Source organism: Leisingera sp. M658, from assembly GCF_025144145.1.
Lineage (GTDB): Bacteria > Pseudomonadota > Alphaproteobacteria > Rhodobacterales > Rhodobacteraceae > Leisingera.
The window spans coordinates 1,051,526-1,165,875 of sequence record NZ_CP083546.1; the positions used below are offsets into that span (position 1 = coordinate 1,051,526).

The following is a 114,350-nucleotide window of genomic DNA, read 5'->3' on the forward strand; positions in this document are numbered from 1 at the left end:
TTCTGAAGTGATTTCCGAGACCATGCTCCACATGGTCTCCCGCAGCAGCGAGGCGCATTTCATGGCGCTGTAGCGGTGCAGCAGCGTGTCCGTCACCGGTGCTTCGAAATAGGTTTCCAGCAGCCAGAGTTCCTGCTGCTGCGACAGCCCGTTGTTAGAGGCGAGCCCGCCCAGGTCGAACAGCGGCGAATTGAAACCGGCATAGTCATAGTCGATCAGCCAAAGCCGCTGTCCGTCGTCCAGAAAATTGCCGCAGAGCAGGTCGTTATGGCCAAAGACGATGTCGAAGGGGCCGGCGGCCTGTTCCAGGCCGTTGCCGATGCCAGCCAGTTCTGTCGCCAGCGGCGCATACGGGCTGTTCTGGTCCTGCAGCGTCGCGGCATAATCGCGGATCACATGAAAGACCCAGAAGACCAGTGCCGGGCCGCGCAAATGCCGAGGCACATCGCGGTGGCAGGATTTCACCAGCTCCAGCACCCGCGGCAGCATGGCCGGGCCGCGCACGTCCGCTTCAGTCAGGGTGCGGCTTTCGATGAACTCCAGCACCGTCAGGCCGTCTTGGGTGTGCACCACCGCGGGCGACAGGCCGGCGGCATGGGCTGCACGGCTGGCCGCCAGCTCATTAAAGCGCATCACCTGATGCAGCGGGATGTCATCGCCCGCGCGCACCACGTATTTGCCGGCACTGTCCTGGACCAGGCAATTCACATTGGTGATACCGCCGTCGAGCGGTTTGACGTCTATTTCACCTTGCCAGATCGGCAGGGCGCGGATGCGGTTCAGCAGATCGGATTGGCTCATGCTCAGCTCTCCAGTCCAAAGCGGATGCGGGCGCCGCGGGCACCGGCATTGACCAGCCGGTCGGCGATGATGGCGATAAAGGCGATGGCAAGACCTGCCACCAGGCCGCGGCCGGTGTCGGCCTTGGTCAGCGCAATGTAAACTTCCTGGCCCAGGTCGCGGGTGCCGACCAGCGCGGTGATCACCAGCATCGACAGCGCCAGCATGATGGTCTGATTGATGCCCAGCAGGATCTCCGGCAGCGCCAACGGCAGGCGCACCAGGCGCAGAAGCTGCCATTTGGTGGCAGCCCGAGACCTGCCCTGCCTCGATCAGCTCGCCGCTGACGCTGCGCATGCCGTGGGCCGCATAGCGAACTGCCGGTGCCAGCGCATAGAGCACAATGGCGATCAGCGCGGTAAAATCGCCGACCCGGAACAGCATCACCACCGGGATCAGGTAAACAAAGCTGGGCAGTGTCTGCAGCGTGTCGATCAGCAGGTTGATGGGCGATGCCCGCGCGCCGGTTGAGCGCCGCCAGAACCCCCAGCGGCACACCGATCAGCGTGGCCAGGATAACCGAGGCACCGCAAAGATAGACCGTCACCATTGCCTTGGTCCACAGGCCGCTGACCACGATCAGCAGCGACAGCCCGCCGCACAGCAGCGCGAGCCCGAAGCCGCCCGCGCGCCAGCCGAGCAGCGTCAGCATGGCGATGGCCCAGGGCCAGGGAAGGCCCAGCAGGATCTTCTTGATCGGCAGCATGAACCAGTGGAGGAAGAAGACTTTCACGGCCTCAAACATGTCGAAGTAATTCACATTCAGGTATTTGACGGTATCGTTCCAGAAATCGCCGGTGGTGATGGTCTGGCTGGCCGGATAGTCCAGCAGCAGCGCGAGAAGCGGCCAAGAACCCAGGTGACGGCCAGCAGGGACAGCACCAGCACCGTGCGCTTGTGCCGGGCGGCGAAGGTTCCGGGCGGCGTGTGGTGAACCTGGCCCATCCGCTCTGCAATGCCTGGCTCAGCCGGTCCACGGCGACGGCCAGCACCACAATGGCAATGCCTGCCTCAAAACCGGCGCCGATATCCAGACGGCGCAGCGCGGCCAGCACGTCGAAGCCTAGCCCTCCCGCGCCGATCATCGAGGCGATGATCACCATGTTCAGCGACAGCATAATGACCTGATTGACGCCCACCATCAGGCTTTGGCTGGCCGAGGGCACCAGCACCCGCCACATCAGCTGGCGTTGTGTCGTGCCTGCCATCCGCCCGAAGTCGAGGATCTCCGGGTCCACCGCCTTCAGCGCCATAATGGTGATGCGGATCATCGGCGGGGTGGCATAGATTATGGTGGCAACCAGCGCCGAAACGGGGCCAAAGCCGAACATGAACAGGATCGGCACCAGATAGGCGAAGATCGGAATGGTCTGCATCAGGTCCAGAACAGGCGACAGGATGCGCTCGCCCAGCGGATGGCGGTAAGCCCAAATGCCTGCCAGCAGCCCGCCGACCGCACCGATCGGCACCGCGATGACCACCGAGGCCAGCGTCCACATGGCACTGTCCCACTGCCCGAAAACGGCAAAGGTAGGCAAAACAGGCCCCGACCAGCGCCGCCAGCCCCCAGCTGCGGCAGTAATGCCCCAGCGCAACAGCTGCAGCGGTGACGGCAATCCAGCTGATGGCAGGCAGCAGGATCTGCTGGTCCGGGCCGGAAACCCAATAGAAACCCATGCGCCAGCAGGCTCAGCATCAGCTCATAGGGTTGCTCAATCAGCCAGGCGAGAGCGCGGGTGGCATCGGTGAAAGACACCGGGCCTATGGTCCGCATCTTCGACCAGCCAGGTCATGCCTGCGGAGATATGGGTTTTGAACGGGATCACCCATCCGGAGGGGCCATTTGATCAGCCAGCGCGCATCCAGCGCCTTTGCCAGGTCGCGGCCGAACCAGCCCAGCAGGATGGTGGCCAGCACCAGCCCCCAGGCGGTGGCGGCCTGTGCCGGCAGGCGCGGCTTCATGCTGCGTCTCCCGTTCCAAACAGCACCCGGGCAACAGCCTGGCGGCCGATACTGCCGACGATCCGGCCGCTGCCGTCACTGACGGGGCGCGGCGCGTCCGCTGCGATAATCTGCTCGGCCACCTCCGATACCCGCGCTGATTGCAGCACCGGGTCGCCTTCGCCGCCGGTGTCGGGGGTCATGATGCCGCCACCGTCAGCACTTTGGAGCGCGGGATGTGGCGGGTGAATTCAGCGACATAATCCGTGGCCGGGTTCAGCACCAGTTCCTCGGGCGTGGCAATCTGGATGATTTCGCCGTCCTTCATGATGGCGATACGGTCGGCCAGGCGCACCGCTTCCTCAAAGTCGTGGGTGATAAACACGATGGTTTTGTGCAAGCGGGCCTGCAGGCGCAGGAACTCGTCCTGCATCTCGCGGCGGATCAGCGGGTCCAGCGCCGAGAACGGCTCGTCCAGAAACCACAGATCCGGTTCCGTCACCAGCGAGCGGGCGATGCCGACGCGCTGCTGCTGGCCGCCGGACAGCTCGCGCGGGTAATAATCCTCGCGGCCCTTGAGGCCGACCAGTTCCACCACCTCGCGGGCCTTGGCCTCCGCCTCGGCTTTGGGGGCGGCCTGAACTGTCAGCGGGAACTTCACGTTTTGCAAAACGGTCAGATGCGGCAGCAGGGCAAAGTGCTGGAACACCATGCCCATCTTGTGGCGGCGGATTTCGATCATTTCACGCGCGCTGGCGGTCAGCAGATCCACGCCGTCAAACAGCACCTGGCCACCGGTGGGTTCGATCAGCCGCGACAGGCAGCGCACCAGGGTCGATTTGCCGGACCCGGACAGCCCCATGATGATAAAAATCTCGCCTTCGGCAATGTCGATACGGGCATCGCGCACAGCACCGATAATACCCGCGTTGCGGATCTCCGCGCCGCTGGGGGACGGGTTGCCGTTCAAAAACGCCGTGGTATTGGCGCCATATAGCTTCCAGATATTGCGGCAGGAGAGTTTGGTCTTGGGGGTCATCAATGCGGTTCCTGAACCGGTCCGCGGAATGCGGCCGGGTTGATTGACGGGGCAGGGGAAAAGGCCGGGGCTGCCTGAGAGCGTGCAGCAGCCCCGGGAGTGAGATCAGTTGCTGATCCAGCCGGACCAGCGGTCCTTGTTTGCGGCCATCCAATCCGACACCACTGTATCGATATCAACGCCGTCCAGATCAGCCTTGCCGACCATGGCGCTCATCTCTTCGTTGGTAATCTGGTAGGACTGCACGATCTCATAGGCGCCCGGCCATTTTTCCGGCAGCCCTGCCCAAGCGGCTTTCCAGATCGGGCCGCGCGGCTTGCCGCAATCATAGGCCAGATCCGGGTTCACCCCCGCCGCAGGATCGGCGTAGCATTCCGCGGAATAGGGCGGGAACTCCACGAATTCACCGTCGTATTTGGCTGGCGCCCAGTGCGGCACATATACCCACAGGACAATCGGGTCCTGGCGCTGATAGGCGGATTCCAGTTCGGCAAACAGTGCGGCGTCGGTGCCTGCGTGAACCACTTCAAATTCCAGCTCCAGCGCCTCGACGCGTTCCTCGTCAAAACCGCCCCAGGTGACCGGGCCGCCGACATAGCGCCCGTAGGGCGAGGTTTCCGCAGTTGCGAATTCCTCGGCGCAGTCCTTCAGCGCCTGCCAGTCGGGCAGGCCGGGGCAGCGGTCTTTCATATAGGGGGGTACCACCATTCCTCGATCGCCATCAGTCCGGTTTCGCCGGCATTGACAACTTTGCCCGAAGCGGTTGCGTCGTCCAGCGCCTCGCGCCCGGTGGTCTCCCAGATTTCCATCGCCAGATGCAGATCGCCGGTCTTCAGCCCGGCAAACTGCGCGATATAGTCTGCCTGGACATATTCGATGTTATACCCTGCCTCCTGCAGGATGCTGCCCATGATCTTGGTGTTGATCAACTGGCCGGACCAGTCGTGCAAGGTCAGTTTAATGGGGTCGGAGGACTCGGCGGCCCAGGCGGATGAAGCGGAAACGGCGGCTGTCAGCGCCACGGCTCCCAAAGCGTTGAAGTTTCTCAGCATAAGGAATTCCCTGATATGTGGCATTTTGTGCGATTCTTGGCGTCGGCTGTTATGATGGTGCGGCGATTGTGCCGATCAGTCAATAAAAAACCACAATAAGCCACAATCACCTCGAGGAAAGTGCGTTTTGAGGCGAACAGGCGCGGTATCCGAGGCCTCATGTGTTGTTTTTTGTGGCTTTCTGGCGTAGCAACACAACAGGAGGCCCAATGACCAAAAGCCGCAAAACCACCAATCAGCGCGAAGAGGAAATCCTGCGGGCGCTGCAGCAGGCAGGCGGGTCCTGCCGGGTCAGCTATCTGGCCGGCAGGCTGGGTGTGTCCAATGAAACCATCCGGCGCAATATCCGCACGCTGGAGGATGCCCAAGCGGTCCGCAAGGTGCACGGCGGGGTGCATCTGGTTGAAGATGTGAACGAGCTGCCGCTGCAAAACCGGATGGACACACACGCCTCAGAAAAGCAGCGTCTGGCCATCGAGGTTGCCAAGACCATCAGCGACGGGGATTCGGTCTTTTTGGATGTCGGCTCCACCACCGCTTATGTGGCGCAGGAGCTGCGGCAGCGGTCGAACCTCTTTGTGGTGACCAATTCCGTGCTGGTGGCACATGCGCTGGCATCGCGCAACAACAACCGGGTGTTTCTGGCGGGCGGCGAGCTGCGCCCGCATGACGGCGGTGCTTTCGGGGCCGAAGCGCTGGATCTGGTGCGGCGGCTGAACGTGCAGTTTGCCATCTTTTCGGCCGGGGCGATCAATGCCGAACTGGGCTTTATGCTGCATGATCTCGAAGAGGCAAACCTGGCCCGTGTCGCGGCGGCCAATGCGCAGGTCCGGATTGTTGTGGCCGATCATGACAAGTTCAACAAGCGCGCACCGGTGTCGGTCGGCAAGGATACAAAATTCGAGGTCTTCTATACGGACGCGCAGCCGCCGCAGGCCATCAAGGACATGCTCAAGGCGATGGATACCGATCTGATCGTGGTTGAATAACCGGGCAGGGCCGTCATCCGGACAAGACGCAGCCCAGTTGCTCTGGCTGCGCCCGGTTTGCAGAATTCCCTCTGCATCAAAACTTTTTCTTGCCGCAACGAAAGGGATGCGCTACCCGCGCTTTACCGGTCCCGAAAGGGCTAAGAGGGAATCCGCGGTGCCTGCCGGCGCCAAACGGAACTGCCCCCGCAACTGTAGGCGGCGAGAGCTGTGCCATGACGTCACTGGACCAAACGGTCCGGGAAGACGGCACAGTCATTGACCCGCCAGTCAGGAGACCTGCCGGTGAAAACCGAAAGACACCGGGCGGGGTTGTCCGGGGAGGTTGCCGGTAAGATGCGCCGCCGTTTTCCGGTGCCGCAAGCGGGGGCCAGACCCTCAGCCTTACCGGTCAATGCCCTTTCACCCGTTCTCCGGTCATTGACACATGGAGATCGAATATCATGTTTTTGCGTTCCGGCCTGATCGGCCTTTCCTTCATCGCTGCCGCACAGGCTGCGGCGGCCGGCGAAACCTTTCCGCTGACCATAGAAAACTGCGGCCAGTCGGTCACCTTCGAGGCGCCGGCAGCGTCTTCGGTAACGGTTGGCCAGGCGGCGACCGAAGTGCTTTATGCGCTGGGGCTGGGCGATAAGGTGCTGGGCACCTCGGTCTGGTTCAACGACGTGCTGCCCGAATACGCAGACATGAATGCCAAGATCGACCGTCTGGCCGACAACGACCCAAGCTTTGAAAGCGTCGTGGCAAAACGCCCCGGTCTGGTGGCAGCGCAATACGAATGGCACGTCGGCCCCGAAGGCGTCGTAGCCAAGCGCGAGCAGTTTCATGACCTCGGCATTCCGACCTATGTGATGCCCGCCGATTGCGTCGGCAAGGACAACACCACCGGCGGTGACGGCACCCGCACGCAGATGTTCACCACCGGCAGCCTGTATCAGGGGATCGAAGAACTGGCGGCGATCTTTGGCGAGGCTGAAAAGGGCGCCGAACTGGTTGCCGATTACAAGGCGCGCGAGGCTGCGGCGGTTGCCAAGGCGCAGCAGGTCGCGCTGGAAGATGCCTCTGCCGTGTTCTGGTTCTCGTCGCCCGAGATGGAAAGCGACCCGTTTGTGGCCGGCCAGAAGGGCGCGCCAGGCTACATGATGCAGCAGCTGGGCCTGCGTAATGTCGTTGAGACCGACGAGGAATGGCCGACAGTCGGCTGGGAGACCATCGCCAAGGCCAATCCGACGGTGATTGTGATTGCCCGCATGGACCGCCGCCGCTTTGCCGCGGATGACTATGAAAAGAAGCTGGACTTCCTGCGCAATGATCCGGTGGCGAGCCAGATGGATGCAGTCAAGAACAACCGTATCGTTGTGATGGACGCCCAGGCGATGGATGCCACCATCCGTGCCATTCCGGCGCTGGAGGATCTGGCTGCTGAACTCAGCGTGATCGGCACCAGCCAGTGAGTGCAGCCGCTGCAATCACATGGCAGGGCGTCAAGGGCGCGTGCCTGGCCTTGCCGGTGCTGATTGCGGCGGTTCTGGCAGGCGCAATGATCGGGGAAACCGCGCTTGCGCCTGACCTTGTGCTGTCGGTTCTGGCCAATAAGCTGGCCGGGGCAGGGCTGCCGGTTGATCCGATAGATCAAGGCATTATCTGGAGTTACCGGCTGCCGCGTGCGCTTGTGGCGGGGGCCTGCGGGGCGGCGCTGGCGGTGGCGGGCGTGGTGCTGCAGGCCCTGCTGCGCAATGCGCTGGCAGACCCCTATATCCTGGGCATTTCCGCCGGCGCCTCGACCGGGGCGGTTGCGGTGACCATTGCAGGGCTTGGCGGCGGTGCGCTGTCGTTGTCCTTTGGGGCTTTTAACGGCGCGCTGCTGGCCTTTGGCTTTGTTGCCGTTCTGGCCCGGGCCGCCGGGGCCGGCGGCAGCCGCGCTGCGGCAGCGCAAATCGTGCTGGCCGGTATTGCAGGCTCGCAGCTGTTCAACGCGCTGACGGCCTTCATCATCGCCAAATCCGCCAACGCCGATCAGGCCCGCGGCATCATGTTCTGGCTGATGGGCAATATGGGCGGGGTGCGCTGGCCGGACGTGTGGCTGGCAGTGCCGCTGGCGCTGGCGGGCTGGGTCGTCTGCCGGTTCCATGCGCGGGCGCTGGATGCCTTTACCTTTGGCACCGATTCAGCAGCCTCGCTGGGCATTCCGGTGCGGCGGGTGCAAGTTATCCTGATCTTTGCCACCGCGCTGACCACAGCGGTGATGGTGTCGATTGTCGGCTCGATCGGCTTTGTCGGCCTGGTGATCCCGCATGCGGCGCGGTTCCTGGTTGGTCCCGGGCATCGCAGGCTGATGCCGGCCGCGGCGCTGACCGGGGCGGTGTTCCTGATTGGCGCAGACATCGTGTCCCGGATCATAATCCCTGGCCAGGTGCTGCCCATCGGCGTTGTTACAGCCCTGATCGGCGCGCCGTCCTTTGCGGTGATCCTGGTGCGCGGAAGAAGGGCTGCGCGATGAAGATCGAAGCCCGCAGCCTGTCTTACTCCATCCGCGGCAAGCTGCTGTTGTCTGATGTCTCATTGACGGTGCAGCCGGGTGAGACCCTGGCGCTGGTCGGTCCGAACGGGTCCGGGAAATCCACGCTGATGCGGCTGCTGGCGGGGTTGGCACGCCCATCGCATGGCGAGGTTCTGCTGGCGGAAAAACCCTTGGCGCAGCTGACGCGCAGAGAGGTCGCCCAGCGGACCGCGATTGTCGAACAGCAGGCCGATACTGCCGAGCGCATCACCGCACGGTCGGTGGTGGAACTGGGGCGGACGCCCTGGCTGTCAGCGTTGAGACCTTGGAGCGGCGAAGACAGCCTGCATGTTGAAAACGCGCTGAAGACAGTGGAAATGGAGGGTTTTTCCAGCCGCGAATGGGCCACATTGTCCGGCGGCGAGCGGCAGCGGCTGCACATCGCCCGCGCCCTTGCGCAGCGGCCCGGGCTGCTGCTGCTGGACGAGCCGACAAACCACTTGGATATTCATCACCAGCTGTCGATCCTGAACTGCATCCGGAACCTGAAGGTGACCACCGTCGTGGCACTGCACGATCTGAATCAGGCGCTGATGTGCGACCGGGTGGCGGTGCTGTCGGGCGGACGCCTGGTGGCGCTGGGCACCCCGCAGAGAGCATTGAACCCGGAAACGGTATCGGAAATTTTCGGGATCAAGGCCCGCTGGATCCGTGACGCGGACGGGGCAGAACCGTTTTTGTCCTTTCATCTGGCGTGAGCGGCTGCGATGCCGTACTCCCGCCCGTTGCCGGATCTCCTGACGGAGACCCCGCGCCCGTTGGGCCCGGCGCCGCGCTGCCGCGCGGCAGAAACGCTGACCTTTTTATAACCTTGCGGGCGAGGGGTGTTGGGGAGTTCAGCTGTTGGTGATTTCCCCAAGGATTTTGTTGCGCTGGATCTTTCCTGACGGCCCTTTGGGCAGGTCCGGCAGGATGTGGATCTCGTCCGGCGACTTGAACCGGCCCAGTACGGACTGGCAGATTTCGATCAGCTCCAGCGGTGTCAGGCTGGAACCGTCGCGGATTTTGACCGCGGCCTCGACCGTTTCACCGTAGCTTTTGCAGGGGCGGGCAAAAGCGGCGGCCTCGATCACGTCGGGGTGCGAATAAAGCGCCTCGTCAATCTCGCGCGGTGCGATGTTTTCGCCGCCTTTGATGATCAGCTCTTTCAAGCGTCCAGTCACGAAGACATAGCCGTCTCCGTCAATGCGCCCCAGATCACCGGTCCGCAGCCAGCCGTCCGCGGTGAAGGTGCCCGCAGTGGCCTCCGGGTTGTTCAGGTATTCCAGCATCACGTTGGGACCGCGCACGGCCAGTTCGCCCTCGGTGCCATCGGTAACCGGCTGCTGGTTTGCATCCAGGATGGCGATGCCGTTGCCATAGCCGACACCGGGGGAGCCGATCTTGCGGGTGCCGGGAGGCAGGGGATTGGACAGGATCTGCGCGGCGGTTTCCGTCAGGCCCATGGTCTCGATGATGGGGATGCCGAACCGGTCCTCAAACGCGCGCTGCACGTCCGGAGCCAGCGCTGAGGACGCGGAGCGGCCAAAGCGCAGGCGTGTCCTGGTGCTGTCGACGGGATCAAGCTCTGAGTGCAGCAGATGCGATATGATGGTCGGCACCACCGAAAACCACGTGGCCTTGGACCAGCCCGCATGCGCCCAGAAGCGGCTGGCCGAGAAACGCTCGCACATGGCCAGCGAGCCGCCGGAAATCAGCGTGCCCATCACCGTCACGCACAAGCCGTTGATGTGGTAGACTGGCAGCACGCACAGACCGCGGTCCTGCGGTGTCAGCTCATGCGCGATGGCCGTGGTCCAGCCGCCGGCCAGCAGGCTGGCGTGGCTGTGCACCACCCCCTTGGGCTGCCCGGTGGTGCCGGAGGTATACATCAGCAAAGCGTGGTCACCGGCAGAGAGCGGGTGCAGCTCTGCCGGTGACCCGCCAGTTACTGCCTGCCTGTCTAATGGGGAGAGGATGGACAGGTCGGCAGTCTGCGCGAACAGGTCTGTCTGGCTGTCATGCACAAAGGCAAAGCGGGCGCCGCTGTGCTGCAGGGCGTAGGCGACGGCGCTGTTGCCCGCGACCAGGTTGATCATGGTGGCGCGGAAGCCGCCGTAGAGCACCCCGAACAGGCATTCGAGGGCCTCGCGCCCGTTTGGATGCAGGATGGCGATGCTCTCGCCCTTGGCGATGCCCATCGCGGTCAGCGAACGGGCGATGGCCTCAGCCGTGCTGTGCAGTTCTTGCCAGCTGAGATCCGGCGCGCCATCGGGGAAGACAAAACCGGTGCCGCCGTCCTTGGCGCGTTTGTCCAGCCAGTCGCGGATGGTTCCTTTGGGCGGTTCCATCATTGGCCCGCCTCCGCCCAATAGCTGGCAAAGATGTCGTCCAATGCCGGTTCGCGAGGTGCGATTTCGCGCACGATCTTGGTGGTTTGCACGAAATGCAGCCAATGGAGGTTGGTGTCGATCGAATTGCCGCCCCAGCTGCCGCATCCCATCGACAGCGAAAACGGCATGCCATTGGTGAAGGCACCGCCGGTGGCAAAGGTGTGCGCCTGATTGACGATCACCCGGCAGGCGGGCATCTCGCGGCCCAACTCAATGGCGCGGGTGTCCTGGCTTGTGTGGATGCCGATGGAATGGCCGCCGCCCTGGTGGTCCAGAATCCGGGCGGCGATGGCTTTGGCATCCGCGAAATCGGCGGCGCGGTAGACCGCCAGAATGCGGCTCAGCTTTTCGCCGGACAGCGGGTGATCCGGGCCGATGCCTTTGGTTTCCACCGCCAGGAATTTGGTGCCTTCCGGGACCTGGCCGGCCATGTCCAGTGCCGCCAGCATCTTGTCCGCGTCCTGTGCAATGACTTCGCGGTTCAGGTGGCCGTCGGGCCAAAGTTTGGCGATGATGCCGTCTGAGTCAGTCTCGGAGATCAGCGCGCCGCCTTCCTGGGCCAATGCGGTGATAAACCGGTCATAAATGGCGTCCACCACCACAACCGAATTCTCCGACGAGCAGGAGGTGGCGTTATCGAACGTCTTGGAGGCGGTGATCTTTGCTGCCGCGCTAGCCAGATCGGCGGTCTCGTCCACGATCACCGACACATTGCCGGCCCCCACGGCCACGGCAGGGGTGCCGCAGGACTGTGCGCGGTGGACGTTGTTCTGGCTGCCGGTGCAGATCACCCGGTCCGCGGTCTCCATCAGCGCCTGGGTCTTGGCCTTGGAGCCGGGTGCAGGGATCATCTGCACCAGATCCGGGTCCAGCCCGAGCTTGGCGAATTCGGCGTGGATATAGGAGAGCAGCAATTCGCAGGAAGCGACACCCTTGGGCGAGGGCGCCACAACAATGGCATTGCCGCCCTTCAGCGCGTTGATGATGTTGTTGGCGGGTGTGGCCGCTGGGTTGGTCGAGGGAACCACGGCGCCGATCACCCCGATGGGGCGCATGATCTCGGTGATGCCGGTCGCGGGATCATCGCTGACGATGCCCTGGGTCTGAACGCCTGCAATGTCGCGCAGCAGTCCCAGCGTCTTGCGGTGGTTCTTGGTGATCTTGTCAGGCACGTTGCCCAGGCCGGTGGATTCAACGGCAAGCTTGGCCAGGGACCGGTTGCGGGCGGGTTCCATGATGGCCCAGCCTGCCGCCAAGGCTGCCTTGTCATACAGCGCCTGGCTGCCGCGGGCCTCGAATGCCTTTTGTGCGGTGCGTGCGCGCGCCACGATCTGTTCCACCTCGGCGATGCCAGAGGCGAGTGCGTCCTGAGCGGTCATGTCTTTCCTCGATTGATTGTCCGGGGCAGGGGCGCTGCCCCGGAGGGTTTCGGCCAGGGGGCGCGGGATCAGAGCCCGGCCAGAAGTTCCTTAAGCGTCTGTTCGCGGGCGACCCACATCGCCTTGACCTCGTCACGGGTCATGATGTGCATGGGCGAGCCGCCGGCCTGCATCTTTTTGGCCACGCGGGGGTTAGCGAACATCTCGGGCACGGTGGCGGCGAGTTCGTCGATCACCTCTTGCGGGGTGCCTTTAGGCACCATCACACCGCGGAAATTGACCGAGGAATTGTCGACGTCCAGTCCCTGCTCCTGCATGGTGGGCACGTCAGGCAGAAACTCCGAGCGCTGCAGGTCCGCCACGCCAAGGATCCTGACGTTGCCTGCTTCCTGCGCGCGGAAGGCGTCAGACAGGTTGTTTACCCCGCCCATGACTTCACCGGCGATAACGGCCTTCATCGCCGCGGCACCGCCGCCCTTGGTCGGGATATAGGCCATCTTTACGCCAGCGGCCTTTTCAATTTGCAGCGCGGCAATATGGTGGCCCACAAACAGGCCCGCGCCGGAGAAGGTCAGCTTGCCCGGGTTTTCCGTGGCATGGGCAACCACATCCGCCATCGAGGTGAAGGGGCTGTCCGCGGCGACAACAAACACCGCCGGGTCGGCGCCCCAGTTGGCGATAGGTTCAAAGCTGTCGGAGGAATACTGCACGCCGCCCTTGATCGACTGGGCGATGAAGTGGGGCACGTTGTAGGCCGCCAGCGTGTAGCCATCCGGGTCCGCTTGCGTCGCAAACCAGTTCCAGCCGACACGGCCGCCGGCACCCGGCTTGTTGATGATGGCGATGGGCATGCCCAGCGCATCTTCGTTACCCGCGGTCATGGTGACGATGCGGGCCTGGAAGTCAGTGGCACCGCCTGCGCCGTAAGAGACCATCATCATGATCGGGCGTTCGGGGTAATCCTCGGCCAAGGCGGCTCCGCCCAGGCCCATCAGCGCCATGGCAGCGCCTGTAATCAGTTTCTTCATTTTCTTCTCCTCCCTAATGATTTCGCTTATGTTTCCGGGCCGCGTTCAAACGGTCAGAACAGAATTTCACGTGGCGTGTAAACGCTCAGCAGCAGCGCAAAGAGCCCGTACATCACGGCAACAAAACAGGCGGTGATCAGGGCGCGTTTGCCCCAGGTTCTGGCTTCGGAATGGGGCGCCGGATCGTAAATCGACAGCAGAATGAAAAAGGCGATGGCGGTGGCGGTATAGAACCCCAGTGTCTTGGCGGCCCAGAAGACATAGATCAGCATCACCACCAGCCCCGGCACCATTTGTATGAACATGCTGCGGGACACGCCCGAGCCGACTTTGCTGAGGCCCAGGACAGCCTTGCCAAAGGTCCAGCCGGCCAGCACCACAAACACCGAGGCAATCAGGCGCGGGAATAGGAAGGCCTCGGCAGGGGCCTGAGTGTAGCTGATCCAGGCGACCCAGATACTGACCGCAAGGACCAGGCCGGAGCCGAAAATATGCTGAGACCGGTTCATGCCTGCGCCTCCTCTTTGGTGGTGTAGCGGCGGCTACGCAGCTCCATCCAGGCTGAATAGGCGACGGAGGCAACAACCACGGCGATCAGGAAGATGTTCAGCCCGCCGGACAGGAAGTAGCCGGCCCGGCCCACTGTGGCGTCGGCGATCATGCCGCCCTGGATGAAGTTCGACTCCGCGATCGGACCCAGGATCAGCCCCAGCACCAGCGGTGCGGCGGAAAAGCCGAAGCGTTCCAGAAAATACATGCCGATGCCGAGGCAGGCCATCACATAGACGTCGCCCATCGAGCTTTGCACCGAGTAGGCGCCGAAGACTGAGAGCGCCAGCACGATGGCAGCCATCACCGATTGCGGCACCTGGGCAACGCGGGCGGCGAGACCCGCCACATAAAGGCCGAAGAGGCACATCAGAACCTGGCCCACCAGCATCGAATTGATGAAGGTCCAGGCCACATCCGGGTGGTTGTCGAACAGGTCGGAACCCGGGAAGATGCCATGGATCAGCAGCCCGCCAAGCAGCACCGCAGCGGTGGGGCTGCCGGGGATCGACAGCGTCAGAAGCGGCACCAGCGACGGGCCGACCATGGCGTTGTTGGCAGCTTCCGCGGCGATCACGCCCTCGCTGTGGCCCTTGCCGAATTTCTCCCTCTCGGAGGAGAACTTCTTAGTCTGGTCGTAGGCTACCAGTCCGGCGATCTGGCCGCCCACACCGGGGATCAGGCCAATGATCGAACCAGTGATGGTGCCGATGCCCAGGGCCAGGGGACGGCGGAGCAGTTCCTTGGTGGCGTCCAGAACCGAGTGTTTTTGCACTTCGATTACCTCGGCACCTGATGTGCGGCGGCCCTTGGCGAACATGGTCAGCACCTGCGGGATGGCAAACAGGCCGATGAGGGCCGCGATGATGTTGATGCCGCCGCCAAGCGACGGGTGGAAAATGAAGCGCTGGGCGCCCATGATGTCGTCAAAGCCGATGGTTGCCAGCCACAACCCGATGCAGCCTGACAGCAACCCCTTAACCACCGAGGCGGAATCGAGCGAGCCGATGACCGTGACGCCCAGGATCGCCAGCCAGAACAGATGCGAGGGGCCAAAGGCCAGCGCCCATTCGGCCAGCAGCGGGGTCAGGAAGATCAGCAGCAGCACGCCGAAAATACCGCCGACGGCGGAGGCCAGGAAGGACAGCTGCAGCGCCTTGGCGCCCTGGCCCTGCTTGGCCATCTGGTGGCCGTCCAGGGTGGTGGCGATATTGGCCGGCGCGCCGGGGATCTTCAGCAGGATCGCACTGACCGCGCCGCCTGCAACAGTGGAGGTATAGGCTGCCCCCAGAAGGATCAGACCCTGCACGGCCTCCAGATGAAAGGTGAAGGGGATCAGCAGCGCCACTGCCATTGTGGGGGAAAGCCCCGGGGTTGCGCCCAGGATAAGCCCGCCGATCGTGCCGCCCAGAAGCAACAGAAAGGACAGCGGCGAGAAGACGTCTCCGAAGTAAAATATGAAGTCCATTCAGGGCCTCCCAACCCGGCTGATCCCGTTTTCACGTTTCTTGACAATTCAGGTTAGGCCATGAAAATAGTAATGCAAACGTTTTCATTAAATGTATCGCGGGAGGGGGATTTTTGGCTTTAAAACAAAAGGGTAACGTCGATATCGTCGCGGTGGCCAAGGCTGCCAAAGTGTCTCCCTCCACGGTGTCGCGCACCTTTAATCACCCCGATCTGGTCAGCCCGGCGACTCGCAAGAAGATCAACCGCGCTGTGCAAAAGCTTGGTTACATCCGCAACCGCGCGGCGCAGACGATGCACGGTAAGCGTTCATCCACTATCGGCCTGGTTGTGCCAACAATCAACCATGCGATTTTTGCCGAGGTGATCCAGGCGTTTTCGGATGCCATCGGCAAAGAGGGGTTCAGCCTGCTGCTGGCCTCGCACGGGTATGATCTGGAGCGCGAGTACGCGATGGTGCGCAAGTTTCTGGAGCACCGGGTCGACGGGGTGGCGCTGATCGGGCTGGAGCATTCGCAGGCCACCGCCCGGTTGATCGCGCAGCAGGAAACTCCGGCGATGGCGATCTGGAATTATGCCGAAGATGCGGAACTGCCATGTGTCGGGGCCGACAACCGGCAGGCAGGCCGGATGGCAGCGGCGCATCTGCTGGAACTAGGGCATCGGGACATCGGTCTGATCTTTCCTGACACCCAGGGCAATGACCGGGCGCGGCACCGCCTGTCGGCGGTGCTGGAAACCCTTGAAGCTGCGGGCATCACCGTGCCGCAGGACAGAAAATCCGAGGCGCCTTACAGTGTCGCGCAGGCCAAGCAGGCGGCCTTGGATCTGCTTGCCGGCCCGTCCCGTCCGACGGCGTTGTTGTGCGGCAATGACGTGATTGCCCAGGGCGCGCTGTACGGGGCGCAAAAACGCGGGCTGAAGGTGCCTGAGGAGCTGTCGGTGATGGGGATCGGCGATTTCAAAGGCTCGGCTGATATTGAACCCGGCCTGTCAACGGTCCGGATCCCGGCTGAAACCATCGGAACGCTCGCAGGTGCGCAGTTCACCCGTTTTATCACATCCGATGCGCCGGAACCTTTCAGGCTGTGCTGTGAGCTGGAGCGGGTTATCCGGGGAACCACCGGGCCGGCCTAAGCAATTGCTCTAACCGGGCAGGTCGCTGGACAGGTCGCAGGATTGGATGAATGCACTGCATTCCGCGGTAAGCGCGGCAAAGCGGGAGCGGTCGCGCTGATACAGATAAACTTCGCGCCTGTCCGGCAGGTCGGCAATCGGGCGGAACACCGTGGTTTCCGGCATGAAACGGGCCACGGTTTGCGGCAGAACCGTGACCCATTTTCCTGTGCGCACCATGGTGATCAGTGAATGGGTGTTGTGGATCGTCACATCCGCGCCGCTGCTGGCCTCGACAAAGCGCTCATTGCGGATCAGGTCGCACAGCGCATTGCGGACAAATCCCGCGCCGGTGACATCCGCAATGGAGGGCGGGCTGTCTTGCCGAAACAGCGGGTGCCCGGCAGAGCAGACCAGTCCGAAACGGTCCTCGAACAGCGGCACCGCCCTGACCCCGTTCAGGGGGTGATAGCCCGAGGCGATGCCGATATCCGCCTTGCCCTCGGCCAGCGCATCCAGCACCTGCTGGGTGTCGGTATCGCGCAGTTCAACCTTAAGCCCGGGGTAGCGGGCGGTCATATGCTCCAACACCGGCGGGAACACAAGCGCCGCAACTGAAGGCACCGAGACGATACGGATCAGCCCGTGAATGGCCTCTGCTGCCATTTCGATGCTTCGCACGGTCTGGTCGAACTGGCGCACTTGTTTCTGGGCCAGTTCAAACACCTGCTCTCCCAATGATGACAGTTGGTTCTTGCGCTCGCCTTCGAACAGCTTTTTGCCCAGATGGTCCTCCATTTGCTTGAGGGTCATGGAGACAGCTGACTGGGTCCGGCCCAGACGGTTGGCCGCCTCTGACAGGTTGCCGGTCTGCGCCACCGTGCAAAAGGCACGCAGCATTTCGATTTTCAAAGCCATGACTTCAGAAATTCTGTAGTTACGTTCAGTTAATTGAGTTTGACTGATGCCGGTGCCGAAGTCCATCCTGCTGTAAACCTGAAATTCAGCATCTGAGGCTTCTCCGTGACCAAATTGAACCTGATTGCCGGCGAATGGCTGGCTGGCGAAAGCGAAATCGAAAACCGCAACCCTTCGGATCTGAGCGATCTGGTCGGCATGTTTGCCCAGGCCAGCGCCGATCAGCTGGAGGCAACGCTGGACCAGGCGCAAGTTGCGCAAGCCGAGTGGGAAGCCTATGGCATGGAGCGCAAGCAGGCGGTGCTGATGAACATCGGCAACGAGCTGATGTCCCGCGCCGAGGAGCTGGGCACCCTGCTGTCCCGCGAAGAAGGCAAGCCGTTTGCTGAAGGCAAGGGCGAAGTCTACCGTGCCGGTCAGTTCTTCACCTATTACGCCGCTGAATGCCTGCGTCAGCTGGGCGAAAATGCCGATTCTGTACGTCCCGGCGTTGAAATCGACGTGCGCCGCGAAGCGGTTGGCACCGTTGCCATCATCAGCCCCTGGAACTTCCCGACCGCAACCGCGTCGTGGAAAATTGCGCCGGCGCTGTGCTACGGCAACGCCGTGGTTTGGAAACCTGCCAACATCACCCCGGCATCGGCTGTTGCGCTGACAGAAATCATTAACCGTCAGGACATCCCCAAGGGTCTGTTCTCGCTGGTCATGGGCTCGGGCCGCTCGATCGGTCAGCGCCTGGTGGAAAGCCCCAAGGTCAACGCCATTTCCTTCACTGGGTCTGTGCCGGTTGGCAAAGGCATCGCCTCGGCCGCCATCCAGAACTTGACCAAAGTGCAGATGGAGATGGGGTCCAAAAACGCGCTGGCGGTTATGGATGATGCAGATATCGATCTGGCTGTGACCCTCGCGCTTGGCGGTGCCTTTGGCAGCACCGGTCAGAAGTGCACCGCGTCGTCGCGTCTGGTTGTGCATGCTTCGGTTCACGATGAATTTGTCGAAAAACTGGTCGCGGGCGCCAGCGCCTACAAGGTTGGCCACGCCCTGGAAGAGGGGACGCAAATTGGCCCCGTTGTCAGCGAGCAGCAGCTGAACGAGAACCTGGCCTATGTCGATCTGGGCAAAACCGAAGGCGCCGAACTGGCCTGCGGCGGCCAGCGGCTGGAGATGCCGCACGAGGGCTATTACATGTCCCCCGGCGTATTCCTGAACACCAACAACCAGATGCGCATCAACCGCGAGGAAATGTTCGCGCCGCTGACCAGCGTGATCAAGGTTGGCAGCTATGACGAAGCGCTGAGCGTGGTGAACGACACCAACTTCGGCCTGACTTCGGGCATCGTTACCCAGTCGCTGGCCCGCGCCACCCATTTCCGCCGCAACGCCCGCACCGGTGTTGTCACCGTCAACCTGCCCACCGCAGGCACCGACTACCACGTGCCGTTCGGCGGCCGCGGCGACAGCTCTTATGGCCCGCGCGAGCAGGGCAAGGCAGCGGCGGAGTTCTATACCACCGTCAAGACCGCCTACATCAGCGCCGGCAATCCGGTCTGATTAATGAACTCTGGCAGCGCCGTGCAGCCGGCCTGCCAGCTTATGGACGCGCCCGTTCTGCCTCACGTGGGGCGGGCGCATACTGCCCGCCGCAAGGGGCCGGGCGATGGTTTTTGAAATTCGAGGTGCTTGAATGACCGGATACCGTATCGATTGCCTGCAATATGCCAACTGGTCGGAGAAGATATTCCGTCAGCTGCGCGAGGGCGGCGTGGACGCGATCCAAGTCACCATTGCCTATCACGAGAACTTCCGCGAAACGGTTCTGAATTTTGAGAAGTGGAACCGCTGGTTCGAGCAGTATCCTGACCTGATCATGAAGGGGCAGTGGGCCTCTGACATCGACAAGGCCCGCGACACCGGCCGCACCGCAGTGTTCTTCGGCTTCCAGAACCCGTCGCCGATGGAAGACGACATCGGCCTGGTCGAGATCCTGCACACCCTGGGCGCACGTTTCATGCAGCTCACCTATAACAACCAGTCGCTGCTGGCGACCGGCTGTTACGAGGCCGAGGATCCCGGCATCACCCGGATGGGCAAGCAGGTCATCAAGGAGATGAACCGCGTCGGACTGGTCGTGGACATGAGCCATTCCGCCGACCGTTCCACCATCGAGGCGGCGGAGATTTCCACCCGCCCGATCGCCATCACCCATGCCAACCCGTATGAGTGGTCGCCGGCCCTGCGCAACAAAAAGGATGACGTCATCCGCGCGGTCACAGGCCACGGCGGCATGCTGGGCTTTTCGGTCTATCCGCATCACCTGAAGGACAAGGGCGCCTGCACCCTGCAAAGCTTCTGCGAGATGATTGCACGCACCGCCGACAAATACGGGGTGGAACACCTCGGTATCGGCACCGACCTGTGCCAGGATCAGCCCGACAGCGTGGTTGAGTGGATGCGCGTCGGCCGCTGGAGCAAGGAAATCGACTACGGCGAAGGATCAGCCGCCGCTCCGGGATTCCCGGAAATGCCTAGCTGGTTCAAGGACAACCGCGACTTTGGAAACATCGAAGAGGGCCTTCGCGCGACGGGCATGAACGATGATGAGGTCAGCGGCATCATGGGCGGGAACTGGCACCGGTTCTTTGCCGAAAACTTTGGCCCCAAAGGATAACCTAAATGGAAACAACCGCGCAGACATCAATATCACTACGGGACCCGGCGCAGGTCATGCGCCTTAGCCGTCTCGGTTCTTTGCACCAGTGCCGCCTCAGCTTCATGCGGATTCTGACACGGCGCATGGCCCGCGAAAACTGGAGCTTTTCGCGCCCCAAGTTTGATATTGATGAAAACGGGGTCGGTGTTGCAGTCTTTTCCGCAACCGGCCCTGCGCGGACCTATTCTCTGATCGCCTTTGCACATGATCTGCCGCCTGAAATGCGGTCGGATCGTGTGATTGCAACTGCGTGGGATGCCACCTTTGCCCTGTTCGATGGTGTCCCGACGGATGAAGACATCGAACGTCTTTCGAAAAATGTCCCCTATCAGGAAGCCGGCCGGGTCAGCGAGCGCGAGATTTCGGTATCGCGCGCAAACCGGTCCGTGCGCCTGTGGGAACATGTGGTTTCCGCCCTGTCCGAAGGCCGCCAGCCAGATGCTGCCCAGCTTGATGCCGTCGGCTATTTGATGCGGACCACAGCCGTTTACGGATCGGGAAAACTGGGTGCTGCGGATCGCGAGATGATCGCAAAACGCCCCGAATTCCAGGTTCCGTTCCAGGCCGAGATGCTGTCGGTTTTCCTGACCCGCTGGTTTGTGCGCGATCTGGTGCAGCATATGGCAGACCTGCGCGCCAAGGCGGCAGGCCGAACAGCAGCACAGCTGGCCCCGGAACTGGCCCGGTCGCTTGGTATCGGCAACTCAACCGGCTTGGGCATGGCGCCGTTCCTGCTGAACCATCCGGTTCTGTTCAACAACTGGATCGCCGCCCGCGAGGATGCAATCCGTACCGTCCGCAGTCTGGACAGCGCATCGGAGGACGAAATCGCCCTGTTCCTGCGGCTTTTGCAGCGCAGCAAAAAGAATGTTGACCTGTGGCAGTCCGAGCATGAGATCCAGGTGCGCAAACTGGCCGGGCTGCGGAACGACCTGGAACAGATCGACGCCTATCTGAGCACTCCGCAGGTGCTGAGCGGTCCCCAGCCCTGGGATCAGATGCACCGCTGGGCCGAAGAAACACTGTCTCTGGAAGGCCAGGAATGGCTGGCCTCAATGATGCTGGAACCCTATGGCAGCCTGATTGATGAGTTGAGCGACGGCATGGCAGCGGACAATACGCCGACGTTCCGCATTGCCGGTGCGATGACCATTGACGAACTGCGCGGGCTTCTGACGCGGATTTATGAATGGGCGATCGGTACAGACTGGCAGAAACGGGAAAACCGGGCCCGCGCCTGGTATGTGTCCGAAGAAAAGCTGGAACCGCGTCTGGGCGAACGGTTTGAGGAGCCGGTGGAGGAATACGAGCAGCCGCTGGCGCCTGGCCGGGATGCTGCGGCGCTGTTCAATGCGCTGGCGCATTGGCAGGGCGAGATCCGCGTCGCCGAGTTCCTGCTGCGCCATCCTGAATACCGTCATACGGTGCGCCGGGCGCAGATCGCGGGCCGCGCACCTTATGCCGAGATCCGTGACAACACGATCTCGCACGACGTTCTGCCGATTGACATGCTGCGTTGCAAACTCGCCTTCTTCGGCGCCACGCAGTTTGATCCCCGCTCTGACCGCTGGGTGCGGATCTGCATGTATGGCAACGCACCCTACCCGCAGGAGCTTTCGCAGGAGAACGCTGAATTCTGGGTCTATCCCAGACTGGAAGAGGGGGCACTGGCATGAACCATTCCCTGAATGAAATCGAAGCAATGTGCAAACGCGCTGCCCGTGGCGCCGGCCTTCCCTGGGGATTGGCCGAGGAGGCTGCAAAAGGCACGCGCTGGATCTCTTCCTTTGGCTTTCCGGGGGCGGAGCTGCTGGCTGCGCTGCTGGAGATGAACGACCGTTTGCCGCCCGCGGATCTGGCGCCTTTGGCACTGAAAGGCGTGTGGAGCGCCCCGTCGGGGCGGATGAGCCCGCTGATTGCCGGCGCCGCCTTAAGCGACTGCGCGGTACAGCTGATGGATGCGGGCCGGATCGAAATGGAGCGTGTGTGCGTGCCGTTGCTGCTGGTTCCCTTTGCTGCTGGGGCTGCGTTGCGGCTGGAGACTCCGGTCGCTGTTGAATGGGCGGGTGTCTACCTTGCAACAGATGGCCGCCAGCTGTGCGCGCGGGGCGCTCCCGACGCCTACACAGCGATGCTTGCCGACAAGGTTGCTTTCACCACTCCGGCTGAAATGACCGACCGCCGGGAGCCGGTTTTGCGCGGCAGCGCTCCGGCCGAGGCCTGGGACCGCCTTGGCGTTCTTGCCCACCGCACTTATGCGCCCGCCACCGAAGCTTCGCGATTGCGCGGCGCCGGTGCCGGGCTGTCTGACAACGACTGAAGAGGCGTCGCTATGACCGAAACCAATACCCTGACCCTTGCCGAGATCGAGGATCTGTCCTTCCGCGCCCTGGTGGCGGCGGGCACATCCGAGGCCAACGCCCGCCCGCTGGCTGTTGCCACCGCAGCAACCGAAGCGGATGGCGTCGCCAGCCATGGCTTGGCCTATATCCCGATCTATGCCGAGCATGTGCAATGCGGCAAGGTGGACGGGCAGGCGGTTCCGGCTCTGGCGCGTCCGCGTCCCGGCGTGGTGGCGGTGGATGCTGCCACCGGCTTTGCCCATTCCGCGATTGACATGGGGTTCGAGGCGCTGATCCCGGCTGCCCGCGAGCAGGGGGTCGCGGTTCTGGCGATCCGCAACAGCTATAACTGCGGCGTGCTGGGCTATCACACTGCCCGTCTGGCCCGCGCCGGACTGGTGGGGCTGGGCTTTACCAATGCGCCCGCCTCCATCGCGCCTTCGGGCGGTAAGAAACCTGTTGTCGGCACCAATCCGTTCTCAGTCGCGGTGCCGGGTGAAGACGGTGAGCCGGAACTGCTGATCGACCAAAGCGCCAGCACCATCGCCAAAAGCGAAGTGATGAAACACGCCCGCGAAGGCAAAGAAATCCCGCTGGGCTGGGCGCTGGACGCCGACGGCAATCCGACCACCGACCCGGATGCGGGCCTTAAGGGGTCAATGGCGCCGTCGGGCGGTTACAAAGGCGTTGGTGTTGCGCTGCTGACCGAGATCATGGCCGCAGCCCTGACCGGTGCGACCCTTGGTATCAACGCCTCGCCGTTTTCCGGCACTGCAGGCGGGCCGCCCAAAACCGGCCAAATGTTCATCGCAATCGACCCGGTTGCCACCTCAAATGACAGTTTTCGATCCGGAATGGTCGGAATCGTAGAAGCAGTACGTGCGCAGACTGGCGCACATCTGCCGGGCGACGGGCGCCGCGGCAAGCGGATCAAGGCCCGGACAGATGGCGTCGCGGTCAGCGTAGCAACGCTGAACAGGATCAAAGCCCTGATGGGCTGACGCCAGACTCCGGCGGTTACGCGAACCGCCGGAAAATCCGCACTTCGGTGCGGCACGTGCGAAACGGGAGGAAACGCATGTCAATTAAACAACCTTTCACCGATCTGGAGATTAACACCTCCGACGGTGGCTTCTATAAGGGGCACAGTCTTGAGATCGCCTTGCTCAGCAAGGGGATCATGGTCGCTTTGGTTCTCTGGGCGCTGGTCTGGCCGGCCAACGCCACCGGCGTTCTGGGCAGCCTGAACGGGCGCATTCTGGAAGACTTCAACGCCTTCTACATCGTCATTGTCGGCTTCTTCGCCTTTTTCCTGTTTGTGGTCGCCGCATTGCCGCAAACCGGTAAGCGGATCATGGGGACGCCGGGCGAGCAAAAGGAGTTCTCGGACTTTTCCTGGTTCTCGATGATGTTCGGTGCCGGTCTGGGCGTCGGCCTGATGGTTTTTGCCACCGCTGAGCCGCTTGGCCTTTGGGGTTCCAACCCGGAAGTGCTGGCGCAGAACGTGGTTCCGAACACCGAAGAAGCCATTCAGTCCGGCTTCCGCTACACGTTTCTGCATTACGGCTTCCATGCCTGGGCGATCTATGTGGTGACGGGTCTGTCGCTGGCCTATTACGCCTATACCCGTGATATGCCGCTGACCATCCGCACTGCACTGACACCGCTGTTCGGCAAGCTGATGAACGGCATTGCGGGCCATGTGGTTGACGTGCTGGGCGTGGTTGCAACCATCCTGGGTGTGTCTGTGACCATCGGTTTCGGTGTCAGCCAGTTTGTTGACGGCGTCTATGCCATCACCGGCATGGAATGGATGATGGACATGAGCGGCGACGCGCCGGCACCCGGCACTGTTGGCCTGCTGTCCGGCCTGTTTGCCATCATGGGCCTGTCGATCATCTCGGCTGTGTCCGGCGTGGGCCGCGGCGTGAAGTACCTGTCCAACCTGAACCTGGTTTTGTCGTTCATCCTGCTGCTGACCTTCGTGGTCTTCGGCTCCTTCATGTTTGCAATGACGACCTATGCGACGGCCTTTGTGGACTACATCCTGCATTTCGCTTCGCTGAGCTTCGGTCCCTACACCCCGCAGCCTGCGGCTGATTTTGCGGCGGCACTGCCTGCAGAGGCTGCCCCGTATGCGGATGCGCTGCGCGGCGGAGCGACCAATGCCTGGGGCTCCTTCGACGGCTTCAAATCGGGTCTGGAAGGCGAAGCGGCTGCCCTGTCCGACGACGTTCTGTCGGCGGCCTATGCCGCGGGTGAACCGCAGCGCCAATTCGGCTGGCAGTCAGCCTGGACCACGTTCTACTGGGCCTGGTGGATTGCGTTCTCGCCCTTCGTCGGCCTGTTCCTGGCACGCATTTCCCGCGGCCGTTCGGTGCGTGAATTCATCATCGGCTGCGTGTTTGCACCGGCGATGGTCTGCTTTGCCTGGATGGCTATCCTGGGCGGCACTGCGATCGACCTGGAACTCAGCGGTGCGGCAGAAGGCGCCATCATCGGCGCGTCGAACACGGCCAAGCTGTTTGTGACCTTGCAAAGCATGATCGACGGCGGCCTGCTGTCGGGCATCACCATCATGTGTGTTGTGCTGATCATGACCTTCCTGGTTACCTCGGCGGACTCCGGCATCCTGGTGATGAACACCATCATGTCCGGCGGTGATCAGAACATCGGCAACAAGCACAAGATCGTTTGGGGCCTGATCCTGACCGCTGTGATCGGCACCCTGCTGTTCGCAGGCAAGCAGAACGGCGGAGCCGATCCGATGGAGGCGCTGAAAAGCGCGATGATCATCGGCGCGCTGCCCTTCACCATGGTCATGGGCCTGATGTGCGTGTCGCTGGCCAAGGCGCTGTACCGTGACGGTCTGCGCGAAAAGGCTGGGGAAAGCGCACCTGCTGAATAAGCAACACCTCCGGGCTGCTTATACCAGAGCGGCCCGGTAAACAGATCAGCCGCCTATTCAGGCGGCAACAGGGCCGGCGGGAGAGATCCCTCCGGCCCTTTTCAGTTGGGGCTAGCTGGATCCCGGCTGGCAGCGGCTTCCCGTTTGAACCACTTCAGCATCCGCTCCAGCGCGCTGCCGCCGCTTTCGCGGTACTGCAGAAAGTAGCTGTGCGGCCTGTCCGACACCGCAGGCCCCAGCCGCAGCACCTCGCCGGCTGCTAGGGCCTGATCGGCAATCCCCGCCCAGCCCAGCCCAATGCCTTCACCGCGCCGTACCGACTGCAGCAGGAACGGATAGGCGTCGAATTCCGCGGCGGTGCCGAAGTGCGGCGCCTGCAGCCCTGCATGGGAAAACCAGCCATCCCAGGTCAGAAAGCCAGAGGTTCCGGTGTCAAAATGCAAAAACAGATTCGGCGCGAGTTGTGCAATGCTGTTCTCTGCTTCTGGGTGGGCTTCCAGAAAACCGGGGCTGCAAATCGGAAAGGTTTCCGCTGGGATCAGCGGAAAATACGGCCGGTCCGGCATCCGCGACGGATCCCAGACAACTGCTGCATCCAGGCGGCTAAGGTCAATGTCGCCCAGCTGGTCCGTGGTCACTACCCGCACCCGGCCGCCGCCCAGATAAGCACGCAAGGCAGAGAAACGAGGCATCAGCCACTGGTCCGCAAAGCCAAAGGTACAGGCCAGCGTCACCTCATCCGTGTCCGGAGCAGCCAGAACCTCGCTCCAGGCCTGATCCACATGACCCAGCCCCAGCGCCACCGCATCGGCCAGCCGGGCGGCATTGGCTGTCGGGGTGATCCGGTTGTTGTTGCGCTCGAACAGCGGCTGCCGCAGGCGCTCCTCCAAAGTGGAGATATGGCGCGAGACCGCAGGCTGGCTGAGGCCCAGCTCGGCGGCGGCGCGGGACAGGCTGGCATGGCGCACCGCCACTTCCAGCACCAAGAGGGCGTTCAGCGAACCGGCGGTGGGGCGTATCGAGCGTTCCATAGGAAATTGTTAGGGAGAGCATGCTTTTTTGGCCAGTGGATATTGCGGGGCCTGAAGATAATCTGTTGCGGATTGAACTTTGAACCGACAACAGGCGAGACCTCTTCATGCCGCAACGCCCCCTTTCCCATATCCGCGTTCTCGACTTCGGCCATTACCTGGCCGGTCCCCTGACTGGCATGATGCTGGCCGATATGGGCGCCGAGGTGATCCGCATTTCCCCGCCCGGCGGCACCGGCTTTGACGGCCCGGCCTTCGACATGCTGTCGCGGGGCAAGCAGGTGCTGGTACTGGACCTGAAATCCGATGAAGGCCGCGCCGCCGCAATTGAGCTGGCCAAACGTGCCGATGCGGTGATCGAAAACTTCCGCCCCGGGGTGATGGGCCGGCTGGGCCTGGGGCCGGAGGCCATGCGCGCGGCCAACGATCAGCTGGTCTATCTGTCGATGCCGGGCTTTGCCTCCACTGACGCTGATCTCGCGGACCTGCCCGCCTGGGAGGCGGTGATTGCCGCCTATACCGGCCAATTCACCGACATGGGGCTGAACCGCCGCCTGATGGGCATCAACCCGTCTTTTTCGCCGCTGGCGCTGGCTTCGGCTTATGGGGCCAGCTTTGGCGCCATGTCTGTGCTGTTTGCGCTGAACGCGCGGGCACAGAACGGCGGCGACCATATCGAGGTGCCGCTGGCCGCCGCCCTGCTGGAGGGGCTGGTCTATAACTGCGAGCAGATCGAGGACTACCCCGAGCGCTATAAATCCCCGCGCGAGGTGGAGCTGGACCGGCGCGAAGCCGAAGGCCTGCCGATTAACCTGAAGTTCGAGGAGCTGTCGGAGTTCCTCGACCCGTTCTACCGCACCTACACCTGCGCTGATGGGCGCGGTTTCTATGTGGTGGCCGGCTCGGTCGCCACCCACCCGCGGCGGGTGCTGGAGACCCTTGGGCTGAAGGATCTGGCGGACGGGTTGCCGGATTTCTCCGCCTATCTGGACACCAAGGACTGGCCCGCGGAATGGTCAATGCGCAATTATCCGGTAGGGCCGTCCGACCGGGCGCGGGTGTCCTCGGCGATGAAGGCCGCCTTCCTGACCAAACCATCGTATGAGTGGGAGGATTTGTTCGGCGCCGCCAAGGCCCCCGCCACCGCGCAGCGTTTCACCAAGGAATGGCTGGACGACCCGCATGCGCTGGCCTCGGGCCTGGTGCTGCAGGTAGCGGATACCAAGCACGGCGCGATGCGGCAGATGGGCAATGTGGCCTGGCTGAGTGATGACGCAGGCGCAGCCCAGAAGGTCAGCGCCGTCAACGCAGATCTGTCTGCGCTGCTGGCAGAGCCGGAGCGCAGCACTGGCGGCGGTCATGAAGGCAAAGGATGGCTCGACGGATTGAAGGTCGTCGACCTTACCAATGTGATCGCCGGGCCGACCATCGGTTCAACCCTGGCGCGGTTTGGCGCCGAGGTGACGCTGGTGCAGCCGGTGGAACCGTCGGTGGATCCCTGGAACACCGTTGTCTTTGGCATCCACGCACAGCGCGGCAAGGAGAGCATCCTGCTGAACCTGCGCACGGACGCGGGGCAGGACGCATTGGCCAAGCTGATTGCTGGCGCTGATGTGATCACCATGAACGGCTCGGACCAGCAGCGGGACAAGCTGGGACTGTCTCCGGCGCGGTTGGCCGCGATCAACCCGCGCCTGATCCTGGTGCAGCTGGATGCCTTTGGCGGGCCTATGCGCGGGCCGAAGTCGGATCACCTGGGCTATGACGACCTGGCGCAGGCGGCAACCGGCGTGATGCTGCGCTTTGGCGGCGGCATGGACACGCCCGAGGAACACGCCCATTTCGGCACCATCGACGTGCTGACCGGTTTTTGCGCCTGTGTGGCTCTGGGCGGCGCTTTGCTGCGGCTTAAGGAGACCGGCAAAGGCGGGGTGGCGCGGGCCTCGCTGGCAGCGGCGGGCAATCTGATCCAGGCGCAGTTCATGTATGATCACACGGGCAGGGCACCGTTTGACGAACCCTCAGGCCGCGAGGCCCTGGGCTGGGGGCCGTTCTACCATTGCTATCAGGCCGCGGACGGCTGGTTCTTCTTTGCGGCGCCCAGCGAGCGCGGCGCTGCGCTGGCGCGGGTGGCAGAGCTGGCAGACCTGGCCGCGCTGCCGGAGGATCAGTTGCACAGCGCCCTGTCCCTGCGGTTCAGCACGCAGCCGCTTGCCCATTGGCGTGCGGCTTTTGCCGGAACTTCTTCCACGGCGGTGCCGCTGTCGTCGCTGCACGAAACCCGCGATGCGGCGCTGCAGCTGGAAAGCGCCGGCAATATCGACCTGAAACAAGCTACGTTCCGGGTGATCCGCCACGACCGGCACCCGATGGGCCGCTGGTGCGATTTGGTGGCGCCGAATGCGATGCGTCCGCAAACCGGCCGGATCACCATCCCGGGGCCCGCGCCGAAATACGGTGCGCACACCAGAACCATCCTGGAGCGGTTGGGTTACCCGCCGGAACAGGCTGAGGCGATGATTGCCAGCGGTGCTGCGGGTGAGGCCTGGTCGGAAAAATACTTGCCGGAATAGGTCTTGGATCTGCGGTCTTGCAGAGTGTGGGGCGCCCGTTTGTCCTTGCCGGGAAATGCGGGGAATTGGAAATTACCTGCCGCAAAAGGCGTAAAACTTCCGGATTCTGGATTAATTTGTGAAACCGTCATATAGTGGCATCTCATGCCAAATGAACCTGTGTGCCGGACGGTCGGAAATGTCCGGGCAGCGGGGAAAGGGGGCGGGATGCTGATTGCGGTCGTGCTTGTGCTGATCGTGGCGGGGTCTGTTGCGTTCCATCTGTTAAGTCCGTGGTGGTGGACGCCGATCGCGTCGAATTGGGACTATATCGACGATACGCTGGTTATAACTTTCTGGATCACCGGCGCGGTGTTTGCCGCGGTGGTCTTGTTTACGGCTTATTGCGTCTGGAAATTCCGCCACCGGCCCGGGCACAAGGCGGAATTCGACCCGGAAAACAAACGGCTGGAGCTGTGGCTGACCGGGGTGACCGCTGTGGGAGTGGCGGCGATGCTGGTGCCGGGGCTGTTTGTGTGGAAGCAGTTCGTCACCGTGCCTGAAGACGCCACTGAACTTGAGGTCTTCGGCCAGCAGTGGAGCTGGGCCTACCGGCTGCCCGGCGCTGACGGGGTGCTGGGCACCGCCGATGCGGAATGGGTGAACGGGGAAAACCCCTTGGGTGTCAATCCGCATGACCGCTTTGGCAAGGATGACCTTATAGTCGAGGGCGGTGAGGTGTATCTGCCGGTGGATAAGCCGGTGAAGCTGCTGCTGCGCTCGATCGATGTGCTGCACAATTTCTACGTGCCTGAATTCCGCGCCAAGATGGACATGGTGCCTGGCATGGTCACCTATATCTGGCTCATCCCCACCCGCACCGGCACCTTTGAAGTGTTATGCGCCGAGTACTGCGGCACCGCCCATCCCTTCATGCGCGGCTATGTGAGCGTTGTGGAGGCGGAGGAATACCAGGAGTGGCTGCAGGAGCAGCTGACTTTTGAAGAATATGCCAATGGGGGCTCTGAAACCGGAGCCGGAACCAGGCTCGCACGGCGCTGAGGGGGCGGGCGCAATGCGCCCCCATGTGAGGAAGGCCGGGCGATACATCTGAATTGGATGGAGTTCTGCAATGACCGACTACTTGCCTGAACCGGACAGCAATCTGCCGCCGCGCGAAGTGGCCGATGTGATGCCGCCGCATGCGCACAGCTGGATCGGCAAATACGTCTTCTCGCAGGATGCCAAATACATCGCCATCCAATACTCCGGCACCGCCATTGCAATTGGCATGGTGGCGCTGGTGCTGTCGTGGCTGATGCGGCTGCAGCTGGGCTTTCCCGGCACTTTCGACTTCATCACGGCCGAGGCCTATTACCAGTTTGTCACCATGCATGGGATGATCATGGTGGTCTATCTGCTGACAGCGATCTTCCTGGGGGGCTTCGGCAATTACCTGATCCCGCTGATGGTCGGTGCGCGCGATATGGTGTTTCCCTTCGTCAATATGCTCAGCTTCTGGATCTACCTGCTGGCAGTTCTGGTGCTGGTGGCCAGCTTCTTTGTTCCTGGCGGCCCCACCGGCGCAGGCTGGACGCTGTACCCGCCGCAGGCGGTGCTGTCCGGCACCCCAGGCGGCGCGCAGGGCGGGATCATCCTGATGCTGCTCTCGCTGATCCTGTTCATCATCGGTTTCACCATGGGCGGGCTGAACTATGCCGTCACCGTGCTGCAGGCCCGCACCCGCGGCATGACAATGATGCGGCTGCCGCTGACGGTCTGGGGGATCTTCACCGCCACGGTGATGGCGTTGCTGGCGTTTCCAGCGCTGTTTGTGGCCTGCGTGATGATGCTGTTCGACCGGCTGCTGGGCACCTCTTTCTTCATGCCGACGCTGGTGGAACTGGGTGAAAAGCTCAGCTATGGCGGCGGCAGCCCGATTGCGTTTCAGCATCTGTTCTGGTTTTTCGGCCACCCCGAAGTATACATCGTGGCACTGCCCGCCTTCGGTATCGTCTCCGATCTGATTGCCGTGCATGCGCGCAAGACGGTGTTCGGGTACCGGATGATGGTCTGGGCGATCGTTATCATCGGCGCGCTCAGCTTTATTGTCTGGGCACACCATATGTATGTCTCGGGCATGCACCCATGGTTCGGCTTTTTCTTTGCCACCACCACGCTGATCATCGCCATTCCCACGGCCATCAAAGTCTACAACTGGGTGCTGACCCTGTGGAAAGGCGACATCCACCTGACCATCCCGATGCTGTTTGCGCTGGGCTTTATCGTCACCTTCGTGAACGGCGGGCTGACGGGGCTGTTCCTGGGCAATGTGGTGGTTGATGTGCCGCTGTCGGACACGATGTTTGTAGTCGCCCATTTCCACATGGTGATGGGGGTGGCGCCGATCATGGTGATCTTTGGCGCGATCTATCACTGGTATCCGCTGATGACCGGCCGGCTGCTGAACAACGCTATGGGGCAGATCCATTTCTGGGTCACCTTCATTGGCGCTTATGCGATCTTCTTCCCGATGCATTATGTCGGACTTGTCGGCGTGCCGCGCCGCTATTTTGAGCTTGGCGAGCCGGAGTTCCTCACCGCACCGGTGGAAGGGCTGAATGCCTTCATTTCATCGGCGGCGCTGATAGTCGGCGCGGCGCAGCTGCTGTTCCTGTTCAATATCCTCTGGAGCCTGCGCCACGGGCGCCGATCAGGCGGCAACCCTTGGCGTGCGGCCTCGCTGGAGTGGCAAACACCTGAAATCCCACCCCGGCACGGCAATTGGGACGAGCTGCCCAATGTCTACCGCTGGGCCTACGATTACAGCCTGCCCGGCGCGGCTGAGGATTACGTCGCGCAGACTGACCCTTGGGTGCCGGACGGGCAGGGGCGGCGGCTGTGACTGTCATCCTCGCCTTTCTGGCGCTGGTGGCGCTGGCTGCGGGGCTGTGGCTGTCGCAGCAGCATCTGGCCGCCAAGCCCTGGCTGGAAACCGGGATTGCGCCCTTGGCGGGTCACGGTCCGGGCCGGGCGCCGGGTTTCATCTTCATAGCGGTCTTTGTAACGGTGATCGGCGGGCTGTTTGCCATGCTGGGCAGCGCCTTTGTCATGCAGATCGAAGAAACCCCGTGGGAGCTGGTGCCGCTGCCGGGCCGGGTCTGGCTGAACACGGTTTTGCTGCTGCTGGCCAGCCTGTGTCTGCAATTTGTGGTGATGTCCGCACGGGCAGGCACGCAGCGCTGGCTGCGCGGCAGCCTGATTGCAGCAAGCATCGCCACACTCGCCTTTCTGGCCGGCCAGATGCAGGTGTGGATCACCTTGACCGATGGCGGCTACCGGCTGGATGGCACTCCGGCGGCGAGTTTCTTCTATCTGATCACCGGCCTGCACGGGCTGCACATGCTGGGCGGTATTATCGCGCTGGCGGTGGTTTGCCTGCGCCATGCCGGGACCGGAACCGGATCAGGGGACGTCAAGACGCTGCTGCCGGGTGTGCGGCTTTGCGCGCTCTATTGGCACGCGCTGCTGGCCTTCTGGCTGATGCTGTTTGCGCTGCTGCAGGGCTGGGGCAATGCGTTTCTGGCGCTTTGCCGCGCGGCTGTGAGTTGAGGAGGGAGACCGATGGAACACCCATTGCAAGGCCAGGACCAGACGCTGCAGCAGCAGGGCCATAGCGGCTTTGCCGCCGATTGGGGGTCGGACCAGCGCGCCTTCAAGAAGGTCTCCTGGGGCAAGGCGATGATGTGGATCCTGCTGCTGAGCGATACCTTCGTCTTTGCCTGCTTCCTTGTTGCCTACCTGAATGCCCGCAACTCCACCACCGTTGAATGGCCTAACGCCAGCGAGGTTTTTGCCCTGCATATCGGCGGCGCCAACCTGCCGCTGATCCTGATTGCCATCATGACCTTTGTGCTGATCTCTTCCTCCGGCACCATGGCGATGGCGGTGAACTGCGCCTACCGCAAGGCGCGCAAGGCCACGGCCGTGCTGATGCTGGCCACTGCCGCGCTGGGCGCCGCCTTTGTCGGCATGCAGGCGTTTGAATGGTCCAAGCTGATTTCTGAGGGCGTGCGCCCCTGGGGCAACCCTTGGGGGGCCGAGCAATTCGGCGCCAGTTTCTTTATGATCACCGGCTTTCACGGCACCCATGTCACCATTGGAGTGATCTTTCTGGTGATCGTCGCCCGCCGGGTCTGGCGCGGTGATTTCGACCGCAACCAGCGCAGCTGGATGTCGGCGGGCAACGGCGACTATGAGGCGGTGGAGATCATGGGGCTTTACTGGCACTTCGTCGACCTGGTCTGGGTCTTTATCTTTGCATTCTTCTATCTGTGGTAGGGGGCCGATATGACAGATTCACCGCAAACCGCCGAGGCCTCAGCGATGGCGCATGACGAGGGGCAGCAGCATCCGTTAAAGCTCTATTTTTCAGTCTGGATACTGCTGTTCGTGCTTAGCGCCGCCTCCTACTGGGTCGATTACGCCCAGTTGCAGGGGCTATTGCGCTGGAGCCTGATCCTGATCTTCATGACGCTGAAGGCGGGGCTGATCATCGCGGTCTTCATGCATATGGCCTGGGAGCGGCTGGCGCTGATTTATGCGGTTCTGCTGCCGCCCCTGGCGATGATCGGGCTGCTGGCAATCCTGATCATCGAGTCGGATTACACGGCAGAAACACGGGTGATCGAATTCGGCCAGGGAAGTGCAGCAATCGAATAATCCTATCGCCCGGCTGAAGGCCGGGCAGCGCCTGACCTTCGCCTTGTATCTCAAAGGCCGCAATAAAAAAGGCGCCCCGGTTTCCCGAAGCGCCTTCTTTTCAAGTAAGGTGCTGCTTACGCCGCCAGATCAAACCGGTCTGCGTTCATCACCTTGACCCAGGCCGCCACAAAGTTCCGTACAAACGCCGCTTCGCCATCTGCCTGCGCATAGACCTCGGCCAAGGCCCGCAGCTGCGAGTTGGAGCCGAACACCAGATCCGCCCGGGTGCCGGTCCACTTCACCGCTTCGCTGGCCCGGTCACGGCCCTCATAGGTGCCATCGTCTGCCGGTTTCCACTCCACACCCGCATCGGTAATATTGGTGAAGAAGTCGGTGCTCAGCACGCCCACCCGGTCGGTGAACACGCCATGCTTGGAACCGCCATGGTTCGCGCCCAGCACCCGCAGACCGCCAACCAGCGCGGTCATTTCCGGCGCGCCAAGGGTCAAAAGCTGCGCCCGGTCCACCAGCATCTTCTCAGCCGGAACGCTATAGGCGGCCTTCTGGTAGTTGCGGAAACCATCGGCCTCCGGTTCCAGAACGGCAAAGCCTTCGGCGTCGGTCTGCTCCTGGGACGCGTCCGTCCGGCCCGGTGTGAACGGCACCGAAACCGGGTGGCCTGCCGCCTTGGCGGCTTCCTCAACACCGGCGCAGCCCGCCAGCACGATCAGATCCGCCATCGAGATCTTCTTGCCGCCAGCAGCGCTTGCGTTGAACGCGGATTGGATGCCTTCCAGGGTGTTCAGCACCTTGGCCAACTGGTCCGGCTGGTTCACCTCCCAGTCCTTTTGCGGTGCCAGACGGATACGGCCGCCATTCGCGCCGCCGCGCATGTCGGAGCCGCGGAAGGTCGAGGCCGAAGCCCAGGCGGTGGTGACCAGCTCAGAAACCGAAAGCCCGGTTGCCAGGATCGTGGCCTTCAGCTGCGAGGTGTCCTGTTCGTCCACCAGCGCATGATCCACTGCCGGGAGCGGATCCTGCCAGATCAGATCCTCGGCAGGCACATCCGCGCCCAGATAGCGCGACTTCGGACCCATGTCGCGGTGGCACAGCTTGAACCAGGCGCGGGCAAAGGCATCGGCGAATTTCTCCGGGTTGGCATGGAAATCGCGCGAGATTTTCTCGTACACAGGGTCCATCCGCAGCGACATGTCGGCGGTGGTCATCATCGGCGCATGCCGCTTGCTGGGGTCATGCGCGTCTACCACCATATGCTCCGGTGCCACGTTCTGCGCGTGCCATTGCTGCGCACCTGCGGGGCTTTTCTCCAGCTTCCACTCATATCCGAACAGCACGTCGAAATAGCCCATGTCCCAGGTTGTCGGGTTCGGCTTCCAGGCGCCCTCGATACCCGAGGTCGTAGTGTCGCCGCCCTTGCCGGAGCCATGAGCATTGATCCAGCCAAGGCCCATTTGCTCCATCGATCCGGCTTCAGGTTCAGCTCCGACCAGCTCAGGATCGCCGGCGCCATGCGCCTTGCCAAAGGTATGGCCGCCCGCAACCAGCGCCACGGTTTCCTCATCGTTCATCCCCATGCGGGCAAAGGTGTCCCGCACATCCAGCCCCGAGGCCACCGGATCCGGGTTGCCGTTCGGCCCTTCGGGGTTCACATAGATCAGGCCCATCTGCACAGCGGCCAGCGGGTTCTCCAGGTCACGGTCGCCGGAATAGCGCTTGTCGCCCAGCCACTCGGTCTCGGTGCCCCAATAGATGTCTTCCTCCGGCGCCCAAATATCCTCGCGGCCGCCGCCAAAGCCGAATACTGGGCCGCCCATTGATTCTATGGCACAGTTGCCTGCCAGGATTATCAGATCGCCCCACGAAATGCTGTTGCCGTACTTCTGCTTGACCGGCCACAGCAGGCGGCGCGCCTTGTCCAGGTTGCCGTTATCCGGCCAGGAGTTCACCGGCGCAAACCGCTGGTTGGCGGTGCCGCCGCCGCCGCGCCCGTCCGCGGTGCGGTAGGTGCCTGCGCTGTGCCAGGCCATCCGGATAAACAGCCCGCCGTAATGGCCATAGTCCGCTGGCCACCAGTCCTGGCTGTCGGTCATCAGCGCAAACAGATCCTTCTTCACCGCTTCCAGGTCCAGCTTGTTGAAGGCCTCGGCATAGCTGAAATCAGCCCCCATCGGGTTCGACTTGGGCGAATGCTGATGCAGGATCTTCAGGTTCAGCTGGTTCGGCCACCAATCCTGGTTCGAGGTGCCGCCGGCATCGGTGTTCAGCGCCGCGCCGTGCATCACCGGGCATTTTCCTGCGGGGGTGTTTCCGTCCATATTCTTCTCCGATCGTGGCTTCAAATAGTTGAACTGCGTCGTGGCAGAAATGTTCCCGGATCAGTCCAGCAGCGCAGGCACCGCCTGAAAATGCACTGGGGGCAAAAAACTGCTGTTGCCGGGAGTCCCTGTTGTTCTGCAGAGGAGGCTAGCAGGGAAATCCCATTGGATTAAGTTGCATTTATTCATCGCAGTGATAATGAAATCCTATGATGAACGTGACTCTCCGCCAGATGCGCTATTTTGAGGCGCTGGCCCAGCACCGCCATTTCGGCCGTGCGGCAGGTGCCTGCGCAGTTTCACAGCCCGCTTTGTCGGTTCAGATCAAGGAGCTGGAGGAAGCGCTGGGGGTGCAGCTGGTCGAACGCGGCGCCCGCCAGGTGCGGCTCACCAGCCTGGGTGAAGACCTGGCAGGCCGGGTGCGCGGTATTTTGCGATCAGTTGATGAGCTGGGCGAGCTGGCGCGGGCGTCCCGGGAGGGGCTGGCCGGGCGGTTGCGGATCGGGGTGATTCCCACCATTGCGCCCTATTTGCTGCCGTCGATTGTCGGGAACCTGACCCGGCAATACCCGGAGGCTGACATCCGAGTGCGCGAAACCGTGACCCCAAGGCTGCTGGAAGAACTGGGAGAGGGCCGGCTGGACACGGCGATTGTGGCGCTGCCGGTTTCGGAACCGGCCTTTGAGGAGGTGGCGCTGTTCGAAGAGGATTTTGTGCTGGTGCGCCCCGGCGAGGACACCGGCAAGCCGGTTCCTGGCCCCGATGGTTTGCGCGAAATGCGTCTGCTGCTGCTGGAGGAAGGGCATTGTTTCCGCGATCAGGCGCTGTCGTTCTGCAATATGCAGTCGGCAGCCCCGCGCGAGCTGCTGGATGGCAGCTCGCTGTCGACCCTGGTGCAGATGGTCAGCGCCGGAATCGGCGTCACGCTGATTCCCGAAATGGCCGTCCCGGTCGAGACCCGCTCGGCTGTTGTCTCGGTCGCGCGCTTCCGGGACCCTCAGCCGGCCCGCACCATTGGCATGATCTGGCGCCGCAGCAACCCGCTTGCGCGGCAGTTGATGCAGGTGGCAGAAGTGGTTCGGCAGGCTGCGCAGACCCTGCGTTCCAGCTATAGTCCGTTGAGTTGAAATGGATTTGTTTAGTATCTGTGGACAATCATCCGCCCTGTTTTCCAGCGATTGAGTGCCGCCAAAACCGCTGCAACCGCATGAGGATTGATGCCTAAAGGGCACGCTCACAACCATTTTACGGCATTGCAGTTTCGGGCCGGAAGGTGCGTTGTTAAGCTTTCGTTAATAAAAAACGAATTTAGGCAGGCATACAGGCAGATGAAAACGGGCTTTCGTGGCACGTTTGTTGTTTCCTGGTCGCAAACCGAGATTGACGGCCTTCCGGCCGCACCGGTTGACGCTCTTGATGTAGGGGCGGCCTGGTCCTGGCATGGCGATGCTGTGCGGGTGGACGGGCCGGCAGAGCTGTTGCGGCTGGACATGGCAAATGGCGAGGCAGATTTGCGCCGCCGGGCGGCACGGTCGGTGCGCCGGCTGGTAGGTGCGGCTGTTCAAAACCGGACCGATGTCGATTCGGTCAAGGTGGACGAGCCGCTGATGGACAGCAGCTTTGTTGTGACCAACGGCGTGCAAAGTTTCACCGTGACTCTCATAGAGGTGGGGCCGGGCCAGCGCCCGCTTTTGATGTTCGTCGACGAGCTGCCGCCGCGCGGTGCTGATCTGTGGGTGGTGCATCATTCGCTGGGAACGGTCAGCGCCGATCGTCCGCAGGGCGAAACCGGTGTGATCTGCTTTACCCCGGGCACTTTGATCGCAACACCCGGCGGCCCGAAGCGGGTTGAGCGGCTGCGCGAGGGCGAAAAGGTGCAGACCCGCGACAATGGCGCCCAGGAAATCCTCTGGATCGGCTCCCGCCGGATCAGCGGCGCACGTCTGTTTGTGATGCCGCGGCTGCGCCCGATCCGCATTCACGCCGGGGCCTTGGGCATCGACCGCCCAGAGCGGGAGCTGCTGGTCTCGCCGGATCACCGGATGCTGCTGCGCGGCGACCGGGTGCGGGCGCTGTTCAATACGCCCGAAGTTCTGGTGGCGGCAGGCGATCTGGTCAACGGCCGTACAATCCTGCCCGACGCCTCGGTGCGGCAGGCGACCTATATCCATATCATGCTGGCTAATCACCAGGTGCTTTGGGCCAACGGGGTTGAGACCGAAAGCTTCCACCCCTCCAATGCATCCCTGACAGCGCTCAGCGACAGCGACCGGGCGCGGCTGTTCCATCTGCAGCCCGGGCTGGAGCGGAATCCGCTGGGTTATGGCGCCTATGCGCGCCGCAACCTCAACGCATCCGAGGCTGCGATTCTGGGCCACGAGGCGGCCTGATCCGTTACCCGAACGCTGCCAGGCGTCCGGGCTCTTGCTGATTTCGCGGATTTCCCTGCGAAACCTGGCTGGCCGATGTTGACTCTGTCCCATCCCCCTATATAAGCGCGGCTTCATTGGTGTTGGCGGCCCTCGCAAGGGGATGCCTGTCATGCCCGGATCCTGGATCCGGAGCAAGAGGACAACGCCCTTAATAGTCACGGCTTGCCCGGGGCGGTTCAAACCAGACGGTTGTCAATGCAGATCGCGTTCGCAGCCCGAAAAGTGGGAACCGGTTTTCGGAGCAAGCTGCGAAGCCACTAATAAGGAGATCAGCCGTGACCAAACGCACGTCTGCCAAGTACAAAATCGACCGCCGCATGGGCGAAAACATCTGGGGCCGTCCGAAGTCTCCGGTCAACCGCCGCGACTATGGCCCCGGCCAGCACGGTCAGCGCCGCAAGGGCAAACTGTCCGACTTCGGCATCCAGCTGCGCGCCAAGCAGAAGCTCAAGGGCTACTACGGCGACCTGACCGAAAAGCAGTTCCGCCGCATTTACGGCGAAGCCGTGCGTGTGAACGGTGACACCGGTGAAAACCTGATCGGCCTGCTCGAGCGCCGCCTGGACGCCGTTGTCTACCGCGCCAAGTTTGTGGCAACCGTCTTTGCGGCCCGCCAGTTCGTGAACCACGGCCACGTGACCGTGAACGGTAAGCGCGTCAACATCCCGTCATACCGCGTGAAAGAGGGCGACGTGATCGAAGTCCGCGACAAGTCCAAGCAGATGGTTGCCGTTCTGGAAGCCACCCAGCTGGCCGAGCGCGACGTTCCCGATTACATCGAAGCCGACCACTCCAAGCTGAAGGCAACCTTCGTGCGCACCCCCGGCCTGGGCGACGTGCCGTACCCGGTTCTGATGGAACCGAACCTGGTTGTGGAATTCTACGCCAAGAACTAAGCCTGCTGCCGTCACGGCACATGGCGAAAGGGCTGCCCTGCGGGGCAGCCCTTTTTCGTTTACAGTATCTCCGGGGCCGTATTGGCAAAACCCGGTAGCCCTGCGCGCCGCCTGCCACTATCCTGCTTGTAAAACGACAGGGAGTGAGTGATGAAAACCTATCTGAAGGCTGCCGCCGCGATTGCAGTCCTGACCGCCGCCTCCGCAGGCGCTGCGCCGCTGAAGCTGGTCCCGGCAGACCCGCAGCCCTCCGGCGTCAAGCCGGGTCTGTCGGTGGTCTACGCCTATCCGCATGATGTGAAGTCTCTGGTTGAGGCCTCCTCGGCGCTGAAAATCTCCAGCGAGCGGGGCCAGCCCATCGCGGGTCTCGACAACCGTGACACGGAGGAGGGGCAGAACACGCTCACTTCCAAACGGGCGCTGAACGTCGTGGCCCGGATCACTGGCTATGTGAAGATTGACCAGCCCGGCATCCACAATATCGACTTTCTCACCAATGACGGGCTGCGCGCCCGGGTCGGCGGCCAGGTGGTGGGCGAATACGATGGCCGCCAGTCCTGCGACAGCACCATCCTGACAGAAGTAGAGGTGCCGTCAGCGGGCTGGTATCCGGTTGATATCCTTTACTTCCAGCGCCTTGGCACTGCCTGTCTGCACATGCGCATGGGGCCGGACGGCAAGCGCCCGAAATGGATGAAGAACAGCGCATTTGGTCACTGACCCGCAGCTTCTTTCTGGGCGAAAATACCCCGGGGGAAGCCCGCAGGGCTGGGGGCAGCGCCCCCTCTTTCCCAACCCGCCGGGCTACAGCGGCAGCGGGCGCCCCTCGGCGATGGCTTCCATCGCGAAGTAAGACGTCACGCTGTCCAACTCCACCCCCGAGATCAGCCGCTGATAGACCTTGTCATAGCTGGCCATGTCCTCGGTCACCACTTTCAGCTGGTAGTCGTAATCACCGCCGATACGGTGGAAATCCACCACCTCTGGGATTGTCAGCACATGGCGGCGGAATTTCAGCAGCCAATCCGCCGAATGATGCCGGGTACGCAGCAGCACAAAAACCACCAGATCCAGCCCCAGCTGCTTGCGGTCGAGCCGTGCAGTCGAGCCCTTCAGCAGCCCGCTGTCGTTCAACGCTTTCAGCCGCCGCCAGCAAGCGTTCTGCGACAGGCCCACCTGATCGGCCAGCTCTCGTTGCGACAGGCTGGCATCCTGTTGCAGCGCGCGTAGAATGCTTCGGTCAATTTGATCGGCTGTTTTGCTCATATTGAGATCATATGACACAATGATTGTTTTATCCACTCAGTATTTGCCAAAGTTTTTGCGCATGGAAGCGTTCATCTTGATTGCGAAAGATAACGGAGGCGCGACATGACCCTGGCAGCATTCAAACATACAATCCGGCAGGCCGCTCAAAACGGCGCCTTGGGCCGCAGCGTGATCGGCGACGGGGTGATGATCCCCGGTCTCGATGGCGAGGTGCCGCTGGTCTATGCCGATTACGTCGCCTCCGGTCGGGCGCTGCGCCAGGTCGAGGATTTTGTGGCGGACCAGGTGCTGCCCTTCTATGCCAACTCCCATACCGAGGCGTCTTATTGCGGCACGCAGATGACCCGCCTGCGCCGCGAGGCCCGGGCTGAGATCGCCCGCATGACCGGCGCCACTGGGGATGATGCGGTGATTTTCACCGGATCGGGCGCCACCGCGGGTCTCAACCGGCTGGTCAGCCTGTTCGGCGTGAACGAGGCTGTCCGGCCGGTTGTCTTCATCGGCCCTTATGAACACCACTCCAACATCCTGCCTTGGCGCGAAAGCAAGGCGGAGGTGGTGGAAATCCCCGAGGCCGCCGAGGGCGGTGTGGATCTGGCAGTTCTAGAACTCGCCCTGAAGCAGCACGCCGGCAGCGATCTGAAGATCGGCAGCTTCTCGGCGGCTTCCAACGTCACCGGCATCGTGACCGATCCTGACCCTATCAGCCGTCTGCTGCATGCGCACGGCGCACTGGCGGTCTGGGACTATGCCGGCGGCGGCCCGTATCTGCCAATCGACATGGGGCAGGGCGGGGCGGCACGTAAGGATGCCGTGGTGGTCTCACCGCACAAGTTTCCGGGCGGCCCCGGTGCTTCGGGTGTGCTGGTGGTCAACTCAGGCGCGGTGCGCCGCCGCTGCCCGTCCTGGCCGGGCGGGGGGACCGTCAGTTTTGTGTCCCCATGGCAGCACGAATACAGCCTGGACCTGGCAACCCGCGAAGAAGCCGGCACACCGAATGTGATCGGCGACATCCGCGCAGCCCTGGTATTCCTAGTGAAAGAGGCGGTCGGCCAGGAGCAGATCGAAGCCCGAGAAGCCAGGTTCGCAGACATGGCCTGGGCGGGCTGGTCCGGCAATCCGCACCTGCAGATCCTGGGTCACCGCGATGCGCACCGGCTGCCGATCTTCTCCTTTCTGGTTTCGGACGGGGCCGGCAATCCGGTGCATCAGCAGCTGTTCACCCGGATGCTAAGCGACGTCTACGGCATCCAGGCCCGCGGCGGCTGCGCCTGTGCGGGGCCTTATGCACACCGGTTGCTGGGCATTGGCCGGCCGGAGTCGGAACGGCTGTTTGCCGACTTAAAGGCAGGCGAGGAAATGAAAAAGCCCGGCTGGGTCCGGCTCAACTTCTCATATCTGATGGAGGAGGAGACCGCGCAATACGTCATCGATTGCGTCAACGATCTGACCCAAAGGGCAGGAGGGCTTGCGGCCCGCTATAATGTCGATCCGGAAACCGCGCGGTTCAAGGCGCTGGTCGCCTAGAGACAAACAAACCGGGTGCTTTCCCGGGGCTGGGAAGCACCTCACATACACGTGATATGTAGGTATCGAACCCCTGTATTTAAAGGGGGAAAATACAAGTCAAATCCCCCGCGACGGCGCGAAGGGGTGCGTGGCACGCTCTAACTGTATTTTATTGATTGGAGCACTGTTATGGCCCTTAAGCTTTCCGCCCCTGTTGGTGACAAGAAACGGATCACCAAACCGGACCCCAAGACTGGCGAGAGCAAATTCAAGCCGGTCAAAAATGCCCCCGCAGATGTTGAGCTGGTCCGCCTGATGCTTAAGGCAAACGGCTATTCCATTGAGGTCAGCACCAAATGCGACGCCGGGCTGATCAACACGATCAAGGATTTTCAGAAAAAGAAGCTGGGTTTCAAGAAGCCTGACGGCATTGTCGACCCCGGCATGCGGACCTGGAACGCAGGCCTGCCGAAACTGGCGGCACAGCATTCTGCCGACACCAAAGTAGAGCGGATTGAAGTTGTCGAGAACGGCAAGACCAAGCTGATCACCGTGGCCGAGTTTGAAGCCGGGCAGGAGGAGCTGCGGCGCAAGCTTCTGGCCAAGGCCAACATGATGTACGGCCAGGCGGAATCCTGGGTTGATTTCTGCAACGAGGTGGAAAGCACCCGCCAAGGGAACGACACTTTCCTGAACGCATTGACGGAATTTGCCGTCAGCGTTGTCAACGACAAGACCGATCCGCCCTGGACACCGATCCTAAATGCCCGCTCTGAATCCAGCCTGCTGAAAACGCTGACGAGCAAGAAGAAGCCTGATTGGAAAAAGGTGTACAAACAGGATGTTAAAGCATCCAAAGCCTATAACACCGGCGGCAAGGCGTTTAAGAAATTCATTGATCAGCGGATCGCCACTGCCGGCGGAATTGTCTGGAAGCTGGAAATCGTGCGCGAAGTGTCCTTTGCCGTGGTCGAAACCTATATGACCGCCCGTCTGGTGGCGACCAAGGGCATGTCGCCGGCCAAGGCCCACGCCATTGCCGCCGCCAGCACCGAAGCGCTGAAATCCAGCGCCGGCCAGTTGGGTGAGCACCTGGCGGGCAACAAGGTGACCTGGGATGGCGCCGCCAAGAAGGTCTTCATCGACAGCTTCATCGCCGGGCTCGCGGGTGCTGCTGGCGGCAAACTGACCTCCAAACTGTCGGCAGGGCTCGCCGATGATCTGGCCAAAGCCGCAGCCTCGAAACTCTCGCGTGAGTTTCCCAAAAAAGCAGTGAAAGTTTTCTTTGAGAAGTTCCTGAAATCCAAGGCCGGCGAGGCGATGGTGACCGAGGCGCTGAAGGAAACCATCGGTCTGGCCAAGCCCCTGATCGAAAAGGGCCGCCCGCCGAACACCAAGGAAATCAAGGAAAGCATTGCCAAGATCCTGACCGCGGGCATCATGTCGGCGGGCGCAGGCAAAGCGCTGGACAAATTCTCTTCCGGATTCACAGGCGCTGCTGAAAAGTTCCTCAAGACCAAACTGGCACCTGCCGCCATGGAAGGCGCGGTCAAGAAGGACCTGATTGCCAAATACGGCACCAAGGCGACCGAGGATTTCATCAAGCTGCACGGCGACGCGATCTATGGCGAGATTGCCAAGCAGATCAGCGGCAAGTCGTTCAGCAAATACGCAGGCGAGGTTCTGACCAGTTCGGACGGGTCGCAATCGGCCTCGACCATGCAGAAACAGGCCAATGAGGCGATGCGCAAGGACATGGAACTGCGCAAGCAGATCCAGAAAATCATCATGGCCGAAGCCAAACGCAAGATGCCCAAGTCGGCAGCGGCGCATTAACGCCGGCTGCACCGTCATTGGGGGCTGCCGCCGGGGGGGCGGCAGCAATGGGGAAGCGTCATCTTGGTGCTTCCCCACCAGCCTTTGGGCCGCTAGAACGGGCAGGAATTAAGGAGCCCGTATTATGACTCAACTCACACCGCAGCCCGGTATCATGGACATCGCTCTTTATCAGGGCGGGGCTGCCCATGTGAATGGGGTGAGCAATGTTGTGAAGCTCTCCTCGAACGAAAACCCGCTGGGCCCCAGCCCGCGCGCCATCCAGGCGATGCAGGATGCGGCGGCCAATATGCACCGCTATCCCAGTTCGGACCACGCGGCGCTGAGGCAGGCAATCGGCGAGGTTCACGGCCTGGAGCCGGAGCAGATCATCTGCGGTGCCGGCAGTGATGAAATTATTACATTCCTGTGCCAGGCTTATGCGGGCCCGGGGGATGAGGTGCTGTACACCGAACACGGCTTTGCCATGTACCGCATCAGCGCACTGGCCGCCGGTGCGACGCCGGTGGAGGTAAAGGAACGCGAGCGGGTCACCGATGTGGACGCTCTGCTGGCGGGCTGCACCGACCGGACCAGGCTGGTCTTCATTGCGAACCCAAACAACCCCACCGGCACCATGATCAGCGAAGGGGAAGTGGCCCGTCTGGCCGATGGCATCCCGGCGGGGGCTATCTTGGTGCTGGACGGGGCCTATGCCGAATATGTCGAAGGCTTCGATGCCGGGGCTGCCATTGCCAACGCGCGCAGCAACGTCTTCATGACGCGCACTTTCTCCAAGATCTACGGTCTGGGCGGTGCGCGGATCGGCTGGGGCTATGGCCCGCGGGAGATCGTCGGCGTGCTGAACCGGGTGCGTGGCCCGTTCAACGTCTCCAGCACAGCGCTGGCCGGGGCCGAGGCCTCGGTGCGGGATGCGGACTACGTGAACAACTGCCGGACCACGAACGCCAAATGGCGCTCTTGGCTGGCAAATGCCCTCGCTGAACTCGGCGTGCCCTCGGACGTCTCCAGCACCAATTTCATCCTGGCCCGCTTTGCCAGCCAGGCCGAAGCCGAGGCCTGCGACAGTTTTCTGCAGTCGCAGGGGCTGATCGTGCGCCGGGTGGCGGGATACAACCTGCCGAACGCACTGCGCATCACCATCGGCGACGAAGATGCCTGCCGCCGCGTGGCACAAGGGGTGAAAGCATTCAAAGAGGGGCAGGCATGAGCAGTCAGGACAACAGGCAGGTTTACGGGCGCGTTGCGCTGATCGGGCTGGGCCTGATTGCGTCCTCGATGTACTGGGCGATGAAACGCGCAGGGCTGGCGGGCGAGGTCACCGGCTTTGCCCGCAGCCTCGAGACCCGCGCAACCGCCCGCAGGATCGGCTTGTGCGACAGGGTCTGCGACAGCGCGCAGGAGGCCGTGAAAGATGCCGATCTGGTGGTGCTCTGCGTTCCCGTTGGCGCCATGGGCCCGGTGATGGAAGACATCGCCCCGCTGCTGAAACCCGGCGCCACGGTGTCGGACGTGGGCTCGGTCAAACGCCATGTGATCGACGCCGTTCTGCCCCATATCCCCCAAGGTGTGCATTTCGTGCCCGCCCACCCGCTGGCCGGGACTGAACACTCCGGCCCGGAATCCGGTTTTGCTGAGCTGTTCGACAACCGCTGGTCGCTGCTGGTGCCGGTCGAGGGCACCGATGCCGCAGCTACCGCCCGCCTGCGCGCGTTATGGGAGGGGATGGGCGCCAATGTTGATGAGATGGACGCCGACCACCACGACCTGGTGCTGGCCGTCACCTCGCACACGCCGCACCTGATTGCCTACACCATGGTGGGTGTCGCCGACGACCTGCGCCGGGTGACTGACAGCGAGGTGATCAAGTATTCCGCCGCCGGTTTCCGCGACTTCACCCGCATCGCGGCCTCGGATCCGACCATGTGGCGCGATGTGTTTCTGACCAACAAGGACGCCACGCTGGAAATCCTGGGCCGCTTCACCGAAGAGCTGTTTGCCCTGCAGCGCGCCATCCGCACCGGCGACGGCGACCATCTGCACGATTACTTCACCCGCACCCGCGCCATCCGCCGCGGCATCATCGAGGCCGGCCAGGACACTGATGCGCCGGACTTTGGCCGGGGGCAAAAGAAATGATCCGCGCGGGCGCCCTGCTGCTGGCAACGATGCTTGGCGGTGCCGCGCTGGCCGCTGCACCGGAAACCTCGCTTGCGCCGCCTGCGCGCCCGCAGGCGGATGCGGGCTTAACTGATGCGGTCTTAGAGGTAGCTGGCATAGTCAATTCGCCGGAATTACGCCCGGTTTCGCGCCCGCAATCGGAACAGATCCTGGCGGCAGCAGCCCGCCCCGCAGATCTGCCGCTGCTGGGGCCGGGATCATCTCTGCTGCCTTTTGCACGGCCGGACAGCCTGGCAGAGAAGGTGCTGTTCAAGCGCCGCAAGCGGCGCAAGGGATCGGTCTGCGGCGATATTGATATCCAGGGCGACAGCGTTGGCCACGTCTCGGGCACGCTGCCCGGCTGCGGCGCCAAGGATGCGGTGCGGGTGCGCGAAATTGCCGGGGTGCGGCTCAGCCAGGCCTCGCTGATGACCTGCAACACCGCGCGGGCGCTGAAAACCTGGATCAACCGCGAGGTCGAAACCGCCTTTGGCCGCCGTAACAAGGTGGTCTCCCTGCGCGTTGCCGCGCATTATGCGTGCCGAACCCGCAACAACCGCCCCGGAGCCAAGATTTCGGAACATGGCAAAGGACGGGCCATCGATATCTCCGGTTTCACCCTGGCCAGCGGCGAGACGGTGACGGTGCTGAAAGGCTGGCAGAACCGCAAGACCCGCAAGACGCTGAAAAAGCTCTGGCGCGCAGCCTGCGGACCCTTCGGCACCGTTCTGGGGCCGGAAGCCGACCGCTATCACCGCGACCATTTCCACCTGGATGTCGCGCGCCACCGCGGCGGTTCGTATTGCCGCTAGCGGTGTGCTCCCGCGCCTGAAAGTGCCCAGGGGCACATTACAGCCTTGGGCCGGGCGCGCTGCGCGCGCAAAAAAGTCTTGCTGAGAAACGCTTCAGGGGCTGGTTTTCCCTTTGCCTGTAGTTGGCCAACGGCGCGGCCCGTGACAGGCGGATCCGCGGTCAGCGGATGATCAGCCGCGGGGCGCGGCCCAGGGGCAGGGGGCCAAGTGTCACATAGCCGCCGGAGAACCCTAGCGTGATGTCCAGGTTCCGCGGGTTACCGCTTGTTTCTGCCAGGAGGCTCAGCACCCGCTCGACAGAGCTGCGCAGGCTGGGAGGCAGCGCGCCGCTGCGTTCCGCCATCAGCACCAGCCCGCGCCAGTTTTCCGCCTGCAGCGTAATCCCGCCCTCCGGCAGGCCCTGCGCATCCAATGTCAGCGTCCCGGTGGCCTTCAGCCGCAGATCGCCCCAGCGGGCTTCGGCCAGTTTCAGATAGATCCGGCGCGGCTGCGGCCGCTGCTGTTCCAGTGCGGCCCGGTCCCAGGGGGCGTCAAACTCAACCGTCAGCTCCAATGCCAGCGTGTCAAACCGTTCCGGCAGCGCCGAACTGGCCGCCAGCAGCCGCCGCCAGGCGGCGCGGGGGGCAAACTCAGCGGCTTCAGCCGTAATCCGGTAGATCGCAGGCCTGTCAGACTGCACCATGCGCAGGTCCAGTGACGCGCCGCTCAGCACCGCCTCGCCGCTTCTGGCGATCTGCCACGGGGCCGAGATCAGCGCCAGTTCCTCCATTTCCAGCGCCGCACCCGGTGCCAGATGCAGGCTGGCTTGCAGGCCCTGGGCCGTGATCACCGCGGTCTGGTCGAAATAGGATAGCCGCTGGGCCGAGGCAGGGAAGTGCAGGTCCAGCTTGCCCGGCCAGACAGCAGGGCTTGCCAGATCCAGCCAGTCCGCCCGCCAGGCGGTGCCGGTGCCGGGATCAGCCAGCGCCGGGCGGCTGATCCGGGTCATATGGCGGATAGGGTAGCCGCTGGTTTCAAGTGCAGAAAATTCCGCCTGCCAGCCCCGCCGCTCTTGCTCGGCAAACCAGGCCGCGATGCCGCTGCGCAGCCCCCAGGCCGCCGCCGCCCAATACAGGCTCCACACCATCAGGGCGGCAATCAGCAGTTTTGCCAGGCGCATCGGTTAGCCTCTTTTGTCCGGATCAGGATTGCTGTTTATAGAGGGGGAGCAGAAAGGGCCAGACAACATGACCATGTGGGTTTTCGGATACGGATCGCTTCTTTGGAACCCCGGCTTCCCGGTGGCGCGGCGCGAGGTGGCGGTGCTGCATGGCTATGCGCGGTCGTTTTGCATGACCTCGATCCATCACCGCGGCACCGAGGACCACCCGGGTCTGGTGCTGGCGCTGGACGAAACCGAAGGGGCCAACTGCAAAGGGCTGGCGCTGTCGGTCGAAGCCGGCCACGAGGAGCAGACGCTGGCAGAGCTGCGCGAGCGCGAGCTGATTTCCTCTGCCTACTTGGAGCGTGACCTGGAAGTGGAACTGACGGACGGCAGCCTTGTCACCGCCGTCACCTATGTGATCGACCCGCATCATGTGCAATATTGCGGCGGTCTTAGCCTGGAAAAACAGGCGCAGATGATCGCTCATGCGGTGGGCGGGCGCGGACCCAACACCGAATACCTCTATAACACTGCTGAGCATCTGGCGGAGATCGGCCTGCATGACAGCGACTTGGACTGGCTGGCGGGCCGGGTGCGGGACATCACCGCATAAAGCCTTGGCGCTTTTGACACTTTGCTTATAGGCTGCGAACCAAATAAGAGCAGTCAACGTGTCAGGAGCCAACCAATATGGCGCAGCCAGACCGCAAAACCCGGCCGCAGTTTTCCCAGCCGGTGCGGCAGATCATCATGATGCTGATCGCATTGGGGCTGTCAGCCTTTGGCGCCTTTGTCGCCTTGCCGCGGGTGCTGCCGGTGTTCGAGGCCAACCCATGGCTGAACGGCTTTATCGTCTTTGTCTTTGTGATCGGGGTGCTGGCCTGTTTCTGGCAGGTTGTGCAGCTCATCGGTTCGGTGCGCTGGATTGAACGCTTTGCATTCGGCGACACCTCGGATGAGCGCCGGACGCCGTCAATGCTGGCGCCCTTGGCCTCGCTGCTGCGCTCGCGCGGGGCGCGGATGCAGCTGGGATCGGCCTCGACACAGTCCATTCTGGACTCTGTCGCCAACCGTATAGATGAAGACCGGGAAATTACCCGGTATATCGTCAACCTGCTGATTTTCCTTGGCCTTCTGGGCACGTTCTATGGTCTGGCCACCACGGTTCCTGCCGTGGTCGATACCATCCGCAGCCTGGCCCCGCAGGAAGGCGAAGAGGGGTTGTCTGTCTTTAATCGCCTGATGACGGGCCTTGAGGCGCAGCTGGGCGGCATGGGTGTCGCCTTTGCCTCATCCCTGCTTGGCCTGGCCGGCTCGCTGATCGTCGGCCTGCTGGAACTGTTTGCGGGCCATGGCCAAAACCGGTTCTACCGCGAGCTGGAGGAATGGTTGTCTTCGATCACCCGGGTCAGCTTCTCCTCGGGCGAGGATGGTGCCGGCGACAGCGGTGTCGTCTCCCAAGTGCTCGACAACATGGCCGAGCAGATGGACGCGCTGCAGATGATGTTTGCCGAAACCTCCGAAGGCCGCGCCGCGGTGGATCAAAAACTGGGCGATCTGGTGGAAACCATTCAGGAGATGAACCGCCGCCAGGAGCAGACCGGCACCGTCACCGCAGCACTTGACCGGGTGGCCGTCGGGCAGGAAGCCCTGACCGAGATCCTGCGCGCCCATAGCGAACAGGGCGGTATCGACGCCGAAAGCCGGATGCGGCTGCGCTCGATCGACGTGCAGATGCTGCGCATTCTCGAGGAAATCTCGGCCGGCCGCCAGGAAAGCCTGAGCGAGCTGCGCAAGGACATCGACCTGTTGGTCAGGGCCTTCGCCCGCCCGCGCGGCTTGTCCCGCGGCGGTGGTGCGGGCCGGGACGCGGGGGAATAACCGATGGCTCTTTCCCGGCGCACAGGGCAGCGGTTCCAGGCCTCGATCTGGCCGGGGTTTGTCGATGCGATGACCGGGCTTCTCTTGGTGCTGATGTTTGTTCTGACCATCTTTATGGTGGTGCAATTTGTCCTGCGCGAGACGATTACCGGCCAGGAAAGCCAGCTGGATGAGCTGTCTGCCGAGGTGAGCGCGCTGGCCTCAGCCCTGGGGCTGGAGGAGCGCGAGAACAATCAGCTGAACGCCCGGCTTGGGGCGCTGACGTCAACCCTAAATACTGCAGAACAGGATCTGGACCAGGCGCGCAGCCTGATCACCTCCCTGACTGCGGACCGTGACCGGCAGGCAGGTGAACTGGCCGCAGCCGCCAGCCGGATCACCAGTTTTGAGGCACAGGTGGCGGCCCTGATCGCCAGCCGCGACGCCGCCCGGACGCGGGTCGCGGATCTGAGCGCCGAACGCGCAGACCTGGAGGCTGCGCGCGCAGAACTGCTGAGCGAACAGGAGGCACTGAACCTGGCCCTGTCGCAAGCCCGCGGCGAGATTGATCTGCAGGCGGAGGCCGCCCGGTTGGCGGCGGCACAGCGCGAAGCGATGGAAGCACTGATCGCCAGCCTTGAGTCCGAGGGCAGCGAGCAAACAACCCGGATTTCCGAATTGCAGGACCGGCTGGGCGCTGAAGAAGCCGCCCGTCTGGTTGAGGCCGCTGCCGCCGAAGCCCTGCGGGACCGGCTGCAGAATGCCGACGCCGAACTCACCGCAATGACATTGGCCTTGGAGGCGCAACGCCAGGAGGCGGAGGATACGCTGACCCTGCTGGCCGCCGCTGAAACCGCCAGGACACAGCTGGACGCGCAGCTGTCTGAACTGGAGACCGCCCGCGCCGGATCTGATGCAGAGGCTGGAAAGCTGGCGGCAGAACTGGCCGAAGCCAAGGCCGCTTTGGCTGCTGCAGAGATCCAAGCCGGGGAGCTGGACATTCTGCGTCAGCGGTTGCTTGCGGCAGTCACCGCACAGCAGAGAGCAGAGGGCAGCGCCACTGAGCAATTGAGCCTGGCTGAAGAACGCGCAGCCCTATTGGCGCAGGCGCGTTCGGCCTTGTCTGAGGAACAGGCCATTTCCGAAGAGGCCCGCCGTGAAACCGCGCTGCTGAACCAGCAGGTGGCGGCCCTGCGCGAACAGCTGGGCGGCCTGCAAGCCATTCTGGACGACTATCAGGGCCGGGATGCCGCCCAGCAGGTGCAGTTGCAGAACCTGGGCCAGGATCTGAACGCTGCACTGGCCCGTGCCGCCTCGGAAGAACGCAAGCGGCGGCTGCTGGAAGAGCAGGAGCGCAAGCGGCTGGCAGCCGAAGCCGCGGCCCTTGCCAGCAAGGCGCAGGATCTGGAACGTTACCGTTCGGAGTTCTTTGGCCGGTTGCGGGATTTGCTGGGCACCCAGGAGGGTGTGCGCATTCAGGGCGACCGCTTTGTCTTTGCCTCAGAGGTGCTGTTTGCACCGGGCAGCGCCACCCTTTCACCTGCGGGGCGGGTCGAAATTGCCAAGGTGGTTTCAATTCTGCAAAGCGTCGTGGCAGCGATCCCGCAGGAGATTAACTGGATCATCCGGGTGGATGGCCATACCGACACTTCGCCGTTGCTGGGACATCCCAAATTCATTGACAATTGGGAGCTTAGCCAGGGCCGGGCGCTTTCGGTGGTGCGTTACATGGTCGAAGCGCTTGGGGTGCCGCCGTCGCGGCTGGCGGCCAATGGGTTTGGTGAATATCAGCCGGTGAACCCGGCGGACACAGCCCAAGCGCGCGCCCAGAACCGGCGGATTGAACTGAAGTTCACTGAAAAATAGGCGAATACGCAGTTGATGAGGAGGAGTACGTGCTGCGCCAGGTGCAGTCGGCAAGCTGTGCGTTTTGCCGGCCTTTCGGTGGCCTGCAGGGTGCAACCCGCTTCACTAATGGAGACAAGCTACTAGTTACGCACGGGTTGCGGCCCCGCCGGGCAGCAGGGCCCCCTTAAATCTATTGCAAATTCGGGAGTTATCAAATCCCGGCGCCGGAAAATGCAGCACACATGCCGTCGCAGGATCCGCAGGCGACACCTCCCGCCCGGCCCTGGCCGCCCAAGGGCAACCGTGCCCGTTGGGCCCGGCAGCGGCCAGGGCTTGTGCCCCAGCCGCTGCCGCCGCGTAACTGGAGATGGCCTGATACTTTGAACCCGGTCACCATGAATCGAAAAACTGTAAGGCGGGTTACTGGGAGGCGGGGTCTTCCGGCGATGCGATCACCATGCTGCGGGTAAAGCTGTCAACCTGCCGGCCGTCCCGCAACAGGCGGGCCGTGCCGGTATAGGTGCCTTCCGGCCATTGCCCGCCGCGCAGGCGGCGGCCGGCAGCGCGGAAAAACTGGGCCTGATTTTTGTTCAGCCCTTCGCTGTGGGAGATAAGTTCACCGCCGGGGCCTGTCACCGTCAGCTCAAGCTGGTCGCCTGCCAGACCGCCAAACGCGTAGGCCCAAAATACAAACGCAGGCGCATCTGCAGCCAGCGGTGCGGCGTCCGCGGTGCCCGCCTTGATCGCACTGTATTCAGGGACTGCCGCGCTGAAACCGGCCCCCAGCACACCGCCCGGCTGATAGGCCGGCGGATCCGCCCAGAGTGTCTTACCGGCAGGGGTGCCGCAGCTTTCAAGGCTTTCCGGCGCAAAAGGATCCACCACCGCGCCATCCTTGCGCACAGACAAATGCAGGTGCGGGAACTGGGTCTTGCCGGAAAGCCCGGCCTCGCCCAGGATATCGCCGGGCTTGACCTTCATGCCGCTTTCCACCCGGAGCGAGCCGCGCTTCATGTGGCAGTACTGGGTTTCCCATCCGTTGCCGTGGCGCAGGACCACCCCATTGCCGCATTCCTTACCGTCGATCTCTGCGGCATTATCATCGATGGCATATTGGTCCGCCATGCCGTTGCGGGTTCCAAGGACAATACCGCCCGCCGCGGCACGCACCGCGACGCCGGCCTGCATGTCCGTCAAATAGGGCAGGGCGATATCCGTTCCCTTGTGGCCATCATAACTCAGCGTGCCGCAGGTGAAATCCGTGGCACCGGGACCGGGATCGTGGTCGACGAACTGCTGAATGTGGCAGGTGTCGCCCAGGGTACAGTCCAGCGGGAACTGCAAAAGAAAATCGCCCGCCGCGGCGGGCGCGGCGAGCGATATTGCGGTTATCAGCGCGGCAGCGCGCATCAGTCTGCTGTCAGCAGCGGCGGCTTGTCGCCGGAAATCCGCGGCTTGCTTGGCCCTTCCAAGCGCAGCTCCAGTTTGCCGTCCTTGATCCCGACCTTGACGATACCGCCTTTGGTCAGCTTGCCGAACAACAGTTCTTCGGCCAGCGGCTTTTTGATGTGCTCCTGGATCACCCGGCCCAGAGGACGCGCGCCCATCCGGTCGTCATAGCCCTTGTCGGCCAGCCATTCCGCCGCCTTGCGGGTCAGCTCGATCGAGACATTGCGGTCCATCAGCTGGGCTTCCAGCTGCAGCACGAATTTCTCGACCACCTGCAGGATCACCTCTTTGCCGAGCGGCGCGAAGGAGATCACCGCATCCAAGCGGTTGCGGAATTCCGGCGTGAAGGTGCGCTCGATCGCGGCCGTGTCTTCACCCTCGCGGCGGTCGCGGCCAAAGCCGATAGCGGCCTTTGCCTGCTCTGACGCGCCGGCGTTGGAGGTCATGATCAGCACCACGTTGCGGAAATTCACCGTGCGGCCGTTGTGGTCGGTCAGCTGGCCGTTGTCCATCACCTGCAAGAGGATGTTGTAGACATCCGGATGCGCCTTTTCCATCTCGTCAAGCAGCAGCACGCAGTGCGGGTGCTGGTCGACGCCATCGGTCAACAGGCCGCCCTGGTCAAAGCCGACATAGCCCGGAGGCGCGCCGATCAGGCGGGAGACCGCGTGTTTCTCCATGTATTCGGACATGTCAAACCGCAGCAGTTCCACCCCAAGCGTATCCGCCAGCTGTTTCGCCACCTCGGTCTTGCCGACGCCGGTGGGGCCAGCAAACAGGTAGTTGCCAATGGGTTTTTCCGGCTCCCGCAGGCCTGCACGGGCCAGTTTGATTGCACTGGACAGGGCAGTAATGGCATCGTCCTGGCCGAAGACCACGCGTTTCAGCGATTTCTCCAGGTCTTTCAACACTTCGGCATCGTCTTTCGACACGCTTTTCGGCGGGATGCGGGCGATCTTGGCAACCACGGCCTCGATCTCCTTGACACCGATAGTCTTGCGGCGCTTGGATTCAATCACCAAATGCTGCGCGGCGCCGGCCTCGTCAATCACGTCGATGGCCTTGTCAGGCAGCTTGCGGTCGTTGATGTAACGGGCTGACAGCTCGACCGCGGTCTTGATGGCGTCACCGGTGAACTTGATGCCGTGATGTTCCTCAAAATAGGGTTTCAGTCCCTTCAGGATCTCGATGGAATCTTCCACCGTCGGCTCGTTCACGTCGATTTTCTGGAACCGGCGGGCCAGCGCGCGGTCCTTCTCGAAATGCTGGCGGAACTCCTTGTACGTCGTGGAGCCCATGGTGCGCAGCTTGCCGCCTTGCAGCGCGGGTTTCAGCAGGTTGGAGGCATCCATGGCGCCGCCAGAGGTTGCTCCGGCCCCGATCACGGTGTGGATTTCGTCGATGAACAGCACCGCGTCCGGGTGGTCTTCCAGCTCGGTGACCACGGCCTTCAGACGTTCCTCAAAATCACCGCGGTAGCGGGTTCCGGCCAGCAGCGCGCCCATGTCGAGCGAATAAATGGTGGTCTGTGACAGGATCTCCGGGGTTTCACCGGACACGATCCTGCGCGCAAGCCCCTCGGCAATTGCGGTTTTGCCAACGCCGGGGTCGCCCACCAAGAGCGGGTTGTTCTTGCGGCGGCGGCACAGCACCTGGATGCAGCGCTCCACCTCATGGTCGCGGCCGATCAGCGGGTCGATCTCGCCCTCGCGGGATCTGGCATTGAGGTCCACGCAGTATTTCGCCAGTGCGCTTTCCTTCTTTTCGCCCTCAGGGGCGGCCGTGATACTGTCTTCTTCCTGCTCGGTTGCGCCGGTGACCGGGCGGGGTTCCCCAAAGGCCGGGTCCTTGGCCACGCCATGGGCGATAAAGTTTACCGCGTCATAGCGGGTCATTTCCTGATCCTGCAGGAAATAGGCCGCGTCGCTTTCGCGTTCCGCAAAGATCGCCACCAGCACATTGGCGCCTGTCACTTCGGTGCGGCCCGAGCTTTGCACATGGATTGCGGCCCGTTGAATGACCCGCTGGAAGGCGGCGGTCGGCACCGCCTCGGATCCGTCGATGTCGGTGACCAGATTGGCAAGATCCTCATCCACGAACTCCACCAGCGAGGATCGCAATTCGGTCAGATCGACACTGCAGGCGCGCATCACACGGGCCGCGTCGGGCTCGTCGATCAGGGCCAGAAGCAGATGTTCCAGGGTTGCGAATTCATGACGGCGTTCATTCGCCAGCGCCAGCGCTGCGTGAATGGCCTGTTCCAGGGTGCTCGAGAATGAAGGCACGGGCGTGCTCCTCTGATCTTGGGTTGGCCGGATGGGGCGGTATTAACCAACCCCGCAGTTCAACCATGTGCTTATAAGGTTAGAGTTTGGTTGATAGCGCGTCAGCTTCAAGGGCTTTTCTTCATTTTGGGGTCACAATTATTTTCTCCCTGTTGCGCCCCGATACCCTTGATTTGGTCAAAAATTGTCTTTGCGTCGGCGAATTTCGGCAAAAACTTCAGCGTCTTCAGCACCTTCCATGTGAAGGTGTGCTCTCACGGCACTGTCACCGGCGCGCAGGAACGGATTGGTGTCAAGTTCCAGCTGCAAGGATGACGGAACCGTAGGAATGCCGTCGTTCCGGGCCTTTGCGATATCACGTATACGCGCCTGCAACGCCGGGTTGCCGGGGTCGGCGGTGACAGCAAAGGCACCGTTGGACTGGGTGTATTCATGTCCTGAATAAACGATAGTGTGCGGCGGCAGCGCGGCAAGCCGCGACAGGCTGGCCCACATCTGCTGCGGGCTGCCCTCGAACAGCCGTCCGCACCCCAGCGCCATCAGGCTGTCAGCGGTGAACACGGCATTTGAACCGGGCAGATAAAAGGCAATATGGCCAACGGTGTGACCCGAGACATCCATCACCTGCACTTCTTCGCCCAGCAGTGTAAAGCTGCCGCCGTCCTCGACAGCCATATCCAGATCCGGCAGCCGGTGGGCGTCGGCTGCAGCGCCGATCACCTTGGCGCCATAGGCCTCCTGCAGGTCGGCTACACCGTCGATATGGTCCCAGTGGTGATGGGTCAGCAGGATCCAGTCCAGCCCCCACCCTCGCGCCGACAGTGCTGCCTTGATGGCACCGGCCTCGGGCGCATCCACCAGCGCGGTTTCACCCGAAGCGGGATTGCGGATCAAAAAGGCATAGTTATCCGACAGGCAGGGCAGGGTGATGATCTCAAGAGGCATGGTCATTCGCCTTTACATTGCTAAACTGCGCCCAGATTGGCCGAAGCAGCAGGCACCCGCAATGCATCTTGATGTTCAGGATCTCAGGAACTTTTATTACCGCAGCACGCTGGGGCGTGCGGCGCAGGCGTCGATCCGCGGCCGTCTGCTGGATATCTGGCCAGGGACCGAGGGGCTGACGGTGGCGGGTTTCGGTTTCGCCGCACCGCTGCTGCGTCCCTACCTGCCCGAGGCGCGCCGGGTGATGGCGCTGATGCCGGGGCCGCAGGGAGTCATGCAATGGCCCGCGGGGATGCCCAATGTCTCGGTCCTGTGCGAGGAGACCAGTTGGCCTGTCGATACCGGCAGGATCGACCGGCTGGTAGTGATGCATGGTCTGGAGACCTCGGAGCGGCCGGCAAAGCTGCTGGAAGAATGCTGGCGGGTGCTGGGTCCCGGCGGGCGGGCCATTTTCGTCGTGCCAAACCGGGCAGGGCTTTGGGCGCGGTCGGATCTGACCCCGTTCGGCTTTGGCCGCCCCTACACCCTGCGCCAGCTCGAAGGCCAGCTGCGCGAGCACCAGTTCGCCATCGAACAGCACACCGCGGCGCTGTACCGGTTGCCCAGCCACAAACGGTTCTGGCTGAAATCCGGCGCGATGCTGGAAAAAATGGGCCGCAAACTGCCTGCGATGCTGGCCGGCGGCGTGTTCATGGTCGAAGTCAGCAAGCAGACCCACACGCAGCGCGGCCACATGGTCGGCACCAAGGTCCGCAGCCGGATCCGGGTGCTCGAAGGCCTGTCCAACCCGATGCCGGAACCGGCCTGACGCGTCCGGGGCTGATCCGGCCCGTCTGCGGCTGATTTCGATTCCCTGAAACTGCGGGTTCGGTGCCATGAGGGGCCGAAAAGACGGGTTTTGGTCCGATATGTGACGAATTCGGCCGCAAATGCCGGTTTCCGGAATCGCCAAATCCTGCAGTTCAGCCGCACTTTTTTATTTATCGACTGTGGTCAAAGGGCCGCACTTGACTTAAGTCATTGAAAACGCTGCAAACATGCTTCTTCCTGTTGCCGTTTAGGCAGTTGATAGGTCGCATCCGCTCTGCTAGACCCACGCTGATTTCAACGCCCCGCTGCCAATGGGGGATGACTCACGCCCCCGGACGCCGCCTGTGGCCGGGTACGCCAACCGGGGCCAATAACATATCGGAAGGGTGGACGTGTCCGAACCAGCTTCGATTTCTGCAGGCATTGCCGCGCGCTATGCCACGGCGGTGTTCGACATCGCGCAAGAAAACAAGGCGCTCGACAGCCTTGAAACCAGCATCAATGACCTGGCAGCCGCGCTGGCTGACAGCGACGATCTCAACAGCCTGATCCAGTCGCCGCTGGTGTCGCGCGACGAGCAGGGCGCCGCAATCACTGCGGTGGCTGACAAGATGGGCCTGGATCCCGTCCTGCGCAATACCCTGGCTCTGATGGCCGACAAGCGCCGCCTGTTTGTGGTGCCCGCGCTGATCGACGCGCTGCGCGCTCGCCTGGCTGAAGCCCGCGGCGAAATCACCGCCGAGGTGGTGTCCGCCAAGGCGCTGACCAAGACCCAAAGCGAAAAGCTGGCCAAGACTCTGGCCGAGCGCGTGGGCAAGAAAGTTACCATCAATGCTTCCGTCGATGCCTCCATCATCGGCGGACTTGTCGTTAAAGTGGGCTCGAAGATGATCGACAGCTCGATCCGCTCCAAGCTCAACTCCCTACAGAATGCAATGAAAGAGGTCGGATAAATGGGTATCCAAGCAGCAGAGATTTCTGCGATCCTGAAAGACCAGATCAAGAATTTTGGTCAAGAAGCAGAAGTGGCTGAAATCGGCCGCGTGCTGTCCGTCGGTGACGGTATTGCCCGCGTTTACGGCCTCGACAATGTTCAGGCCGGTGAAATGGTCGAATTCCCCGGCGGCATCATGGGCATGGCGCTGAACCTGGAAAGCGACAACGTCGGTATCGTGATCTTCGGCTCCGACCGCGACATTAAAGAAGGCGACACCGTCAAGCGCACCAACTCCATCGTGGACGTGCCGATCGGCAACGGCCTGTTGGGCCGCGTTGTGGACGGCCTTGGCAACCCGCTGGACGGCAAGGGCCCGATCGAAGACGTGACCCGTGGCGTCGCCGACGTGAAGGCGCCGGGCATCATCCCGCGTAAATCGGTGCATGAGCCGATGGCGACCGGCCTCAAATCCGTTGACGCGATGATCCCGATCGGCCGCGGCCAGCGTGAGCTGATCATCGGCGACCGTCAGACCGGTAAAACCGCCGTTGCTCTGGACGCGATCCTGAACCAGAAATCCTACAACGACGCCGCCGGCGACGATGAGAGCAAGAAGCTGTACTGCGTTTACGTCGCGGTCGGCCAGAAGCGTTCCACCGTGGCCCAGCTGGTGAAGAAGCTGGAAGAAACCGGCGCGATGGAATACTCCATCGTTGTGGCTGCAACCGCATCCGACCCGGCACCGCTGCAGTTCCTGGCACCCTATGCCGCAACCGCAATGGCGGAATTCTTCCGCGACAACGGCCGTCACGCGCTGATCATCTATGATGACCTGTCCAAGCAGGCTGTTGCTTACCGCCAGATGTCGCTGCTGCTGCGCCGTCCGCCGGGCCGTGAAGCCTATCCGGGCGACGTTTTCTACCTGCACTCCCGCCTGCTGGAGCGTTCGGCCAAGCTGAACGAAGACTTCGGTGCCGGCTCGCTGACCGCGCTGCCGATCATTGAAACCCAGGGCGGCGACGTGTCGGCGTTTATTCCGACCAACGTGATTTCGATCACCGACGGCCAGATCTTCCTGGAAACCGAACTGTTCTACCAGGGCATCCGTCCCGCCGTGAACACCGGTCTGTCGGTTTCGCGCGTTGGCTCCTCGGCCCAGACCAAGGCGATGTCCTCGGTGGCAGGTCCGGTGAAACTGTCGCTGGCCCAGTACCGCGAAATGGCCGCATTCGCGCAGTTCGGCTCCGACCTGGACGCCGCCACCCAGCAGCTGCTGGCCCGTGGCGCCCGTCTGACCGAGCTGATGAAGCAGGCCCAGTATTCGCCGCTGACCAACGCTGAAATCGTCTGTGTGATCTTTGCCGGCACCAACGGCTACCTCGACAAAGTCGACGTCAAGGAAGTCGGCCGCTACGAGGAAGGCCTGCTCAGCCACCTGCGCGGCAAACATGCCGACCTGCTGGCGGACATCACCAACAACGACCGTAAGGTGAAGGACGAGCTGGCGGACAAAGTGAAAGCTGCGCTGGACGAGTTCGCCGCTAGCTTCGCTTAAGGGGGATCCCAGGCAATGCCGAACCTTAAGGACCTTAAAACCAGGATCGCGTCGGTCAAATCGACCCGCAAGATCACAAAAGCCATGCAGATGGTGGCCGCGGCGAAACTTCGCCGCGCCCAGGAAGCTGCCGAGGACTCCCGTCCCTATACCAAGCGGTTCAATGCCGTGATGGCAGGGCTGGCGGCCTCGGTCGGCGGCAGCGAGTCAGCTCCCAAGCTGCTTCGCGGCACCGGCAGCGACCAGACCCATCTGCTGGTCGTCATGACCGCCGAGCGCGGTCTGTGCGGCGGTTTCAACTCGAACATCGCAAAGCTTGCCCGCCAAAAAGCGGCTGAGCTGAAGGCTGCGGGCAAGACAGTCAAAGTTCTGACTGTCGGCAAAAAGGGCCGTGATGCCCTGAAACGCGACCTTGGCGGCGATTTCGTCGGTCATGTGGACCTCAGCGAAGTCAAGCGCGTCGGCTATGCCAATGCGCAGGGCGTCGCCAAGGACATCCTGACCCGCTTCGATGCTGGCGAGTTCGATGTTGCCACGATCTTCTTTGCGGAGTTCGTCAACGTCGTGACCCAGATCCCAACCGCCCAGCAGATCATCCCGGCCTCTTACGAGGGCGGCGAAGCTGAAGGCAGCTCTGCGGTTTATGACTACGAGCCCGGCGAAGAGCAGATCCTTGCGGACCTGCTGCCGCGCGGCGTGGCTACGCAGATCTTCTCGGCGCTGCTGGAAAACGGTGCATCCGAACAGGGTGCCCGGATGAGCGCGATGGACAACGCCACCCGCAACGCGGGCGACATGATCGACAAGCTGACGATCCAGTACAACCGCTCGCGCCAGGCCGTGATCACCAACGAGCTGATTGAAATCATTTCGGGCGCTGAGGCGCTCTAAGAGACAACCGGAGACCAACAAATGGCACAAGCAAAAGGTAAGGTGACCCAGATCATCGGCGCCGTTGTGGACGTCCAGTTTGACGACCACCTGCCCGCAATTCTGAACGCCCTGAACACTGAAAACGACGGCAAGACCCTGGTTCTGGAAGTATCCCAGCACCTCGGCGAAAACACCGTCCGCTGCATCGCAATGGACGCGACCGAAGGTCTGGTCCGCGGCCGCGAAGTAACCGACACCGGCGCACCGATCTCGATCCCGGTCGGCAACGCCACCCTGGGCCGCATCCTGAACGTCGTCGGTGAACCCGTCGACGAAAAGGGCCCGGTGAACGCAACCGAGACCCGCGCCATCCACCAGCCCGCGCCCGAGTTCAACGAACAGTCGACCGAGTCGGAAGTTCTGGTGACCGGCATCAAGGTTATCGACCTGCTGGCGCCTTACTCCAAAGGCGGCAAGATCGGCCTGTTCGGCGGCGCCGGCGTGGGCAAGACCGTTCTGATCATGGAACTGATCAACAACATCGCCAAAGTGCACTCGGGCTATTCCGTGTTCGCCGGTGTTGGCGAGCGGACCCGTGAAGGCAACGACCTGTACTGGGAAATGATCGAATCCAACGTGATCAAGCCGGACAACCTGGAAGAATCGCAGGTTGCCCTGGTCTACGGTCAGATGAACGAGCCTCCGGGTGCGCGTGCCCGTGTTGCACTGACCGGCCTGACCCTGGCCGAACAGTTCCGCGACCAGTCCGGCACCGACGTTCTGTTCTTCGTGGACAACATCTTCCGCTTCACCCAGGCGGGTTCGGAAGTGTCCGCGCTTCTGGGCCGTATCCCGTCCGCTGTGGGCTACCAGCCGACGCTGGCAACCGACATGGGTGCGATGCAGGAACGCATCACCTCCACCAAGAACGGCTCGATCACCTCGATCCAGGCCGTCTACGTTCCTGCGGACGACCTTACCGACCCGGCACCGGCAACCACCTTTGCCCACCTGGACGCGACCACCGTTCTTAACCGTGCGATCTCGGAACTCGGCATCTACCCCGCTGTGGACCCGCTCGACTCCTCCTCGCGCCTGATGGACCCGCAGATCGTTGGCGAAGAGCACTATGCTGTGGCGTCCGACGTTCAGCAGATCCTCCAGCGCTACAAGTCGCTGCAGGACATCATCGCGATCCTCGGCATGGACGAACTGTCGGAAGAGGACAAGCTGACCGTTGCGCGTGCGCGTAAGATCCAGCGTTTCCTCTCGCAGCCGTTCGACGTGGCAAAAGTCTTCACCGGCTCTGACGGCGTTCAGGTTCCGCTGGAAGACACCATCTCGTCGTTCAAGGCTGTTGTGGCCGGCGAATACGACCACCTGCCCGAAGGCGCCTTCTACATGGTTGGCGGCATCGACGAAGTGATCGCCAAAGCCGAGAAGATGGCTGCGGAAGCCGCCTAAGACTGGAACTCCCCTGCGCGCAGCCCGTGCAGGGGAACCCTGAAAGGAGGCCCCAATGGCACAAACGATGCAATTCGACCTCGTGAGCCCCGAGCGGAGCCTGGCTTCGCTGCAGGCCAGCGCGGTCCAGATCCCCGGTGCGGAAGGCGACATGACGGCAATGCCGGCCCATGCGCCCACCATCACCACCCTGCGCCCCGGCGTGCTGAAGGTCGAAAGCCCGGAAGGCAACGCGGAGTATGTGGTGACCGGCGGCTTTGCGGAAATCGGCGGCGACAGCCTGTCGGTTCTGGCCGAGCGTGCGATCCCGATGGCGGAAATGACCCGCGATCAGATGACCACGCTGATCGAAGACGCCCGCGAGATGTACAAGACCGCAAAAGAGGAAGACCAGCCGCACGGCCTGGTCGAGGACGCAGCCAAACTGCTCGCCGACATGGAAGCCCTGGGCACCCATATGTCCCTCTGATCCAACCCGCGGATTGGACGATTTAGAAACCGGCTCCCCTTGGGGGCCGGTTTTTTTGGGGAATGCTGTTTGGATAGGGTTGCCTGCAGTGGGAAATCGCACGCCGGAAAGGCAATTCAACCTAGCCAACTATTGAAAAACGGTTCTACCGCTGCCCGAGCGGTATACAAGGACGAAACCTGCACGCGGTATTGGCGCTTGAGGCGTGTGGTGCGCACTGATTTGATCTGTGGATTAGGCGGATGGGCGTGCCTGTCTGACGATTGGGACTTTCTTAATCTGATGACAGGAGGTTTCGATGTCAGATCAATATGTTCCTGCGCTGCGCCAGCAGTTTCCCGAAGATATGCGGATCAAGGGTCTGCAGCAGGAGACGATGCATCTGCGGGCGAAGCGTGCGGTGCTGAGCGTTGAGGAGGCCGCGGGCATTCACAAAGCGGCACCCGGTCCCGGGCTGAGATACCGGGCGGTGTTCAGTGTGGCCTATGGCGGCGGACTCCGGGCGAGCGAGGTCACGCATCTGAATGCCGGTGATATCGTGCCGGAGGCGCGTCTCCGGCACGACGCTGGAAGCGCGCCTCCGGCACGACAGTGACCGCATGCTGATCCGGGTGGACCAGGGCAAAGGCCGAAAGGTCCGCCACGTGATGTTGTCGCCGGGCTTGCTGGATCTGCTGCGCGGCTAATACCGCGAAACGCGCCCGGCCGGATGGTTGTTTCCGGGGCGCGACCGGGTCGATCCGATCCCGACGCGGCAATTCAACCGGGCGTTCGGGGCGGCTGGCGACTTTGCCGGGATCAAGAAAAGGTCTCGCCCTGCACGCCGTGTCGAAGACGCGCCGGCGGCTTGCCGGCGGATGGCACCCGCTGGATCGCTTGCCGCCCCGGTTTTTTGCTGCCGGTGAAGGTTCTGCCGCATCTGTTCCGGCGTTTGTTCCTCGAAGGGCTGGCCAGGCTGCACAAGGCGGGGAAACTGACGTTCTTCGGCAATCTGTCAGCGCGGGATGGGCCGTGTCTGCCAAACCACCCTTCGGCGGACCCGAAACCGTGCCGCCCTGTCTCAGCCGCTGCCCCCGCCGGGCCGTCATCTCCAGCCACCGGCTGATCAGCACCGAAGGCGGCATCGCGGCGTTCCGATGGAAAGACGGCCGGATCAAGCGCGGCGATCCGCTGCCCGGCAGCGGTTTGCCTGCAAACCATGAGAGGGGGATGAAGATCATGCGCCTGCCCACGGCCGCGTTCACTCGCAGGTTTCTGATCCGCGTCCTGCCACCTGGATTCCATCGCATCCGCCACGCCCGGCTCCTCGCCGGTCACTGCCCGGCAGGGCATTGCAAAGCAATGTCCCGAGGGGTGCATCCGCCGCCGCAGGATCGGGACGATCCGGTGCCTAGTCGATGCAGAGCCTGAACCTTGCACGGCGCCGGGTGCAGGGGAACGTGGCAATCCCGCTGATCCGGATGCCCGCAAGCCTAGCCCGAAGTGCGGCGGTGCCATGATCATCATCAAGACCTTCAGCCGCGGCCAAACGCTCAAACCCCGCGCCCCGCCATGGCAGGAGGCGGCATGATCCAACCATCACACCCGGCCCAGCCATCCCGAGGCACCGGACCAGTCATTGCGGCCAGTCCACCAAACCCGGCGCAGCAACAGGCCCAAGGCGCCGGAGAAAAGGGCTGACCGGCGGTATCGGACCGGAAAAACCAGCCTGCCCGCGCTGATCGGCGCCGCAGGCTTCGCAGCTCAACCTATCGGCTTTCCAAGCCCTGAACCGCAATCCCCAAAGCACCGGAAACCGCTCGCGCATTCCTCATTGTCAGATTTATCGCCGCTGCAGCTCACGCTGACAGCAGCCACAAACCTTAGACACGGACGAAACCGCTCACGCGGTCTTGGCGTTTGTGGCGGTTGGATCGCGCTGATTGGTACTGTGGATTTGGCGGATAAGCGTGCCTGTCTGACGATTGGGACCTTCTCAATCTGATGACAGGAGATTTCGATGTGAGACCAATATGTTCCCAAACTACGTCGGCGGATTGCCGAAGACATGCAGATCAAGGGGCTTCAGCCCAAAACACAGACGATGTATCTGCGTGCGATGCGTGACTGCACGCGGTTTCCGGCGCGCGCGCCTGATAACGCAACGCCGGAGGAATTGCGCGCCTTTCAGCTGGGTATGAAGGAGCGCGGCGCCGGCCCGGCGGCCTTCAACAACCGGCTGACGGTTCTGAGCTTCTTCTTCGCGACGACATGCCCGCGCCCGGAGATGAAGCGGCACATGCGCTATCAGCGGGCGGCGAAGAAGTTCCCCGTGGCGCTGAGCGCTGAGGAGGTCGCGCGCATTCTTCAAACGGCACCTGGTCCCGGGCGGAGATACCGGGCCGCGTTCAGCGTGGCCTATGGCGGCGGGTTGCGCACCAGCGAGGTCACGCATTTGAAGGTCGGTGACATTGACAGCGACCGGATGCTGATCCGGATCGAGCAAGGGAAGGGTCGCAAGGACCGCCATGTGATGCTGTCGCCGAGCTTGCTCCACCTACTCCGCAACTACTACCGTTAGGCACAGCTAAAAGGATGGATGTTCCCAGGCCGCAACCGGATCGAGCCGATCTCGACGTCAGTTCAACCGGGCTTTTTGGGGCGGCATGCGATTTTTCTGAGACCGGTAAAAAGGTCTCGCCCCATACACTGCGGCATAGCTTTGCCACCCATCTGCGGGAAGGCGGAACCGGCATACCCATGATCCAATGACCGGCAGCCGGTTGCGATGCAATCGGCGAGAGGGGAGGTGTTGCTTGAGCACGCCAAATTAGAAACGACGACGGTCTGCACGAAGGTGGCAACCAAGACGATCCAGGACGTGACCAGCCCGCTTGAACTGCTGGTGAGCCGGGAGGCCGGGGCCGGACAAACCCGGCTCCGATGTCCCTCCCCGGACTGGAGGTCGCGGATATCTTCCGCGCGCATGGGCCTGCCTATCGCAGGGACCATACCGGGCATTTTAACCTGCCGCAGTTCAAAGTGATGTCCGCGATTGAGAACTGTCGAACGGCCACGCTCGGCGGGCATGTCGCGGCTTGCGGCAAATGCGGCCACGTGCACATCGCCTACAATTCTTGCCGCAACCGGCATTGCCCGAAGTGCCAGGGTGCCGTGGCTCGGGACTGGATGCAGGCGCGGATGGAATATCTTTTGCTAGTGGAGTACTTCCATGTGGTCTTCACCCTTCCAGCCCAGATCGCCGGCATTGCTTATCAAAACAAGTCAGCGGTTTATGGCCAGCTGGTTATGTTGTCAGCACAGATGCTGCTGACCATTGCCGCCGACCCCCGGCGGATGGGCGCGCGGATCGGCATGACATCGGTCTTGCACACATGGGGGGCTGCGGTGACCCATCGCCCGCATGTCCATGTCATCGTGCCGGGCAGTGGGTTATCGTCGGCCGGCAATTGCTGGGTCGATTGCCACCAAGGTTCTTCCTGCCCGTGAAAGTCCTATCCCGGCTGTTCCGGCGATTGTTCCTCGAAGGGCTGGGCAAACTGCACAAGGCAGGCAAACTGCGCTTCTTCGGAAATCTGGTGAAGATGAAGCGCTTGCCCGCGGCTGAGTTCATTCGCCGGGTCCTGATCCATGTCCTGCCCTCCGGCTTCCACCGTATCCGCCACGCGGGCTTCCTCACAAATGGCATCCGGCGCGACAGGATCGCACAGATCAGACAGTTGCTGAGTGCCGGGCCAGAGCCCGATCAAACGCCGGATGAGGAAACCAGCGCCGAATGCGGCGATCCGCACGTGCAACAGCCTTGCCTCAAATGCGGAGGTGCGATGGTCATCGTTGAGGCCATCCTGCGCGGCCAAACCCCGAAGTCCCGTGCTCCACCATGGGAGGATGCCGCATGTTAAAACGCGAAAAACCGACCCTGTCTTGTGCAGACGCCGGGCCATTCAGTGCGGCCTTTTCAGACAATCCTGCGCCACATCAGGTCTATAACAGTATGATCGAAAGCCAGTCAGCCATGCCGTGCCAGGAAAACCAGCATGTTTGCACTGCCTGTCGTCACACAGTCATTCGGATTGCCCATCACGCGATGCAGCCCTGAACTGCAATCCCCATAGTGCCCAGACCAGCCCGCGCTTTCCTCCTTGTCGGATTTGTCGCCGCTGCATCTCACGATGACCGCAGCCACTAACATTAGACGGAGCCGCCGTTTCATCCTCCGGCAGACACATTCGTCCTTCAGGAACCGCCGTAACCGCTCAACCGTCCGGTTGCCGATCCAACGGCCCCGGCGCATCCACTGCCCGGCAGGCGATTGCAAAGCAATCTGCCGAAAGGGGGATACAGCTGATACCGGCGCACCAGACCTGGCTGGGGCGGCTGATGGCCAGCACCTTCAAAAGCTACGGCCAGATCTTGTGCTGCGGGTGCTTCCTGCTGGTCTTCGGCGTCTTACAGACCGGAGCAAGGCGCATGAGCCGCATCAGGCGGCGCGCAGGGTGACGGCCGCATTATTGGCCCTGCCGCTGCAAATAGCGGGCCATCTGGCGGGAGCCGTACCACGGCGTCTCAAGAAATGGCCTGTCCCTCCCGGCGGATTTGCGGCAGCAAACCGCCTGCCGGGCAGCGGATGATTGCCATGAACCGCAGGTTCCCGGCGCTCTCGCCCTTTGGCGTGTGATACAGGTTCGAACAGGCCGGCGACAGTATCTGGCACTGACACTGACGGCGAACGCTGATCTTCGGATGGTCCTTTTCAAGGCACATCCGCCTGCGATCCTTGCTTAACGATCCCGGGCGCGTTTCAAAAAACCGCGTTCAGCCACAGGCTGGCCGGTCTTGGAATGCAGCTTGCCGATCTCAGCCCCGTTGGATTTGGCCGCAGCGCCGGTCCTCTTGGAAAAGGCCCAGGCCATGTTCTTGACCGCCGCCCGTTTCCAGCCGCTGGCCATGTTCGGATGCGCGCCGGACGTCTTCGATAACTCTGCCAGTACCCTCTCCTCGCGGATCGCCTCAAGCGCAACTTTGGCTTTGAGTTCGGGAGAAGGGTTCTTGCGTTTCGTCATTTTGGATCGTCACTTTCATCATGCGATCCATATTGGCAACTGGTCTGAATTCCCGCGACCACCTCTGACGGTGCCGGGCCGATTGCAGCTCTGACCTTCAAGGCCGCTGTCGGTGACTCCACGCGGTTCAAAAGGTCGCGGACTGCTGGCGCGCCTTTTGGCCTGACGCCGAGACGGTATCGGTCATGTGAGCACGGCAATCCCGGCCGAAAATCAAAAGCAGGCGATCGGGGATGTTCGCGCAACATTATACGCAACCGCCAACGCTTTGCTCAGGCGAACAATGGCAGGGTCGCAGATCAAATCGCGGGGCATGCGGGTGATGCGCGTAAAAGGGCGTCGTCGCGCTGTTGCCGCTGTCGCGCGCAAACTCGCCGTCTTGCTGCACCGCATGTGGACAGACAGCACTGAATTCCGTCAGGAACCAGTGGAGGGCACTGCATGATCTAAACGCCCGATACTTGACCCAAACACCCACTTAGAGAAATCGCCTTTACCCAAGCCGCAGCCAACACTATGGGCCTCAACACTGGCCGCGCCGCCGGGGTATTATTTCAGCAGAGCAGGCATTCACCTTCCCGTGAATTACCCCCGATCTGCGCCCTATTAACCCTATTCTCATTAAATTTTCCGAAATTGCCCTGCATGACATGTTCCTAACCAGCAGGATTCCCCGTGACCGATTGGACCTCCGGCTATGTGGCCGGCATCGACTATACCCATGATTTCCACAGCCAGCTGACGCCCGCCCTGCTGGGTTTCGGCGTGATGAGCCAGGGCCACCGGCACAGCTTGCAGGGCGACGGCAGCACCTATTGCGAACTCGGTTGCGGCCAGGGGTTTTCCGCCAATCTGCTGGCGGCGGCCAACCCGCATGTTGAATTCCACGCGATGGACTTCAGCCCGTCGCATATTGCCGGCGCCAGGGAACTGACGCAGGAAGCGGCTCTGGACAACATGCATTTCCACGAACGCTCCTTTGAGGATTTCGACACCGCGCCGGGCCTGCCCGAGGTGTTTGACATCATCGCCCTGCACGGTGTCTTCAGCTGGGTTTCTGCGGAAAACCGCCAGCATATCATCCGGTTCATTTCGCAGCGGCTGCGTCCGGGCGGCCTGGTCTATGTCAGCTATAATGCCCAGCCCGGCTGGGCTGCAGCGATGCCTCTGCGCCGCCTTCTTGCGGGCCGGGCAGAGCAGGGCAGCGGGCCGCTGACAGACCGGATTGGCGATGCGATGGCCTTTGCGCACCAGCTGGGCGCAGCGGGTGCGGCGTATTTCGGCAAGAACCCGGCTGCAGCCAAGCGTCTGGATCATATGAAATCAATGCCGGCCAATTACCTGGCGCATGAGTATTTCAACAAGGATTGGACCCCGTTCTATTTCGAGGATCTGGCGGGCGAACTGGCCGGGGCCAAGCTGGATTTTGCAGGCTCCGTGCATCCGTTGGACAATCTGGACTGCATCCGCTTCACGCCGGAACAGCAGGCCCTGCTGAACAGCGAGGGGGACCCCGGCCGCCGCGAAGGCCTTCGCGATGTTCTGCTGAACGAGCATTTCCGCACCGATATTTTTGTGAAGGGCAAGCTGTCCCATACCCCGCGCGGCGAAATCGGCGCCTGGTTTGCGACCCCTTTTGCTCTGACCCGTCCCTATAGCGGCGGGACCTTGAAATTCCACTACCGGGGCAGGGAGGTGCCTCTGGAGCAGGAGCAGTACGCGCCTGTGCTGAAGGCGCTGGCCGAGGGGCCAGCAACAGTGCGCAGCCTGCTGGATCACGGGGTGTTCGGCGCCATGGACTGGGGCAGCATCGCCCGGATGCTGACGATACTTGCCGGCACCGGCTGCGTCACCCCCTGTCTGCCGCAGGAGGGGCTGGCACAACGGGCGGCTGCTTGCCGTGCCTTCAATCTGGCGGTTTGCAAACGGGCCGAGGACAGCGATACCCTGCGGTTCCTGGCCTCGCCTGTCACCGGCGGCGGGGTCGAGGCGGACCGGTTCGAACAGCTGTTCCTGCTGGCCCGCAGCGAAGGCCATGAGACACCCGCCGGCTGGGCCGAGCTGGCCTGGCGCATCCTGGCGCCGCAGGGACAGCGGCTGCAGCACGAGGGCCGGGTGCTGGAAACCGAGGAAGAGAACCTCGCCCTGCTGGGGGCCAGGGCCGGCAATTTCGCAGCCCGCCGCCTGCCGCTGTTTGAAAGCCTGGGCCTGACACTGGAGGACACCGGGCAGAGCACTGGGCAGGACACCGGGAAGGACCAGACAGGGGCCTTGGCACAGGACACTGCGGCGTGATCCCGCCGCATTCGGGGGGGCCGGCGGCCGAGCCGCGTCGGCAGCTTGGAAAACCTCTCTCTTGTGCCGCCGCATTAGCAATTTGAAAAGCTGTGCCGCTTAAACAGAAAGCGGCCCCTTACCCTCACTGACAGGAACTCACACGTGTCCTTTGAAGACCGCACGCTGACCGCTCCATCCAGGGGCAGAGAAGCTCCCTTTGCCCTGGACGAAGTGTTTTTTTCCCGCACCGACTCCCGCGGTGTGATCCAGGCCGGCAATGCTGTGTTCAGCCGTGTCGCCAAATACGCGATGGAAGATCTGCTGGGGGCACCGCACAAGGTGATCCGCCACCCGGACATGCCGCGCGCGGTGTTCCAGCTGCTGTGGGACACGATCAAGGGCGGCGGCACCGTTGGCGCCTATGTCAAGAACCGGGCCAGCGATGGCAGCTATTACTGGGTTTTTGCAGTCGTCACCCCCTGCGAGGGCGGTTATCTTTCGGCGCGGATCAAACCGACCAGCCCGCTGCGCAAGACGGTCGAGCAGGAATACGCCCTGCTGCGCCAGGCCGAACGCGACGAAGGGCTAGACCCCGAAGCCAGCGCGGCGTTGTTGCTGGCCCGCCTGCAAGGGCTTGGCTTTGCGACCTACAACGATTTTGCCGGCCATGCATTGGCTGAAGAGCTCATGGCACGCGATGCAGGCTTGAAACGCCCCGCGGACGCCCGTCTGGCGGAACGCCGGGCGATGCATTCCGCAGCCGGGGATCTGGTGCAGGAGACCGAGGCGCTGGTGCAGGAATTCGAATCCATGCGCACCATCCCGCATAACCTGCGCGTCATCGCCTCGCGGATCGAACCGGCCGGCGGGCCGGTCACCGTTCTGTCCGAAAACTACAACTCCATGTCGCGCGATATGTCCAATTGGTTCGAGGCCCATGTCTGGGGCAAGAACAGCAATTTCCGCGCCATCAAGGGCACCGTGACAGCTGCCATTTTTGTCGAAGGGCTGGCGCGCATCCTCACCGAATGCGGTCATCAGCTCAATCAGGAAGACGGCGCTGCGGCCATTGATATCAATCGCGAACAGGCGATCCTGACGCAGTTGACCGAGGATCAGTTCACCAAGGCCAGGGCTAGCCTGCAGGACGTCCGGTTCGAGGCCGACCGCATTCTCAAGGCCTGCCTGACCCTGCACCGCCACTTTATGGCGCTGACCACAACCCGGGTGCTGTGCAAGATCGAATGCGCCCGGCTGGGGAGTACCGGGGAATCGCTGAATTCGATCATTGATGAGCTGGGGCAGTTCCAGGACCGGATTTCCGTCCGTCTGGAAAAGATCACGGAACTCAGCAAAGCACTTGCATCCGAGGGGAAGTAACCCGTGTTCCGGCCTATTCTCTTGCCGCCGTTTCCGTCCAGCTTTTGCGAAAGGACGCAGGCGACTGGCCGTAGCGTTTCTTGAAACGGATCGACAGCTGCGTGGCACTGCTGAAACCGGTGGCGGCGGAAATCTCTGCCACCGTCATATTGGTCTCGTTCAGCAGGGCCAGCGCCCGGCCCACCCGCAGTTCAATGTAAAACTGCACCGGCGAGGTGCCGACATAGCGCTGGAACAGCCGTTCCAGCTGGCGCCGCGAGATCTGCGCCCGGTCCGCCAGCACGCCGATTTCCACCGGCTCCTCGATGGTGTCATGCATGAACTGCATGGCGTTGATCAGATGCTGATTGCGGCTGCTCAGCGCAACGGAATAGGCTGATTTCTGCAGCGCTTCGCGGTTGTTGGAGCGGAAGTGGATGCACATGTCGGATACAATCACCGCCAGGTCCTTGCCATGGTCGGTCTCGATCATCTCCAGCATCATATCGGTGGCCGCATTGCCGCCGCCGCAGGTCATCAGACCTTTGTCGATCTCATACAGGTTTGCCGAGGGTTCCAGTCCCGGAAAATACTCCGAGAACGACGGCTGGTTCTCCCAATGCAGAGTGAAGCGCTGGTCTTGCAGGATGCCGGCCTGCGCCAGCGCAAAAGCTCCGGTGCAGATGCCGCCGAACCGGCCGCCATGGGCGTTCTGCCGCCGGATCCAGGCGAGGGTACGGGGACTTGCGCTGTCCGAGGGTTCAATGCCGGAACAGACAAAGGCATAACTGCCGCGGGGCAGGTCTTCCAGCGGAAGATCGGTGTTGATGCCGATGCCGTTGGAACAGCCCACCGGTGCGCCGTCCTCGCTCATCAGGAACCAGCGGTACAGCTCCTTGCCGGTGACCTGATTGGCAACCCGCAAGGGTTCCACCGCCGCGCTGAAGGCCAGCATGGTCAGCTTCGGCAGAAGCACAAAATAGATGTCTTTAGGCGGCCCGTCGTAATCAACCCGGAAACTGGCCGCACCCTTGGGGACAAAGCTGCGGAGATTCATGATCTTACCCTAACAGATGGGATGGTTACTGCAAAATGTGCGCCGCAGGCCGTTGCCCGCGGCGCGCTGTTTTCTCAGGCGGTCAGCTTGGCCACCGGCTCGCCGCTGTCTTCCCAGGCGGCGATTTCTTCCTCGCTGGCTTTGGGTGAGAACAGTCCGGTCATCGCATAGAAGATACCGATCAGCGGCGACAGCCAGCAGGCAAAGGCCAGCGGGATGTACAGCAGGTTCTCGAAATTGCCATCCGATATCCCCAGCGCCAGCGCCGAGATCACAAAAGCACCGCCCGCATTCCAGGGGATCAGCGGTGACACCAGGGTGCCGCCTTCCTCAATCGCGCGCGATAGGTTCAGCGGCGAGTATTTCATGCCGCGATAGACAGGCGCATACATCCGGCCAGGCAGGGCGATGGACAGATAGGGATCGCCGGCCACGGTATTGGTCGCAATCGAGGTCAGGATTGCCGAGGTCTGGATGCCGGCAAACGACTTCACCCGCGCAATGATCACCTCGATGATGGCCTGCAGGCAGCCGGTCCGCTCCAGCGCGCCGCCAAAACCCAGCGCCAGCAGCACCAGTGAAATGGTCCACATCATCGACTGGATGCCGCCGCGGTTCAGCAGCGGGTCGATTTCCGCCACGCCGGTGTCGATGGAATAGCCGCTGTTGGCAAAGGTGAAGGTCTCATGCAGGCCTGCGCCCTGGCACGCTATCGCCATGATGCCACCCACGACGGCACCGGCAAACAGCGACGGGATCGGTGGCTGTTTCTTTACCGCCAGCGCGATGACCAGCAGCGCCGGCAGCAGCATCAGCGGCGAGATCCAGAATGCGCCATCCAGTGCCGCGGTGATCGCGTCGATCCGCTCAAACGAAACTTGCGAGGTGTCGATCAGGGTGAAACCCACCACCAGATAGATCACCAGCGCGATCAGCATCGACGGCACCGTGGTTGGCAGCATGTTGCGGATGTGTTCGAACAGGTTGGTGCCAGTCACCGCAGGGGCCAGGTTGGTGGTGTCCGACAAAGGTGAGATCTTGTCACCGAAGAACGCACCGGACACCACGGCGCCCGCGGTCCAGTACATCGGAATACCAAAGCCCGCGCCGATGCCCATCAGCGCCAGGCCAACGGTGCCAACAGTGCCCCAGGAGGTGCCCAGCGACACCGAGACGATGGAGCACAGCACCATGCCCGCGGCCAGGAACAGCTCGGGCGACAGGATTTTCAGCCCGTAATAGATCAGCGTCGGCACGGTGCCGCTGGCAATCCAGATACCGACGATCATGCCGACAGTGATCAGGATCGACACCGACGGCAGCGAGATGTTGATGACGTGGAACACGCCCTCTTCGATGTTGTCCCACTTGTGGCCCAGTTTCAGCCCCACCAGCGAAGTGATGGCGATGCCGATGGCCAGCGGAATATGCGGGGTGAAGTCCCCGAAATAGAACAGCTGGATGCCCAGAACACCCAGCGTCAGCACGATGGGCAACAGCGCCATCGCCAGGCCTGGCTTCCGGATATGCGGATCATTTGGTGACACGGGTATCTCCTCCCTAGGGTCAAATCGCCTGTCAAAGGCGGATGCGGATACACACCAGAAATCGGCCCCGGGGACTCGTCGCCGCCGCGCCGGAATGCACAGCGTTTGCGACAATCAGGGAAATATCCCTGATCGGGGAAAGGTTGGGCCTTCGGGGGATTTCTCCCCGCTCGTGAAGGCCGGACAAGCCTGCCAGGCCTTCAGAAATGACAGCTTGCCAAGCCAATGCCGCCTTGCCTAAAGGCAACAGCCGCCGGGTCTTTATGGCTGGTTTCTGGATAATCCTGCTGTATGGCTTAATCTCAACACTGACTAACCGCTTGGGAACCGGAATGAAAAGACTGCGCAACCCCCGTACAGGGGTAGATCAGGGGGATGCCGAGGTTTTTTCGGATTTCGAGGACAACGGCGAGATGTGGACCGGCTCCGGCCCGCGCGAGCGGCGCCAGGCGGTAAGGTTCAGCGCGGCATTTGCCAGCCCGCCATCGGTGCAAGTGTCGGTGTCGCTTTGGGATATGGACACTTCCGCCGCGATCCGGGCCGAGCTGGTGGCGGAAAACATCACCTGCGAAGGGTTCGAGATCGTCTTTCGCACCTGGGCCGACAGCCGCGCCGCCCGCCTGCGTGCGGGCTGGCTGGCCATCGGCGAACTGCCTTATGCCGACGACTGGGATGTTGATTAAGCCGCGGCGCTAGACCTTGGCAGTCAGGGTACCGGCCCGCAGCAGTTTTTGAAACTTAGGACACTCCAGATGGCTGGGCGCCGAGCAGTCCGCCACATGCCGCAGCGCGTCCTTCAGCGTGGTCAGCTCACGGATCTGCGCCTCCAGCGCGTCGGCGCGGGCGTGCAATTGGCGGCGCGGCAGATCCGGCTGGCCGTGCTTGCCGAACATGCCGGCAATCTCCTGCAGCGAAAACCCCGCCGCCTTGCCCAGCGTTATCAGCGATAGCTGCAACAAAACCCCCCGCCCGAACTGCCGCCGCAGCCCTTTGCGCCCGATCGAGGTGATCAGCCCGATTTCCTCATAATACCGCAGGGCCGAGGCCGCGACGCCCGAGCGTTCGGCAACTTCGCCGATATCCAGAAGTTTCATTCTTGACCTCAAGCTGACTTGAATTGGCAGGCTGCCAGTCCGGAACAGTTTGAACAAGGAAATTCCCGGATGAACACGGAAAAAACACCCCTCTGGCAAGAGCCTAAGGCCATCGCGCTGTTGATGGCCGCCAGTCTCACAGTGATGGCCAATGCCACCATCAGCCCGGCGCTGGCGGGGCTGGAACAGGAATTTGCAGGCGTGCCCGATGCGGGCTTTCTGGTACGGCTGCTGGTCACCGCGCCGTCGCTGGGGGTGATGCTGACCGCGCCGCTGGCGGGCTGGCTGACAGACCGCGCCGGGCGGCGGGGCGTGCTGCTGGCGGGGATCTGGCTGTTCATGCTCTGCGGCACGGCCGGTTTTTACCTGCCGGATTTGCAGCTGATGCTTGTCAGCCGCTTTGGCCTGGGGATCGCTGTGGCGCTGATCATGACCGCGCAAACCGCGCTGATCGGCGACTATTTCACCGGCGCGCGGCGCCAGGCATTGACCGGGCTGCAGATCTCGGCCCGAAACTTCGGCGGGCTGGTCTTCATCGGCTTTGCCGGGCTGGCCGCCACCCTGTCACCGCGGCTGCCGTTTCTGATCTACGGGCTGGCTGTCCTGTGCCTGTACGCCGCCTGGCGCCATGCGCCCGAACCGGCCCGGCCCCAGGCGGGGCAAGCCCAAGCAGAGGGGGCAGGGCACCCGGCCTGGCTGGTGCTGGTAATTGCAGTTTCGGCCTTGCAGATGCTGACCAACGGGCTGTTCTTCATGATGCCCACCCAGCTGCCGTTCTTCTTTGCGTCCCAGGGCCTTAACAGCGCGCTGATGACCGGGGCCGGGCTGGGGCTGCTGTCGCTTTGCGGTGGGATCACTGCGCTGCTGTATGCCCGTTTCAAAGGCGCGTTGCCGCATGCGGCCATCTTTGCCCTGGGTTATGGCGCGCTGGCGCTTGGCTTTGCGGTATTGGCGCAGGAGGGCAGCGCGGCGCTGTCCTTGGCGGGCGCCATGGCGGTTGGAATTGGCTATGCCACGGTCTCGCCTGGCTTCGTCGCTATCACGCTGGCACTGGCCCCGTCCGGGCGGCGCGGAACAGCAGGCGCGATCCTGACAGCATCAGTGTTCTGCGGCCAGTTCCTGTCGCCCTTTGCCAGCACGCCTGCCATCAGCCAATGGGGCTATGGCGCAACGTTCGGCGCTGCAGCAGCAGGTCTGGCGCTGATGGCTTGCATGGCGCTGCTGACGGCCCTGCTCACAGTGCGCCGCCGCCGTGCTGCCCAGTAAAAAGGCAAAAGTCCCGCCGTGTGGCGGGGCTTTTCAACTTGCGGAAAACAGCGGGTTCAGCTGCCGTTTGAGGTCAGGCTCTCGTAGATCGGCACCAGGGTCTTGTCCTCGAACAACGACGACACCGAGGTGCCGTGCCAGATGTTGAGGATCGCCTGGGTGAACAGCGGCGCAGTCGGCAGGATGCGGATATTGGGTGCGGCGGCGACGGCCTCGGTCGGCTGGATCGAGTCGGTCAGTACCAGCGACTTCATCACCGAATTGGTCACCCGCTCCACCGCCGGGCCGCTCATCACGCCGTGGGTAATATAGGCGTGGACTTCCTTGGCGCCGTTGTCCAGCAGCACCTGGGCTGCCTTGCACAGGGTGCCCGCGGTATCGCACATGTCATCGATGATCAGGCAGATCTTGTCTTTCACATCGCCGATCACGGTCATCTCGGCCACTTCACCGGCCTTCTCGCGGCGCTTGTCGACGATCGACAGCGGTGCATTGATCCGCTTGGCCAGCTCCCGCGCACGGGCCACACCGCCCACATCCGGAGACACCACCATCAGCTCGTCCATGTTGTCCTTGAACTGGTTCTTCACATCCAGCGCAAAGATCGGCGAGGCATAAAGGTTGTCCACCGGGATATCAAAGAAGCCCTGGATCTGCGCGGCGTGCAGGTCCATGGTCAGAACCCGTTCGATGCCGGCACCGGTCAGCATATTGGCCACCAGCTTGGCCGAGATCGGCGTGCGCGCCTTGGTGCGGCGGTCCTGGCGGGCATAGCCGAAATAGGGGATCACTGCAGTAATCCGCTGTGCCGATGACCGGCGCAGCGCATCAGATATGATCAACAGTTCCATCAGGTTGTCATTGGCCGGGTTTGAGGTCGGCTGAATGATGAACATGTCCTCGCCGCGAACGTTCTCATAGACTTCGACGAAAATCTCGCCGTCATTGAACCGCTCGACGCGGGCGTCCACCAGCCCCTGGTCAACACCGCGGTGCATGCTCATCCGGCGGGTGATGGCTTGGGCAAGAGGGAGGTTGGCGTTCCCAGCGATAAGCTTGGGTTCGTTCAAAGTCGGCATTGGCTGATATCCCCAGGCAGCAATGGCAATGTGTCAGATTCGTGATATTGAACCCCGCTTAGCATGCACTTACCCTCGCGCAAAGTTCTAAGCGGGAGATACAGCCTATGGCAGCGTTCGATTTCTACTTCTCAACTTTATCGCCCTTTACCTACCTGGCCGGCACAAAGCCGTGGGAGATTGCCGCCCGTCACGGGGCCGAGGTGATTTGCAAACCTTTGGACATCCTGGCGCTGTTTGGCCGCACCGGCGGCACCCCTCCGGGCGAACGCCATCCCGCACGCCAGGAATACCGCCTGGTTGAGCTGGAGCGGCAGGCGGCAAAGCTGGGTATGCCCGTCAATCTGAAACCGGCGTTTTGGCCGGCCAATGCCGCGCCGTCCTCATACGCCATTATCGCGGCGCAAACCGCAGGCGGCGGCGATCTGGGGCAGCTGGTGCATTCGATCCTGCGCGCCTGCTGGGCCGAGGAGAAGAACATCGCCGAGGATGCGGTGATCCGCGCCTGTCTCGACGGCGCCGGCTTCGACCCCGCGTTGGCGGACAGCGGTCTTCTGGCCGGCGCGGAGACCTATGCGCAGAACCTCGAGGACGCAGTCAATGCCGGTGTGTTCGGCGCGCCGTTCTGGCTGACCGCAGACGGGGCAAAGTTCTGGGGACAGGACCGGCTGGAAGACCTGGACGCGCATCTGGCAGGACATGCTGCGTGACAGGCGACCAGACCGGCTGGCCCGAGAGGATCTTTTCGCGCAGCTTCGGCCAGGGCCCGCGCAATGTGCTGGCGGTGCATTGCTCGCTGGCCCATTCCGGCGCCTGGCGCCGTCTGGCCGGGGAGATGGCCGAGGGCATCACCCTGACCGCTTTCGATATGCTCAGCCATGGGCGCAGCCCGGATTGGGACGGCACCGGCAATTATCAGCTGCTGAACGTTGACGCAGGCCTTGCCTTGCTGAGCGAACCCGTGGATCTGATCGGGCACTCCTTCGGCGCCACTGTGGCCCTGCGCATGGCAATGGCCCGGCCGCATCTTGTGCGCAGCCTGACGCTGATCGAACCGGTGCTGTTTGCCGTGGCCAAATCCGACGCCCCGGCGGTATTCGCCACCCTCGAAGCCGCCAGCCGGCCAATCGATGCGGCCTGGGCAGCCGGGGATCTCGCACTGATGGCGCGGCTGTTCAACCGGATGTGGGGGCCGGGAGAGCCAAAGTGGACCGACCTGCCCGAACAGGCCCGTGATGCTATGATACGCGCAATCCCTGTGGTGCCTGCCTGCCACCCGGCGCTTTTTGACGACGAAAACGGCACCCTTGCCCCCGGCGCTCTGGATCCTGTTGCCATGCCTGTGCTGCTGCTTCACGGCAGTGAAAGCCCGGGCGTGATCGGGGAAATTGTCCGGGGGGTCAGCCGCCGGCTGGCCAATGCCCGTGCCGGATGCGTGCCGGGTGCGGGCCATATGCTGCCGGTGACGCACCCGCAGCAAACGGCGCAGCTGCTGCGGCAGTTCTGGCAGGCCTGCAACTGACAGGCCCCAGACCCGCGGCTTGCCCGCCCCCTGACTCGCCCGTGACCCGCCATTGGCCCGCTCTTGACCTGCGGCTGGCCTTGTGCGGCCCAGTTGCGTTTTGCTTGCGCCGCAGGTCTGATGCGCCGCCGGGAGGTCAGATTTCCGTCACTGTTGTCACCACCTCGCGGAAGAAATCCATCTTCCCGTCTTCCTGATGGGTGGTGATAAAAGTGACGCTCTCTGCCATTGCTGCACTCCGGGCATAGAAGAACCGCTGCTCGAACCGGGTCAGAAACCAGCCATTGCCAAGGTCCTGCGTGTCCGCCGCAAGGATCTGCGTGCCCTGCGGAAACACTTCCTGGCCCAGCCGGGTCAGTACTTGGGCAAAACCTTCGATATCCGTGGCGCTCTGCCAGGCGATATCGGCGTCATCCTTGTAGTGATCAATGCGGAAATCGATGTCCGCAGCAATCAGCCCCATGATCGCCGGATCCCCGGCTTCGAAATGTTTCAGAACCTGTGCGATGACGGGGTCCGTGGTCCCGGCCCCTTGCGTAATGCCCGCGTCCTTCATGGTGTTGTCCTTCTGTGCTGCTGTTTTCGCAGACACTTAGCCACGCAGAAGTGTCAAAGTTAATTGCTTTGATGCCTATTGGTGGCATAGTCTTTGACTATGATGGACCTTGCCCCGCTCCGCTATTTTCAATCCGCCTATGACACCGGCACCTTCAGCGCCTCGGCCCGGATGAACGGGGTCAGCCAGCCGTCGGTCTCGGCGGCGGTCTCAAAACTTGAAGAACACTATGGCGGCGCCCTGTTCCTGCGCCGCCGTGACGGGCTTGCGCCAACCGCGCTGGGGCACGAGCTGTACCGCCAGTCGGGCGCCGTGCTGGCGCAGCTCAGTCTGCTGGAGCAGCGGCTGACCGGACGGGCACCGCAGGCGGTGCGGGTGCATTGCCAGCCGGATATTCTGGTGGCGTCCTTTCAGGCCGCATTGTCCGGTCTGCGCCGGGACAATGCGGCGCTGACGTTCCAGTTTACCAACAGCCGCGAGGAAGCGGATATTCTGTTTTGCTCCGATGGCTGCGTGCCGCGGGGCTGCACCTTTCAGGTGTTATGGCAGGAAACCTATGGCGCCGCATTGCCCCGCGATCACCCCCTGGCCGCGCAGGCGGCGCTGACCCTGGCCGATCTGGCGGGCGAGCCGCTGATCGCGAGGCCCTACTGCCCCGGAGCGGATCAGTTGCTGTTGCAGGAGCAGGCGCTACCCGCCATCGTCGCCGAAGCCGCGCATGACGCCCAGCTGCTGGATCTGGTGGCCGCCGGATTGGGCGTGGCGCTGGTGCCCATGGGCCATGCCCGCGCGCAACAGGGGATCACGGTGCGGCCGCTCAGCACGGACACCCCCGTGCAGCGCCAGGTCGGGGTGGCCCACCGCAAAACCCAGTTTGCGGCCGCCATCGCCAAAAGCCTATGCGCCTTCTGGCAGCACCCGGCTGATTTCGTTGAAAAACTCCTCTTTGATCGGATGCCCATTCGCTGATTCAATTTCCCAATTGGTCGGGGGGTGAGCGATGATGGAACCGAAGCAGGAAGCGCAGGCGGCGCTGTTCAACGAGTTCTCTTTGGAAGATCATATCCCGCAAGACCATCTTCTGCGCTCGATTGACCGGTTCGTCGACCTGGATGACATCAGGCAGTATTTGGCAGGCGCTTACAGTCATACGGGCCGCCCCTCCATTGATCCTGAGCTGCTGATCCACTGCCCGGCAGGGCATTGCACAGCAATGACCCAAGAGGGAGGATGCTGTTGGTTGGCTATTGCTTCGGTATCAGATCAGAGCGCCGTTTGTGCGATGAATGCATCTGAACCTCGTATACCGCTGGTTTTGCCGCCTTGATTTGTCCGATCCGGTGCCAAACCATTCATCCTTTTCCAAGAACCGGCATGGGCGTTTCCGTGAGAGCAACTGTTGCGGCATCTGTTCGAGAAGTCTGTCGTACGGTGCATTACGGATGGCTTGGTGAGCGGCCAGCGCCTTGCGGCAGATGCCAGTCTGATCGAGGCTGATGCGACCAAACAGAACTCCACACCGAAGGAAGATTGGGATCACAGTGCCATCGATCCAAGCGATGCACCGCGCGCCGTGAAGGAGTATCTGGATGTCTTGGATGACGCGGCATTCGGTGCTGCGTCCACCGTGGAACCTAAGTTTACGTCCCATTCGGATCCATCCAGTCTGTGGATAGCGGCTCGTAAAGGACCAGCGTTCTTTAGCCATTCCACCAATTACCTAATTGATACCGATCGCAGCGTGATCGTCGATGCGGAGGGCACATGATCGATCCGACAAGCAGAAGCTGTGCGCACAATGTTGGACCGGATCAAGGAACAGCATGATATTGACCCAGAATAGCTTATTGCAGACAGCGCTTATGGATCAGGGCCAATGCTGGGATGGCTCGTAGATCGTGACATCAACCCCCACTTACCAGTGCTGGACAAAGCAGGCCGAACTGACGGCACATGGAGCCGCACCGAATTCGAATGGGACCCAGAGAACAACCAATACATCTGCCCTGAAGGTGAGCCGCTCAAACAGTTCCGCCACAACTGTTCTGATCCCAATCGCAGCCCCAGCGGCAAGGGTGCCGCCAAGTGCCAAGCTTTGAAACACACCTGCCAAGCCTGCCCGTCAAAGATGAATTGCTGCCTGAACGTAGATGCGCGCAAGATCACCCGCGAAGAACATGAAGACGCCCGTCAGGTCGCCCGCGACATCGCCAAGACCAAACAATATGCGATCTCGATGCGTCTGCGGAAGAAGGTTGAGATGCTCTTCGCCCATCTCAAACGCATCCTCGCGTTGGGTTGGCTGCGATTACGTGGTCCGTGCGGAGCAAACGACGAATTCCCTCTCGCCGCAACCGCTCAAAAGCTCCGCAATCTAGCAAAGATCTTTCCTGCACCGCAGCAAATGCGCAAAGCCCGACACGAAAGGCACCCGCGCCGCTTTCAGGGCGTCACTTTCTGCGCTCGCAGCACGCTGTTTTTCCACAGAACCAGCCCCATAACGAAGCCTGCTGCACTCCAGCTCTTTACAGCAGGTTGAGGAAGGCGCTGATCTGCTCTTCGGTTACGGACCAGTCGCAGACAAACCGGGCGGTGACCAGCTCTTGCTCCGGCCCGTGCAACGGCCCGTCCCACAGATGATAGACTGCGCCCGCTGCAAACAGCCGCTGATGGGTGCTGCGGGGCAGGGCGGCAAAGATCATATTGGCCTGGGCTGGATGGGTGAACCGGGCGCCCGCGGCCTGCAGCCCTTTGGCCAGCATCGCGCAATTTGAGTTGGCTGTGCGGGCGTTGTCCAGCCACAGGTCATTGGTCAGATAGGCCAGCATCTGCGCCGACAGATAGCGGTGCTTGGAAAACAGATGCGCGCCGCGCTTGCGGCGGTACTCGAACTCCTGCGCGTGGCCGGGATCAAAGAAAATCACCGCTTCCACTCCCAGGCAGCCGTTCTTGGTGCCGCCAAAGGACAGTGCCGACACGCCGGCCTTCCAGGTCATCTCAGCCGGGGTGCAGCCTAGCGGGATCAGCGCATTGGTGAACCGGGCGCCGTCCATATGAACCGGGAGCGCGAATTCGCGGGCCACCGCTCCCAGTGCTTCAATTTCCGGAACTGAATAGACCGTGCCGAATTCAGTGACCTGCGACAGCGACACCGGTCCCCGCTGCGGCCCGTGGACACCGCGGACTTCCTCGCCTTCAATCGCGGCACGTAAAGTTTCCGGTGTCATCTTGTCCGCATCCGTCACCGGCGTCAGCTTGGCGCCGCCGGTATAGAATTCCGGTCCGTTGCACTCATCCTGCAGGATATGCGCCGGGCGGGTGCAGAACACCGTCTGCCAGGGCTGCGCCAGGGTCGATAGCGCCAGCACATTGGCTGCCGTGCCGGTGGCAACCAGATGCACCGATGCCTCCGGCGCCTCGAAAACCGCGCGGATCTTTGCCGTCACTTCGGCCATTTCCGCATCGGCGCCATAGCCCATGGCATAGCCCTGGTTGGCCTTGGCCAGGGCATCCAGGATCTGCTGCGGCACCGGGCCGGAATTGTCAGAGGCAAAGTGCATAAGCGGGATCCTTCTTTCTGCGGGGCGGGCATTGCGATTCCTGCCCGGCCTGCGCGGCCCTCCAGGCTGCCGTCAGCCCAGCGGCTCTTCGATGATGTGGTCTTCCCACTCGTCTTCGGAAATCTCAAATTCGGACACTGTCCAGCCGCGCACCGACACGCCGGCCTCATGCACGCTGTCAGGCGTGCCGGTCAGCAGCGGGTGCCATTCCGGCAGCGGCTTGCCCTGCCACAGCAGCCGGTAGGCGCAGGTTTCCGGCATCCAATAGGCGTGGGTATCCAGGTTCTCCGGCTTCAGCACGATGCATTCGGGCACAAACTGATGGCGGATCGGATATTGGGCGCAGCGGCAGCTGTCATCATCCAGCAAGCGGCAGGCGACACGGGTCAGGGCGACCTCGCCGCTGTCCTCGTCCTCCAGCTTGTTCAGGCAGCATTTGCCGCAGCCGTCGCACAGCGCTTCCCATTCCTTTTGGTTCAGCTTCGCAAGCGGTTTCTTCTCCCAGAAACGCTTGCCCAGACCCGAACGGTCAATCACGTCTTTCTCAGGTTTCATAGCGCCACCAGGATTTCGCGGGACGTGGTGCAATCTGCGTCCATCTGTTCAATCAGCGCTTCCAGCCCGTCAAACTTCAGCTCGGGCCGCAAAAAGGCCACCAGCGCAACCGACAGCGTCGCGCCATAAAGATCGCCCGAGAAATCAAACAGGAAGGTTTCGATGTTGGGCACCACTCCGTCAAACATCGGCCTGACCCCGATCGAGGCGGCACCCAGATAGCTGCCCGCATGCGGCCCGTCCAGCACATCCACCAGCACCGCATAGACACCGAACCGCGGCTGGTGCAGCCCCTCAATCGACATGTTCGCGGTCGGAAAACCCAGCTCCCGTCCGCGCTGCTCGCCGCCGATCACCACGCCCTCAATGCGGTGCCAGTGGCCCAGCATCTCCTTGGCATCCGCCGGCCGGCCCTCGCTTAGCGCGTTGCGGATCGCGGTTGAAGACACCGCGTGTTCGGAATACTCCATCAGGGGCGCAATGGTGACGCCAAAGCCGTGCACCGCGCCGAACCGCTGCAGGTCATCCGCATTGCCCGCACGACCCTTGCCAAAGCAGAAATCGGCGCCCACCACCACATGTGCCAGCCCCAGTCCGCCGGCGATCACGTCACGGGCAAACTCTTCCGGTGTCAGGCTGGACAGCGCGGTGTTGAAGTTCAGCTCATACAGCCGCTCCACCCCCAGCTTCTCCAGCCGGTGGGCGCGGGTCTCGGCCCGCATCAGCCGGAACGGCGGCGCCTCGGGCGTAAAATACTCGCGCGGGTGCGGCTCAAACGTCATCACCCCCAAGGGTGCTCCGGGGGCTGCCCTGCGGGCCAGTTCGATCACCGACTGATGGCCCAGATGCACGCCGTCGAAATTGCCGATGGCGACAGTGGCGCCCCGGTCCTGGTCTTCGACGAATTCATAGTCTCTGACGATACGCATGGCGCATCCGTAGCGCCATGCGCCGGGCGGTTCAAGCGGCCAGTGGCGGCGGAGGGAACCGGCTGGCCGGGCGCCTGCCCGTGGGGGGGCGCAACAACAGGCCGGTGCCTGCCGTTTTATCCCGGGAAAGCATATTCCCAGTTGCGGGGGGCTGTGCCAGACCCAAAGCGCCGGCCCGCCAGGACGGGCAGGCGCTTGCCCGGCGGCGCGCAAGGGCCAATCGGCTGCCAATGCGCTTCTTTCTGGACTGAAATACCCTGGGGGTGAGGGGCGTCCCGGAAATAATCCGGAGGATCATTTCAGACCCGAACGGGCGAAGCCCGGCCCGGCAGGCGCCGAAGGGGCAATGCCCCTTCTATTGGGGGCCCGTCTGAGCCCGCGGCGCCAGCTTGCCTGCCGCAGCTTGCGGTGTCAGTCGAATTTGCGCGACGGTGCCATCACCATGGCCTCGCCGACCAGCACCTTCTTGCCGTCGACGATGCAGCGGCACTCCAGCTTGACCCGGCGCTTGTCGATCACGATGTCGGTCACCTCGACCTCGGCCAGCACCATGTCGCCGGGGCGCACCGGGGCCAGGAATTTCAGCGACTGGCTCATGTAGATGGTGCCATGGCCGGGCAGCTGCTCGCCGATCACTGCCGAAATCAGCCCCGCGGTCAGCATCCCATGGGCAATGCGGCCCTCGAAAATGGTGTCCTGGGCGTATTCGTCATCCAGATGCACCGGATTGCGATCGGTCGAGACCTCGGCGAACTTCTCGATGTCCTCATCGGTGATGACTTTGCGCAGGTAACGCACCATCCCCATTTCGATGTCTTCAATGCAGATGGTTCCGCGCGGCAGGTTGTCCAACATCTCATCCTCCGTTCGCCTGGTCCTGATCTTCTGGCCCGATCATCTATCCTGATCGCGTGGCTTGACCGTCTGGCGATGTAATTTTTGCGCGCCGGATTGGCCGCTTGCGCAACTTTATTACTTTGCAACTGCAGAAAATCAAGACATTTCTCACATAACAAAACCCCGCCGGTTCGGGCGGGGTTTGTTCAAAACACAGGGTGCTCCGTGCCGGGCAGGGGGTTGGCGAAGGCATGTTTACCGCAAAAAACCAATGGCATAGCTGGGTGCGGACTGTTCCTGCGCCAGATAGGCCTCAAGCGCGTCCGGGGCCGGCTGGACCGATGTCTTTGTCTCTCTGGCCGCAAGCCCGCCGGTGATGAACAGGGAATCGATGCTTTCGCCCATCGCGCCGGCAATATCCGTATGCGGCCCATCGCCGATCGCCAGAATCTCGGAATCGGCAAAATCATGTCCCAGTTCGGTCAGGCGCCGCCGTGCCAGATCATAAATCGGCGGATGCGGCTTACCGAAATACAGGCTTTCGCCGCCCATTTCCGTATAAAGCCGCGCCAGCGCTCCGGCGCACCACTCCCGTTTCTCGCCGCGGTCGACCACGATATCCGGATTGGCGCAGAGCAGCTTCATGCCCATCTGCTTGGCATAGAGGAAATCCGCCCGGTTCACCTCCGGATCCGCCATAGTGTCAAACGGGCCGCAGCAGACAATGCCCTCGGCCTCGCGCAGCGGCACCCTTGTGATCTCCACCGGTTCATGGATCACATGCAGCGGCTCGAAAAACCCCGCGTCCCGCTCCCATTCGCCCATAAAATAGACCGATGTGCCGACAGCACCCGTGAACATCGCCGCCCGGGCGCTGTCACCGCTGGTCGAGATGGTGTCATAGGCATCATCCGGCACGTTGAACTGTCCCAGCTGCGCCGCCACGCCTGCGCGCGGTTTCGGCGAATTGGTCACCAGCACCACGATGCCGCCCTGCTTCCGGTAGGCTTGCAGCGCCGCAACGGCCTCGGGAAATGCGGTAATCCCGTTATGCACGCAGCCCCAAAGATCGACAAACAGCGCTTTGTAGCGGCTGGAGACTTCGGACAGGGAGGAGATGATCTGGGTCATGGCCGGGCCTTCGCGCGTGTGAATGTATGCGCCACAGCTATGGCAGAGGCCGCAGGAAATGGCCAGCGGCGCAACGGCTGGAAACAACCCGTCGTCAGCAGTTGACGGTGCAGCGGTTTTCTCAATGATACCTTTCTCAATTGAACGGAGATTACATGAAACCGATTTTTCGAACCCTGGCGGGATTGGCTTTTGCAGCCGGATTGGGCGCTTGCGGCACCACTTTTCAGCTGCCTGAACCGGGCCAGGCGCAATCCCAGGCGGCAACCCGGATGTTCGCTGACGCCCGCAGCCAAGGCCCGCGTAAAAGCCTGTCAGCCGCCGCCGCAGAACGCCGGTTCAAGCGGGTCGCGGCCCGGATCAGCCCGGTGGGCCGGAAATACTGCGAAACCCTGACCGCCGAGCGCAGCAACTTCGATTGCAACGTCAATATCGGCATTGACCGCAAGATGGAGCAGCGCAACGCCTATTTCACCTATCGCGAAGACAAGCCGGTCATCCGCATCTCGATGCCGATGCTGCGGGATTCCGCCAGCGATGACGAGGTGGCCTTTATACTCAGCCATGAATACGGCCACTTGCTGGGCCGCCATATCGAGAAACAAAAGCAGCAGGCGCTGGCCGGGGCGCTGATTCTGGGGGTGATAACAGCTGCCGCCACGGCGGACTCCGGCTATTATGATCCTTCGCTGGTCAGCACCAGCATGGATGTCGGCGCAGCGGCCGGCTCCACTGCATATTCCCAGACCTATGAATTGGAGAGCGATACGCTGGGCACAAGAATTGCCCATGCATCCGGCTATGACCCGGTTGAGGGCGCCAGATTCTTTGCCCGGCCAGAAGCCGCGCGCACCGAAGCGGGCAGGCTGTCCTTCTGGGGCACGCATCCGCCTGATGCCAAGCGTCTGGCAACGGTTCTGGCCACGATGGAGCAGATCGACGCCAAAGTCGAACTTCAAAAAGTGCAGTAAATCCCGTAACCTAAGGTCATTTTGAGCGCCTGCCGCCAGGGGCGGCCTGCGGGGTGGTGCCTTTTCGTTCCGCCCCGCACCGGCGCCGCCGCATCTGCTGCGCAAGGGTCCCGGATCCATTTTGGTGCCACCCGTTGGGCTCGCGCTGCTGAGTGTCCAAGGCTTTTTTAACGACTCTCTCATAGGGTGAATGGAAAGCAACTCAATGGTGTGTTAGCGATGTTCCGTAATCTTCCGATAAAAACACGGCTGGTCATTTCCGGTGTGGTTTCCACTGTTTCCGTCCTGGTGCTTGCGGCGATGTCCGTCTACAGCCTGTGGCAAAGCGAGCTTGAACTGGAACGGCAAATCAATGCCACGGCGGTCATCCGCCATGAGCTGATGGCCGACAAAATGCACGATGCGATTGAGGCCGGCGCGGTCCACGCCCTGCTGGTGGGACCGGACGGGCCAGCCGCCAAGAAGGAGCATTTTCAGGCCAAGCTTGCCCGCGATATCCAGAGCCTCCGGGATGCGGTTGCGGCCTTGCAAAAGGTCGAAATGTCCGATGCAATCCGTCAGCAAGTGGCAGAGCTTGCTCCGGCGGCAGAGACTTTCATTCAGGCGGCCAAAGCCGTTGAAGAGCTGGCCTATACGGATGCTGCCGCCGCCGCGGCGGCGCTGCCCAAGCTGCAAGAGCAATATGAGGCTCTCAACCAGTTGCTGGCGCCTCTGGGTAAAGAGATAAAAGCGTTTGCCGAGCAGACTGCGCAGCAGGCGCGGGCACATGACATGCAGCTGCTGTATATGCTGATCGGGTTCTCAGTGGCGGCACTGCTGGTGATTGCTCGCAACGCGCGGCAAGTCACCCTGACGATTGTGCGCCCGATTGCCCGGCTGCGCGGGGCTCTGCGGGAAGTGGCCGAGGGCGATCTGGGGCTTAAGGTTGCTGACCGGATGCGCGCCGATGACTTCGGCGAAATTGCCAAGGACATCGATGCGGTGTCGGGCCGGGTTATTTCCGCTCTGGACGAGCAGAACGCCCTGCGCGAAGAAAGCGAAAAGGTCATCGACCGGTTGCGCAGCGGTCTTAAACGGTTGTCCGAGGGCGATCTCAGCGACCGGATTTCTGAACAGTTCAGCGCCGATTACGATCCGCTGCGGGTGAACTTTAATGAAACCGTCGACAAGCTGAATGAGCTGATGGCCGACGTGGTCCGAGCGGGCGCGCGCATTCAGCGGCAGTCCAATGAAATCCAGACCGCCTCTGAGGATCTGTCGGGCCGCACTGAAAGCCAGGCTGCCACACTGGAAGAAACCGCAGCAGCGCTGGAAGAAATGACCGCGAGTGTCAATTCATCGGCGCGCAACGCGCAGGAGGTGCAATCCGCGGTGGAAACCGCGCGTGCGGATGTCGAACACAGCGGCCGTGTGGTCGAAGGTGCAATTGCCGCTATGAACGAGATTGAAAACTCGTCCATCCAGATCTCGCAGATCATCGGCGTGATTGACGACATTGCCTTCCAGACCAACCTGCTGGCGCTGAACGCCGGGGTTGAGGCCGCGCGGGCAGGCGAGGTCGGGCGCGGCTTTGCGGTGGTTGCCTCCGAAGTGCGGGCGCTGGCGCAGCGGTCCTCGGACGCGGCCAATGAAATCAAGACGCTGATCGGCGCCAGCACGGCGCATGTGAAGGACGGGGTGCAAAAGGTGGACGGCGCGGGCAAGGCGCTGACGACCGTCGTCAGCCAGGTGACCAATATTGCCGATCTGGTGTCTGGTATCTCCAGCGAGTCCGCCGAACAGGCGCAGGGGCTGAACGAGATCAACATCGGCGTTTCCCAGCTGGATTCGGTGACGCAGCAGAATGCCTCCATGGTTGAGGAATCCGGATCCGCGATCCGCGCCATGAACAATGAGACTGTGGGGCTGAATCAGGTGGTCGGCCAGTTTGTCCTGCGCGACGGCCCGCCGGCGGCGCAACCGGCTCGCCCGGCGGATCAGCCTGCTGCCGCGGGACGGGCGCCAGCGGATCCGCCGCAGCCGGTGCCGGAAGCCAATGACACCGGCATTGACGGTGCGCGCTGGGAGGACTTTAACGATGGCAGCGAGGCTTGGCCCCCGGCCGGGGACGCGCCTCAGGCGCAATCTGCCTGACCCCGGTCCAGGCTCCGCCGGGGCCGCTGCCTTTGGGCCGCCGGCGCCATATATTGAGTGCCCGCCCGCCAGGGCCGGAGTTACAGCGGGACCGAAGTTGCGCAAAGGTTGGGCCGCTGTTTAAGGACAGGCCGCTGTTTCCGGCAGGTGCGCAGGTAAAGGAGTGAGTGGTGGCAGCGCCGTTTCGACGGGGCACCGCAGCCGGAGAGGGTCCTGCCGCAATGAAAAAAAGGCGCCCTGCGGGCCAGCCCCTGACGGAAAATGTTGATCCCGCTATTTCGATGGCGGGATCATTTTTCATTCTATTCCGTGAACCAGTTTCCTGAGCCTGCACAATAGAAGGATGTGATGAATCGGTTTGATGCGGTTCTTGAAGATTGGCCGGCAAATGGGGAAGTCCCTCCATACGAAGGGTTCTTCCCTTATCTGTGTTTTCAGCTATGGGGGCTTTCGGAGAAAGGTCATGCTAGAGCTCAGGGAGCTGAGTATATGTTTCTCTGTGAGAGCGTTTGCTTCCACCGGGACGAGAAAGTCCTCCAAGTCGAAGTAAAAGGGAAATCGGTCCCTGCTTATGAAACTGGGCGACGAATACTCTTTTTCCGGTTTGACGACATCGCTTGGATCGAGGTTCGGAACTACAAAAACCTTCCCAAGAAACGCTGATACAGGCTTACAAAAAGTCCCTTTCATAGATGCGCCCGCGAGTAAGCCCGAGCTTCATCGCGGGTGTTTCTTTTGAACCGTATCCAACCGGGGTCATCCCCCCGATCTTAAGGGGATGCGGAAGTAGAATTTTCTCGGCAGGGTGAACGAGGAGATTCCGATTAAGAAGACACGATTCACAGAAGCCCAGATCTTGGGTGTGCTGCACCAAATGGAGGGCGGTGTGCCTGCCACCGAGCTGTGCCGCGAGCACGGGAGTGAGGCGGAAACGGAATTGATCCACTGGATCAATTCCCCGCCGAACCGGCGCCACGCTGTACAAGTGACGGGCGAAGTATGGCGGCATGGACGCCAGTCTCATCAGTGAGAGCGAGCTAATGTCCGCCATTGGTCCGAGGGCAATGGCGAGCGACGCTGTCCGAGGAGAACCGGCGGCTGAAGCGCATGCACGCTGACGTCAGCATGCAGAACGACCTGCTGAAGGAGGCGCTCGGAAAAAAATGATCCGGCCACCCTCATTGAACGGGCCGGGAACCGGGGCATTGCCTTGGCATATATCCAGCCCGGAAAACTCACTGCGGCGACTGCCGACCACTGCGCCGCGAATTTCTCCGGGCGGTGCCGCTGGGCTACCCAAAGGCCGCTTGTATGGATCTGGAGAAAGTTCCAGCCCTGAGCACTGCGGGTTCCGGCAGAAATTGACATCAACACCCTCGAAGGGGAGAGGCAGCCGGCGCTCAAGGCCGAGGTCTCTCGAAGATATCTTCGAGAGGTCGTTCATGTGGAAACCCTCCAAAATCTCCCCCAAGGAGACGTTCAAGAGAGTTTCTAAGAGGTAGGTTGGCCATTTTGTGGCCAACCGAGGTCTTTATTTCAACATTTACCGTCAGGGGCTGGGCCCTGCGGGGCGCCTTTTACGGTCCGGGCCGGCAGCGGCGCTTAGACTTTCAGGTTCGGGATGATCTGCTTTTTGCGCGACATGATGCCTGGCAGCACCACGGTGTCGCCTGCCGCATCGGCGCCAAAGCTTTTGGCGGCCACGGTCTTCACCAGATCGTTCGGCACCAGGAGGGTGGCTTCCTCGTTCAGGATGTCCACGACGAACAGCAGCACCTGGTCAACACCGTCCTCTGCCGCAACGGAGGTCATGGTTTCCATCAGCGAGGCCTTGCGGTCCAGCACCACGCCCGGCGCGGTGGTTTCCAGCACGGAGACGCGGAATTTGGTGCCCTCGACGGCGTATTCCTTGGAGTCCATGCGGAGCAGTTCCGCGTCCGAGAAAGAAGAGACGTCGGATTTGGCGGCAAACATCTCAGCCGCGTAACCGGCGATATCGATGCCCAGGTCAGCGGCCAGTTTTTCAGCCACGGCCTTGTCATGCGCGGTGGTGGTCGGCGAGCGGAATTCCAGCGTGTCGGACAGGATGCAGGTCAGCGCAGCACCCTTGATCGCGTCCGGCATCTTGGCGGCGTCATCGCCCATCAGGTCGTGCATGATGGTGGCGGTGCAGGCCAGCGGACGGATGGTGATGTCGATCGGGCCTTTGGTTTCCAGGCCGCCGACCAGCTTGTGGTGGTCGATGATCGCTTGCACATCGGCGCCGTTGATATTGGCAGGCAGCTCGGCGGGGTTGTTGGTGTCAACAATGACCACAGCCGCGTCATCGGCCACGTCGGCGATGATCGCGGGCTTCTCGAAACCCCAGCGCTGCAGCATGAAGGCCGCTTCGGTGTTCGGTTCGCCCAGCAGTTTGGGCTCGGCTGCGGCACCCTTTACCTCGTTCAGATACCAGGCCCAGATGATCGGGGAACCGGTGGAATCGGTGTCGGGGGATTTATGGCCGAAAACTTGGATGGTCATGGGGCAGTCCTGTTCACTCAAGAGGTCCGAAGGGAGATTTGCGCGCCTTATAGGGCTGGCGCGCAGGCTTGTCACCCCGCAGCCGCTGCAATGCGGCGTTGTGCCTAGAACGGGGCGCGTTCCAGCCTGTAGCCCTCTTGCCGCAGAAGGTTCAGCAGGCCGGCCCTGCCTGGCAGATGCAAGGCGCCGGCGGCCACCACGATGCGGTCGCCCCTGGCCGCTTCGATCACCGGGATCCAGTTGCGGTTGCGCTGGTCGAGCAGCCCGTCCATCGCCTCTGCCCACAGGGTTTCGCGCTCTGCCCTGGTCAGGGCGCCGCTTTGCAGGAAGTCCCATTCGCTCAGGAAAAGCGCGCTCAGCGCTTGCTGGTCGAAATAGGCCTCAACCGTGGTGATGAAACTGTCCTGGCCGCCGCCCATCATGGCGGTAAAGGCGCGCAGCTGACGGACCTGCTCTTCCAGCGGATCGGCGTCCATCATCCGGATAACGCTCATCGGATCTTCGAGCGACTGCAGGGCAACACCGGCGTCTTCGGCCAGCTTGCTGAGCCGTACATCAAGGCCCCGTTTGATGTCCTTGTCCTGGCGCAGGCAGGGCGGGAATGACATTGCCATCGCCAGGAACCAGGGCCGCATCTTGGCTGCCATCCAGGGGGCCATGCCATGGCTGCGGACCTTGGCGGCCAGGGCCTCCCACTCATCGGCGGGCAGGCGGTCGATCAGGCTGGGGCCGTCGGTGATCAGCATCAGCGAGGGCGTGCGGCCCAGTTCGGCCTCGAACGCCGTCTTGTCGGCGGGGCTGGCCTCCATCAGCAGAAGGTCTGCCTGGCGTACCAAGGGGGCCAGCCGGGCGGTGATGGCCTCCATCCGCGGATCGTTGATGTGCAGGGTGCCGATCACATGCAGCGTGCGGGTGCCGCGCCGGGCGATCCAGTGGTTGCCTTCGGCAAAGGGCACAGCGGCGGTGCGCGCCTCGATGCGGGCGCGGTCCGGTGCGGCGAGGGCGGTGCGCAGGTCGGTGCCGGTGCAGGCCGCCCACAATGAGGCGGGCAGCAAGAGGAATAACAGGCAAAGGAAAAGCTGCATAACGGGAGGGTCCTGAGATCTGAGTGCGGGCGGGAGCCGCCTTACCACGGCGCCGGAGCGAGGCTGAAGCCCTTGGCTTTCAGCAGGTTCAGAACACCGTTTTTGCCGGGCAGATGGGCAGCCCCGACGGCGACGGCAATCCGGTCCTGCCGGGCGGCCAGGATCGGTTTCATCCAGCGCTGGTTGCGCTGATCCAGCAGGCGGCGGTTGTACTGCCGCCATAGCCGCGCGGTTTCGGCGCCGGAGAAGCTGCTGTACTGGGCGCTGATCCAGGGGGCGAGGACAAAGGAAGTCCAGACACTTTGGTCGAAATAGGCTTCAACCGGAGTGGCATCCTCGGGCTTGCCGGATTGCACCAGTTCCAGTTCCAGCGCCAGCATCCGGGCCTGATCGCTGAGCGGCAGGCTGGCAATTGCTGCCAGCGCCTGTTCCGGGGTTTCCAGCGCCCCCAGCGGGATCCGTTTGCGCCGGGCGAAATCGGATATCCGGTCATCCAGCCCGCGCCGCAGGCCAAAGCCGTAGGGGCGGCAGCCGCTTTGCACCACAAACATAGAAATCGCCCAGGGCTGCATCCGGTTCATGGTTTCCGGATTGACGCCGGTCACCTGGGCCGTCAGCTGGAACCGCTCCCAGGCGTCGCGGGGCAGCAGGTGCCGCAATTCCTGGCCTTTAGGCAGCAGGAAACTGCGGGCCAGCTCATCAGGCATCCGGTCCAAGCGTTCCAGATCGGAGTCGGAGGTTTCCAGATAAATGGCGCCTGCCTGCGCCAGCACCGGGCGCAGGGTGCGCATCACCTTGGCCATGCGGGCATCGCCGCCATGCATGGTGCCGATCACATGTATGGTGCGGTTCCCCTTGGTGGCGACCCAGTGGTTGCCGCGCGAATACGGGGTGGCGGCCATCTCGCGCTCCAGCCGTGCCTCGGTGGCGGCGGGCAGATGGTCGCGGTAGTCGATGCCGCGGCAGGCGGCCATGGCGGCAGGGGCCTGCAGGGCCAGGCCAAGTACCAGCCCAACTGCCAGGGCGCGTGCAAGTGCTATCGGTTTCATTCTAAGCCCTCTCACCGGTTCCGGAACAGCAGCCTGGATGTATGACCCTAGGGTGCGGCGCCGGGGGCGGCAATGCAAAACCCTGCGTCTGGGCCTCAAATCCATGCCGCGGATTGCCATCGGCGGCGCGACCTGCCAGTCATGGGCGATGGAACGCGAGGATCAGCTGTATGCGCCGGTAAAGGCGCTGCTGGAAGGGCAGGGCTATGAGGTGAAGGGTGAGGTGGGCGCCGCCGATGTGGTGGGTGTCCGCGGCGCGGAGCCAATGGTGATTGTCGAACTGAAGCTGAAGTTTTCGCTGTCGCTGTTTCACCAGGCGGTGGCCCGGCTGGCGGTCACCGACCTTGTCTATATCGCGGTGCTGCGGCCCGGAGGGCGGCAGGCGCGGCGGATGATGAAGGACAATCTGGCGCTGTGCCGGCGGCTGGGACTGGGGCTGATCACGGTGCTGGCGGACGGTCGGGCCGAGGTGCATTGCGACCCCGGCCCTTATGCCCCGCGAAAGTCGAAGAAGAAGCAGGCGCGGTTGCTGCGCGAGTTTCAGACATTGCGCGGCGATCCCAATGCGGGCGGCGCCACCCGGCATGGCATTGTTACGGCCTACCGCCAGGATGCGCTCGCCTGTGCGGCGCATCTGGCCGATGCGGGCGCCTGCAAGGGGGCCGTTGTTGCCAAAGCCACCGGTGTTGCGCGCGCGACGCAATTGATGGCCAGCAACCATTACGGCTGGTTCGAGCGGGTGGCGACCGGCATCTATCAGCTGACGGATGCGGGCCGTGCGGGACTGGTGCATTGGGCCGGCAGCTGGGAGGATGAGGCGCCGAAAGAGTCATCAAGGTGAATTCTATCCTCGCATCTAAGCCTAATACCGCCTTTATTGCATCGCTTGTTACGCGGTTCAGATGAATTGAGGTCAACTCAGTTGTGATTTTTCCCTGTTGAGCCTGCGCGCCTCTAGGCCGATGACAGGCCTAGCTTTGCATGAGGGGGAGACAGCAATGGCACATCAGGACATCGACCGGCTGCAGGATCGGCTGCGGGCGCAGCGGCAATCCTTCGACAAGATCCCGGTAATCGACATCAGCGCGCTGAACAGCGGCGGCAGCCTGTTCGAGGTGGCCAAGGAAATCCGCTGGGCGCTGACCAATGCAGGATTTTTTTACGTCAGGAACCACGGGGTACCCGAGGCAGTGGTGAACGGCGCCTTTGATGAGACACGGGCGTTCTTTGATCTGCCGCTGGCGGACAAAATGGACCTGCATATCTCCAAATCCGGGCTGGCGTTGCGCGGTTACATCGAGATCTTCGGCGAAAACACCGACCCCAAGAAGACCAAGGATCTGAAGGAATGCTTTGACATCGGGCCGGAATGCCCCGGCGGTACCGCGCCGTTTTTCGGCGCCAACCTGTGGCCGGCGGCGCGGCCTGCATTCGAACGGGCGGTCTATGGCTATCATCAGGAGATGAAAGGCCTGGCAGAGCGGCTGATGCAGGCAATTGCGGTCAGCCTGGATCTGAAGGCGGATTTCTTTGCCCCGAAGATGCAGGACCCGATCACCATCCAGCGGCTGCTGCATTACCCGCCGCAAGAGGGGCAGATTGATGAGAGCGTGATGGGCATCGGCGCCCATACAGACTACGGCAGCCTGACAATTCTGGCGCAGGATGACGTGGGCGGGTTGCAGGTGATGAACCGTGAAGGGGATTGGGTCGAAGGTCCGCCGATTGCCGGGACTTTTGTGATCAACATCGGCGATCTGATCCAGCGGCTGACCAATGATCTGTATCTTGCGAACCTGCACCGGGTGGTGAATGCCTCGGGGCGCGAGCGCTATTCGATCCCGTTCTTCATTGATGCGGATGCAGATGCCGTGATCCAGCCGCTGGACAGCTGCGTCAGCGCGGAAAACCCGGCACGGTATCAGCCGGTGACCTGCGGCGCGCATAAGTTCAGCCGCTTCAAGGACAGCTTTGCGCATTTGAAAGACAAGGCGGCGTAAGCGGAATTTCCGAAGACAGCAGAGGGCGCGCCGGCGCCCTCATTTTTTTGCCGATTCCGTGTTGACAAGGGAGGGGGGCATTCCTAGCTTTCCCTCGTTAGCACTCAGCAGATGTGAGTGATAACTGCCCTGCCAGGGAGCGGGGCAAAGGATAACAACCTTTGAGCCTTTAAGGAGCTGCAAAGATGGCATTGAAACCGCTTCATGACCGCGTACTGGTGCGTCGCACCGAAAGCGAAGAAAAAACCGCGGGCGGTCTGATCATCCCCGAAAGCGCAAAAGAAAAGCCGAGCGAAGGCCAAGTCGTCTCGACCGGCGAAGGCGCGCGCAAGGACAGCGGCGAGCTGATTGCGATGGCTGTTTCGGCTGGCGACAAGATCCTGTTCGGCAAGTGGTCCGGCACCGAGGTCACCGTCGACGGCGAAGAGCTGCTGATGATGAAAGAAAGCGACATCATGGGGATCATCGAGTAAGCCGCCCGGCTTCTCTGACCCCCCTATTATCGCTGCCAAACAGAAATTCTCGAGGAGAATGAAATATGTCTGCTAAGGACGTCAAATTCGCAACCGACGCACGCAACCGCATGCTGAACGGTGTCAACATTCTGGCTGACGCCGTGAAAGTGACCCTGGGCCCCAAAGGCCGCAACGTGGTTCTGGACAAATCCTTTGGCGCGCCGCGCATCACCAAAGACGGTGTGTCGGTTGCCAAGGAAATCGAACTTGAAGACAAGTTCGAGAACATGGGCGCCCAGATGGTGAAGGAAGTTGCTTCCCGCACCAACGACGAAGCCGGCGACGGCACCACCACCGCCACCGTGCTGGCCCAGGCCATCGTCAAAGAAGGCCTGAAGCAGGTTGCAGCGGGCCTGAACCCGATGGACCTGAAACGCGGCATCGACCTGGCGACCTCGACCGTTGTTGCCGGCATCAAAGAGATGGCCCGCGAAGTCAAAGACTCCGCTGAAGTCGCACAGGTCGGCACCATCTCCGCCAATGGCGAAGCTGAAATCGGCCAGCAGATTGCTGACGCGATGCAGAAAGTCGGCAACGAAGGCGTGATCACCGTCGAAGAAAACAAGGGTCTGGAAACCGAGACCACTGTTGTCGAAGGCATGCAGTTCGACCGCGGCTACCTGTCGCCCTATTTCGTGACCAACGCCGACAAGATGATTGCAGATCTCGAAGACTGCATGATCCTGCTGCACGAAAAGAAACTGTCCTCGCTGCAGGCTATGGTGCCGCTGCTGGAGCAGGTGATCCAGTCGCAGAAGCCGCTGCTGATCATTGCAGAAGACGTCGAAGGCGAAGCGCTGGCAACCCTGGTTGTCAACAAGCTGCGCGGCGGCCTGAAAATTGCTGCTGTCAAGGCACCGGGCTTCGGCGACCGCCGCAAGGCCATGCTGCAGGACATCGCAATCCTGACCGGCGGCCAGGTGATCTCCGAAGATCTGGGCATGAAGCTTGAGTCCGTGACCATGGACATGCTGGGTTCGGCCAAGAAGATCGAAATCACCAAAGACGAAACCACCATCGTCGACGGTGCAGGCCAGAAAGCCGAGATCGAAGCCCGTGTTGGCCAGATCCGCGCGCAGATCGAAGAAACCACATCTGACTACGACCGTGAAAAGCTGCAGGAACGTGTTGCCAAACTGGCAGGCGGTGTTGCCGTGATCCGCGTCGGCGGCATGACCGAAGTTGAAGTGAAAGAGCGCAAAGACCGTGTGGACGATGCTCTGAACGCAACCCGCGCAGCTGTGCAGGAAGGCGTGATCGTCGGCGGCGGTGTTGCTCTGGTTCAGGCCGGTAAGGCGCTGGAAGGCCTGGAAGGTGCAAACGCTGACCAGAACGCCGGTATCGTGATCGTGCGCAAGGCCATCGAAGCGCCGCTGCGCCAGATCGCTGAAAACGCCGGTGTTGACGGTGCTGTTGTGGCCGGCAAGGTCCGCGAAAGCTCCGACAAGAACTTTGGCTTCAACGCTCAGACCGAAGAATACGGCGACATGTTCGCCTTTGGTGTGATCGATCCGGCCAAAGTGGCGCGTACCGCTCTGGAAGACGCAGCCTCGGTTGCCGGTCTGCTGATCACCACCGAAGCCATGGTTGCCGACAAGCCCGCCAAAGAAGGCGCAGGCGCCGGCGGCGGCATGCCTGACATGGGCGGCATGGGCGGCATGGGCGGCATGATGTAATCACAAATCCCTTGGGATTTGTGATGGGCGACAGGCGATTGGCTATTAAGGCCAATCTGCCGAGAGCCCACCGCTGATGACTGCAAAGATTTGGGGGCTGCCTGTCAAGGCGGCCCCTTTTCGTTTCTGGCGAGGCAGAAGGCCCGCCTTGCGGGCCTGCCTGCGGCGCGAGTATTTGTGCAAAGGTGAATGCGGGAGGATTGGAATGGTTGTCGGGCCGGATACGTTGAACGAGGTGAAGGAAGAGCATTTTGATGAGGTCGAGGCGGTTTTGCTGACCGCCTTTCCCACTGATGCCGAAGCGCGGCTGGTGCGGCAGCTACGGGCGGACGGGGACATGCTGTTTGAGTTCCGCAAGTCCTGGGATGGCAAGATTGGCGGCTACTATGCTTTGAGCCGGATGCAGGCGCCGGAGGGCTGGGCCTGTCTGGCACCGATGGCTGTACGGCCGGAATGGCAGGGCGGCAAGCTGGCCGAGAACAATCCGAATATGGAAGTTGGGGGGACTGAGGACCAACTGTACCGCGGTCCGTGGCGGTTCGGCACCCGGATGCTGCAGGAGCTGGCGCAATGCTATGAGATGCCGACGGAGGCAATTGATGGAAAACTCCCTGAGACCATCGTGGTGCTGGGCAAGCCCTCCTTCTATGGGCGTTATGGCTTCAGCCTGCAGCGGGCGCAAAAGCTCAGCAGCCCCTATCCGCTGGAATACACCCTGATCCTGCGGCGGGGCGATGATGTGCCGGTGGCGGAGCTGATCTATCCGCAGGCGTTCCCGGGCGGCTCCGGTTGACACGATATTTTCATTGGCCGGACATATGTTTGCGGGCTAGCCTTCAGAATTGCTGAAGTGGAGCGCGCAACAGGGAGGGACCGGCGGATGGCGATACTGTCAGAGCGTATAGTGGTCCGGCTCTTACTGGCGCTGCTGATTGCGGGCTGCGGGGTGTCGCCGGTGGACCGGCTGGCCAAGCCGCCGAACCTTTACTCAACAGGGCGCAATTACCAGGCGGAGCGGGTTCCAGAGGCGCAGCGCACGGTCGTGCCCAGGCTGCTTTATGTCACCAACCGGTCGCAGCGGTTGAATGGCGACGGGTCGGTGACCTATCTGGCAGAGCGGTCGGATTCCATGGCGTTCGGCACCGCAGAGGTGCAGTTCACACGGGTCGATGACTGGCCGGAATTGGTGGCGCTGACCCATGCAAATACAAGCGGGCGGCTGCCGCGGCTGAAAGTGGCGGGGTTCCGCGACGGGATCCGGTTTTCCAAGACGCCGCTGCCGGCCGAGCGGCGCGGCGGCAGGGTGGTGACCGAGACACAGGCGGAAAGAGATTATGCCGCCTATGCTGCAGAATTCCGCAAGGCGGTGGCGGCTGAGGTCCGGCGCGCGGGTAGCGGGCGCATTCTGCTGTTTGTGCACGGGTTCAACAATGATTTTGATGAGGCGCTGACCACCCTGGCCAATATCTGGCATTACTCCGGGCGGCGTTCGGTGCCGATGGCGTTTTCCTGGCCTGCGGGCAGTTCCGGCCTGTTCAAGTATTTCCGCGACCGGGAGGCGGGGGATTTTTCGGTTTTTCATCTGAAGGAAACGCTGGATTTGCTGGCCTCGGTTCCGGAGGTGGAGGATATCGACATCGTTGCCCATTCCCGCGGTTCGGATGTGGCGGCCACGGCGCTGCGGGAGCTGGTGATCCGCGAGCGCGGGCGGGGCGTGCGCCCCAAGATCACGCTGAAGACCGGCACGCTGGTGCTGGCGGCGCCGGATCTGGATGTGGGCATTGTGCGGCAGCGGCTGATGAGCGAACGGGTCTTTGCGGCCTTTGAGCAGGTCAATGTGTATATCAATCCGGATGATCAGGCGCTGGCCATTGCCTCGATCCTGACCCGGGAGGCGCGGTTCGGGCGGCTGGATGCGTCGGATTTCGCCCCCGGTGAACTGGCCGCGCTGAAGAAGGTGGGGCTGGTGCATTTCATCCGGGTGGAAGGGGCAGGCGGATCGGGCCATTCCTATTTCCGCGACAATCCCGGCGCGATGTCGGACATTGCGCTGGCGCTGCGCACGCGGGCGTTTCCGGGCGGCACGCTGCGGCCGCTGGAGCTGGATCACGACAATATCTGGACCCTGCATCCGGATTACCCGCTGGAGCGGTTGCCGGATTTGGATTTGGACTTTGTTCAGGACCGCCGCTGAAGACCCGCAGGGCGGGCCTGCCTCCGGCGGGAGTATTTTTGGCCAGAAAGAAGCGTGTCTGCCGCCGGGCTGCTGCTGACACGGAAAAATCACTGGCCCGGCAGGCGGCTCCATTGTAGCTGGCATCTTATGCGATTGTTTCTGCTTGTCTCTCTCACCATGCTGGCCTTTGCCGCAAATTCGATCCTGGGCCGGGCCGCAGTTGGCGGCGGCTATATGGATGCCACGGGTTTCGGCCTGTGGCGGCTGGTGTCCGGGGCGCTGATCCTGGCGGCTTTGTGCCGGATCCGGCGGCTGGAGACCTGGAGCCGGGAGCGCATCCTGCGTCCTTCCAGCCTGTGGGGCGGAGCGGCGCTGACGCTGTATATGGCGGGATTCACCTTGGCGTATCAGGATCTTGATGCAGGACTGGGGGCGCTGGTGCTGTTCGGGGTGGTGCAGATGTCCATGTTCCTGTGGGGGGCTGTGCGCGGCAGCCGGCCGGGGCCGGCCCAGACCGCCGGGGCGGTGGCGGCCTTTTTCGGGCTGGCCTATGTGGTTTGGCCTGCGGATGGCGCCGGAGTGCCGTTAACCGCATCTTTGCTGATGGCCGCGAGCGGGCTGGGCTGGGGCATCTACAGTCTGTTGGGGCGCGGTGCGCAGGCGCCGCTGGTGTCCACGGCGGTGAATTTCGCCTGGTCCAGCGTGATGATGCTGCCGGTTCTGCTGTTGGCGGGCGGCGGCACGGTGGTGAGCCTGTACGGGGTGTTTTTGGCAATTTTGTCCGGCGCGGTGACCTCGGGGCTTGGATATGCGCTGTGGTACCGGGTGCTGCCGCAATTGCTGCCCGCGGTGGCGGCCACCGTGCAGCTGAGCGTGCCGGTGATTGCAATCCTTGCGGGGGCGGTGCTGCTGGGCGAGAGTGTCGGGCTGCGGCTGGTGTTCGGCTCGGTTGCGGTGCTGGGGGGGATTGCGCTGGTGGTGCGGGGCGGGCCGGGGCAGGCCGCGCGGCAGGAGCCGGGCAAGGCCGGCTGAGGGGCTTTCACCACCTGCCGTTTGCGCTTATCTGGTCTCTATGCGTATTTCGATGAAATCCCTGATAGCCGCTGCTGCGGCGCTGCTGCCGCTGCCCGCTGCGGCTGATTGTGTGATCCTGCTGCACGGGCTGGCCCGCAGCGAGACGTCGTTTGTGGTGCTCGGGGAGGTCTTGCAGTCGCGCGGCTACAGCGTTGTGCGGCCCGGCTATGCCTCCACCGAGGAGACCATTCAGGTACTGGCGGAGGAGGCCTTGCCACAGGCCTTTGCTGCCTGCGGCGAAGAGACAGCCCATGTGGTGACCCACTCGATGGGTGGTATCCTGCTGCGCTACTGGCTGCAGGGCAACCATCCGCAGAACTTGGGCCGGGTGGTGATGATGGGCCCGCCGAACCAGGGCAGCGAACTGGTGGATGAGCTGGGCGATTGGGAGGTTTTCGGCCTGTTGAACGGCCCTGCGGGCCTGCAGCTGGGAACCGGGGCGGAGAGCTTGCCGAAACAACTGCCGCCGGTTGATTTTCAACTGGGGGTGATTGCGGGCAGCGAGACGCTGAACCCGCTGTTCTCCGCCCTTATACCGGGGGCGGATGACGGCAAGGTCTCGGTCGCAAGCACCAAGGCGGATGGCATGGCGGCGCATCTGACGCTGCCGGTCACCCACACCTATATGATGAACAGCCCGCAGGTGATGGCGCAGACGCTGCATTTCCTGGAGGAAGGGCGGTTTGAGCCGTCGCTGACCTGGCTGGCGGCGGTGGAAGAGATCATCGCTGAGGCTTGCCAGCTGAATGGCGGTTGCGCAGAGGCAGAGAAATGACATTGGAACTGACGCTGCTAGGCGGTGATGTGCTGCGCCCCGGCGGGTTGGAGCACGGCGGCGAAATTGCCATCGCAGGCGGCCTGGTATCGGAGACAGCGGCAGGGCGCGTTGCGGACCTGACAGGCTATCTGGTGCTGCCGGGGATCGTGGATCTGCACGGCGACGGGTTTGAGCGCCATTTGGCGCCGCGCCGGGGCGCGATGAAGCAGATGGCCGAAGGTGTCGTCGCGGCGGAGGCGGAGCTGGCCGCCAATGGTATCACCACCGCTGTGATGGCGCAGTTCTATTCCTGGGAAGGCGGCCTGCGCGGCCCGGAGTTTGCCGGTCAGGTGTTTGAGGGTATCAAGGATGTGCGCGGTTCGCTGGTCACGGACCTGCTGCCGCAGCTGCGGTTTGAGATCCACATGCTGGAGGACCACGCCGGGCTCGCCGCAAAAGTGGCGGACTGGCAGGTGCCTTATGTGGTGTTTAACGACCACCTGCCGCATGACCGGCTGGCACAGGGCAGGAAGCCGCCGCGCCTCACCGGCCAGGCGCTGAAGGCGGGGCGCAATCCGGAGGTTCACTGGCAGATGCTGAAGGACATGCACGCGCGCCGGGATGAGGTGCCGGGCAGGCTGGATGCGCTGTGCCGTGAACTGGCGGCGCTGGACGTGCGCCTTGGCAGCCATGACGACCAGACCTCTGAGGACCGCGCTGTCTGGCGCGGCCGCGGCGCCCGGATTGCCGAGTTTCCGGAAACGCTTGAGGCGGCAGAGGCCGCGCGGGCGGCAGGTGATCCCGTCATTCTCGGCTCGCCCAATGTGGTGCGCGGCGGCTCGCATAAGGGCAATGCCTCCGCCGTTGAGCTGATCGCCATGGGGCTGTGCGATGCGCTGGCGTCGGATTATCACTACCCCAGCCCGCGCCGCGCGGCGCTGATGCTGGAACGCTCTGGCCTGATGGATTTAGCCAGCGCCTGGCGGCTGGTCTCGGACGGGCCTGCGCAGGTGCTGGGACTGACCGACCGCGGGCGGTTGGAGACGGGCAAGAGGGCTGACATTGTGGTGCTGAACAAGGAAACCCAGCGGGTGGCGGCGACGCTGTCGGGCGGACGGGTCAGCTATATGTCGGGGGATGTTGCCACCCGCTTCCTGGCCTGAGGGGGAGCGCCGCGCATCAGGCCGGATGGCCCTCTTTGCGGCGCGTGAAACCGGCGGGGCCGCTTTCACTGCCCTGTCTTGCCGCCTGGGTGCACTGCGGATAGGCTGCGTCGAATGACATTTCCATCAAACGAAATTTTCTGACATGACCCGAAAATACGGCCGCACATTTCACCTGCCGCAATCGCCCGGCGCCGCCAGTGATGACAAGATCATGCTGGATACTTCTGCCCTGCTGGCCGAGCCGGAGGTGATCATCACCGAGAAGATGGATGGGGAAAACACCACGGTCCACAGCGGCGGCTGCCATCCGCGCAGCCCGGATGCGCGGTATCACCCGTCGCGGGACTGGATGAAGGCCTTTGCTGCGGGCATCTCGCCGGGTTTGGCGCAAGGGGAACGGATTGTCGGGGAGTATCTTTATGCACGCCACGCCATCGCCTACGAGGCACTGCCCAGCTATTTCCTGGGGTTCGCCTGGATCTTGAACGGCGTGATTCAGCCTTGGGAAGAAACCCTGGCCCGGTTCGCAGAACTGGGCATTGTGAGCGTGCCGGTGCTGTACCGCGGACCGCCATCCGGGCAGGTGCTGCGCGAGACCATATCCGGCATGGATCTGGAGAGGCAGGAAGGCTGTGTGATCCGGACAGCCAGAGGGTTTGCCGAGGTGGACATGCAGAGGCTGCTGGCCAAATACGTTCGCGCCGATCATGTGCAGACTGATGTGCATTGGATGAACGCGGAAATCATTAGAAACGGTCTCATCTGAGACCGCCGCCTGTTTCTTTCTGGTCTTAAATACTCCCGGGGTTTGGGGCAGCGCCCCAATCCTTCAGTCCTGCGCTTTCACCACACGGTTCACATGACCCATCTTGCGGCCTGGCTTGGCTTCGGCCTTACCGTAGAGGTGGAGGGCGCAATCGGGTTCTTTTGCGAGCTCGGGGATGCGGTCCACATCATCTCCGATCAGGTTTTCCATCACCACGTCGGAATGGCGCCGGCCGTCGCCCAGCGGCCAGCCCGCGACGGCGCGGATGTGCTGTTCGAACTGATCGACGGTGCAGCCGTTCTGGGTCCAATGGCCGGAATTGTGGACGCGCGGGGCGATCTCGTTGACGATCAGGCCTTGCGGCGTCACGAACAGCTCTACCCCCAGAACGCCGACATAATCAAGCGCATTCAGGATCTTGCCCGCCATTAGCACCGCGTCCATGCGCTGGCCTTTGCTGAGGCGCGCAGGCACGGTGGTGCTGTGCAGGATGCCGTCGCGGTGGACATTCTCGCTTGGATCGAAACAGGCGATCTCACCGCTCACACCGCGGGCGGCGATGACCGAGACCTCGTGGGTGAAAGTTACAAACCCTTCGAGGACCGACGGCGCGCCTGCCATGGCAGCGAGCGCCCCGGCAGCGTCTTCAGGCGCCTTGATGCGGGCCTGGCCCTTGCCGTCATAGCCGAAACGGCGGGTCTTCAGGATTGAGGGCGCGCCGATCTCAGCCAGGGCGGCGTCGAGGCTGGCCTGGTCGGTGATGCCGTCGAAAGGGGCGGTTGTGAGGCCGAGATCCTGCAGGAAAGCCTTTTCCGTCAGCCGGTCCTGGCTGATGCGCAGCGCTTCGCGGCCCGGACGGATCGGCCTTTGCGACTCCAGCAGGTCCAACGCCGAAGTGGGGATGTTCTCGAACTCATAGGTGATCACATCGACGGCAGCGGCAAAGGCGGCCAGCGCCTCAGCGTCTTCATAACCGGCGGTGGTCACCTGATCGGCGACATGGCCTGCGGGCGGGTTGGCGCCTGGTTCAAAGATATGCGTCTTGAAGCCGAGGCGGGAGGCTGCAACCGAGAGCATCCGGCCAAGCTGGCCGCCGCCGAGAATGCCGATGGTGGCGCCGGGCTGCAGGGCTTCAGTCATCGGAGGGCTCCTCGGGGATGGAGGCGGAGAGCGCCTCGCGCCAATCATCCAGGCGCTGGGCAAGATCTGAGTCCTGCAGCGCCAGGATGCCTGCGGCCATCAGACCTGCGTTGGCAGCACCGGCGGCACCGATGGCCATGGTGGCAACCGGGAAGCCCTTGGGCATCTGCACGATGGAATACAGCGAGTCGACGCCTGAAAGGGCGCGGGTCTGCACCGGCACGCCCACAACGGGGACGCGGGTTTTGGAGGCGACCATGCCGGGCAGATGGGCAGCACCGCCGGCACCTGCGATGATCACCTGCAACCCGCGGTCGGCGGCAGATTTGCCGTAGCTCCACAGCCGGTCCGGGGTGCGGTGGGCGGAGACGATTTTGGCCTCATACTCAACACCCAGTTCATCCAGGATAGTGGCGGCTTCCTTCATGGTGGGCCAGTCGGATTGGCTGCCCATGATGATGCCTACTTTGATGTCGGCCATGGCTTGGTGGCTCCTGTCGCGGCTTATGGAGCGCGCACTATAGGGAAACTGGGGTTTGGTGCAATCCGGCTTGTCGCGGAAAACGGGCGGAATTGCCCCGTTTCAGGGGCTCTGGCGCTTTGCCGCAGGCGGCAAGCTCCCGCCCGCGCGGGGATGCAGGCAAGCTGCACCGCCTTGCGGTCGGGCGTGGCGCCGCGCGGCGGCGCGGCGCGGGAGGCTTGTGCAGGGCCGGAACCGGGGGCAGGGTGGCGGCCTGACAAGGAGAGCACGATGCTGGAGTTACGCCCCAATTGCGAGCTGTGTGACAAGGATCTGCCGCCGGATGCACCGGACGCGCGGATCTGCAGTTATGAATGCACCTATTGCGCGGAGTGTGCAGAGCAGGTGCTGGACAATGTCTGCCCCACCTGCGGTGGTGGCTTTGCGCCGCGGCCGATCCGGCCAAAGCGGGCCTGGCGGGCAGAGTTGAAGCTGGGGCTGGGCAACCATCCGGCCTCGACCGAACGGGTGCATTCGACGTTCACCCGCGCGGATATCGAAGCACATGTGGTGCGAATCCGGGATATAAAACCGGAGAAGCGGTGAGCGGAGCCGCCCGGCAGGCGGCTCCGGTTGTTTTCGGGATCAGTCCCGCTGTTTCGGCAGGATCAGGTTCAGCAAGAGGCCCGCAACGCCGGAGAGACCGATGCCCGCGAGGGTAAAGCCTTCGCCGAATTGCAGCGTCAGCCCGCCCAGACCGATGATCAGCACGGTGGAGATGATCACCATGTTGCGGGCCTCGGACAGGGCGTCGCCCAGCTTGGCCAGCACGCTGAGGCCGACCACGGTGACCATGCCGAAGAGCAGGATCATGATGCCGCCCATCACTGGCATCGGGATAGTGGCCAGCGCACCGGACAGCTTGCCCGCGAAGGAGAGCGCGATGGCGAAGAGCGCTGCCCAGGTCATGATCGCCGGGTTGAAGGCACGGGTCAGGGTGACGGCGCCGGTGACCTCGGAATAGGTGGTGTTGGGCGGGCCGCCTAAGATGCCCGCGGCGGCAGTGGCCAGGCCGTCGCCCAGCATGGTGTTCTGGATGCCGGGTTTCTCCATGTAGTCGCGCTTGGTCACATTGGAGATCGCCATGATGTCGCCGAAATGTTCAATCGCGGGCGCAATGGCGACGGGCAGAATGAACAGGATGGCGGCCAGATTGAACTCGGGCGCGACGAAATCCGGGACCGCGAACCAGGCGGCGCTGGCCAGCGGAGCGGTGTCCACCAGGTTTTGCCCGGTGACGGCGCCGAGGACCAGCGCGGCACCATAGCCGGCAGCGACGCCGGCCAGGATCGGCACCACGCGCATGATCCCACGGCCCAGAATAGCGGTCAGCATGGTGGTGCCGAGGGCAACAGCTGCAAGCAGAAGAGCGGTGTTTTTCGGCATCACCTGGGTGTCGCCGGCCAGGCCGGTGGCCATGTTGACCGCCACCGGCGCCAGCGACAGGCCGATCACCATGATCACCGGGCCGACCACCACGGGCGGCAGCAGCCGGTGCATGAAGCCCGCGCCAAAGGCGCGGATGGCAAAGCTGAGCACCACATACAGCAGGCCCGCCGCCGCCAGCCCGCCGGTGGTCGCCGCCATGCCCCAGGTCTGCACGCCGTAGATGATCGGCGCGATGAAGGCAAAGGAGGACGCCAGGAACACCGGCACCTGGCCGCGGGTGACGATCTGGAAGATCAGCGTTCCAAGTCCTGCGGTGAACAGGGCGACGCTGGGGTCCAGCCCGGTCAAAAGCGGCACCAGCACTAGCGCGCCGAAGGCGACAAACAGCATCTGGGCGCCGGTCAGCGCCTGTTTCGGGGAGAATTTGTAGTCGGTGTCCTGGGCTTCAGGCACCGGAGTGCGGTCGCTGGTGGCGGTCATGGTGATGCTCGTTCATTGGTTCAGCTGCTTGTGCGGAGGGGGCACCGGAATGGAGGCCGGGCACAAAATCCGGCTGCTGGTAAACGGAAAATCCGGCTTTGACCATCCGGTCAGACGGAGATTCCGCCAACCGCGGGCAAGGTGTCGCAACGGGGCCGGGAAATTGCCGGTTTTCTGCAAGCCGGATGGTGACCGGACCGGGCCTGCTGCACGTGGCAGCATTAAATGGACCGCGACCTATGACCTTGGACAATGACCCTCTCCTTCAGCCGCTGCAAATCCGGCATCTAAGTTTGCGCAACCGGATCATGAGCACAGCCCATGCGCCGTCGTTCCAGGAGGGCGGCCATCCGCGCGACCGCTACCGGCTGTATCATGAAGAGAAGGCGCGCGGCGGCATTGCGCTGACGATGATCGGCGGCTCGACCAATATCGCGCCGGACAGCCCATCGGTCTTCGGGCAGCTCTATGCAGGGGATGACAGTATCATTCCGTGGTTCAAGAAACTGACCGATGGGGTGCGCAAGCATGGCGCGGCGGTGATGTGCCAGATCACCCATATGGGCCGGCGTACTGCCTGGGATGACGGGCACTGGCTGCCGGTGCTGGGGCCGTCGGGGCGGCGGGAACGGGCGCACCGGGCTTTTCCAAAGGTGATGGAGCAGGAGGATATCTCCCGTATTATCAACGATTTTGCCGCCGCGGCACTGCGTTGCCGGGAAGGCGGATTCGATGGGATTGAGCTGCTGTCGCACTCACATCTGCTGGGGCAGTTCCTGTCGCCGCTGGTGAACACCCGCGAGGATGACTACGGCGGTTCACTCGATAACCGGCTGCGGCTGACGCTGCAGGTGCTGGAAGCGGTGCGGGAGGCCGTGGGGCCGGATCTGATCCTGGGGATGCGGGTCACGGGGGATGAGCTGGCGGAGGGCGGGCTGAGTGCCGCGGAATGCATCGCGGCGGCGCAGAAGATTGCCGCCACCGGCGCGGTGGATTTCCTGAACGTGCTGGCGGGCGCGCCTTATGATGACCTCGGCCTCGCGGGCTGGGTGGCGCCGATGGGGATGCCCGCGGCGCCGGATCTGAATGTGGCGGGCGCGATCCGCGCGGCTGTGGATCTGCCGGTGTTCCATGCCGGGGGCGTGGCCGATATTGCTACCGCCCGCCATGCCATCCGCGAAGGCCAGGCCGATATGATCGGCATGACCCGGGCGCATATGGCAGATCCCCATCTGGTGGCAAAGCTGCAGCGCGGCGAGGAGGAGCGTATCCGTCCCTGCGTGGCGCTGGGCTATTGCGTGGACCGGGTGAACCAGGGCAAGCCCGCGGTCTGCGGCCATAACGCCGCAACCGGGCGCGAGGCTGTGATGCCGCATGTGATCCCGCCTGCGCGGGAGCGGCGCAAGGTGGTGGTGATCGGCGGCGGCCCGGCGGGACTGGAGGCGGCACGTGTTGCGGCGGAGCGCGGCCACAGGGTGGTGCTGCTTGAGGCGGGCGGGCGGCTTGGCGGGCAGATGGTCTTGGCGGCCAAGGGCATGACCCGGCGTCAGATTTGGGGTGTAGCGGACTGGCTGATCTCGGAAGCGGAGCGGCTGGGTGTGGAGGTGCGGCTGAATACTTACGCCGAGGCAGGCGACGTGCTGGCCGAAAACCCGGACGCAGTGATCGTGGCCACTGGCGGCTGGCCGGAGCCCCGGGAGATCCCCGGCGGTGATTTGATCACCTCCAGCTGGGAGGTGCTGGGCGGCGAGGCAAGGGTACCGGGCGCGGTGCTGCTGCTGGATGAATGCGGTGATCACGCGGCCCTGGTCTGCGCGGATGCGATGGCCAAGGCCGGCTGCAAGGTGACGCTGGTCACGCCTGACCGGATGGCAGCGCATGATCTGGGGCCGGTCAATTCGGCGGTGGTGCTGCGTGATCTGGCGCGGCAGGGCGTCACGTTTGAGTGCTTTCTGGAGGTGGTTGCCGTGGCTACGGCAGGCAGCCGTAAATGCATCACCCTGCGCCATGTCCTGACCGGGGAAGTGACCGAGCGTGTGGCGGATCATGTGGTCAGCGAACATGGTATCACTCCGGCGGATGAACTTTACCATGCGCTGAAGCCGCTGTCGCGCAACCTGGGTCAGTTGGACCACCAGGCAATGATTGCCGGAACCAGCCCTTTTGCCGCCATCAATCCGCAGGGCAGCTTCTGGCTGGCGCGGGCCGGTGATGCGGTGTCAGGGCGCAATATGCACGCCGCCATCTATGATGCGCTGAGACTTTGCAAGGATCTGTAACCTGCAATCAAGCGGAACCGCAGCGCGCCGTCAGGCGCGCTGCCACGCCCAACACCTTCCGGTGCAGCCGGCTGCGCGGAGAAGGGGGCGGGAGGCCCTGTTGAAACTGTTAAGGCACTGCGTTCTGCAGTTTTGGTCCGGCGGTTTGGGCGCGGGCCTGCCTGGTGCCGGCGGCACTGTCAGGCGATAATATCCGGGGTCAGCCGGTCTTCGATCAAGGCGATCTTGTCCTTGAGGATGAGCTTTTGTTTCTTCAGGCGGCGGATCGTCAGCTGGTCGCTGGTCGGGCGCTCTTCCAGCGCGCCGATTGCTTCGTCCAGATCACGGTGCTGCCTGCGGAAAACTTCCAGCTCAACCTTGAGGACCTCATCTGTCTTCATCGACACATCTGTGGGTGCGTTCATTGGCGACTCAGTAAAGCTTAGGAATGAAGTGAGGCTGAAGATACTTCCTTAACCGCTTTTCCGCTAGACCTATGGGCACATGCTCTTGTGAAACCAGCAAGAACTTCCCATATTCTTCTGGAAGCGGCCGCCTGTTACGGGGCCGCGCGCATCCGTCGCTTTGGCATAAAGGACGAACACCGTGTCGAAACTTACCTTGGGCTCTTACCCGCATATGCTGGGGTTCGAGCAGCTGGAACGCCTGCTGGAACGCTCGGCGAAATCGGGCAACGAAGGCTATCCTCCCTATAATATCGAACAGACTTCCGATCATTCCTACCGCATCACCCTGGCCGTGGCCGGGTTCGCCGAAGAGGACCTGGCGATTACCGTTGAGGACCGCCAGCTGGTGATCCGCGGCCGCCAGCGCGACGACAGCGAGGGGCGGGTGTTCCTGCACCGCGGCATTGCGGCGCGCCAGTTTCAGCGCATGTACGTGCTGGCCGATGGCGTCGAAGTGGGCGAGGCGGTGATGGAAAACGGGTTGCTGCATGTGGATCTGACCCGTGCCCGGCCCGAAACCGTGGTTCAGACAATCAACATCAAAAAGGGGTAAGAGCAATGCATACACCGTTTGATTTCAGCCAGGGCGCAGACCGGACCGTTTATGTAAAGGCGGTTGCGGTGGCAGATCTTCCCAAAGACGTGCAGGACAGCGCGGGCGGCCATGCGCAGCTTTATGCGGTGCATGACGCGGAAGGCGGCCAGCTGGCGCTGGTGGCCGATCGGCATCTGGCCTATGTGCTGGCGCGGCAGAACGACATGACACCGGTTTCGGTGCATTGACGTCCGGGTAACCGGGGCGCATCCACCCGAAAGCGCTTGATTTTTTCAACAGCAGGCTCCCATTTTGGGGGCCTGAATTGTTTTGAGGCATCAGGTTCAAGGAAGGCGCTTTTCATGTTCCGTACAATCCGCCCGATCGCAGCTGCTTTGGGATTTGCCCTGCTGGCCGTTCCCGCGGCTGCCGATCCATTTGTCAAATGCGTGCAAGGGCATCTGGCGGATCTGGGATATGATCCCGGCCGCCGTGACGGGGCGCTGTCGCAGGCAACACTGCGCGCCTGGACGTCCCTGCGGCAGATACCCGCCGCGGCAAAGGCCGGGCATTTGGCGGGCCTGCCTGCGCTGACGCAGAAAACCGCGATCCATTGGTGCCGGGAGCTGCCGGCGCTGAAATCCGGGCTGGAAAAACACTTGCCGTCGGCAGCGCCGGTCCAGGTTCTGGCAGATTCGCCGAACGCAGAAAAAGGCGTCCGGCAAGCCTATGAGCGGACCCTGCGGTTCATGGACAGGGAATACGGTATCGTCCTGGCCGGCAATACCGGCATCGCGGCTGCAGGAAATACCAAGACAGTTCAAACCTATGTGCGCCGTCTGCTCAGCCAGATGTCCAGCGCCCGGTTCAACCCGGATGCATCCATTGCCGCCCATTGCAACAAACCCTTTGGCGTCGCGGGGGCTGCCTATCTGAAGTTCATGTATATCTGCTGGGACAATCCGCATCAGGCGGACAAGGCCTGGCTCAAGCGCTCGCGCAAATGGCTGGGGATGATGATGGCGCATGAATACATGCATCTGGTGCAGGCGGAACTGGGCGGTGCCCGTGCAGAAGGGTTGAACGGGGCGGCGGTGCGGCGCCGGATGGGGCCGTCCTGGCTGGTGGAGGGCAGCGCCGAGCTGGTGGCGGCGCGGTTTGGAAAGAAGGCCTTGCGCCTGCGTGCGCCGGGCCTGTCCGAGCTGCGGGATGCGTCCCTGAAATCGACGCAAAGCCTGAAGGCGATGCGGGCGTCTAGGACGGTCCGTACCGAAGGCGACTATGACTTTTCGCATTTTGCAGTGCATATTCTGACCCGGATACATGGCGAGGATGCCCTGTTTGGGTTCTGGCGGCAGCTTAGCACCGGCAAGAGCTGGGATCAGGCATTTCAGGAGGCATTCGGCACCGGCTTGGGCGCATTCGAGGCGCAGGTCATGGAGCTGCGCAAGACACCGGGGGCCGCAAAGGCCTATATTGCGCAAATGCGGCGGAGGAACGCGTAATGACAGATTTCAACTTTGACTGGGTGGACGCCTTCTCGGGCCGCGCTTTTGGCGGCAATGGCTGCGCGGTGGTGCATGGCGGCGCGCATCTGCCCGAGGCTGTCTGCACCGCTTTCGTGCGGGAGACCTCGCTGGTGGAATGCACCTTTACCGGCCCGTCCGAGGTGGCGGATGTGAAGGTGCGCTATTTCCTGGCCAGCCGCGAGATCCCCTTTGCCGGCCATCCGACCATTGCCACGGTGGCGGCGATGCGGGACCGGGGGCTGGTGGCCGGGGACAGCATCACGCTGGAAACCGGGGCGGGGATTGTGCCGGTGACGCTGGAGGGTGATCTGATTTCGATGACCCAGGTGGCGCCCCAATTCGGCCCCTTTGCCGATCCCGCGCTGGTGGCGGCGGCGGTGTCGCTGCCGGTTGAGGCGATCGTGGGCCGCCCGCAGAAGGTCTCGACCGGGCTGCCGTTCTGCGTGACGGTCCTGCGCGACCGTGCGGCCCTGGAGGCGGCAGAGCTGAACCTGGAGGCGCTGGCTTTGCTGGGTAATTCCCTGGGTGCCGACGGCATCGACATGATGGAGCCGTTTCTGGTGGTGCTGGAGGGCGCGACAGAGGCCGGTGATACGTTTTCGCGCCTGCTTATGGCGCCGCCGAGCCCGCCGGAGGATCCGTTCACCGGGTCCGCGACCGGCGCCATGGCGTCGTATCTGTGGCGTCACGGGCTGATGGAAAGGTCTGAGTTTACCGCCGAGCAGGGCCATGGCCTTGGCCGACCCGGCCAGGCACGGGTGGCGCGGATCGGGTCTGCGGAGGCGATTGAGGGCGTGCAGGTGGCGGGCGAAGGCTTTGTGCTGATGCGCGGCACGGTGGATTTGCCGGACAGCGTTTAGGTTTCAGGGGATCTGCGGCAGCGTCCTGGCAGATCGTGCTGCGGGTAATAGGGTAATTTGAACGCGGAGGGCGCGGGGGCTGCTTTTGTCCAAGGGGGCGGCGGCCCGCGCTATTCCTTTACCGAATTTTAGAGGCGCATGGCGGATAGTCTCAAAAAACCGCATTTGCCTCAAAATAGGGAAAGTAAGAATTGCTTCAAAATCAGACGCCCCAACCGCCTCAATTGCGCCGGCATCCGGACACGCAAGAAGCAGAGAGACTGGTCCGGCTGGCAAAATCCGAATCCCTGGGCGATGGCGGCATCCGGACCTCGCAGATCCTATCGGACGCGCTGGCGGCAGACCCCTGCCACCACGAAGCGCAGGTGCTGCAGGAGCGGCTGCATCAGGCGTTTGTGCCGCGCTGGCATTTCCCGATGCTCGCCGACAAGGCCCGCAACCGGGCCTATGCCCAGGCCATCGCGGCCAAGGTGCGGCCGGGCGATGTGGTGCTGGATATCGGCTGCGGTGCGGGTCTGACGGCAATGCTGGCAGCACGGGCCGGTGCAAAACATGTCTACACCTGCGAGCAGCAACCGCTGATTGCCGAGGCCGCAACCCGTGTCATCGCGCAGAACGGTTTGAGCGGCCGCATAACGGTCATTCCGAAATGGTCCCACGATATTGTCATAGGCAAGGATATGCCGGAACAAGCGGATGTGGTGATCTCAGAGATCGTCGATACAGTTTTGCTGGGCGAGGGGGCGCTGGCGACACTGACCCATGCCATGGGCGCGCTGGCCAAACCGGATGCGCGGGCGGTGCCTGAACGGGGAACGCTGAAGGCGCAACCGGTGGAAAGCGGTGATTTGCTGGACCTTTGGCGTCCGCAGGAGGCGGAAGGGTTTGATCTGAGCGCCTTTCACCCCTTTGCGCGCATGGCCCAGCTGACGCCGAATGATCTGGAAACCTGTGCGCTGCGGCCTTTGGGGATGGCAACGGATCTGTTTCAATTTGATTTCACCCGGCCGGACATTAACCCGGCGCGGGCCGCCAAGGATCTCGTCTGTGCCGGCGCCGGCAC

99 protein-coding genes, 7 pseudogenes and 1 riboswitch (2 of these 107 running past the window's edge) are annotated in these 114,350 nt (G+C 62.6%); of the genes and pseudogenes, 68 read left to right on the forward strand and 38 right to left on the reverse strand.

The features are described from left to right. The 7 genes and pseudogenes from K3724_RS05295 to K3724_RS23955 form a co-directional block, all read right to left on the reverse strand. On the reverse strand, positions 1-801 hold the 5' portion of the coding sequence (locus tag K3724_RS05295; RefSeq protein WP_259992564.1) for a phosphotransferase. 81 nt of this gene lie to the left of the window's left edge; 801 of the gene's 882 nt are visible here — the first part of the coding sequence; its start codon is at positions 799-801; its stop codon lies off the left edge, out of view. 2 nt (positions 802-803) lie between these two features. Next, positions 804-1,061 carry a hypothetical protein gene (locus K3724_RS05300; RefSeq protein WP_259992565.1) on the reverse strand — a complete coding sequence of 86 codons (258 nt, stop codon included), beginning with the start codon at positions 1,059-1,061 and terminating at the stop codon, positions 804-806. An 85-nt stretch (positions 1,062-1,146) separates the two neighbouring features. Next, a pseudogene (locus K3724_RS23825) lies at positions 1,147-1,338 on the reverse strand (hypothetical protein); the annotation flags it as partial. A 239-nt stretch (positions 1,339-1,577) separates the two neighbouring features. Then, complete coding sequence (locus tag K3724_RS05310) at positions 1,578-2,339, reverse strand: proline/glycine betaine ABC transporter permease (protein WP_259990736.1); 762 nt, start codon at positions 2,337-2,339, stop codon at positions 1,578-1,580. A 262-nt stretch (positions 2,340-2,601) separates the two neighbouring features. Next, positions 2,602-2,802: a hypothetical protein gene (locus K3724_RS05315; protein ID WP_259990738.1), complete on the reverse strand. Its 201-nt coding sequence runs from the start codon at positions 2,800-2,802 to the stop codon at positions 2,602-2,604. Continuing rightward, positions 2,799-3,820 (reverse strand): annotated as a pseudogene (locus K3724_RS05320) (glycine betaine/L-proline ABC transporter ATP-binding protein). Before K3724_RS05320 ends, K3724_RS05315 begins: the two are co-directional and overlap by 4 nt. Positions 3,821-3,925: 105 nt before the next feature. Next, positions 3,926-4,896 (reverse strand): annotated as a pseudogene (locus tag K3724_RS23955) (ABC transporter substrate-binding protein). Positions 4,897-5,081: 185 nt separating this feature from the next. Here K3724_RS23955 and K3724_RS05335 point away from each other — a divergent pair. The 4 genes from K3724_RS05335 to K3724_RS05350 all read left to right on the forward strand — a co-directional run bounded on the left by K3724_RS05335 (position 5,082) and on the right by K3724_RS05350 (position 9,119). Then, positions 5,082-5,861, forward strand: a complete 780-nt coding sequence (locus K3724_RS05335; RefSeq protein WP_259990743.1) for a DeoR/GlpR family DNA-binding transcription regulator — start codon at positions 5,082-5,084, stop codon at positions 5,859-5,861. Between the two features lie 109 nt (positions 5,862-5,970). Beyond that, positions 5,971-6,163, forward strand: a riboswitch (cobalamin riboswitch). A gap of 141 nt (positions 6,164-6,304) precedes the next feature. Then, positions 6,305-7,315, forward strand: coding sequence for an ABC transporter substrate-binding protein (locus K3724_RS05340; RefSeq protein WP_259990745.1), 1,011 nt, complete (start codon positions 6,305-6,307; stop codon positions 7,313-7,315). Beyond that, positions 7,312-8,361 carry an iron ABC transporter permease gene (locus K3724_RS05345; RefSeq protein WP_259990747.1) on the forward strand — a complete coding sequence of 350 codons (1,050 nt, stop codon included), beginning with the start codon at positions 7,312-7,314 and terminating at the stop codon, positions 8,359-8,361. The genes K3724_RS05340 and K3724_RS05345 overlap by 4 nt, the downstream gene beginning before the upstream one ends. Next, positions 8,358-9,119, forward strand: coding sequence for an ABC transporter ATP-binding protein (locus K3724_RS05350; RefSeq protein WP_259990748.1), 762 nt, complete (start codon positions 8,358-8,360; stop codon positions 9,117-9,119). Before K3724_RS05345 ends, K3724_RS05350 begins: the two co-directional genes overlap by 4 nt. Before the next feature lie 138 nt (positions 9,120-9,257). On the opposite strand, the gene K3724_RS05355 is transcribed toward K3724_RS05350, so the two are convergent. From K3724_RS05355 to K3724_RS05375, 5 genes are all read right to left on the reverse strand, one after another. Continuing rightward, positions 9,258-10,754 (reverse strand): class I adenylate-forming enzyme family protein, encoded by a 1,497-nt coding sequence (locus tag K3724_RS05355; RefSeq protein ID WP_259990750.1) that lies wholly within the window; start codon positions 10,752-10,754, stop codon positions 9,258-9,260. After that, entirely contained in the window at positions 10,751-12,172 is a 1,422-nt protein-coding gene (gene sauS / locus K3724_RS05360) for an acylating sulfoacetaldehyde dehydrogenase (protein ID WP_259990752.1), read from the reverse strand. Before sauS ends, K3724_RS05355 begins: the two co-directional genes overlap by 4 nt. A gap of 68 nt (positions 12,173-12,240) precedes the next feature. Beyond that, the gene (locus K3724_RS05365; protein WP_259990754.1) at positions 12,241-13,200 is read right to left on the reverse strand and encodes a tripartite tricarboxylate transporter substrate binding protein; all 960 of its coding nucleotides are present in this window, start codon (positions 13,198-13,200) and stop codon (positions 12,241-12,243) included. 53 nt (positions 13,201-13,253) lie between these two features. Beyond that, positions 13,254-13,709 (reverse strand): tripartite tricarboxylate transporter TctB family protein, encoded by a 456-nt coding sequence (locus tag K3724_RS05370; protein ID WP_259990756.1) that lies wholly within the window; start codon positions 13,707-13,709, stop codon positions 13,254-13,256. After that, the gene (locus K3724_RS05375) at positions 13,706-15,217 is read right to left on the reverse strand and encodes a tripartite tricarboxylate transporter permease (RefSeq protein WP_259990758.1); all 1,512 of its coding nucleotides are present in this window, start codon (positions 15,215-15,217) and stop codon (positions 13,706-13,708) included. The genes K3724_RS05370 and K3724_RS05375 overlap by 4 nt, the downstream gene beginning before the upstream one ends. Before the next feature lie 113 nt (positions 15,218-15,330). Between K3724_RS05375 and K3724_RS05380 the strand changes: the two genes are divergently transcribed. After that, positions 15,331-16,353, forward strand: a complete 1,023-nt coding sequence (locus K3724_RS05380; protein WP_259990760.1) for a LacI family DNA-binding transcriptional regulator — start codon at positions 15,331-15,333, stop codon at positions 16,351-16,353. Between the two features lie 9 nt (positions 16,354-16,362). On the opposite strand, the gene K3724_RS05385 is transcribed toward K3724_RS05380, so the two are convergent. Further along, positions 16,363-17,250 carry a LysR family transcriptional regulator gene (locus tag K3724_RS05385; protein ID WP_259990762.1) on the reverse strand — a complete coding sequence of 296 codons (888 nt, stop codon included), beginning with the start codon at positions 17,248-17,250 and terminating at the stop codon, positions 16,363-16,365. Between the two features lie 105 nt (positions 17,251-17,355). Here K3724_RS05385 and K3724_RS05390 point away from each other — a divergent pair, with 105 nt between their 5' ends. The 6 genes from K3724_RS05390 (at position 17,356) to K3724_RS05415 (ending at position 25,210) form a co-directional block, all read left to right on the forward strand. After that, a complete protein-coding gene (locus K3724_RS05390; RefSeq protein WP_259990764.1) occupies positions 17,356-18,801 on the forward strand; it encodes an aldehyde dehydrogenase family protein in 1,446 nt (481 codons plus the stop codon). A 133-nt stretch (positions 18,802-18,934) separates the two neighbouring features. Further along, positions 18,935-19,918, forward strand: coding sequence for a dipeptidase (locus tag K3724_RS05395; protein WP_259990766.1), 984 nt, complete (start codon positions 18,935-18,937; stop codon positions 19,916-19,918). Positions 19,919-19,923: 5 nt separating this feature from the next. Further along, entirely contained in the window at positions 19,924-21,636 is a 1,713-nt protein-coding gene (locus K3724_RS05400) for a hypothetical protein (RefSeq protein ID WP_259990768.1), read from the forward strand. After that, positions 21,633-22,280, forward strand: coding sequence for a DUF3726 domain-containing protein (locus K3724_RS05405; protein ID WP_259990770.1), 648 nt, complete (start codon positions 21,633-21,635; stop codon positions 22,278-22,280). Before K3724_RS05400 ends, K3724_RS05405 begins: the two co-directional genes overlap by 4 nt. Positions 22,281-22,292: 12 nt before the next feature. After that, on the forward strand, positions 22,293-23,303 hold the full coding sequence (locus K3724_RS05410; RefSeq protein ID WP_259990772.1) for an Ldh family oxidoreductase: 1,011 nt from the start codon (positions 22,293-22,295) through the stop codon (positions 23,301-23,303). 77 nt (positions 23,304-23,380) lie between these two features. Further along, positions 23,381-25,210, forward strand: a complete 1,830-nt coding sequence (locus K3724_RS05415; protein WP_259990774.1) for a BCCT family transporter — start codon at positions 23,381-23,383, stop codon at positions 25,208-25,210. A gap of 101 nt (positions 25,211-25,311) precedes the next feature. On the opposite strand, the gene K3724_RS23835 is transcribed toward K3724_RS05415, so the two are convergent. Then, positions 25,312-26,241 carry a LysR family transcriptional regulator gene (locus K3724_RS23835; RefSeq protein ID WP_311200208.1) on the reverse strand — a complete coding sequence of 310 codons (930 nt, stop codon included), beginning with the start codon at positions 26,239-26,241 and terminating at the stop codon, positions 25,312-25,314. 107 nt (positions 26,242-26,348) lie between these two features. On the opposite strand from K3724_RS23835, the gene K3724_RS05430 reads away from it, so the two are divergent. The 6 genes from K3724_RS05430 to K3724_RS05455 all read left to right on the forward strand — a co-directional run bounded on the left by K3724_RS05430 (position 26,349) and on the right by K3724_RS05455 (position 33,515). Then, complete coding sequence (locus tag K3724_RS05430; RefSeq protein ID WP_259990775.1) at positions 26,349-28,814, forward strand: CoA transferase; 2,466 nt, start codon at positions 26,349-26,351, stop codon at positions 28,812-28,814. Between the two features lie 207 nt (positions 28,815-29,021). Further along, positions 29,022-29,855 (forward strand): cytochrome c oxidase subunit II, encoded by an 834-nt coding sequence (locus tag K3724_RS05435; protein ID WP_259990777.1) that lies wholly within the window; start codon positions 29,022-29,024, stop codon positions 29,853-29,855. Positions 29,856-29,925: 70 nt separating this feature from the next. After that, positions 29,926-31,698 carry a cbb3-type cytochrome c oxidase subunit I gene (locus K3724_RS05440; RefSeq protein ID WP_259990779.1) on the forward strand — a complete coding sequence of 591 codons (1,773 nt, stop codon included), beginning with the start codon at positions 29,926-29,928 and terminating at the stop codon, positions 31,696-31,698. After that, positions 31,695-32,405 carry a cytochrome c oxidase subunit 3 gene (locus K3724_RS05445; RefSeq protein WP_259990781.1) on the forward strand — a complete coding sequence of 237 codons (711 nt, stop codon included), beginning with the start codon at positions 31,695-31,697 and terminating at the stop codon, positions 32,403-32,405. The genes K3724_RS05440 and K3724_RS05445 overlap by 4 nt, the downstream gene beginning before the upstream one ends. Before the next feature lie 12 nt (positions 32,406-32,417). After that, entirely contained in the window at positions 32,418-33,134 is a 717-nt protein-coding gene (locus K3724_RS05450) for a heme-copper oxidase subunit III family protein (RefSeq protein WP_259990783.1), read from the forward strand. A gap of 9 nt (positions 33,135-33,143) precedes the next feature. Further along, positions 33,144-33,515, forward strand: a complete 372-nt coding sequence (locus K3724_RS05455) for a cytochrome C oxidase subunit IV family protein (protein ID WP_259990785.1) — start codon at positions 33,144-33,146, stop codon at positions 33,513-33,515. 116 nt (positions 33,516-33,631) lie between these two features. Here the strand turns inward: K3724_RS05455 and katG are convergent, their stop codons facing one another. Then, positions 33,632-35,833, reverse strand: coding sequence for a catalase/peroxidase HPI (gene katG / locus K3724_RS05460; RefSeq protein ID WP_259990787.1), 2,202 nt, complete (start codon positions 35,831-35,833; stop codon positions 33,632-33,634). Positions 35,834-36,042: 209 nt separating this feature from the next. Between katG and K3724_RS05465 the strand changes: the two genes are divergently transcribed. The 4 genes from K3724_RS05465 (at position 36,043) to K3724_RS05480 (ending at position 39,881) form a co-directional block, all read left to right on the forward strand. After that, entirely contained in the window at positions 36,043-36,960 is a 918-nt protein-coding gene (locus tag K3724_RS05465) for a LysR substrate-binding domain-containing protein (protein WP_259990788.1), read from the forward strand. Positions 36,961-37,161: 201 nt separating this feature from the next. Next, positions 37,162-38,223 (forward strand): Hint domain-containing protein, encoded by a 1,062-nt coding sequence (locus K3724_RS05470; protein WP_259990790.1) that lies wholly within the window; start codon positions 37,162-37,164, stop codon positions 38,221-38,223. Positions 38,224-38,540: 317 nt separating this feature from the next. Further along, entirely contained in the window at positions 38,541-39,161 is a 621-nt protein-coding gene (gene rpsD / locus K3724_RS05475) for a 30S ribosomal protein S4 (protein WP_027258072.1), read from the forward strand. A 150-nt stretch (positions 39,162-39,311) separates the two neighbouring features. Continuing rightward, complete coding sequence (locus K3724_RS05480) at positions 39,312-39,881, forward strand: PA14 domain-containing protein (RefSeq protein ID WP_129370154.1); 570 nt, start codon at positions 39,312-39,314, stop codon at positions 39,879-39,881. Between the two features lie 84 nt (positions 39,882-39,965). Here the strand turns inward: K3724_RS05480 and K3724_RS05485 are convergent, their stop codons facing one another. Next, entirely contained in the window at positions 39,966-40,427 is a 462-nt protein-coding gene (locus tag K3724_RS05485) for an Lrp/AsnC family transcriptional regulator (RefSeq protein WP_259990794.1), read from the reverse strand. Positions 40,428-40,532: 105 nt separating this feature from the next. Here K3724_RS05485 and K3724_RS05490 point away from each other — a divergent pair, with 105 nt between their 5' ends. From K3724_RS05490 to K3724_RS05510, 5 genes are all read left to right on the forward strand, one after another. After that, positions 40,533-41,957: an aminotransferase class V-fold PLP-dependent enzyme gene (locus K3724_RS05490; protein ID WP_259990796.1), complete on the forward strand. Its 1,425-nt coding sequence runs from the start codon at positions 40,533-40,535 to the stop codon at positions 41,955-41,957. Positions 41,958-42,128: 171 nt separating this feature from the next. Continuing rightward, complete coding sequence (locus tag K3724_RS05495) at positions 42,129-43,775, forward strand: peptidoglycan-binding protein (RefSeq protein WP_259990798.1); 1,647 nt, start codon at positions 42,129-42,131, stop codon at positions 43,773-43,775. A 124-nt stretch (positions 43,776-43,899) separates the two neighbouring features. Next, complete coding sequence (gene hisC, locus K3724_RS05500) at positions 43,900-44,985, forward strand: histidinol-phosphate transaminase (RefSeq protein WP_259990800.1); 1,086 nt, start codon at positions 43,900-43,902, stop codon at positions 44,983-44,985. Further along, positions 44,982-45,914, forward strand: coding sequence for a prephenate/arogenate dehydrogenase family protein (locus K3724_RS05505; protein WP_259990802.1), 933 nt, complete (start codon positions 44,982-44,984; stop codon positions 45,912-45,914). The genes hisC and K3724_RS05505 overlap by 4 nt, the downstream gene beginning before the upstream one ends. After that, on the forward strand, positions 45,911-46,747 hold the full coding sequence (locus K3724_RS05510; protein WP_259990804.1) for an extensin family protein: 837 nt from the start codon (positions 45,911-45,913) through the stop codon (positions 46,745-46,747). Before K3724_RS05505 ends, K3724_RS05510 begins: the two co-directional genes overlap by 4 nt. Positions 46,748-46,907: 160 nt before the next feature. On the opposite strand, the gene K3724_RS05515 is transcribed toward K3724_RS05510, so the two are convergent. Further along, positions 46,908-47,906 (reverse strand): DUF2125 domain-containing protein, encoded by a 999-nt coding sequence (locus K3724_RS05515; protein WP_259990806.1) that lies wholly within the window; start codon positions 47,904-47,906, stop codon positions 46,908-46,910. 67 nt (positions 47,907-47,973) lie between these two features. On the opposite strand from K3724_RS05515, the gene K3724_RS05520 reads away from it, so the two are divergent. From K3724_RS05520 to K3724_RS05530, 3 genes are all read left to right on the forward strand, one after another. Further along, positions 47,974-48,504 (forward strand): gamma-glutamylcyclotransferase, encoded by a 531-nt coding sequence (locus K3724_RS05520; RefSeq protein WP_259990808.1) that lies wholly within the window; start codon positions 47,974-47,976, stop codon positions 48,502-48,504. Between the two features lie 77 nt (positions 48,505-48,581). Continuing rightward, positions 48,582-49,772 (forward strand): biopolymer transporter ExbB, encoded by a 1,191-nt coding sequence (locus K3724_RS05525; RefSeq protein ID WP_259990810.1) that lies wholly within the window; start codon positions 48,582-48,584, stop codon positions 49,770-49,772. A gap of 3 nt (positions 49,773-49,775) precedes the next feature. After that, the gene (locus tag K3724_RS05530) at positions 49,776-51,617 is read left to right on the forward strand and encodes a peptidoglycan -binding protein (protein ID WP_259990812.1); all 1,842 of its coding nucleotides are present in this window, start codon (positions 49,776-49,778) and stop codon (positions 51,615-51,617) included. Between the two features lie 402 nt (positions 51,618-52,019). On the opposite strand, the gene K3724_RS05535 is transcribed toward K3724_RS05530, so the two are convergent. From K3724_RS05535 to gloB, 3 genes are all read right to left on the reverse strand, one after another. Continuing rightward, entirely contained in the window at positions 52,020-53,009 is a 990-nt protein-coding gene (locus K3724_RS05535; protein ID WP_259990814.1) for a M23 family metallopeptidase, read from the reverse strand. Continuing rightward, a complete protein-coding gene (gene clpA, locus K3724_RS05540; protein ID WP_259990816.1) occupies positions 53,009-55,333 on the reverse strand; it encodes an ATP-dependent Clp protease ATP-binding subunit ClpA in 2,325 nt (774 codons plus the stop codon). Before clpA ends, K3724_RS05535 begins: the two co-directional genes overlap by 1 nt. A gap of 177 nt (positions 55,334-55,510) precedes the next feature. Next, a complete protein-coding gene (gloB, locus tag K3724_RS05545; protein ID WP_259990818.1) occupies positions 55,511-56,284 on the reverse strand; it encodes a hydroxyacylglutathione hydrolase in 774 nt (257 codons plus the stop codon). A 55-nt stretch (positions 56,285-56,339) separates the two neighbouring features. Between gloB and K3724_RS05550 the strand changes: the two genes are divergently transcribed. From K3724_RS05550 to K3724_RS05595, 10 genes and pseudogenes are all read left to right on the forward strand, one after another. Then, complete coding sequence (locus K3724_RS05550) at positions 56,340-57,086, forward strand: class I SAM-dependent methyltransferase (protein WP_259990820.1); 747 nt, start codon at positions 56,340-56,342, stop codon at positions 57,084-57,086. Positions 57,087-57,480: 394 nt separating this feature from the next. Then, positions 57,481-58,041, forward strand: a complete 561-nt coding sequence (locus K3724_RS05555; protein WP_129370168.1) for a F0F1 ATP synthase subunit delta — start codon at positions 57,481-57,483, stop codon at positions 58,039-58,041. Further along, positions 58,042-59,580, forward strand: a complete 1,539-nt coding sequence (gene atpA / locus K3724_RS05560) for a F0F1 ATP synthase subunit alpha (RefSeq protein ID WP_259990823.1) — start codon at positions 58,042-58,044, stop codon at positions 59,578-59,580. Between the two features lie 15 nt (positions 59,581-59,595). Further along, positions 59,596-60,471 carry a F0F1 ATP synthase subunit gamma gene (locus K3724_RS05565; protein ID WP_259990825.1) on the forward strand — a complete coding sequence of 292 codons (876 nt, stop codon included), beginning with the start codon at positions 59,596-59,598 and terminating at the stop codon, positions 60,469-60,471. A gap of 21 nt (positions 60,472-60,492) precedes the next feature. After that, positions 60,493-61,917: a F0F1 ATP synthase subunit beta gene (gene atpD / locus K3724_RS05570; RefSeq protein WP_259990827.1), complete on the forward strand. Its 1,425-nt coding sequence runs from the start codon at positions 60,493-60,495 to the stop codon at positions 61,915-61,917. Positions 61,918-61,972: 55 nt separating this feature from the next. Further along, a complete protein-coding gene (locus tag K3724_RS05575; RefSeq protein WP_259990829.1) occupies positions 61,973-62,386 on the forward strand; it encodes a F0F1 ATP synthase subunit epsilon in 414 nt (137 codons plus the stop codon). Positions 62,387-62,684: 298 nt separating this feature from the next. Beyond that, the gene (locus K3724_RS23840) at positions 62,685-62,981 is read left to right on the forward strand and encodes a hypothetical protein (RefSeq protein WP_311198489.1); all 297 of its coding nucleotides are present in this window, start codon (positions 62,685-62,687) and stop codon (positions 62,979-62,981) included. A gap of 114 nt (positions 62,982-63,095) precedes the next feature. Continuing rightward, a pseudogene (locus K3724_RS23960) lies at positions 63,096-63,796 on the forward strand (transposase). A 637-nt stretch (positions 63,797-64,433) separates the two neighbouring features. Next, positions 64,434-64,946, forward strand: a complete 513-nt coding sequence (locus K3724_RS05590; RefSeq protein WP_259990833.1) for a site-specific integrase — start codon at positions 64,434-64,436, stop codon at positions 64,944-64,946. Between the two features lie 362 nt (positions 64,947-65,308). Next, a pseudogene (locus tag K3724_RS05595) lies at positions 65,309-66,288 on the forward strand (transposase zinc-binding domain-containing protein). Between the two features lie 879 nt (positions 66,289-67,167). Here the strand turns inward: K3724_RS05595 and K3724_RS05600 are convergent. Continuing rightward, complete coding sequence (locus tag K3724_RS05600) at positions 67,168-67,449, reverse strand: hypothetical protein (RefSeq protein WP_259990835.1); 282 nt, start codon at positions 67,447-67,449, stop codon at positions 67,168-67,170. 90 nt (positions 67,450-67,539) lie between these two features. Between K3724_RS05600 and K3724_RS05605 the strand changes: the two genes are divergently transcribed. From K3724_RS05605 to K3724_RS05615, 3 genes are all read left to right on the forward strand, one after another. Beyond that, positions 67,540-67,860: an IS110 family transposase gene (locus K3724_RS05605; RefSeq protein ID WP_259992567.1), complete on the forward strand. Its 321-nt coding sequence runs from the start codon at positions 67,540-67,542 to the stop codon at positions 67,858-67,860. Between the two features lie 264 nt (positions 67,861-68,124). Then, positions 68,125-69,744, forward strand: a complete 1,620-nt coding sequence (locus K3724_RS05610) for a class I SAM-dependent methyltransferase (RefSeq protein ID WP_259990837.1) — start codon at positions 68,125-68,127, stop codon at positions 69,742-69,744. Positions 69,745-69,888: 144 nt separating this feature from the next. Continuing rightward, positions 69,889-71,106: a PAS domain-containing protein gene (locus K3724_RS05615; protein WP_259990839.1), complete on the forward strand. Its 1,218-nt coding sequence runs from the start codon at positions 69,889-69,891 to the stop codon at positions 71,104-71,106. Between the two features lie 13 nt (positions 71,107-71,119). Here K3724_RS05615 and K3724_RS05620 read toward each other — a convergent pair whose 3' ends face one another. Next, entirely contained in the window at positions 71,120-72,142 is a 1,023-nt protein-coding gene (locus tag K3724_RS05620) for a GlxA family transcriptional regulator (protein WP_259990841.1), read from the reverse strand. Between the two features lie 74 nt (positions 72,143-72,216). Then, complete coding sequence (nhaC, locus tag K3724_RS05625; RefSeq protein ID WP_259992568.1) at positions 72,217-73,647, reverse strand: Na+/H+ antiporter NhaC; 1,431 nt, start codon at positions 73,645-73,647, stop codon at positions 72,217-72,219. Between the two features lie 374 nt (positions 73,648-74,021). On the opposite strand from nhaC, the gene K3724_RS05630 reads away from it, so the two are divergent. Next, positions 74,022-74,372 (forward strand): H-type lectin domain-containing protein, encoded by a 351-nt coding sequence (locus tag K3724_RS05630; RefSeq protein ID WP_259990842.1) that lies wholly within the window; start codon positions 74,022-74,024, stop codon positions 74,370-74,372. Between the two features lie 9 nt (positions 74,373-74,381). Here K3724_RS05630 and K3724_RS05635 read toward each other — a convergent pair whose 3' ends face one another. Next, positions 74,382-74,783, reverse strand: coding sequence for a helix-turn-helix domain-containing protein (locus tag K3724_RS05635; protein ID WP_259990844.1), 402 nt, complete (start codon positions 74,781-74,783; stop codon positions 74,382-74,384). 69 nt (positions 74,784-74,852) lie between these two features. Between K3724_RS05635 and K3724_RS05640 the strand changes: the two genes are divergently transcribed. After that, a complete protein-coding gene (locus K3724_RS05640; RefSeq protein WP_259990846.1) occupies positions 74,853-76,049 on the forward strand; it encodes an MFS transporter in 1,197 nt (398 codons plus the stop codon). Between the two features lie 56 nt (positions 76,050-76,105). Here the strand turns inward: K3724_RS05640 and K3724_RS05645 are convergent, their stop codons facing one another. Beyond that, positions 76,106-77,128 carry a ribose-phosphate pyrophosphokinase gene (locus K3724_RS05645; RefSeq protein WP_129370182.1) on the reverse strand — a complete coding sequence of 341 codons (1,023 nt, stop codon included), beginning with the start codon at positions 77,126-77,128 and terminating at the stop codon, positions 76,106-76,108. Positions 77,129-77,235: 107 nt separating this feature from the next. Here K3724_RS05645 and K3724_RS05650 point away from each other — a divergent pair, with 107 nt between their 5' ends. Further along, positions 77,236-77,838: a 2-hydroxychromene-2-carboxylate isomerase gene (locus K3724_RS05650; protein WP_259990849.1), complete on the forward strand. Its 603-nt coding sequence runs from the start codon at positions 77,236-77,238 to the stop codon at positions 77,836-77,838. Continuing rightward, entirely contained in the window at positions 77,835-78,650 is an 816-nt protein-coding gene (locus K3724_RS05655; protein WP_259990851.1) for an alpha/beta fold hydrolase, read from the forward strand. The genes K3724_RS05650 and K3724_RS05655 overlap by 4 nt, the downstream gene beginning before the upstream one ends. A gap of 136 nt (positions 78,651-78,786) precedes the next feature. Here K3724_RS05655 and K3724_RS05660 read toward each other — a convergent pair whose 3' ends face one another. Beyond that, positions 78,787-79,242 (reverse strand): hypothetical protein, encoded by a 456-nt coding sequence (locus K3724_RS05660; RefSeq protein ID WP_259990853.1) that lies wholly within the window; start codon positions 79,240-79,242, stop codon positions 78,787-78,789. A 63-nt stretch (positions 79,243-79,305) separates the two neighbouring features. Here K3724_RS05660 and K3724_RS05665 point away from each other — a divergent pair, with 63 nt between their 5' ends. Both K3724_RS05665 and K3724_RS05670 read left to right on the forward strand, forming a co-directional pair. Continuing rightward, positions 79,306-80,175: a LysR family transcriptional regulator gene (locus tag K3724_RS05665; RefSeq protein WP_259990855.1), complete on the forward strand. Its 870-nt coding sequence runs from the start codon at positions 79,306-79,308 to the stop codon at positions 80,173-80,175. A gap of 31 nt (positions 80,176-80,206) precedes the next feature. After that, a pseudogene (locus tag K3724_RS05670) lies at positions 80,207-81,607 on the forward strand (transposase); the annotation flags it as partial. Between the two features lie 124 nt (positions 81,608-81,731). On the opposite strand, the gene K3724_RS05675 reads toward K3724_RS05670, so the two are convergent. The 5 genes from K3724_RS05675 to K3724_RS05695 form a co-directional block, all read right to left on the reverse strand. Beyond that, positions 81,732-82,766 carry a low specificity L-threonine aldolase gene (locus K3724_RS05675; RefSeq protein WP_259990857.1) on the reverse strand — a complete coding sequence of 345 codons (1,035 nt, stop codon included), beginning with the start codon at positions 82,764-82,766 and terminating at the stop codon, positions 81,732-81,734. Positions 82,767-82,838: 72 nt separating this feature from the next. After that, positions 82,839-83,321 (reverse strand): YcgN family cysteine cluster protein, encoded by a 483-nt coding sequence (locus tag K3724_RS05680; protein WP_259990859.1) that lies wholly within the window; start codon positions 83,319-83,321, stop codon positions 82,839-82,841. Further along, entirely contained in the window at positions 83,318-84,250 is a 933-nt protein-coding gene (locus K3724_RS05685; RefSeq protein ID WP_259990860.1) for a bifunctional riboflavin kinase/FAD synthetase, read from the reverse strand. Before K3724_RS05685 ends, K3724_RS05680 begins: the two co-directional genes overlap by 4 nt. A 411-nt stretch (positions 84,251-84,661) precedes the next feature. Beyond that, the gene (locus tag K3724_RS05690) at positions 84,662-85,105 is read right to left on the reverse strand and encodes a MaoC family dehydratase (RefSeq protein WP_259990862.1); all 444 of its coding nucleotides are present in this window, start codon (positions 85,103-85,105) and stop codon (positions 84,662-84,664) included. Between the two features lie 237 nt (positions 85,106-85,342). Beyond that, positions 85,343-86,218 (reverse strand): TIGR01459 family HAD-type hydrolase, encoded by an 876-nt coding sequence (locus tag K3724_RS05695; protein ID WP_259990864.1) that lies wholly within the window; start codon positions 86,216-86,218, stop codon positions 85,343-85,345. Between the two features lie 155 nt (positions 86,219-86,373). On the opposite strand from K3724_RS05695, the gene K3724_RS05700 reads away from it, so the two are divergent. From K3724_RS05700 to K3724_RS05710, 3 genes and pseudogenes are all read left to right on the forward strand, one after another. Then, positions 86,374-87,189 carry a M48 family metalloprotease gene (locus K3724_RS05700; protein ID WP_259990866.1) on the forward strand — a complete coding sequence of 272 codons (816 nt, stop codon included), beginning with the start codon at positions 86,374-86,376 and terminating at the stop codon, positions 87,187-87,189. A 219-nt stretch (positions 87,190-87,408) separates the two neighbouring features. Then, positions 87,409-89,322 carry a methyl-accepting chemotaxis protein gene (locus K3724_RS05705; RefSeq protein WP_259990868.1) on the forward strand — a complete coding sequence of 638 codons (1,914 nt, stop codon included), beginning with the start codon at positions 87,409-87,411 and terminating at the stop codon, positions 89,320-89,322. An 823-nt stretch (positions 89,323-90,145) separates the two neighbouring features. Continuing rightward, a pseudogene (locus tag K3724_RS05710) lies at positions 90,146-90,486 on the forward strand (transposase); the annotation flags it as partial. A gap of 438 nt (positions 90,487-90,924) precedes the next feature. Here the strand turns inward: K3724_RS05710 and K3724_RS05715 are convergent. The 3 genes from K3724_RS05715 to K3724_RS05725 all read right to left on the reverse strand — a co-directional run bounded on the left by K3724_RS05715 (position 90,925) and on the right by K3724_RS05725 (position 93,979). Next, a complete protein-coding gene (locus tag K3724_RS05715) occupies positions 90,925-91,845 on the reverse strand; it encodes a manganese-dependent inorganic pyrophosphatase (protein WP_259990870.1) in 921 nt (306 codons plus the stop codon). A 104-nt stretch (positions 91,846-91,949) separates the two neighbouring features. Continuing rightward, positions 91,950-92,930 (reverse strand): TraB/GumN family protein, encoded by a 981-nt coding sequence (locus K3724_RS05720; protein ID WP_259990872.1) that lies wholly within the window; start codon positions 92,928-92,930, stop codon positions 91,950-91,952. A gap of 41 nt (positions 92,931-92,971) precedes the next feature. Further along, positions 92,972-93,979 carry a TraB/GumN family protein gene (locus K3724_RS05725; protein WP_259990874.1) on the reverse strand — a complete coding sequence of 336 codons (1,008 nt, stop codon included), beginning with the start codon at positions 93,977-93,979 and terminating at the stop codon, positions 92,972-92,974. Between the two features lie 148 nt (positions 93,980-94,127). Here K3724_RS05725 and K3724_RS05730 point away from each other — a divergent pair, with 148 nt between their 5' ends. The 10 genes from K3724_RS05730 (at position 94,128) to K3724_RS05775 (ending at position 104,109) form a co-directional block, all read left to right on the forward strand. Then, complete coding sequence (locus K3724_RS05730; RefSeq protein WP_259992570.1) at positions 94,128-94,820, forward strand: DUF2161 domain-containing phosphodiesterase; 693 nt, start codon at positions 94,128-94,130, stop codon at positions 94,818-94,820. Positions 94,821-94,977: 157 nt separating this feature from the next. After that, positions 94,978-95,979, forward strand: a complete 1,002-nt coding sequence (locus K3724_RS05735; RefSeq protein ID WP_259990876.1) for an isopenicillin N synthase family oxygenase — start codon at positions 94,978-94,980, stop codon at positions 95,977-95,979. Positions 95,980-96,164: 185 nt separating this feature from the next. Continuing rightward, positions 96,165-96,452, forward strand: coding sequence for a co-chaperone GroES (locus K3724_RS05740; RefSeq protein ID WP_027258120.1), 288 nt, complete (start codon positions 96,165-96,167; stop codon positions 96,450-96,452). Between the two features lie 65 nt (positions 96,453-96,517). Beyond that, positions 96,518-98,170 carry a chaperonin GroEL gene (groL, locus tag K3724_RS05745; RefSeq protein WP_259990879.1) on the forward strand — a complete coding sequence of 551 codons (1,653 nt, stop codon included), beginning with the start codon at positions 96,518-96,520 and terminating at the stop codon, positions 98,168-98,170. Positions 98,171-98,375: 205 nt separating this feature from the next. Continuing rightward, positions 98,376-98,963 (forward strand): GNAT family N-acetyltransferase, encoded by a 588-nt coding sequence (locus K3724_RS05750; RefSeq protein ID WP_259990880.1) that lies wholly within the window; start codon positions 98,376-98,378, stop codon positions 98,961-98,963. A gap of 87 nt (positions 98,964-99,050) precedes the next feature. Then, positions 99,051-100,364 (forward strand): alpha/beta hydrolase, encoded by a 1,314-nt coding sequence (locus K3724_RS05755; protein ID WP_259990882.1) that lies wholly within the window; start codon positions 99,051-99,053, stop codon positions 100,362-100,364. A gap of 129 nt (positions 100,365-100,493) precedes the next feature. Then, entirely contained in the window at positions 100,494-101,378 is an 885-nt protein-coding gene (locus tag K3724_RS05760; RefSeq protein ID WP_259990884.1) for a DMT family transporter, read from the forward strand. A 40-nt stretch (positions 101,379-101,418) separates the two neighbouring features. Beyond that, on the forward strand, positions 101,419-102,195 hold the full coding sequence (locus tag K3724_RS05765; protein ID WP_259990886.1) for an alpha/beta fold hydrolase: 777 nt from the start codon (positions 101,419-101,421) through the stop codon (positions 102,193-102,195). Continuing rightward, the gene (locus tag K3724_RS05770; protein ID WP_259990887.1) at positions 102,192-103,340 is read left to right on the forward strand and encodes an alpha-D-ribose 1-methylphosphonate 5-triphosphate diphosphatase; all 1,149 of its coding nucleotides are present in this window, start codon (positions 102,192-102,194) and stop codon (positions 103,338-103,340) included. The genes K3724_RS05765 and K3724_RS05770 overlap by 4 nt, the downstream gene beginning before the upstream one ends. A gap of 145 nt (positions 103,341-103,485) precedes the next feature. Beyond that, positions 103,486-104,109 carry an RNA ligase family protein gene (locus K3724_RS05775; RefSeq protein ID WP_259990889.1) on the forward strand — a complete coding sequence of 208 codons (624 nt, stop codon included), beginning with the start codon at positions 103,486-103,488 and terminating at the stop codon, positions 104,107-104,109. Positions 104,110-104,172: 63 nt separating this feature from the next. Here the strand turns inward: K3724_RS05775 and K3724_RS05780 are convergent, their stop codons facing one another. Next, positions 104,173-105,249 (reverse strand): 5-(carboxyamino)imidazole ribonucleotide synthase, encoded by a 1,077-nt coding sequence (locus tag K3724_RS05780; RefSeq protein WP_259990891.1) that lies wholly within the window; start codon positions 105,247-105,249, stop codon positions 104,173-104,175. Next, on the reverse strand, positions 105,242-105,730 hold the full coding sequence (gene purE, locus K3724_RS05785; protein ID WP_259990893.1) for a 5-(carboxyamino)imidazole ribonucleotide mutase: 489 nt from the start codon (positions 105,728-105,730) through the stop codon (positions 105,242-105,244). The genes K3724_RS05780 and purE overlap by 8 nt, the downstream gene beginning before the upstream one ends. A 270-nt stretch (positions 105,731-106,000) precedes the next feature. On the opposite strand from purE, the gene K3724_RS05790 reads away from it, so the two are divergent. Continuing rightward, positions 106,001-106,315: a DUF1272 domain-containing protein gene (locus K3724_RS05790; RefSeq protein ID WP_259990895.1), complete on the forward strand. Its 315-nt coding sequence runs from the start codon at positions 106,001-106,003 to the stop codon at positions 106,313-106,315. Between the two features lie 39 nt (positions 106,316-106,354). Here the strand turns inward: K3724_RS05790 and K3724_RS05795 are convergent, their stop codons facing one another. After that, positions 106,355-107,638 (reverse strand): uracil-xanthine permease family protein, encoded by a 1,284-nt coding sequence (locus K3724_RS05795; protein ID WP_259990897.1) that lies wholly within the window; start codon positions 107,636-107,638, stop codon positions 106,355-106,357. A gap of 308 nt (positions 107,639-107,946) precedes the next feature. On the opposite strand from K3724_RS05795, the gene K3724_RS05800 reads away from it, so the two are divergent. After that, positions 107,947-109,917 (forward strand): FAD-dependent oxidoreductase, encoded by a 1,971-nt coding sequence (locus tag K3724_RS05800; RefSeq protein WP_311200210.1) that lies wholly within the window; start codon positions 107,947-107,949, stop codon positions 109,915-109,917. A gap of 179 nt (positions 109,918-110,096) precedes the next feature. Here the strand turns inward: K3724_RS05800 and K3724_RS05805 are convergent, their stop codons facing one another. Beyond that, complete coding sequence (locus K3724_RS05805; RefSeq protein ID WP_129370208.1) at positions 110,097-110,321, reverse strand: YdcH family protein; 225 nt, start codon at positions 110,319-110,321, stop codon at positions 110,097-110,099. Between the two features lie 181 nt (positions 110,322-110,502). On the opposite strand from K3724_RS05805, the gene K3724_RS05810 reads away from it, so the two are divergent. The 5 genes from K3724_RS05810 to K3724_RS05830 form a co-directional block, all read left to right on the forward strand. Continuing rightward, entirely contained in the window at positions 110,503-110,916 is a 414-nt protein-coding gene (locus K3724_RS05810; RefSeq protein WP_205877370.1) for an Hsp20 family protein, read from the forward strand. A gap of 5 nt (positions 110,917-110,921) precedes the next feature. Then, a complete protein-coding gene (locus K3724_RS05815) occupies positions 110,922-111,146 on the forward strand; it encodes a DUF1150 family protein (RefSeq protein ID WP_129370209.1) in 225 nt (74 codons plus the stop codon). Between the two features lie 114 nt (positions 111,147-111,260). Next, entirely contained in the window at positions 111,261-112,403 is a 1,143-nt protein-coding gene (locus tag K3724_RS05820) for a hypothetical protein (protein ID WP_259990903.1), read from the forward strand. Then, positions 112,403-113,287 (forward strand): PhzF family phenazine biosynthesis protein, encoded by an 885-nt coding sequence (locus tag K3724_RS05825; protein WP_259990905.1) that lies wholly within the window; start codon positions 112,403-112,405, stop codon positions 113,285-113,287. Before K3724_RS05820 ends, K3724_RS05825 begins: the two co-directional genes overlap by 1 nt. Before the next feature lie 191 nt (positions 113,288-113,478). Continuing rightward, positions 113,479-114,350 carry the 5' portion of a 50S ribosomal protein L11 methyltransferase gene (locus K3724_RS05830; protein ID WP_409201402.1) on the forward strand. It continues 361 nt past the right edge of the window, so the window shows 872 of its 1,233 coding nt (coding positions 1-872); its start codon is at positions 113,479-113,481; the stop codon falls past the right edge of the window.

Excerpts from the sequence above, each read along its gene's own strand:
- K3724_RS05395 (WP_259990766.1), top strand. The coding sequence starts at position 18,935 with ATGACCGGATACCGTATCGATTGCCTGCAATATGCCAACTGGTCGGAG.
- K3724_RS05635 (WP_259990844.1), bottom strand. The coding sequence starts at position 74,783 with ATGAAACTTCTGGATATCGGCGAAGTTGCCGAACGCTCGGGCGTCGCG.
- purE (WP_259990893.1), bottom strand. The coding sequence starts at position 105,730 with ATGGCCGACATCAAAGTAGGCATCATCATGGGCAGCCAATCCGACTGG.
- K3724_RS05795 (WP_259990897.1), bottom strand. The coding sequence starts at position 107,638 with ATGACCGCCACCAGCGACCGCACTCCGGTGCCTGAAGCCCAGGACACC.
- K3724_RS05780 (WP_259990891.1), bottom strand. The coding sequence starts at position 105,249 with ATGACTGAAGCCCTGCAGCCCGGCGCCACCATCGGCATTCTCGGCGGC.
- K3724_RS05680 (WP_259990859.1), bottom strand. The coding sequence starts at position 83,321 with ATGAAACCTGAGAAAGACGTGATTGACCGTTCGGGTCTGGGCAAGCGT.
- K3724_RS05535 (WP_259990814.1), bottom strand. The coding sequence starts at position 53,009 with ATGCGCGCTGCCGCGCTGATAACCGCAATATCGCTCGCCGCGCCCGCC.
- K3724_RS05740 (WP_027258120.1), top strand. The coding sequence starts at position 96,165 with ATGGCATTGAAACCGCTTCATGACCGCGTACTGGTGCGTCGCACCGAA.
- K3724_RS05590 (WP_259990833.1), top strand. The coding sequence starts at position 64,434 with ATGCAGATCAAGGGGCTTCAGCCCAAAACACAGACGATGTATCTGCGT.
- K3724_RS23835 (WP_311200208.1), bottom strand. The coding sequence starts at position 26,241 with ATGGAACGCTCGATACGCCCCACCGCCGGTTCGCTGAACGCCCTCTTG.
- hisC (WP_259990800.1), top strand. The coding sequence starts at position 43,900 with ATGACTCAACTCACACCGCAGCCCGGTATCATGGACATCGCTCTTTAT.
- K3724_RS05495 (WP_259990798.1), top strand. The coding sequence starts at position 42,129 with ATGGCCCTTAAGCTTTCCGCCCCTGTTGGTGACAAGAAACGGATCACC.
- K3724_RS05760 (WP_259990884.1), top strand. The coding sequence starts at position 100,494 with ATGCGATTGTTTCTGCTTGTCTCTCTCACCATGCTGGCCTTTGCCGCA.
- K3724_RS05505 (WP_259990802.1), top strand. The coding sequence starts at position 44,982 with ATGAGCAGTCAGGACAACAGGCAGGTTTACGGGCGCGTTGCGCTGATC.
- K3724_RS05600 (WP_259990835.1), bottom strand. The coding sequence starts at position 67,449 with ATGACGAAACGCAAGAACCCTTCTCCCGAACTCAAAGCCAAAGTTGCG.
- K3724_RS05825 (WP_259990905.1), top strand. The coding sequence starts at position 112,403 with ATGACAGATTTCAACTTTGACTGGGTGGACGCCTTCTCGGGCCGCGCT.
- K3724_RS05435 (WP_259990777.1), top strand. The coding sequence starts at position 29,022 with ATGCTGATTGCGGTCGTGCTTGTGCTGATCGTGGCGGGGTCTGTTGCG.
- K3724_RS05575 (WP_259990829.1), top strand. The coding sequence starts at position 61,973 with ATGGCACAAACGATGCAATTCGACCTCGTGAGCCCCGAGCGGAGCCTG.
- K3724_RS05690 (WP_259990862.1), bottom strand. The coding sequence starts at position 85,105 with ATGTTGGACAACCTGCCGCGCGGAACCATCTGCATTGAAGACATCGAA.
- K3724_RS23840 (WP_311198489.1), top strand. The coding sequence starts at position 62,685 with ATGTCAGATCAATATGTTCCTGCGCTGCGCCAGCAGTTTCCCGAAGAT.
- K3724_RS05620 (WP_259990841.1), bottom strand. The coding sequence starts at position 72,142 with ATGAATCTCCGCAGCTTTGTCCCCAAGGGTGCGGCCAGTTTCCGGGTT.
- K3724_RS05335 (WP_259990743.1), top strand. The coding sequence starts at position 5,082 with ATGACCAAAAGCCGCAAAACCACCAATCAGCGCGAAGAGGAAATCCTG.
- K3724_RS05790 (WP_259990895.1), top strand. The coding sequence starts at position 106,001 with ATGCTGGAGTTACGCCCCAATTGCGAGCTGTGTGACAAGGATCTGCCG.
- K3724_RS05640 (WP_259990846.1), top strand. The coding sequence starts at position 74,853 with ATGAACACGGAAAAAACACCCCTCTGGCAAGAGCCTAAGGCCATCGCG.
- K3724_RS05565 (WP_259990825.1), top strand. The coding sequence starts at position 59,596 with ATGCCGAACCTTAAGGACCTTAAAACCAGGATCGCGTCGGTCAAATCG.
- K3724_RS05405 (WP_259990770.1), top strand. The coding sequence starts at position 21,633 with ATGAACCATTCCCTGAATGAAATCGAAGCAATGTGCAAACGCGCTGCC.
- K3724_RS05530 (WP_259990812.1), top strand. The coding sequence starts at position 49,776 with ATGGCTCTTTCCCGGCGCACAGGGCAGCGGTTCCAGGCCTCGATCTGG.
- K3724_RS05695 (WP_259990864.1), bottom strand. The coding sequence starts at position 86,218 with ATGACCCAGATCATCTCCTCCCTGTCCGAAGTCTCCAGCCGCTACAAA.
- K3724_RS05805 (WP_129370208.1), bottom strand. The coding sequence starts at position 110,321 with ATGAACGCACCCACAGATGTGTCGATGAAGACAGATGAGGTCCTCAAG.
- K3724_RS05630 (WP_259990842.1), top strand. The coding sequence starts at position 74,022 with ATGAAAAGACTGCGCAACCCCCGTACAGGGGTAGATCAGGGGGATGCC.
- K3724_RS05715 (WP_259990870.1), bottom strand. The coding sequence starts at position 91,845 with ATGACCATCCAAGTTTTCGGCCATAAATCCCCCGACACCGATTCCACC.
- K3724_RS05775 (WP_259990889.1), top strand. The coding sequence starts at position 103,486 with ATGACCCGAAAATACGGCCGCACATTTCACCTGCCGCAATCGCCCGGC.
- K3724_RS05820 (WP_259990903.1), top strand. The coding sequence starts at position 111,261 with ATGTTCCGTACAATCCGCCCGATCGCAGCTGCTTTGGGATTTGCCCTG.
- K3724_RS05700 (WP_259990866.1), top strand. The coding sequence starts at position 86,374 with ATGAAACCGATTTTTCGAACCCTGGCGGGATTGGCTTTTGCAGCCGGA.
- K3724_RS05765 (WP_259990886.1), top strand. The coding sequence starts at position 101,419 with ATGCGTATTTCGATGAAATCCCTGATAGCCGCTGCTGCGGCGCTGCTG.
- gloB (WP_259990818.1), bottom strand. The coding sequence starts at position 56,284 with ATGACCATGCCTCTTGAGATCATCACCCTGCCCTGCCTGTCGGATAAC.
- nhaC (WP_259992568.1), bottom strand. The coding sequence starts at position 73,647 with ATGGCGCTGTTGCCCATCGTGCTGACGCTGGGTGTTCTGGGCATCCAG.
- K3724_RS05685 (WP_259990860.1), bottom strand. The coding sequence starts at position 84,250 with ATGCGTATCGTCAGAGACTATGAATTCGTCGAAGACCAGGACCGGGGC.
- K3724_RS05430 (WP_259990775.1), top strand. The coding sequence starts at position 26,349 with ATGCCGCAACGCCCCCTTTCCCATATCCGCGTTCTCGACTTCGGCCAT.
- K3724_RS05755 (WP_259990882.1), top strand. The coding sequence starts at position 99,051 with ATGGCGATACTGTCAGAGCGTATAGTGGTCCGGCTCTTACTGGCGCTG.
- K3724_RS05450 (WP_259990783.1), top strand. The coding sequence starts at position 32,418 with ATGGAACACCCATTGCAAGGCCAGGACCAGACGCTGCAGCAGCAGGGC.
- K3724_RS05310 (WP_259990736.1), bottom strand. The coding sequence starts at position 2,339 with ATGTGGACGCTGGCCTCGGTGGTCATCGCGGTGCCGATCGGTGCGGTC.
- K3724_RS05525 (WP_259990810.1), top strand. The coding sequence starts at position 48,582 with ATGGCGCAGCCAGACCGCAAAACCCGGCCGCAGTTTTCCCAGCCGGTG.
- K3724_RS05315 (WP_259990738.1), bottom strand. The coding sequence starts at position 2,802 with ATGAAGCCGCGCCTGCCGGCACAGGCCGCCACCGCCTGGGGGCTGGTG.
- K3724_RS05400 (WP_259990768.1), top strand. The coding sequence starts at position 19,924 with ATGGAAACAACCGCGCAGACATCAATATCACTACGGGACCCGGCGCAG.
- sauS (WP_259990752.1), bottom strand. The coding sequence starts at position 12,172 with ATGACCGCTCAGGACGCACTCGCCTCTGGCATCGCCGAGGTGGAACAG.
- K3724_RS05465 (WP_259990788.1), top strand. The coding sequence starts at position 36,043 with ATGATGAACGTGACTCTCCGCCAGATGCGCTATTTTGAGGCGCTGGCC.
- K3724_RS05665 (WP_259990855.1), top strand. The coding sequence starts at position 79,306 with ATGATGGACCTTGCCCCGCTCCGCTATTTTCAATCCGCCTATGACACC.
- K3724_RS05725 (WP_259990874.1), bottom strand. The coding sequence starts at position 93,979 with ATGAAACCGATAGCACTTGCACGCGCCCTGGCAGTTGGGCTGGTACTT.
- K3724_RS05800 (WP_311200210.1), top strand. The coding sequence starts at position 107,947 with ATGAGCACAGCCCATGCGCCGTCGTTCCAGGAGGGCGGCCATCCGCGC.
- K3724_RS05705 (WP_259990868.1), top strand. The coding sequence starts at position 87,409 with ATGTTCCGTAATCTTCCGATAAAAACACGGCTGGTCATTTCCGGTGTG.
- K3724_RS05355 (WP_259990750.1), bottom strand. The coding sequence starts at position 10,754 with ATGATGGAACCGCCCAAAGGAACCATCCGCGACTGGCTGGACAAACGC.
- K3724_RS05410 (WP_259990772.1), top strand. The coding sequence starts at position 22,293 with ATGACCGAAACCAATACCCTGACCCTTGCCGAGATCGAGGATCTGTCC.
- atpA (WP_259990823.1), top strand. The coding sequence starts at position 58,042 with ATGGGTATCCAAGCAGCAGAGATTTCTGCGATCCTGAAAGACCAGATC.
- K3724_RS05485 (WP_259990794.1), bottom strand. The coding sequence starts at position 40,427 with ATGAGCAAAACAGCCGATCAAATTGACCGAAGCATTCTACGCGCGCTG.
- K3724_RS05650 (WP_259990849.1), top strand. The coding sequence starts at position 77,236 with ATGGCAGCGTTCGATTTCTACTTCTCAACTTTATCGCCCTTTACCTAC.
- K3724_RS05730 (WP_259992570.1), top strand. The coding sequence starts at position 94,128 with ATGGAACGCGAGGATCAGCTGTATGCGCCGGTAAAGGCGCTGCTGGAA.
- K3724_RS05455 (WP_259990785.1), top strand. The coding sequence starts at position 33,144 with ATGACAGATTCACCGCAAACCGCCGAGGCCTCAGCGATGGCGCATGAC.
- K3724_RS05735 (WP_259990876.1), top strand. The coding sequence starts at position 94,978 with ATGGCACATCAGGACATCGACCGGCTGCAGGATCGGCTGCGGGCGCAG.
- K3724_RS05415 (WP_259990774.1), top strand. The coding sequence starts at position 23,381 with ATGTCAATTAAACAACCTTTCACCGATCTGGAGATTAACACCTCCGAC.
- K3724_RS05550 (WP_259990820.1), top strand. The coding sequence starts at position 56,340 with ATGCATCTTGATGTTCAGGATCTCAGGAACTTTTATTACCGCAGCACG.
- K3724_RS05470 (WP_259990790.1), top strand. The coding sequence starts at position 37,162 with ATGAAAACGGGCTTTCGTGGCACGTTTGTTGTTTCCTGGTCGCAAACC.
- K3724_RS05645 (WP_129370182.1), bottom strand. The coding sequence starts at position 77,128 with ATGCCGACTTTGAACGAACCCAAGCTTATCGCTGGGAACGCCAACCTC.
- K3724_RS05490 (WP_259990796.1), top strand. The coding sequence starts at position 40,533 with ATGACCCTGGCAGCATTCAAACATACAATCCGGCAGGCCGCTCAAAAC.
- katG (WP_259990787.1), bottom strand. The coding sequence starts at position 35,833 with ATGGACGGAAACACCCCCGCAGGAAAATGCCCGGTGATGCACGGCGCG.
- K3724_RS05370 (WP_259990756.1), bottom strand. The coding sequence starts at position 13,709 with ATGAACCGGTCTCAGCATATTTTCGGCTCCGGCCTGGTCCTTGCGGTC.
- K3724_RS05350 (WP_259990748.1), top strand. The coding sequence starts at position 8,358 with ATGAAGATCGAAGCCCGCAGCCTGTCTTACTCCATCCGCGGCAAGCTG.
- groL (WP_259990879.1), top strand. The coding sequence starts at position 96,518 with ATGTCTGCTAAGGACGTCAAATTCGCAACCGACGCACGCAACCGCATG.
- K3724_RS05515 (WP_259990806.1), bottom strand. The coding sequence starts at position 47,906 with ATGCGCCTGGCAAAACTGCTGATTGCCGCCCTGATGGTGTGGAGCCTG.
- atpD (WP_259990827.1), top strand. The coding sequence starts at position 60,493 with ATGGCACAAGCAAAAGGTAAGGTGACCCAGATCATCGGCGCCGTTGTG.
- K3724_RS05770 (WP_259990887.1), top strand. The coding sequence starts at position 102,192 with ATGACATTGGAACTGACGCTGCTAGGCGGTGATGTGCTGCGCCCCGGC.
- K3724_RS05480 (WP_129370154.1), top strand. The coding sequence starts at position 39,312 with ATGAAAACCTATCTGAAGGCTGCCGCCGCGATTGCAGTCCTGACCGCC.
- K3724_RS05510 (WP_259990804.1), top strand. The coding sequence starts at position 45,911 with ATGATCCGCGCGGGCGCCCTGCTGCTGGCAACGATGCTTGGCGGTGCC.
- K3724_RS05440 (WP_259990779.1), top strand. The coding sequence starts at position 29,926 with ATGACCGACTACTTGCCTGAACCGGACAGCAATCTGCCGCCGCGCGAA.
- K3724_RS05815 (WP_129370209.1), top strand. The coding sequence starts at position 110,922 with ATGCATACACCGTTTGATTTCAGCCAGGGCGCAGACCGGACCGTTTAT.
- K3724_RS05520 (WP_259990808.1), top strand. The coding sequence starts at position 47,974 with ATGACCATGTGGGTTTTCGGATACGGATCGCTTCTTTGGAACCCCGGC.
- K3724_RS05375 (WP_259990758.1), bottom strand. The coding sequence starts at position 15,217 with ATGGACTTCATATTTTACTTCGGAGACGTCTTCTCGCCGCTGTCCTTT.
- K3724_RS05365 (WP_259990754.1), bottom strand. The coding sequence starts at position 13,200 with ATGAAGAAACTGATTACAGGCGCTGCCATGGCGCTGATGGGCCTGGGC.
- K3724_RS05385 (WP_259990762.1), bottom strand. The coding sequence starts at position 17,250 with ATGGCTTTGAAAATCGAAATGCTGCGTGCCTTTTGCACGGTGGCGCAG.
- K3724_RS05675 (WP_259990857.1), bottom strand. The coding sequence starts at position 82,766 with ATGCACTTTGCCTCTGACAATTCCGGCCCGGTGCCGCAGCAGATCCTG.
- K3724_RS05750 (WP_259990880.1), top strand. The coding sequence starts at position 98,376 with ATGGTTGTCGGGCCGGATACGTTGAACGAGGTGAAGGAAGAGCATTTT.
- K3724_RS05720 (WP_259990872.1), bottom strand. The coding sequence starts at position 92,930 with ATGCAGCTTTTCCTTTGCCTGTTATTCCTCTTGCTGCCCGCCTCATTG.
- K3724_RS05340 (WP_259990745.1), top strand. The coding sequence starts at position 6,305 with ATGTTTTTGCGTTCCGGCCTGATCGGCCTTTCCTTCATCGCTGCCGCA.